Raw genomic sequence first — 114186 nt, forward strand, 5'->3', positions numbered from 1 at the left:
CCAGCAGCCGGCGCACCAGATAGGCGAGCAGGTCGCGGTGTTCGCCGACCGGCGCGTAGATGCGCAGCGGCGGTGCGTCAGGCGTGCGGCGCAGGTCTTTCAAGACTTCGCGGTAGACCGCCTCGCCCATGCCGTGCAGGCGCTGAAGTTCGAAGCGCGCCCCCGGCGCACGCGCCATCTGCAGCAGCGCCGCGATGGTGGCGGCGTTGTGGGTGGCGAACTGCGGGTAGATGCAGTCGCTCGCCGCCAGCAGCGCACGCGCGCAGGCCAGGTAGCTCAGATCGGTGTGGCGCTTGTCGGTGAACACCGGGTAGGCGGCGAGGCCCAGTTCCTGGGCGCGCTTGATCTCGCTGTCCCAGTACGCGCCCTTGACCAGCCGCACCATCAGCCGGCGCTGGTGCTGGCGGGCGATCTGCACCACGGCGGCGACGGTGTCGCTGGCGCGGGTCTGGTAGGCCTGCACCGCCAGGCCCAGGCCGGTCCAATCCGGATGCGTGCGCGCAGCGTGTGCGGCCAGCGCGTCGAGCACCTGCAGCGACAGCTCCAGCCGCTCGCTCTCCTCGGCGTCGATCGTCAGGTTGATGTTGGCGGCGGCCGCGGCGTCGACCAGCGCGATCAGGCGCGGCAGCAGGCGCTTGAACACGCTGGCGGACTGCGCCGCTTCGTAGCGCGCATCGAGCGCCGACAGCTTGATCGAGATGCCGTCGGCGCTTTCCGGTGACGTCGCCCGACCGGGCTTGGCGATCGCTGCGATCGCACCCTGGTAGGCCGCCAGGTAGTGCCGCGCATCGGCATCGGTGCGGGCGCCTTCGCCGAGCATGTCGAAGCTGTGCACCAGGCCGGGCTCCTTGCGGCTGGCGGCGCGGGCGATGTCGAGCGCCTCGGCGATGCTCTGGCCCAGCACGAACTGCTTGCCCAGCAGCTGGATGGCGCGCACGGTGGCGGCCACCACGGTCTGCGCGCCCAGGCGCTGCAGCAGGCCGGGCTGACCGCCCCCCGCTTCGGGCAGCAGCTTGCGCGAGAAATCGAGCGAGCGCGCCGCCAGACTGGCCATCAGCGGGTGCGCGCTGCCGGCGTGTGCCGCGTGCGCGCTGAAGTCGCCACGGCCGAGCTGGTCGGCGGTCAGCGCGATCGCGGTGGCGGTGTCGGGCACCCGCAGCAGCGCCTCGGCCAGCCGCATCAGCGCCAGGCCCTCGGCGCTGGAGATCGGGTAGTCGTGCAGCAGCGACTCCAGCGCCCAGAACGGCGCCGGCGTGCCGCGCACCGCTTCCACCCAGGGCGTGGCACGGCCGACCACCGCGCTCCAGTCGAGCGGGCCGGCGGCTGCCGCGCCGGTCAGCGTGCCCAGCAGGCGCTGAACTTGCTCGGCTTCGTCGCGCAAGGGCGAGGGCAGGCGGTCGCCCACCAAGGCCGCGGCGGCGGGCTGCGCAAGCGGCAGGGGCATGGATCGGGCGGCGGTCGATGGGTTGCTCATGGCATGTCGCGCAACGGCGTCAGTTTGGTCGATCCATCCAGCTTATGCCTTTCCAGCTTGGATTTTTCTCCAAACAAGATCAGTTTCACCGGATAAGATGAATCCATGGTTTCAGACAACGACGCTCCCGTCATCGACAAGATCGACCGCAAGATCCTGCGCCAGCTGCAGGCCGACGGGCGCATCTCGAACCTCAAGCTGGCCGAGGCGGTGCACCTGTCGCCCACCGCCGTGCTCGAGCGGGTGCGCCGCCTCACGCGCGACGGCTTCGTGCTGGGCTACGAGGCGCGCCTCAATCCCAAGCTGCTGGGTGCCGGGCTGATGGTGTTCGTGGAGGTGCTGCTCGACCGCACCGTGCACGACGTGATGGACACCTTCAAGGCGGCCGTGCAGGTGCGCCCGGAGATCCTCGAGTGCCACCTCGTGGCGGGCGGTTTCGACTACCTGCTCAAGACCCGCGTGGCCGACATGGCGGCCTACCGCGAGTTCATCGGCACCGTGATCTGGACCCTGCCGGGCGTGCGCGAGACACGCACCTACGTGGTGATGGAAGAGGTCAAGTGCACGGCGGCGATCGCCTTGTGAACCGAGTCGGCGTTCCGCTGGTTGCCGGGCCTCAAGCCCGTGCGCCGAACACCGCCGTGCCGATCCGCACCATCGTCGCGCCTTCCAGCACCGCGGCCTCGAGGTCGGCGCTCATGCCCATCGACAGGGTGTCCAGCGCCAGCCCCCGGGCCTGCAGCGACTCGAACAGCTCGCGCAGCGCGCGGTGCGGCCGGCGTTGCGATTCGAGGTCGCCGTCGGGCTCGGGGATGGCCATCAGGCCGCGCAGCCGCAGGCGCGGCAGGGCCGCCACGGCGTGGGCGACGTCGGCCACGTCGGCGGGTGCGAGGCCGCTCTTGCTGGCCTCGCCGCTGATGTTGACCTGCAGGCAGACCTGCAGCGGCGCGGCGCCGGCCGGGCGCTGTTCGCTCAGGCGCTGCGCGATCCTGAGGCGGTCGATGCTGTGCACCCAGTCGAAGGCTTCGGCCACCACGCGGGTCTTGTTGCCCTGCAGCGGGCCGATCAGGTGCCACTCGATCTGCTGGCGCAGGTCGGCCAGCTGCGCGATCTTGGCGAGCGCCTCCTGCACGTAGTTCTCGCCGAAGGCGCGCTGGCCGGCGGCATGGGCGCAGCGGATGGCGTCGGCGGGCTGGGTCTTGCTCACGGCCAGCAGCGCCACGCTGTTGTCGGGCCGCTGCGCGGCTCTGCAAGCGTTGGTAAGGCGTCCGTGCACTTGTTGTAGGCGTGTTGCGATCGTCGTCATAATCGATCAGCTTAGACCACAACTGCCGGGCGATTCCCACCCGCCCGTGCCTCGGGAATCCATGGACATCACACAGCTGCTGGCGTTTTCGGTCCGCAACAAGGCTTCGGATCTGCACCTCTCCGCCGGTTTGCCGCCGATGATCCGGGTGCATGGCGACGTGCGGCGCATCAACGTCGATCCGCTCGGGCACAAGAACGTGCACGAGATGGTCTACGACGTCATGAACGACGCCCAGCGCAAGGTCTTCGAGGAGACGCTGGAGTGCGACTTCTCGTTCGAGATCCAGGGCCTGTCGCGCTTCCGGGTCAATGCCTTCAACCACAACCGCGGCGCCGGCGCGGTGTTCCGGACCATCCCGAGCAAGATCCTGACGCTCGAGGACCTGAACTGCCCGAAGGTGTTCGCCGAGCTGTCGCTCAAGCCGCGCGGCATGGTGCTGGTGACCGGGCCGACCGGCTCGGGCAAGAGCACCACGCTGGCGGCGATGGTCAACCACCGCAACGAGAACGAATACGGTCACATCCTGACGGTCGAAGACCCGATCGAGTTCGTGCACGAGTCCAAGAAGTGCCTGATCAACCAGCGCGAGGTCGGGGCGCAGACGCTGTCGTTCTCGAACGCGCTGCGCTCGGCGCTGCGCGAGGATCCGGACGCGATCCTGGTGGGTGAGCTGCGCGATCTCGAGACCATCCGCCTGGCGCTGACCGCCGCCGAAACCGGCCACCTGGTGTTCGGCACGCTGCACACCTCGAGCGCGGCCAAGACGATCGACCGCATGGTCGACGTGTTCCCCGCGGCCGAGAAGGAGATGGTGCGGGCGATGCTGTCGGAGTCGCTGGTGGCGGTGATCTCGCAGTCCCTGCTCAAGACCCGCGACGGCAGCGGCCGGGTGGCGGCGCACGAGATCATGCTGGGCACCGCCGCCATCCGCAACCTGATCCGCGAGAACAAGGTGGCGCAGATGTACTCGATCATCCAGACCGGCCAGGCGCAGGGCATGCAGACGCTCGACCAGTGCCTGGCCGATCTGGTGCGGCGCGGCCAGGTCGCGGCGTCCGAGGCGCGCACGATGGCGCGCATGCCCGAGAACTTCCCGGGTTGACCGGCAACCGTCACAGGAACGATCCATGGAACGCGACCAGGCATCCAAGTTCATCAACGACCTGCTGCGCCTGCTGGTCTCGCGCGGCGGCTCCGACCTGTTCCTGACGTCGGAGTTTCCGCCGGCGATCAAGGTCGACGGCAAGGTCACCAAGGTGTCGCCGCAGGCGCTGTCGGGCCAGCACACGGTGGCGCTGGCGCGCGCGGTGATGAACGACAAGCAGACCGCCGAGTTCGAGCGCACCAAGGAGTGCAACTTCGCGATCTCGCCGCAGGGCGTGGGGCGTTTCCGGGTCAATGCCTTCGTGCAGCAGGGCCAGGTCGGCATGGTGTTGCGCACCATCCCGCGCGAACTGCCCACGGTCGACAAGCTCGGCCTGCCGAACGTGCTCAAGGACATCGCGATGACCAAGCGCGGGCTGGTCATCATGGTGGGCGCCACCGGCTCGGGCAAGAGCACGACGCTGGCGGCGATGGTCGACCACCGCAACATCACGGCTTACGACCACATCATCACGATCGAGGATCCGGTCGAGTTCGTGCACCCGCACAAGAACTGCATCGTCACCCAGCGCGAGGTCGGCATCGACACGCTGGACTGGGGCGCGGCGCTGAAGAACACGCTGCGCCAGGCGCCCGACGTGATCCTGATGGGCGAGATCCGCGACCGCGAGACGATGGAGCACGCGGTCGCCTTCGCCGAGACCGGCCACCTGTGCATGGCCACGCTGCACGCCAACAGCGCCAACCAGGCGCTCGACCGCATCGTCAACTTCTTCCCCGAGGAACGCCGCGACCAGCTGCTGATGGACCTGTCGCTCAATCTCAAGGCGATGGTCAGCCAGCGCCTGCTGCCGCGCGAGGAAGGCAACGGCCGCATCGCCGCGGTCGAGATCCTGCTCAACACGCCGCTGATCACCGACCTGATCTTCAAGGGCGAGGTCTCCGAGATCAAGGAAGTGATGAAGAAGAGCCGCGAGCACGGCATGCAGACCTTCGACCAGGCGCTGTTCGCGCTCTACGAAGGCCATTACGTGAGCTACGAAGACGCGCTGCGCAACGCCGACTCGGTCAACGACCTGCGCCTGCAGATCAAGCTGCACAGCAGCCGTGCGCGCAACACCGATTTCGGCTCCGGCACCGAGCACCTGTCGATCGTCTGAGCCGATGCGGCGGCGCATCCGGGGCGGCTTCGATGGGCTGCTCGTCGCCGTGCTGTGGCTGCTGGCGCCGTTGGCGCTGGCACAGTCTTCGCCACCGGCTGCGCGCCTGACACAGGCCTGGTTCGCGAGCGCGGACACACCCGAGCCGCCACCGCGGGGCGATGCGCGCTGGCAGCCGGTCGAGCTGCCACATGTCTGGAGCATGGCCGAGCAGGAGGGCCGCGGCGGCTGGTATCGGCTGGCCTGGCGTGATCCGGCGGCGCGCACGCAAACCGCCGCGCTGCCGTGGTCGGTCTATCTGCCGCAGGTGCACGTGAATGCCGCGCTCTGGCTCGACGGCCTGCCGCTGGGCGACGGCGGCCGGCTCGATGATCCGATGGCCTTCCACTGGAACCATCCGATGCTGTTTCGCCTGCCGCCGGCGGTTGCGGCCGGCGCCGAACATGACTTGCTGATCCGCGTGCGTGTAGCCGGTGGCTTCGGCCTGCTCGCGCCGGTGGAGATCGGGCCCGACGCGGCGCTGCGGGCGCGCCATGACCTGCGCCGTTTCTGGCAGGCCGAGGTGCACGGCGTGCTGGCGCTGCTGCTGCTGTCGATCGCCGCGCTGTCGCTGGCGATCTGGGGCCAGCGACGCCAGGACACGCAGTATCTGTGGCTGGCCGTCTCGTGCATGGCCTGGGCGGTGTTCGCGGTGTTCCTGTACGGGCGCGAGTTCTGGATCGATCCGCTGTGGATGCAGTGGCTGGCGCAGAACGGCACCGTCTGGTGGGTGACCGGCCTGGCGCATTACGTGCACCGATTGACCGGTGGGCCGCGGCGACGCATCGAGCGCGTGGTGGTGGGCGTTTCGCTGCTGTTGGGCGTGGCGGCGCTGCTGCTCGATCCGCTCTCGCGGGTGCATGTCTACAGCCTGGGCCACGTGTTCGCGCTGATCACGGTGGGCTACCTGCTGGTCCATACGCTGCGCCATGCCCGGCGCACCGGCGCCGGCAGCGCCTACGGCCTGGCGCTGGCCTGTGCGGTGGTGCTGCTGGCGGGAGTGCACGACGTCGTGCTGACGATGCCGGTGGCCTGGTCGTCGATGGCGCTGGTGCGCCAGCTGCAGGACTGGCGTTTCTACCTGACCCCCTTCGGCGCGCCGCTGGCTTCGGTGCTGCTGGCGTTCTTCCTGGCGCGGCGCTTCGTCTCGACGCTGGCGCAGTTCGAGGGCCTCAACGCCCAGCTCGAGCGCCGTGTCGAGGACAGCCGCCAGGCGCTCGACCGCCAGTACGAAGCCCGCCGCCAGCTCGAGCGCGCGCAGGCCGCGGCCGAGGAGCGCGAACGCATCGTGCGCGAGATGCACGACGGCATCGGCGGCCACCTCATGACCGCGCTGCGCGGTGTCGAGCGCGGGGCCTTCAGCCAGGACCGCCTGACCGAGCTGCTGCAGGACAGCCTCGACGACCTGCGCCTGATCATCGACGCCAGCTCGGCCAGCACCGCGCTGCAGCCGGCGCTGGCGGCCTGGCGCAGCCGCTGGGACCCGCGCCTGGAGGCGCTCGGCGTGGCGCTGAACTGGCATGTCGACGAGGCCGTCGCCCAGGTCGAACTCGCGCCCGACGTCGTGCTGCAGCTCATGCGCATCCTGCAGGAGGCGGTGACCAACACCCTCAAGCACGCCCAGGCGAGCGAGGTCGACATTCACACGCGCCTGCAGGACGCCGAGCTGCAGCTGGTGATCCGCGACAACGGCCGGGGTGCGCTCGGGCCGGGTCTGCCGACCTTCGCGCCCGCCGGCGCCGGGGCCGGGCAGCATGGCTTGCGCTCGATGCACAACCGTGCCGCCGCGATCGGTGCGCGCCTGGAGTGGTGCGCGGCGGTGGGCGGGGGCACGCAGGTGCTGCTGCGCCTGGGCGCGCCGACGCGGCCGGCCTAGCGCAACAGGCCGCGCCGGGTGGCCTCGATCGCCGCTTCGGCGCGACTCGAGATGCCGAGCTTGCGGTAGACCTCGCGCACGTAGCCGTTCACGGTGTTCACGCTGATGGCCAGCAGGCGGCCGATCTCGGCGGCCTTGTGGCCCTTGCCCATCATGCGCAGCACGTCTTCTTCGCGCCCGGTCAGGCGCACGCTGTCGTCGGCCTGCGGTGTCGATGCCGGGCCGCAGCGCTGCGCCGATGACGGCGTCGCACCCTGCGCACCGGCCGCCGTCTCGTCGAGCGAGCGGCGGAAGTGCGCCAGCACGCGCAAGGCGATCGACGGCGACAGCGGCGGCTCACCTTGCGCGATGCGCCGCAACTGCGCCTCGACCACCGCACGCGGCTGCGACTTCAGCACATAGCCGCTGGCACCGGCCTGCAGGGCCGGGAAGACGTGGTTGTCGTCGTCGTGGATGGTCGCCACCACCACCAGCGTGGGCGGGATGACACGCGCCAGGCGGGCGATCAGCGCCTGCGCCGTGCCGTCGGGCAGGCTCCAGTCGACCACCGCCAGGCCGTAGTGGCGCTGGTTGACCAGCGCCTCGGCCTGCGCCAGATCGGCCGCGGCGTCGATGCGCCGCAGGTCGGGCAGGGCGCGGCGCAGCACCTCGACCAGCCAGAGGCGGGGTTCGTCCAGGTCTTCGACGATGAGGGCGCTGTCATACATGGTGGGGTCGATTGTGTCGTCCTGCGGGGCGCCCGGCGACGCTCAATCTGCGGGTCCGCGGGACGTCGCGGGGGGTCAGTTCTGAGGGGGAGATCCCCCGGCCTTGAGCGTCGACCGCAGGCTGCGCACTGCCCAGAATGATTTTCATCCGAGCACCACCCGGCTGCCCGTCAACACCAGGGAGGACCCATGTCGACCCACACCACCACCCGCCTGGCCCATCTGGCCGGTCTCATGAGTGCCGTGTTCATCGCTGCCTGCGGCGGTGGCACGGACACGCCCGCGACCTCGCCCGCGCCAGCCCCGGCACCGGCTCCAGCCCCGTCACCGAGCGCCGGCAGCCTGAGCTGCGACACCACGCTGTTTGTCGCCGGCGCGGCCGTGAGCACGCCCACGGCCACCCAGCTGTCCGCCTACGCGGGCACCTACAGCGGCAATGAGGGGGCCTTCGGCCCCAATCCGGGCGATCCGTTCGTCGCCAGCGCGGCGGCCGCCTTCGTGCTCGATGCCGCGGGCAGCAGCACCTACAACGGCACGGTGGCGACCCTGTCGTCGGCCTGCATCGAGACCACCGCCTCGGCGGGTGGCTCGACCGAGCGGCTGGTGCTGCACTTCAGCGGCGCGGGTCATTTCGACATCGACTCGACCGCTCCGGGCTCGGCCCTCACCGGCATCAAGCCCGGTTCATCGGACGTGGTGGTGCGCGCCACGAAGGCCGCCGCACCGGCGCCCGCGCCGGCACCTGCCGCATCGTCCCCCGCGCCGGCCGCATCGGCGCCGTCACCCGCGCCCGCACCGGCTGGCGCGATCACCCGTTACCTCGATTTCGCCGCGGCCGCGCCGTCCACCCCGCGCCAGGTCGCACCCAGCGGCGCGCTGGCCTGGCTGGCCGGCAGCTATCACGGCCGCAGCACCGCCGGACCGTGTTCGGTCACGATCGGCGCCGACGGCAACGTCAGCGCCAGCATGAACGGCAACAACCAGAGCGCCGCACTCGATGGCGACAGCGGCGACACCTGGATCCTGTTGCCGAGTAACTCGATGAGCTTCGGCGTCAATGCGGTGAGCGCGGGCCAGGGCGTGATCCTGACCGGCTACGGCAACCGGCTCGCGCTGGTCGAGATGGCCGGAGTGCTCGACAAGTGCGCGATCGCCTTCAAGTCGGCCACCTCGCTGACGATGGCGCTCAGCAGCACGCCGCCGCTGCCCGTCAAGAGCAACGGTCTGCTGGCCAGCGACCTGCCGGCCTTCCTGGTCGGCAGCCATTCGGGTTACGCGGTGGGCAACATCTTCTTCCCGCGCACGACGCCGCAGGCCTGCAGCCTGCAGGTGGCGGCCGACGGCACGGTGGTGCTCAGCAGCGGCAGCAGCTCGTACACCGCCCAGATCAGCGGCGGCACGACCAGCGGCGACACCGACAAGAGCGCCGTCGACCGCCTGTCGGCCTACGCCGCACTGACCGGTGCCCGGGACTGGACCTGGCGCGTCGATGCGCAGTCCCCCTCGGGTGCCAACACGGTCGAGGTGCTGATCGAGCTGGCACACAACGGCGAGCGATCGCAGGTCAGCTACGCCAGCGCGCAGGTCAAGCCCACCGTGGGTGGCCTGGCCAGCCAGGCCGAGGTCTGCTACTTCCCGAACTGAGCCGTGGCGAGGCGGTGCGTGCTGCGCCGTGGCTGATCCTTGGGAGAATGCGGGCCTTTCGAGGAGCCAGTCCATGAGCAGCAAGATCTACGAACCCGTCGCGCCGCAGCGCGTCGCCTTTCTCGGCCTGGGCGTGATGGGCGGCCCGATGGCCGGCCACCTGGCCCGCGCCGGCCACCAGGTCACGGTCTACAACCGCACGGCGGCCAAGGCGCAGGCCTGGGCGGCCGAACACGGCGGCACCTTCGCGACCACCCCGCGCGAGGCGGCCCTGGGCGCCGAGATCGTGTTCGCCTGCGTCGGCAACGACGACGACCTGCGCTCGGTGGTGCTGGGTGCCGATGGCGCCTTCGCCGGCATGCAGCCCGGTGCGGTGTTTGTCGATCACACCACCGCCTCGGCCGAGGTGGCGCGCGAGCTGGCCGGCGCGGCCCGGGTGATCGGCCTGCGTTTCATCGACGCGCCGGTGTCGGGCGGCCAGGCCGGTGCGGTCAACGGCGCGCTGACCGTGATGTGCGGCGGCGACGCGCTTGCCTTCGAGGCCATCAAGCCGGTGGCGATGGCATTCTCGAAGGCCGTCACGCTGCTGGGCGACAGCGGCGCCGGCCAGCTCGCCAAGATGGTCAACCAGATCTGCATCGCCGGGCTGGTGCAGGGCCTGGCCGAGGCGATCGCCTTCGGCCAGAACGCCGGCCTTGACATGAACCAGGTGCTCGACGTCATCGGCAAGGGCGCGGCGCAGAGCTGGCAGCTCGACAACCGCGGCAAGACCATGGTCGAAGGCCGGTTCGACTTCGGCTTCGCGGTCGACTGGATGCGCAAGGACCTGGGCCTGGTGCTGGCCGAGGCGCGCCGCAACGGCTCGCGCCTGCCGGTGACGGCGCTGGTGGACCAGTTCTACGCCGACGTGCAGCAGCACGGCGGCCAGCGCTGGGACACCTCGAGCCTGATCACGCGCCTGAAGTGAGCGCACGCGCGACCTGATGCGCAACGGCGGCCCGCGGGCCGCCGTCCTTTCTTGTGCCCGCCCCTCGCCGGGGCGGTCCGCTCATTTCGGCTTGCGATCGGCCAGCTGTTCGGGCGTGATGATCTCGAGCAGGCGCACCACCTTCTGCACGCCCGAGATGGTGCGGATCAGTTCGATCGCGCGGCTGGCTTCGGCGTCGGTGACCTTGCCCATCAGGTAGACCACGCTGCGTTCGGTGACCACCGTGAAGGCGTTGGCCGAGAGGTCCTTGGCGTCGACCAGCGTGGCCTTGACCTTGCTGGCCAGCAGCAGGTCGCGCGAGCGGTCGGAGGTCGAGCTGGGCCAGCCGATGTACAGGTCGTTGACGACGTTGCGCACGTTCTCGACCTTGGCCACGGCCTGCTCGATGGTGGCCTTGTCGGCCTCGTTGAAGACCTCGCCGGTCAGCAGCACCTGGCGGTCGTAGCTGGTGACGTTGACGTGGGCCTTGTCGCCCATCAGTTCCTTGATGCGGTTGGACGCCTTGAGCTCGATGCCCTGGTCCTCGATCTGGGTGCCCGAGGTGCGGCGGTCGGTGGCGACCAGCGCGCCGCCGAGCGCGGCGCCGCCGATGATCAGCGGCGCGCATCCGCTCAGTGCGGCCACCGTGGCGGCGGCGGCCAGCGCCGTGCAGAGCAGGCGGGGCAGGGGGTGGCGGGCCTGGGGGGTGTCGGTGGCGTGGATCAAGGCGGTGTTCGAGGTGGAGGAGACGGTCGGGTCAGGGCGGTTCATTGGTCATGTTCTCCGAGCAGTTGCAGGTCCATCGCATCGCAGATGCAGTGGATGACGAGCAGATGGACTTCGAGGATGCGGGCGCTGCGCTGGTGCGGCACGCAGATGTGCACGTCGGTCTCGGCCAGCGTCTGGTTCATCTGGCCGCCACCCTGGCCGGTGAGGGCGATGACGGTCATTTCCTTCTCGTGGGCGGCTTCGACTGCGGCCAGCACGTTGGCGGCGCTGCCGGTGGTGCTCAGCGCCAGCAGCACGTCGCCCGGATGGCCGAGTGCCAGCACCTGGCGCGCGAAGATCTGGTCGAGGCCCTGGTCGCGGCCGACGCCGGTCAGCACCGAGGTGTCGCTCGACAGGCTCATGGCCGCCAGCCCGGGGCGTTCGCGCTCGAAGCGGCCCACCAGCAGCGAGGCGACCCGCTGGGCCTCGGCGGCCGAGCCGCCGTTGCCGCAGGCCAGCACCTTGCCGCCCGCGGTGATGCAGCCGAGCAGTGAATTGACGGCTTCGGTGATCGGCCGCGTCAGGGCGTCTGCGGCGGCGTACTTGAGGTCTGCACTGTCAAAAAATTGCTGTTGGATGCGCTGCTCTAGCATCTGGCGATGATATGTCAGGGTTTGCGCGACCCTGGCTCAGCCGGCGTCGAAGGCGCCGGGCAGCCATTCCAGCGCGTCGCCGTCGATCGCCACCAGATCGAATCGGCAGGCCGGCGGCGCACGAAAGCGCAGCAGATAGTGCCGGGCGGCATAGATCAGGCTGGCGCGCTTGGCGTGGCCCACGCTGGCCGCCGCGCCGCCGTGGTGGGCATTGCGCCGGCTGCGCACCTCCACGAACACCAGCGTGGCGTCGCGGTCGCGCATCACCAGGTCGATTTCGCCGCCGCGCCGGGCCGGGCCGCGCGCCACTCGATAATTGCGCTCGACCAGCGCCAGCCCCTGCGCCAGCAGGTGCGTCAGGGCGCGGTCTTCTGCCGCCCGACCGCGGCTTGCTGCGGGTTTTTCATCTGCACCCCAACCGAGTCCCAGACGCTTGAGCACGGACATCTCACTCCCCCCCTTGTTGCTGCAGGCCGCGGCCGCCGCCTGCGCCGGCCAGCAGCACCCGGCCTCCACACTGTATGTGGTGGCCACGCCGATCGGCAACCTCGCCGACATGACCCTGCGCGCCATCCACGTGCTGAGCCTGGTCGATGCCGTGGCCTGCGAGGACACCCGCGTCACCGCGGTGCTGCTGCAGCGCCTGGGCCTGCACAAGCCGCTGCTGGCGCTGCATCAGCACAACGAGGACGATGCCACCCCCGCCGTCGTGGCGCGCCTGGCCCGTGGCGAGCGGGTCGCCTACGTCAGCGATGCCGGCACGCCGGCGGTGTCCGACCCCGGTGCGCGGCTGGTGGCCGGCGTGCACGCCGCGGGTTGGCGGGTGCTGCCGCTGCCGGGCGCGAGCAGCGTCGTCACGGCCCTGAGCGCGGCCGGCGATGCGCAGGGCAGCGGCTTCCGTTTCATCGGATTCCTGCCACCCAAGGCGCAGGCGCGCCAGCAGGCGCTGCGTGCGCTGGCCGACGAGCGCGCGTCGGTGGTGATCTTCGAGGCGCCGCACCGCATCGAGGCGCTGGCGCAGGCGCTGGCCGATGAACTGGGCGCGCGCACGCTGACCGTCTGCCGCGAACTCACCAAGCAGTTCGAGAGCATCCACACGCTGGCGGCCGCCGACTGGCCGGCCTGGCTGGCGGCCGACGACGACCGGCGCCGCGGCGAGTTCGTCGTGGTGCTGCACGGCCTCGGCCATGACGATCTGGCCGATGAAACCGAGCTGGCGGCCCGTTCGACCGCGCTCGATGCCTGGCTGCAGGCCCTGCTCGACGTGATGCCGCTCAAGCAGGCCGTGGCCCTGGCCGCCACCGCCAGCGGCGTGCCGCGCAACACGCTCTACCAGCGCGCGCTGGTGCTGCGTGCCGATCGGCCCGGGCCGGCCGACGACGCCGACGACATCGAGCCAGGTGCTGCAGCCGCCGCCCGCGTCGACGCCGGCGAGGGCCACGATGTCGGCGCGCCGGCGCCGTCCGGCGGCGTGCTGCTGTCGAGCAGCCAGCCACTTTTGCCACGTCGCAAAGCCGCTCGGCGATGAGCGATGCGGCGTGTCAGCCGGATGCGCGCGTCTGGCGACACAATCGACAGATGTTCAGACCTTCGCGCCTCCGACCTCGGCCTGCCCGGCGTCCGGCCGGTGCCGGCGGTGCAGGAGCCGGCCGATGAGCAGCGCGCCGCATGTCGAGGTCAGCAGCCTCTGGCCTCCCACCGGCACGTTGTCGGCCATCCCCGCACAGCAGGCCGACCGCCAGCGCGTCGAGATGCTCGTGCTGCAGGCGGTGCAGGCGCAGCCCTGGCTGATGTGGCTGATCGCCGCGCTGGGCGCCTGGGTGCTGTCGTCGCTGGCGATGTGGCTGTCGCGCTTTCCCGGCCAGGTGGCCTCGCTCTGGTACATGAACGTGTGGGGCCTGGCGCTGCTGCTGCCGGTGCCGCGGCGCCAGTGGCCGGGCCTCCTGCTGGCCCTGGCCCTCGGCAATCTGGCGGCCAACCTGGCGTTCGGCGACAGCCTGCTGGAGGCGTTGCGCTACCTGCCGCCCAACCTGATCGAGATGCTGCTCGGCGCCTGGCTGCTGCGGGGCAGCGAGTCCTATCGGCGCATCGCGTCCAGCCCGGTCGACGGCCTGAAGGTGCTGCTGCGCGGCAGCTTGCTGCCGGTGCTGGCGGGGTCGGCGACCGCCGTGCTGACGCTCGGCTGGCAGGACGATACGCCGCTGTTTCGCATCGCCCTGACCTGGTTCGAGAGCACGCTGGTCGGTTCGGTCACCTTGCTGCCGCTGGTGCTGGCCGTGCTGGCCGCCGAGCGGGGCGCCGTGCGACGCGACTTTGCCGATCCGCGCGCCTGGGCCTTTGCCCTGGTGAGTGTCGGCGTCGGCGTGTTCTGTCTGCTGCAGCTGCCGTTTCCGTTCGTCTATCTCACGCTGCCGCTGGTGCTGGCTGCGGTGCAGCTGCGCTTCATGGCGGTGGCCGCGCTGGTCTGGCTGATGGCGATGGTGGTGGGCACGCTGATCGCGCAAGGGCTGTTCGTCGCGCCGCCGCAGACGGCCTACTGGCAGCAGCTGCTGGTCTATGCGCCGCTGCTGGCGGCCTTGTTGCCGCCCTTGCTGCTGGCCGCCGCGGTCGAGCAGGCGCGCAACCACCACGGCGAACTCTCGCGCAGCCGCGAGCGCCTGCGCACGCTCTACGAGCGCACGCCCGCGATGATGGTGTCGACCGATCCGGACGGCCGCCTGCTGAGCGTGAGCCGGCTCTGGCTCGAGCGCATGGGGTTGCGGCGCGACGATGTCATCGGTCGCAAGCTGGTCGACTTCCTGGCGGCCGAATCACGCCGCCGCACGCTCACCCGCACCTGGCCCGATCTGCTGGCCGCCGGGCGCTGCCGCGACGTCGAGTACCGCCTGATGCGCAGCGACGGCCAGCGCATCGACGTGCTGCTGTCGGCCACCACCGAGCGCGACGCCGACGGCCGCATCACGCGCACCCACGCGGTGCTCGAGGACATCACCCGCAAGCGCCTGGCCGAGGAGCTGGAGGCCGAGCACGAGCGCAGCAAGGTCACGCTCGAGAGCATCGCCGACGCGGTGATCACCAGCGATCCGCAGGGCCGCATCCTCTATCTCAACCCGGTGGCCGTGACCATGATCGGCCAGCCCGAGGAGCAGGTGCGCGGCCGGCTCTATGGCGAGGTGCTGCGCCGCCGTGATGTCGAGACCGGCGCCGAACTGCCCGACCCGGTCGCCCTGTGCCTGCACCAGCGCAAGCGCCTGGCCTTGCCGCAGCGTGTGCGGCTGGCCCATGCCGAAGGCAGCGAGCACGTGGTGCAGGAGTCGGTCTCGCCGATGTTCGCCGCGGGCGGGCAGCTGATCGGCGCGGTGGCGGTGATGCACGACGTGACCGAAGCGCACCAGCTGGCGCTCAAGCTCGCGCACCGCGCGCAGCACGACGTGCTGACCGGCCTGCCGAATCGCCTGCTGCTGCACGACCGGCTGCACCAGGGCCTGCAACTGGCGCGCCGCAACCGCACCGTGCTGGCGCTGATGTTCTTTGACCTGGACCGCTTCAAGGCCGTCAACGACAGCCACGGGCACGCCACCGGCGACGAACTGCTGTGCCAGGTGGCCGATCGCCTGCTCAAGCAGCTGCGTGCCACCGACACTGCCTGCCGGCTCGGCGGCGACGAGTTCGTGGTGCTGCTGTCGCAGGTCGAGCAGGCGAGCGACGCCGGCGACGTGGCGACGCACCTGCTCGAAGCGCTGTGCAAGCCGTATCAGCTGGGCAAGCACCAGGCCGACATCAGCGCGAGCATCGGCATCGCGTGTTTCCCGCAGGACGGCACCGACGAGGCCACCCTGATGCGCAACGCCGATGCGGCCATGTACCAAGCCAAGCAGCAGGGCCGCAACCGGGTGGTGTTCTTCAAGCGGCCCGATTGAGCCGCTGCTTCAGGCGGCCATGCCCTGGTGGCGCAGCAGTGCGTCGATGCTGGGCTCGCGGCCGCGGAAGGCCTTGAAGTTGTCGATCGCATCGCGGGCGCTGCCGGCTTCGAGGATTTCCTGCCGGTAGCGCCGGCCGGTGTCGGCGTTGAACAGGCCTTCTTCCTCGAACGCACCCCAGGCGTCGGCGCTCAGCACCTCGGCCCACTTGTAGCTGTAGTAGCCGGCCGCGTAGCCGCCCGCGAAGATGTGCGAGAAGGTGTGCTGGAAGCGGTTGAACGCGGGCGGCTTCATCACCGCCACCTCGTTGCGTACCGCGTCGACGACCTGCTGGATGCGACCGGCGGCGCCGGGCTCGGCGTGCAGCAGCATGTCGAACAGCGAGAACTCCACCTGCCGCAGCGTCTGCATGCCGCTCTGGAAGTTCTTGGCGGCGGTCATCTTGTCGAACAGCTCGCGCGGCAGCGGCTCGCCGCTGTCGATGTGGGCGGTCAGCTGCTGCAGCACCTCCCACTCCCAGCAGAAGTTCTCCATGAACTGGCTCGGCAGCTCGACCGCGTCCCACTCGACACCGCTGATGCCCGACACGCCCAGCTCGTCCACCTGCGTGAGCATGTGGTGCAGGCCGTGGCCGAACTCGTGGAACAGCGTCTGCACCTCGTCGTGCGTCAGCAGCGCGGGCTTGCCGTCGGCGGGCGCGGTGAAGTTGCACACCAGGTGCGCCACCGGCGTCTGCAGCTGGCCGTCGTCGGGGCGCAGCCAGCGGCCGCGCACGTCGTCCATCCAGGCGCCCGGGCGCTTGCCGGGGCGCGCGTAGGGGTCGAGGTAGAACTGACCGACCAGAGCGCCTGCGCGCTCGATGCGGTAGAAGCGCACCGACTCGTGCCACACCGGCGCGCTGTCGGGGCGGATCGCCACCTCGAACAGCGTCTCGATGATGCGGAACAGCCCGGCCAGCACCTTGGGCTCGGTGAAGTACTGCTTGACGGCCTGGTCGCTGAAGGCATAACGCGCCTCCTTGAGCTTCTCGCTGGCGTAGGCGCTGTCCCAGGATTGCAGATCGGCCAGTCCCAGTTCACGGGCAGCGAACTCGCGCAGTTCGGCCAGATCGCGCTCGGCAAACGGCCGCGCGCGGCGCGCCAGGTCGCGCAGGAAATCGGTGACCTGCTTCGGGTCGTGCGCCATCTTGGGCACCAGCGACAGCTCGGCGTAGTTGGCGTAGCCCAGCAGCGCGGCCTCTTCGTGGCGCAGGCGCAGGATGTCGGCCATCACGGCGCTGTTGTCGCGCTCGGCCGGGCCGGTTTCGCAGGCACGCGTGACGTAGGCGGTGTACAGGCACTCGCGCACGGTGCGGTCGTCGGCGTACTGCATCACCGGCAGGTAGGCCGGCATGTGCAGCGTCAGCTTGTGGCCGTCGCGGCCGTCTTTCTCGGCTGCGGCGCGGGTGGCACTCAACACGTCGGCGGGCACGCCGGCCAGTTCGTCGGTGCTGACGAACAGCGCGTAGCCGTCGGTGGCGTCGAGCACGTGTTCGGAGAACTTCTGCGACAGCAGCGCCTGCTCTTCCTGGATCTGCGCGTGGCGTGTCTTGGCCTCGCCCTGCAGCTCGGCGCCACCGAGCACGAAGTCGCGCAGGCTGTGCTTGAGCTCCTGCTGACGGGCCTTGTTCAGCTGCGCCGCAGCCGGGCTGGCCGCGACCGCCTTGTACTTGGCGTAGAGCCGCTCGTCGGCACCCAGGCGGGTGTAGAAGTCGGTGATCGCCGGCAGCTTGTCGTTGAACGCGGCGCGCAGCTCGGGCGTGTCCATCACGCCCTTGAGGTGGCCGACCGCGCCCCAGGCCCGGCCCAGCCGCTCGGTCGGTACCGACAGCACGCGCGACAGCGCCTCGTATTCGGCCGGCGTCTGCTCGCTCACGGCGGCTTCGAGCGCGGCTTCAGCCTGCGCCAGCAGCGTGTCGATCGCGGGGCCGACGTGTTCGGGACGGATCGCATCGAAGGCGGGCAGGGCGCCCGCGTTCAGCAAGGGGTTGGAGTGGTTCATGCGCGTTGGGCGGCGGCCCGTTCGGCCGCTTCGATCGTGTTGACCAGCAGCATTGTGATGGTCATCGGGCCGACCCCGCCCGGCACGGGGGTGATCCAGCTCGCGACCTCCTTGACGCCGTCGAAATCGACGTCGCCGCAGAGCTTGCCTTCATCGTTGCGGTTCATGCCGACGTCGATCACCACCGCGCCGGGCTTGACCATCTCGGCGGTCAGCACGTTGCGCTTGCCGACCGCGGCCACCACCACGTCGGCCTGGCGCGTGTGATGGCCCAGATCGGCGGTACCGCTGTGGCAGACCGTGACGGTGGCGTTGGCCGCCAGCAGCATCATCGCCATCGGCTTGCCGACGATGTTGCTGCGCCCGATCACCACGGCGTGTTTGCCGCGCAGGTCTTTCATGCCGATCGATTCGAGCATCTTCATGCAGCCGTAGGGCGTGCAGGCCTTGAAGCCCGTTTCACCGACCATCAGCGCGCCGGCGCTGGCGACGTGGAAGCCGTCGACGTCCTTGAGCGGCGAGATCGCCTCGATCACCGCGTGGTCGTCGATGTGCCCGGGCAGCGGCAGCTGCACCAGGATGCCGTGGATGGTCGGGTCGTTGTTGAGCGCGTCGATGCGGGCCAGCAGCTCGGCCTCGGTCATCGTCGCCTCGTATTTCTCGAGCACCGAATGCAGGCCGGCGTCGGCGCAGGCCTTGACCTTGTTGCGCACGTAGACCGCGCTGGCCGGGTTCTCGCCCACCAGGATCACCGCCAGGCCGGGGCGGTGGCCGCCTTCGGTCAGCGCGGCGGCGCGTTGCGCCACTTCGGCGCGGATCTGGCGGGACAGCGCATTGCCGTCGATCAGTTGTGCGGTCATGTCGGTCGGTCTCGGTGGAGCGTTTCAGGGGATGGGAGTAAAAAAAGCGCGCGTATCAAAACACGAAAGGCCGCATGTAGCGGCCTTTCGTTGCGCAAGGAGGATCAGACCTTGGCGGCGGCTCCGAGCGCGATCTTGAGCAGGTCGGCCACCGTGTTGGCGTTGAGCTTTTCCATGATGTTGGCGCGGTGCGCCTCGACCGTCTTGATGCTGATGCCCAGGTCGTCGGCGATCTGCTTGTTGAGACGGCCGGCGACGATGCGCTCGAGCACCTGGGCCTCGCGGGTGGTCAGGCGCGCCAGCAGGGCGTCGCGGCTGGCCTGTTCCTGGTAGTGCGAGAAGCTGCTGCGGGCGCGGTCGAGCATGCGCTCGACCAGGGTCACCAGCTCGTCTTCCTTGAAGGGTTTCTCGATGAAGTCCTCGGCGCCCTTCTTCATCGTCGTGACCGCCATCGGCACGTCACCGTGGCCGGTGATGAAGACGATCGGCAGCGGGCTCTTGCGCTCGAGCAGGCGATCCTGCAGTTCGAGGCCGGTCATGCCGTCCATGCGGATGTCGGCGATCAGGCAGGCCACCTCGCGCGGGTCGAAGCGCGACAGGAAGGCCTCGGCCGAGTCGAAGCACTTGACGCGATAGTCCTTGCCCTCGAGCAGCCACTGCAGCGAATCTCTGACGGCTTCGTCATCGTCGACGATATAGACCGTCCCCTTTTTCGGAATCAGGCTCATGAAGGCTCGCTGGATTTGTTGGACTCGAGGACCATCGGCAACGGTGCGCTCACGGGCAGCAGCACGGTGAAACGACAGCCCACCACGGTCTCGGAATTGTAGAGGTTCTCCGCCTTGATCCTGCCCTTGTGCGACTCGATGATCGAGCGGCACAGGGACAGCCCGATGCCCAGGCCTTCGGTCTTGGTCGAGAAGAAGGCTTCGTAGAGCCGATTGATCACTTCCTCTTTCAGACCGGGGCCGGTATCGGTCACGCTGAACTCGATCACGCCCCCGAGTTCGGGCGTGTGCTTGGGCACCACGCGCAGCTCGATGTTGCGACGCTTGGGCGGCATCTGGGCGCTGTCGATCGCCTCGGCGGCGTTCTTGATCAGGTTGAGCAGCACCTGCTCGATCAGGATCGGGTCGACCTGCAGCACCGGCAGGCGCCGCGCCACATAGGTCTGCAGCGAGACGTTGCGCCGGCGCAGCTCGATGCCGGCGAGCTCGAGCGTGTCGTCGACGATGTCGGTGGCGTGCGCGGCCTGGCGCTGCGGCTCGCTGCGTTTCACGAAGGCGCGGATGCGGTGGATGATCTGGCCGGCGCGGTGCGCCTGGCGGGCGGTCTTCTCGAGTGCGCCGAGCAGTTCCTCGTCGTTGAGCTTGCCCGCCTTCAGTCGCGTGATGATGCCGCTGCAGTAGTTGGCGATCGCTGCCAGCGGCTGGTTCAGTTCGTGCGCCACCGACGACGCCATCTCGCCCATCGTCACCAGCCGGCTCGTCACCTGGGCGCGTTCGGCCTGCTGGGCCGAGAGCTCTTCCATGCGGCGGCGCGCGGTGATGTCGGTGGCGATCAGCATCTGCGCCAGCCGGCCGTCGGTCCACTGCAGGTAGCGGGCGCGCACGTCGAACCACTTCTGCAGCGAGTCGACGTAGACCTCGCGGGTGTCGGCGCTCACGTCGGTGAGTTCGGCGGTCGGCAGGCCCGACAGGCCGTCGACATCGTCCTCGACATGGCCGCCGCTGTTGTTGGCGGCCTGCATGCCGGCCAGCTGGGCATGCCAGTGCGCGTCGGCGCCGAACCACAGCCGGTACGAGCGGTTGGCGAACAGCAGCTCGCCGTGCTGCACCGACAGCACCGAGACCGCCGCGTCCAGCCCTTCGAGCACGGTGGTGAAGCGTTCGTGCGAGGCGGTCAGCTGGTCGCGGATGCGCTTGGCCTCGGTGATGTTGGTCATCGAGGTCATCCAGCCGGTCTGCTGGCCGCGCGCGTCGATCAGCGGCGACACGTACATGCGGGCGTCGAACTGCGTGCCGTCGCGGCGCAGCACGCGCACCTCGATGCCCCCGGCCGGGCTGCGGCCGGCGAGTTCCTGCTGCAGCAGGCGGTTGCTCTCCTCGAGGCGGTCGTGCGGCCAGTGCGGGTAGGGCGGCAGGCGGCCGATCAGCTCGGCCTCGCTGAAGCCGGTCATCGCGCAGAAGGCCGGGTTGACGTAGGTGATGCGGCCTTCCTGGTCCATCGCCCGCATGCCCGTCAGCATGGAGTTTTCCATCGCCCGGCGGAAGTTGGTCTCCTGCACCAGCGCGCCCTGGATCTGCAGCCGGCGGCGCATGTGGCGCCAGGTGCCCAGCAGCATCCAGACGGTCAGCACCGACAGCGACAGCACCATCCAGAACAGCGTGTTGCCGATCAGCCCGAACGAGGTGCGGTAGCCCTCGCCGCGCAGCGTGGTGCCGTGGCCGACCGGGGCGAACGCGACGTCGTAGATCAGCTTGGCGCGCACCCGCCCGGGCTGGCTGGCCATGGTGCTGGCGAGCACGTTGTCGTTGGTGTCGAGCAGGCTGATGACGTGGCGGCGCGAGACGTCGGGCGGCACGAAATAGCGCAGCAGCGCCTCGATCGAATACTCGGCCACCAGCGTGCCGGCGAAGGCGCCGTGGTCGATCAGCGGCACGTGCACCTGGAACACGATCAGGTGCTCGTCGTGCCGGAACGGCCGCGAGTAGACCGGCAGGCGCAGCTCGCGGGCGTCGTCGAACGCCACCTGGGTGGCCTGCGGCTTGCCGAGCTCGCCGGTCTGATTGGTGGTGGGCATGGCCAGGCGCGGCATCGCCGCCGCGAGGTCGGGCGCCACGTGGCGCGCCACCACCTGCTGGGTCGAGCCGAGCCAGCTGATGCCGACGATCTCCGGGCGGCTGCGCACCAGGCTCGCGCTCTGCGACAGGAATTCGTCGCGGTCGGTGGCGCGTGTCATGACCTCGCGCGCGATGCGCACCAGCTGTTCCTGGTTCTCGATCAGGCGCAGGCGGATCTGCTGCTGCACCAGTTCGGCGTCGCGCTTGACCGACTCGACTTCCCGCTCGACTTCCTCATTGCGCAAGTACCAGAACGCCGCGACGATCGCGGCCAGGAACAGCAGCACCGACAGCAGCGGCGCCAAAGTAGCCACGCGATCCTGACGTGACGGTGACAGGCGTCGCCACCACGTCCAGAACAGCCGCTGGGGTCGGCTGCGAGCCGCTTGGTGCAAGCGTTTTGTCTGAGAACTGGTATCCATGGATGGATTATCCGTGGCGACTGCGCGACGCTCTGCGGACGTGCCGTGCGACCCCGTCGGGACGCACGATCGTTCTTTGTAATTTCATATTATGAAAGTGATGCGCACGATTTGAAATTTGAATCGGGTTGTGCAACACTGCGCGGCCACGCCCCGGAAGGGGTGGCGATCCCGCGCGTAGCGGGTCCGTGACAAGCAGCTCCAGGAGACACCATGTCTGCAGTGCCCCAGAACCAGCCCGCAGCGGCAACCAACGATCCCGACACCCAGGAAACCCGCGAATGGATGGACGCACTGTCCGCCGTCATCGGTGCCGAGGGGGGTGAGCGCGCCCACTTCCTGCTCGAGCAGCTGATCGACCAGGCCCGCCAGGCCGGCATCGACGTGCCGTTCTCGGCCAACACGGCCTACGTCAACACCATCCCGACCGACCAGGAAGAGCGTTGCCCCGGCAACATCGAGATCGAGGAGCGCCTGCGCGCCTACATGCGCTGGAACGCGATGGCGATGGTGGTCAAGGCGAACCGCCACAACCCCGAGGACGGTGGCGACCTGGGCGGCCACATCGGCTCGTTCGCGTCGCTGGCGCACATGTTCGGCGCCGGCTTCAACCACTTCTGGCACGCCGAGAACGAGAACCACGGCGGCGACTGCCTCTACATCCAGGGCCACGTGTCGCCCGGTGTCTACGCCCGCGCCTACATGGAAGGCCGCCTGACCGAAGAGCAGCTGCTCAACTTCCGCCAGGAAGTCGACGGCAAGGGCCTGTCGAGCTACCCGCACCCGAAGCTGATGCCCGAGTTCTGGCAGTTCCCGACCGTCTCGATGGGCCTGGGCCCCTTGATGGCGATCTACCAGGCGCGTTTCCTGAAGTACCTGCACGCGCGCGGCATCGCCAACACCGAGAACCGCAAGGTCTGGGTCTTCTGCGGCGACGGCGAGATGGACGAACCCGAATCGCTCGGCGCGATCGGCCTGGCCGCACGCGAGAACCTCGACAACCTGATCTTCGTCATCAACTGCAACCTGCAGCGCCTGGACGGCCCGGTGCGCGGCAACAGCAAGATCGTCCAGGAGCTCGAAGGCGAGTTCCGCGGCTCGGGCTGGAACGTCATCAAGCTGCTGTGGGGTTCGGGCTGGGACGCGCTGCTGGCGCGCGACAAGGACGGCGCGCTGCGCAAGCTGATGATGGAGACGCTCGACGGCGACTACCAGTCCTTCAAGGCCAACGACGGCGCCTACGTGCGCAAGCACTTCTTCGGTCGCGACCCGCGCACGCTGGAGATGGTGGCCAAGATGTCCGACGACGACATCTGGAACCTCAAGCGCGGTGGCCACGATCCGCAGAAGGTCTACGCGGCGTACCACAAGGCGGTCAACCACAAGGGCCAGCCGACGGTGCTGCTGATCAAGACCGTCAAGGGCTTCGGCATGGGCAAGGTCGGCGAGGGCAAGAACACCGTCCACCAGACCAAGAAGCTGATCGACGAGGACATCAAGGCCTTCCGCGACCGCTTCAACATCCCCATCCCCGACAGCGAGCTGCCCAAGCTGCCGTTCTACAAGCCGGCCGACGACACGCCGGAAATGCGCTACCTGCACGAGCGCCGCAAGGCCCTGGGCGGCTACCTGCCCAAGCGCCGCGCCAAGGCCGACGAGAGCTTCACCGTGCCGTCGCTGGAAACCTTCAAGGCCGTGCTCGAGCCGACCGCCGAAGGCCGCGAGATCTCCACCACCCAGGCCTACGTGCGCTTCCTGACGCAGCTGCTGCGTGACCAGGCGATCGGCCCGCGCGTGGTGCCGATCCTGGTCGACGAGGCCCGCACCTTCGGCATGGAAGGCCTGTTCCGCCAGGTCGGCATCTACAACCCCGCTGGTCAGAACTACACCCCGGTCGACAAGGACCAGGTGATGTACTACCGCGAGGACAAGGCCGGCCAGATCCTGCAGGAAGGCATCAACGAAGCCGGCGGCATGAGCAGCTGGATCGCCGCGGCCACCTCGTACAGTACGAGCAACCGGATCATGATCCCGTTCTACGTGTACTACTCGATGTTCGGCTTCCAGCGCATCGGCGACCTGGCCTGGGCGGCCGGCGACATGCAGGCGCGCGGCTTCCTGCTCGGCGGCACGTCGGGGCGCACCACGCTCAACGGCGAAGGCCTGCAGCACGAGGACGGCCATAGCCACATCCTGGCCGGCACGATCCCGAACTGCATCAGCTACGACCCGACCTTCGCGCACGAGGTCGGCGTGATCATGCAGCACGGTTTGAAGCGCATGGTCGAGAAGCAGGAAAACGTCTTCTACTACCTGACCCTGCTCAACGAGAACTACCCGATGCCCGGCCTGAAGGCGGGCACCGAGGAGCAGATCATCAAGGGCATGTACCTGCTCGAAGAAGGCCAGGGCGCAGCCGGCGCACCGCGCGTCAACCTGCTGGGCTCGGGCACGATCCTGCGCGAGTCGCAGTTCGCCCGGCAGCTGCTGGCGCAGGACTGGGGCGTGGCTGCCAACGTCTGGAGCTGCCCGAGCTTCAACGAACTGGCCCGCGACGGCCAGGACGCCGAGCGCTTCAACCTGCTGCACCCGACCGCCACCCCCAAGGTGCCGTTCGTGGCGCAACAGCTGCAGCCGCACATCGGCCCGGTCGTGGCTTCGACCGACTACATGAAGAACTACGCCGACCAGATCCGCGCCTTCATCCCGCGCGGGCGCAGCTTCAAGGTGCTGGGCACCGACGGCTTCGGCCGCAGTGACTTCCGCAGCAAGCTGCGCGAGCACTTCGAGATCAACCGCCATTACATCGTCGTGGCCGCCCTGCGCGCGCTGGCCGACGAAGGCGCCGTGCCGACCACCGTGGTGGCCGAGGCGATCGCCAAGTACGGCATCAAGGCCGACAAGATCAACCCGCTGTACGCCTGAGCCGTTCCGGAGACAACAACATGGCATTGATTGAAGTGAAGGTCCCCGACATCGGGGATTTCAAGGACGTCGCGATCATCGAACTGCTGGTCAAGCCGGGTGACACCGTCAAGGCCGAGCAGAGCCTGCTCACCGTCGAGAGCGACAAGGCCTCGATGGAGATCCCCAGCTCGCACGCCGGCGTGGTCAAGGACCTCAAGGTCGCCCTGGGCGACAAGATCAACGAAGGCACCGTGGTGCTGACGCTCGAGGTGGCCGGTGCCGCCGCGCCGGCTCCGGCACCTGCCGCAGCGGCTGCGGTGCCTGCACCGGCCCCGGCTGCTCCGGCGGCCGCGCCGGTGGCGGCACCCGCTGCGGCTGCGGCCGGCCCGATCGAGATCTTCGTGCCCGACATCGGTGATTTCGACTCGGTCGCGGTGATCGAGCTGCTGGTCAAGCCGGGTGACACCGTCAAGGCCGAGCAGAGCCTGATCACGGTCGAGAGCGACAAGGCCTCGATGGAGATCCCGTCGTCGCATGCCGGCGTGATCAAGGAACTCAAGGTCAAGCTCGGCGACAAGGTCAGCAAGGGTTCGCTGGTCGCGATCATCGAAGGCGCGGCCGGTGCCGCACCGGCTGCGGCTGCCCCGGCGCCTGCCGCTGCTGCCGCGCCTGCAGCCGCACCTGTCGCTGCGGCGGCTGCCGTGGTGGCAGCGCCTGCCGCGGCCAGCGTGCCGGCCCACGATCCCACCGTGCTGAACCTGTCGCTGCCGCACGCATCGCCCAGCATCCGCAAGTTCGCCCGCGAACTGGGCGTGCCGCTGGCCGAGGTCAAGGGCTCCGGCCCCAAGGGCCGCATCACCGAGGTCGACGTGCAAGGCTTCGTCAAGGGCGTGATGGCCGGCACCGCGCAGACCGCGGCGCAGAAGGCCAAGGCGCCCGCACCGGCTGCGGCCGGTGGTGGCGAGGCCTTCCCGGGCCTGCTGGCCTGGCCCAAGGTCGATTTCGCCAAGTTCGGCCCGGTCGAGCGCAAGGACCTCTCGCGCATCAAGAAGATCTCGGGCGCCAACCTGCACCGCAACTGGGTGATCATTCCGCACGTCACGAACCATGACGACGCGGACATCACCGATCTCGAAGCCTTCCGCGTTGCCACCAACAAGGAAAACGAGAAGTCCGGCGTCAAGGTCACGATGCTGGCCTTCATGATCAAGGCGGCGGTCGCGGCGCTGAAGAAGTTCCCCGAGTTCAACGCCTCGCTCGACGGCGACACGCTGGTGCTCAAGAACTACTTCCACATCGGCTTCGCGGCCGATACGCCCAACGGCCTGATGGTCCCGGTGATCAAGGATGCCGACAAGAAGGGCATCTTCCAGATCAGCACCGAGATGGGCGAGCTGGCCAAGAAGGCCCGCGACGGCAAGCTCGGCCCCGCCGAGATGAGCGGCGGCTGCTTCAGCATCAGCTCGCTCGGCGGCATCGGCGGGCGCTATTTCACGCCCATCATCAATGCGCCGGAAGTGGCCATCATGGGCGTGTGCAAGAGCGCCATCGAGCCCAAGTGGGACGGCAAGGCCTTCCAGCCGCGCCTGATGCTGCCGCTGTCGCTGTCGTGGGATCACCGCGTCATCGACGGCGCGGCTGCGGCCCGCTTCAACGTCTACTTCGCATCGCTGCTGGCGGACTTCCGCCGCATCGTGCTCTGATCACAAGGAGCACCAGACATGGCATTGATCGAAGTGCAAGTGCCGGACATCGGCGACTTCAAGGACGTGGCGATCATCGAGCTGCTGGTCAAGCCCGGCGACACGGTGAAGGCCGAGCAGAGCCTGATCACCGTCGAGTCCGACAAGGCCTCGATGGAGATCCCCAGCTCGCACGCCGGCGTGATCAAGGAACTGCGCGTCAAGCTCGGTGACAAGATCAACCAGGGCGACGTGCTGCTGACGCTGGAAGCCGCAGGCGCTGCGGCGCCGGCTGCTGCGCCTGCTCCGGCACCGGCCGCGGCTGCTCCGGTGGCCGCACCGGCACCGGTTGCCGTGGCGGCCGGCCCGGCCGGCAGCTACAGCGGCGCGGCCGATGTCGAGTGCGACCTGCTCGTGCTCGGCGCCGGCCCCGGCGGCTATTCGGCGGCGTTCCGCGCAGCCGATCTGGGCCTCAAGGTCGTGATCGTCGAGCGTTACGCGACGCTCGGCGGCGTCTGCCTGAACGTCGGTTGCATCCCGTCGAAGGCGCTGCTGCACGTGGCCGCCGTCATGGACGAGGTCAGCCACCTGGGCGACCTGGGCGTCGACTTCGGCGCGCCGAGCGTCAACGTCGACAAGCTGCGTGGCCACAAGGAAAAGGTCATCGGCAAGCTGACCGGCGGCCTGGCCGCGATGGCCAAGATGCGCAAGGTCACGACCGTGCGCGGCGTGGGCACCTTCCTCGATCCGTACCACGTGCAGGTCGAAGAAACCGCCGGCACCGGCACCGAGCGGGCCGGCGCGAGCAAGGTCGTGAAGTTCAAGCACGCCATCATCGCCGCGGGTTCGCAGTCGGTGAAGCTGCCATTCTTCCCGGCGGACGACCGCATCGTCGACTCGACCGGGGCGCTCGCACTCCAGGGCGTGCCCAAGAAGATGTTGATCGTCGGTGGCGGCATCATCGGCCTCGAAATGGGCACGGTGTATTCGACGCTGGGCGCACGCCTGGACGTGGTCGAGATGCTCGACGGCCTGATGCAGGGCGCCGACCGCGACCTGGTCAAGATCTGGCAGAAGATGAACGCGCACCGCTTCGACAACATCATGTTGAAGACCAAGACGGTCGGAGCCGTTGCCACGCCCGAAGGCATCAAGGTGCAGTTCGAGGGCTTGGACGGCACCAAGACCGAAGGCCTGTACGACCTGGTGCTTCAAGCCGTGGGCCGCTCGCCCAACGGCAAGAAGATCGGCGCCGACAAGGCCGGCGTGGCTGTGACCGATCGCGGCTTCATCAACGTCGACATCCAGATGCGCACCAACGTGCCGCACATCTTCGCCATCGGCGACATCGTCGGCCAGCCCATGCTCGCCCACAAGGCGGTGCACGAGGCGCATGTGGCCGCCGAGGTCATCGCCGGCACGCTGCAGGGCAACCAGGAGCTGGCCTCGGCCGCCTTCAACGCCCGCGTGATCCCGAGCGTGGCCTACACCGACCCTGAAGTGGCGTGGGTGGGCCTGACCGAAGATCAGGCCAAGGCGCAGGGCATCAAGGTCAAGAAGGGCCTGTTCCCGTGGACGGCGTCGGGCCGCGCCATCGCCAACGGCCGCGACGAGGGCGTGACCAAGCTGCTGTTCGACGATTCGCCCGAGGCCCACGGCCACGGCAAGATCCTTGGCGGCGGCATGGTCGGCACGCATGCGGGCGACATGATCGGCGAGATCGCGCTGGCGATCGAGATGGGCGCCGACGCGGTCGACATCGGCAAGACCATCCACCCGCACCCGACGCTCGGCGAGAGCATCGGCATGGCCGCGGAAGTGGCGCACGGCAGCTGCACCGACCTGCCGCCGACGCGCAAGTGATCGTGAAGGTCATCGCGCAAGTGATCGCGCACTGAACGGCGGTCGACCGGGCTCGGGCCCGGTCGCCTCGTTCGACAAGCCCGCCGTCCGACCGGACCGCGGGCTTTTTTCATGGCACGGCTGGCGTGTCTGCCGTGGGCTGGCTGGCCAGCCAGATCGCCAGGCCCTGGCCGTTGAGCCTGATGTCGGTTTCCAGCAGGGCCTCGGCCAGCAGCAGCGGCAGCATCGATCCGGCCCGATTGGCAGCGGTGAGCAGGATGTTGCGCATCAGCTCGATCATGGCGGCCTCGCGTTGCGCATCGGTGGCGCCGGGGTTGGCGCGGGCCCAGGCCAGCGCGTAGTGCTCCAGCACTTCGAGCTGGTCGAACAGCTGCGCCGCCAGGTCGGGTACGTTGCCGAGCCGGCCGTAGTGGGTCGGGTAGATCCACTGCGGCTCGGTCTGCAGCATGCGCTCGATCGACGCGCGCATCGCCTGCGGGTCGAACTGCACCGGCGTGCTGCTGGGCAGGATGTAGGCGCTGTCCGGGCCCTGCGGGCCGTCGAACTCGCGGTAGCTGATGCCGAAGGTGTCGCCGGTGAACCAGCCGCGGCTGGTGGCGTCCCAGATGCAGTGGTGGTGGCGGGCGTGGCCGGGGCTGTCGATCAGGCGCAGCGGGCGGCTGCCGAGCTGCACCGTCATCTCGTCGTGGCTCTCGAGCACGCGTTCGGCCGGGATCGGCTGGATCTCGCCGTAGGTGCGCGCCACTTCCTCGGCGCCGTAGACCGCCTGCGCGCCCTTGATCAGCGCGACCGGGTTGATCAGGTGGCGGGCGCCGCGCGGGTGGATCAGCGCGCGGGCGTTCGGCAGCTGCTGCATCAGCAGGCCGGCGCCGCCGGCGTGGTCGAGGTGCACGTGGGTCGGGATGACCCAGTCGACCGCCTCAACCCCCAGGCCGTGGAACGCGAGTGCGGCCAGCAGGCGTGGCACGCCGGCGTTGTGGCCGGTGTCGATGAAGGCGGCGCGGCCGTCGCTGATCAGCAGGTAGGCGGCGTCGAAGTTCGGGCGGTGGAAACCGGTGTCGATCACCGTGATGCCGTGGTCGAGCGGCTGGATGAAGTCGGGTGCGGACATGGGGTTCGGGTTCGGGTGTGAGGGTGGGCGCGTGCATGCTAGCGCCCGCCGGACGGGCTGATAGCATCCCCGGCAATCACCGTGGCGGCCTTGCCGCGGTGCGGCGAGGAGACTTCTGATGGCTGCAAATCCTGTTCGTCCGACTGCCCCGAAGCGGCGTTTCGGTGGGCTGGTCGGCCTGCTGCTGATCGGCGGTGCCGGCGCTGCGGTGGCGCAGTACAAGGTGGTGGCGCCGGACGGATCGGTCACCTACACCGACCGCGTCCCGGCTGCGGCCAGCAGCCGCACCCAGCCCTTGCGTGCGGGCGCCGGCGGCGCCGACGGCGCGGCCGAGCTGCCGTTCGTGCTGCGCCAGGTGATGGCGCGGTATCCGGTCACGCTCTACACCGCGCCGGCCTGCGCGCCGTGCGACACCGCCCGCCAGCTGCTGCGCCAGCGCGGCGTGCCGCTGGTCGAACGCAGCGTACCCACGCCCGACGATGTCGGCGAGCTGCGCCGCATCGAGCAGACCACCGACCTGCCGATCCTGCGGCTGGGCTCGCAGCGCCTGGTCGGCTACAGCGCCGACGAGTGGACGGCGATGCTCGATGCGGCCGGCTACCCGCGCCAGTCGATGCTGCCGGGCAGCTATCGCCAGCCGGCGGCCCGGCCGCTGATCGCGCCGCGCACGGCCCAGCCCGCGGCGATCGAGGCGCCGCGGCCCGCCAACGCGCCGGAGCCGACGGCCGCAGGTGCCGGTGGCATCCGTTTCTGAGCCCGGCCGGGTGCCGTCCGGCGTGTCGGTCGCACCGCTCGTCGAGCCGACCGCCGACGGCTGGCGCGTCGCCTTCGCGGCGATGGCCAGCCCCTGCGAACTGCTGCTGCAAGGCGGCGACGCGGCCCTGGCGCGCCGGCTCGGCGAGATCGCGCACGGTGAGGCGCAGCGCATCGAGCACAAGTTCAGCCGCTACCGCGACGACAGCGTGCTGGCGCGCCTGCATGCGAGCGCCGGCGAGGCGGTCGAGGTCGATGCCGAAACCGCCGACCTGCTCGACTTTGCCGCCCATTGCCACGCGCTCAGCGGCGGGCTGTTCGACATCACCAGCGGCGTGTTGCGGGCGGCCTGGCGCTTCGACGGCTCCGACCGCCTGCCCGACCCGGCGCAGGTGACGGCCTTGCTCGGGCAGGTCGGCTGGCCGCGCCTCCAGTGGCAGCGGCCGTGGCTGACGCTGGCGCCGGGCATGCAGATCGACCTGGGCGGCATCGGCAAGGAATACGCGGTCGACCGCACGCTCGGCCTGCTGCGTGCGCAGACCGGGCTGCCGGTGCTGGTGAACTTCGGCGGCGACCTGATCGTCAGCGGGCCGCGCCTGGATGCGGCCGGCCAGCCGCGACCCTGGCAGGTCGGCATCGAGCCACCGGATCGGCCGTCGGCGTCACGCGTGCCGGCGATCGTGCTGCTGCACGGCGGCGCGCTGGCCACCAGCGGCGACGCCCGCCGCTTTCTGCTCAAGGACGGCGTGCGCTACGGCCACGTGCTCGATCCGCGCACCGGCTGGCCGGTGCCGGGCACGCCGCGTTCGGTCACGGTGGCGGCGCCGACCTGCACCGAGGCCGGCCTGCTCAGCACGCTGGCGCTGCTGCAGGGCGCGCAGGCCGAGGCGTTCCTGCAGGCGCAGGGCGTGCCGCACTGGGTGTTGAACTGAATCGGCGAAGGCAGAAACGGGGAGGCCCGGACTGCCTGTGCCAGCCCGGGCCTCCCCTCCCTGTCCTTCTTGTGCTCCCTGATTTCTGCGCGCTGTCGTGCGCGCTGTGCTGCTCGCGGATGCCCGGTTGAACCGGGCCTGCCTCAGCTGCCGATGCGGCCGCCGTCGTTCTTGGTGATCACGATGGTGGCCGAGCGCGGGCGGGCGGTGGTGGCACCACCGGCGCCGTAGCCGGCGTTGGCCGGCCAGTGGCTGGTGTAGGCCGCGGTGTTGTCGGCCACCACGTCGGCCAGCGCCGTGCCTTCACCCGGGTGCTGGATGTTGACGAACAGCGTCTTGCCGTCCGGCGTCTCGCAGATGCCGGTGATCTCGCAGTCCTTCGGGCCGACCAGGAAGCGCCGCAGCGTGTCGGCGGTGGGGGCCTTGCCGACGTGGGTGGTGACGCTGACGGCCGGCGTGCCGCCGTAGTTCAGCGTCTTGGTGCCGCCGTCGCCCACCGTGCCGGGGATGCCCGCCAGCATCATGCAGTTGGTGGCGTCGGTGTAGGCACCGTCGTCGGTCTGGATCCAGCAGATGCCGGTGTTGGGGCTGAACCAGAGGCCGTCCGGGCTGGAGAAGTCCTGGTCGCCGGTCAGGCTCGACAGGTTGACGAAACCGGCCGACGCGCCCGCTTCGGCGCCGAACAGGTAGATGTCCCAGGTGAAGCTGATCGCCGCCGCGTTGCCGGCGCCGTCCTTGATGCGCAGGATGTGGCCGTTGACGTTGCCCGACTGCACGGTGGCGGCGTTGCGCACGTCCGAGTAGACGCGCGGGTTGGCGGCGTCGACCGTGGCGAGCGTGCGGTTGCTGTTGTTGGTCAGCGTGAAGTAGACCTCGCCGCTGGTCGGGTGGGTGGCGCACCACTCGGGGCGGTCCATCTTGGTCGCGCCGACCGCATCGGCGGCCAGGCGGCAGTTGATGCGCACGTCGGCGGCGTTGGCGAAATCGTAGGCGGCGGCGTCGATCGCGGTGTTGCCGAGCGCCAGCTCGATCCACGTGCCCGTGCCGTCGACGTTGAACTGGGCGACGTAGAGCTTGCCGTCGTCGAGGTACTTGGCGCCCGTGGCCAGGCGGTCGGCGGCGTTGGCGTCGGCGGCCGACCAGACGGCCGTCGACACGTACTTGTAGATGTACTCGTTGCGCGAGTCGTCGCCCATGTAGACGGCGAGCGGCTCGCCGACCACCAGCTTCGAGAAGGCCGCGCTCTCGTGCGCGAAGCGGCCCAGCGCGCTGCGCTTCTTGGCGCGGCTGGTGGCGTCGAACGGGTCGACTTCGACGATGTAGCCCATGCCGTTCATCTCGTTGCGGAAGTCGTCGCTGCCGTCGGTCGAGGCGCCGGTCTTGGCGATGTTGAAGCGGGCGTACTTGCTGTCGGCGCCGGCGGTTTCCCAGCCGTGGCGCGAGGCGGCACCTTCGGCGCGGCCGTAGCGGTTGAGTGCCAGCACGCTCTTGTCGCCGCGCGCGGCGTTGTCACCCGCCGGGCGGGTGTAGTACTGGAACCAGTTTTCCTCGCCGCTCAGGTAGGTGCCCCAGGGCGTGCGGCCCGAGCCGCAGTTGTTGAGCGTGCCGCGCGTCACCAGGCCGGTGGGCGCGTAGGGGGTCACCAGCAGCGCGTCGCCGCGGGCCGGGCCGGTGATGTCGACTTCGGTCAGCGCGGTGAAGCGGCGGTTGAAGCCCGATGCCTGCACGTAGCCCCAGTTCGCGCCGGTCTTCTTGACCTCGACCACCGAGATGCCGTGGATCGCCACTTCCTTGTCGACTTCGGCGATCGGGCGGGGCAGGGTGGTGGTGCCGCCGGCCAGATGCAGGAAGTGCGACGAGCGCGTCGTGTCGGTGGTGGCTTCGTGGTTCATCACGAGCAGGCCGCGGTCGCTGGCGGTGGCCGAGCGGGCGTTGTCGCTGCCCATCGCGAAGAAGTCCATGCCGTCGTGGTGATCGCCGGCGCGGTTTTCGTAGTTGCTGTCGTTGCCGAGGTTGCCGTAGGCGGCCAGGCCCGCGACCAGCGGGTCGCCCAGGGCGTAGATCACGCTGGCGGTGTAGCCGGCGGGCACGATCACGGCGTCGGCGCGGCTCTTGTCGATGGCGCCGAAGCCGAGCTTGGTGTTGAGGTTGTCCGAGGTCGGCGCCACCGGATCATCATCACCACCACCGCAGGCCGACAGCGCCAGGCTGCCGAACAGGGCGGTGGCGGCGGTGCCGACGCTGCCGCGCAGCAGGCCGCGGCGGCTCAGGCGGGCGTTCAGCACGCTGTCGAAGCTCGGGTTGTTCGAGGTATTGGAGTTCTCGTCGTCGAACGAACGCGACAGCGGCAGATCGGTGGGCTTGTTCATGCTCGGGGGTCCCGGTTGTTGAGAGAGAGAACACCAGCGTAGGCAGGCTCGATGAAATCCCGGTGACCGGACGGTGTCGGGCGCGCATCGCCTGCATGACAGCGCAAGCGCCGCATCGCCGTCCGCGGGTGCGCCGGGCCGCGGCGCGGCGGTGCGCTTGTCAAAACGCTGTCACACGACGCGGCCAAGATCAGGCGCATCGAACCCCTGTCGCCGCGATCGAGCCCGTCTTGCGGGCCTTGCGCGTCTGCCCCGTCCGGCCCCGTGCACCGTGGAAGCCCTCATGCAAGAACCCTATTCGCTCCCGTCTCGGGCCCCTCACCGGACCCTGCTGCTGGTGATCGAGGAGCCCGCCATCCGCGAACTGCTGGCGTCGAGCTTTCGGCATGCCGGGTTTTTTCCGGTGCTGGCGGCGTCGGCCGCAGACGGGCATCGTCTGGCGGGCGAGGTGCGTCCGGACGTCGTCCTGATCGACCTGGACACGCCCGCCACCGCCACGTTCTCGATCGATCAGTTGCAGGCCGGCAGAAGCCAGCCGGCGCCGCTGCTGTCGGTGCTGCTGACGGCGCGGCCGCAGGCCTGCGGTGCGCAGGGCGAGCTGTGCGGCGGGTCGTCGGGCGCGCTGTGCATCGCCAAGCCGTATTCGCCGCGTGAGCTGGTCGCCCGCGTGCTGCGCGAGCTGAGCACGCTCAACGGACGTGTCCAGGGGCGACCGAGCGTTCGTCGGCTGCTGCGCGCCGGCCCGCTCGAGATCGATCCGGATCAGCGCCGCGTCACGCTGCGTCACGCCGGCGGCCTGGTCGAACTGGATCTGGCGCCGACCGAGATCAAGCTGCTCGGCTGCCTGATGGCACACCCGGACCGCGTGCTCAGCCGCGATCAGCTGCTGGCGCTGGTGTGGGGCGAAGACGGCACCACCGACCCGCGCACGGTCGACCAGAACATCCGCCGGCTGCGCCGCTGTTTCGAGGCGGCGGGGGCCGGCGAACTGATCCGCACCGTGCGCGGGCTGGGCTACCGCCTGACCATCGCCGCCACTCCGGCCGCCACCCCGGGCGCCACTGCGCCGCGCTGATCGGCCAGGTTCTGCACGCGCCGGATGACACCGTCGTGAATCCGGATCGCCTGCGCGCACCTGAAAACCGTTGGCGCAGCAGGCGATCGACGATGTCACGGTCGGTTGTCACAAAAGTTTCACAGGCGATCCCTACATTGCCGTCATTCCTACCGTGAACCGAAGGACACATCCATGAAGACTGTTCTGACTCTCGCCTCTGCCGCGACCGCTTTGACCCTCCTGGCCCTGCCGCACGCTGCCAGCGCTCAGGCGCAGGTCGTCAAGATCGACGGTTCGTCGACGGTGTTCCCGATCACCGAAGGCGTGGCCGAGGACTTCCAGAAGTCGAAGAAGGGTGCCGTCAAGGTGACGGTCGGCATCTCCGGTACGGGCGGCGGCTTCAAGAAGTTCTGCCGCGACGAGATCGACATCTCGGGTGCCTCGCGTCCGATCCTGAAGAAGGAAATGGCCGACTGCAAGGCCGCGGGCGTCGAGTACTTCGAGCTGCCGGTGGCGTTCGATGCGCTGACCGTGGTGATGAACCCGAAGAACGCGTTCCTCAAGCAGATCACCGTCGCCGAGCTGAAGGCGATCTGGGAGCCGGCTGCGCAGGGCAAGATCATGAAGTGGAATCAGGTCAACCCGGCCTGGCCTGACGCGCCGATCAAGCTGTTCGGCGCCGGTGCCGATTCGGGTACCTTCGACTACTTCACCGAAGCCATCAACGGCAAGTCCAAGGCCAGCCGCGGCGACTTCACCGCCTCCGAAGACGACAACGTGCTGGTGCAGGGCGTCTCGCAGGACGTCAACGCGATCGGCTACTTCGGCTTCGCCTACTACGCCGAGAACATGGCCCGCCTGAAGGCCGTGCCGATCGTCGAGAAGGCCGGCAAGCCGGCCGTGTTGCCGAGCATGGAAACCGTGCTGGCCGGCACCTACCAGCCGCTGGCCCGCCCGATCTTCATCTACGTGAACGCCAAGTCGATGGCCAAGCCCGAAGTCAAGGAGTTCATCGACTTCTACATGAAGGAAGGCCCGAAGATCGCCAAGGAAGTGAAGTACGTGCCGCTGCCGGCCAAGGCCTACACCACCAACCTCGAGCACCTGGCCAAGGGCAAGAAGGGCACCGTGTTCGGCGGCGAGTCGGAAGTGGGCGTGACGATCGACGCCCTGCTGGCCCGCGAAGCCAAGCTCTGATTCCCCTCATCTGAAATGTCCCCGTCAGGCGGCCCGGTTCATCCGGGCTGCCTGTTTTCACGATAACCACCCAGTGCAGGCGACCAAGGCATGGCTATCACATCAACCGCATCGGGAGCCCCATTGAGCGCGATACCGATCACTGGCGCGGCCAAGCTGGCCGAATACGCGCAGGCCAAGGCGGCACGCAAGCGCCGCGAATTCATCATCGAGGCCGTGCTGCTGCTGGCAGCCTGCGTCTCGGTGTTCACCACCGTGGGCATCGTCTATGTGCTCGTCTCCGAATCCCTGACGTTCTTCGCGGCCGTGCCGCTGTGGAACTTCCTGACCGACACGCAGTGGACGCCGCTGTTCTCGGACGCCCATTTCGGCATCATGGTGCTGATGTCGGGCACGCTCACCAGCTCGCTGGTGGCGTTGTGCATCGCGATCCCGCTGGGCACGATCATCGCGATCTACCTGTCCGAATTCGCCGGTCACAAGACCCGCGAGATCCTCAAGCCGATCCTCGAGCTTCTGTCGGGCGTGCCGACCATCATCTACGGCTACTTCGCGCTGCTGTTCGTGACGCCGCTGCTGCAGATGGTCTTCCCCACGCTGCCCGGCTTCAACGTGCTGTCGGCCGGCATCGTGATGGGCATCATGATCATCCCCTACGTGTCGTCGCTGTCCGAGGACGCGATGCGCGCGGTGCCGATGAGCCTGCGCGAAGGCTCCTACGCGATGGGCGCCACGCGTTTCCAGACCGCCACCAACGTGGTGGTGCCGGCGGCGATGTCGGGCATCGCCTCGGCCTACATCCTGGGCATCTCGCGCGCGGTCGGCGAGACCATGATCCTGGCGGTGGCCGCGGGCATGCAGCCCAACCTGACGTTCAACCCCTTCGAGCCGGCTGCAACGATCACCTCGTTCATCGTGCAGGTGGCGCTCGGTGACCTGCCGCACGGCAGCGTGGGCTACCAGACGATCTTTGCCGCCGGCCTGTCGCTGATGCTGCTGACGCTGTTCTTCAACCTGGTCGGGCACTACCTGCGCCGCCGCTTCCGCGAGGTCTACTGATCATGCGCGCCAACAACACCCCCGAGGGCTTGCGGGCCCTGATCCGCCGGCACAAGCGCTGGGACGTCATCTTCGGCATCCTGGGCCTGCTGTCGCTGTCGGTCGGCATCCTGACGCTGGCTGCTCTGTTCATCGACATGGCCGTCACCGGCGTGCCGCGCCTGACGGGCGACTTCTTCACCTCGTTCCCGTCGCGTCGCGCCGGTCAGGCCGGCATCCTGTCGGCCTGGGTCGGCTCGATCCTGGTGATGGGCGTGACCGCCCTGGTGGCGGTGCCGGTCGGCATTGCCGGCGCGGTGTACCTCGAGGAATACGCCCGCAAGAACTGGTTCACCGACGTCATCGAGATCAACATCACCAACCTCGCCGGCGTGCCGTCGATCATCTACGGCCTGCTGGCGCTGGGCCTGTTCGTCTACACCTTCGGGCTGGGCCAGAGCATCCTGACCGCCGGCCTGACGCTGGCGCTGCTGATCCTGCCGATCGTCATCACCACCACGCGCGAGGCGCTGCGCTCGATCCCGCAGCATGTGCGCGAAGGCGCCTATGCCTGCGGCGCGTCGCAGTACCAGGTGGTCAGCCAGCACCTGCTGCCCTACAGCACGCCGGGCATCCTGACGGGCGTGATCATCGGCCTGTCGCGCGCCATCGGCGAGACCGCGCCGATCATCACGATCGGGGCGCTGACCTTCATCGCCTTCCTGCCGCCGGTGCCGTTCACCGAAGGCGTCGGCGCGTTCGACTGGCTGTTCTCGCCGTTCACGGTGATGCCGATCCAGATCTTCAACTGGACCTCGCGCCCCGATCCGGCCTTCCACCAGAACGCCGCCGCTGCGAGCTTCGTGCTCGTCTTCATGACGCTGGGCATGAACGCGCTGGCGATCTGGCTGCGCTACCGCCTGCGCAAGAACATCAAGTGGTGAGTTGCCTGGCGCGCCGAGCGCGCCTGACGCGTCCTTCCAGAACCTACCGAACGAGCACCCCATGACCTCGACCATCACCCTGCCCGAGAACGCGCCGACCCTGAAGGCGGAGTCGAAGAACCTCAACTTCTTCTACGGCGACTTCAAGGCGCTCAAGGGCATCTCGATGCCCATCTACGAGAACAAGGTCACCGCGCTGATCGGCCCCAGCGGCTGCGGCAAGTCGACCTATCTGCGCTGCTTCAACCGCATGCACGACCTCTATTCGGGCACGCGCTACGACGGCAGCATCGTGCTGCACCCCGACGAGGTCGACGTGCTGCACAAGAGCGTCGACCCGATCGAGGTGCGCATGCGCATCTCGATGGTGTTCCAGAAGCCCAACCCGTTCCCGAAGTCGATCTACGAGAACGTCGCCTACGGCCTGCGCGTGCGTGGCGAGAAGTCGCGCTCCTACATCGACGACAAGGTCGAGGCGGCGCTCAAGGGCGGGGCCCTGTGGGGCGAGGTGAAGGACCGCCTGAACGAGGTGGCGGTCAACCTGTCGGGCGGCCAGCAGCAGCGCCTGTGCATCGCCCGCGCACTGGCGACCGACCCCGAGATCATCCTGTTCGACGAGCCGACCTCGGCGCTCGACCCGATGGCCACCGGCAGCATCGAGGAGCTGATCGGCGAGATCAAGAACAAGGTGACGATCCTGATCGTCACGCACAACATGCAGCAGGCGGCACGCGTGTCCGACTACACGGCCTACATGTATGTCGGCGACCTGGTCGAATACGGCGAAACGAAGGACATCTTCATGAAGCCCAAGCGCAAGGAAACCGAGGACTACATCACCGGCCGCTTCGGCTGAAGCTGCGCCGCCAGCCCTGATCGACAAATCGAAGGAAACAAGCATGTCCGACAAGCATCTGTCGTCCCAGTTCGACTCCGAACTGAGCGCCATCTCCACCCGCGTGCTCGAGATGGGCGGCCTGGTCGAAGCGCAGGTGGCGCAGGCGGTCTACGCGCTGATCCATTTCAGCGCCGAGACGGCCGGCCAGGTCATCACGCAGGAGAACCGCGTCAACCAGATGGAGATGGAGATCGATCGCGACCTGTCGAACATCATCGCGCGGCGCCAGCCGACCGCGCGCGACCTGCGCCTGCTGATCGCGATCTCCAAGACCATCGGCAACCTCGAGCGCGTGGGCGACGAGGCGGCGCGCATCGCCCGCACGGTCGAGCGGCTGATGAACTCGGGCCTGTCCAACCACCTGCGCCTGCCGATGAGCGACCTGCAGTTCGAGGCCGGCCTGGCCACCAACCTGCTGCGCCAGGCGCTCGACGCCTTCGCGCGGCTCGACGCGGTGCAGGCACTCGAGGTCATCAAGGGCGACAACCAGATCGACGCCGAATTCGACGGCCTGATGCGCAAGCTGGTGACCTACATGATGGAAGATCCGCGCACGATCTCGGCCAGCATCGACCTGGTGTTCGTGGCCAAGGCCATCGAGCGGGTGGGTGACCACGCCAAGAACCTGGCCGAGCAGGTGATCTACATCGTCAAGGGCGCGGATGTGCGCCACACCTCGGTCGAGGGTGTGCAGTCGGTGGTCAGCTGACGGCCGCCGGCACGGACAACAGGAGCGAACAGCATGGGACGCATTCTGGTGGTCGAGGACGAGCCGGCGATCGCCGAGCTGATCTCGATGAACCTGCGCCACGCGGGTTATGACCCGCACACCGTCGGCAGCGCCGGCGAGGCTCACGAGGCGGTGCGCGATGCCCTGCCGGACCTCGTGATCCTCGACTGGATGCTGCCGGGCGAGTCGGGCGTGTCGCTGGCGCGGCGCTGGCGTGCCGACGCGCGCACCCGCGAGCTGTCGATCATCATGCTGACCGCGCGCAGCAGCGAACAGGACATGGTGCAGGGGCTCGACGCCGGCGCCGACGACTACCTGTCCAAGCCCTTCTCGACCGCCGAACTGCTGGCGCGCATCCGCGCGGTGCTGCGTCGCAAGCTGCCGGAGGCGCTGGAGGCGGCGGTGGAGGTGGGCCCGCTCCGGCTCGACCCGGCTGCGCACCGGGTCTTCCATCAGCATGACGAGGTCACGCTGGGGCCGACCGAGTTCCGGCTGCTGCGTTTCCTGATGACCTATCCCGAGCGTGTGCACAGTCGCGGCCAGCTGCTGGACCGGGTCTGGGGCGACCATGTCTTCATCGAGGAGCGCACGGTCGACGTGCACATCAAGCGCCTGCGCGGCGTGCTGGCACCGTACGGTTGCGCCGAGCTGATCGAGACGGTGCGTGGCGCCGGCTACCGCTTGGCACGCAAGCTGCCGACGGCCGTGCCGGGCGGCGGGCCCGCGGGGGCGGACGTGCCGATGCGCTGAGGCGTGTCGGGCAAGGGCGGCCCGGTCGCGGGCAGGGGCGTGGGCTGCCGCACAATCGGTGCCTCCGCGCAGCCATCGGGTTGCGTCCTGCCAGTCCAAATGCCTGCCGCTGCGGGCCGGTCGCCACGATGAATCCTCCCGTCAAGATCCACTGGGCCGATGCACAGGCTCGTGCCGTTTCCGCGACACGCCGGGGCCGGCTCGCGATCGCGCTTGCCGCGGTGTCGGCGTTGGGTGGCTGCGCGGTGGTCAGTGCCGCAGCCAGCGTGGCCGGGGCCGCGGTGTCGGTGACGGCGACGGTCGTGACGACCGGCGCCAAGGTGGTCGGCGCGGTGGTCGAGAAGACCGTCGACGTGGTGGCGGGCGACGAACCCGCCCCGGCAGCGGCAACAGCGGCGGCCTCGGCTCCGGTGGCGTCCGCGCTGTCGGAATCACGCTGATCGGGGCCGGTGATGACCGCAGCGCCGGATCCGCACCGCAGCTCGCCCGCCCGTCCTGTCGACCCGGCGTCCGGCGGCGCCGAGTTCGTCGACTGGACGCAGGCGCTGATCCACACCCGCCAGAACGTCGCGCCGCGCCGCCTGGTCGAGCCCGCGCCGACACACGAGGAATGCGCCCGCCTGTTCGAGGCGGCGGCCGCGGCGCCCGATCACGGCCAGATCCTGCCGTGGCGCTTCGTGATCGTGCCGGCGGCCCGGCGCGCCGATCTGGGCGATGCCTTTGCCGCCGCCTTGCTCGAGCGCGACCCGCACGCCACGCCCGAGCAGATCGCCGATGCCCGCGACAAGGCAGGCCGTGCGCCGCTGCTGATGCTGGTGGTGGCGCGCCTGGGGCCGGCCGAACCCGACATCCCGGCGCTCGAGCGCATGGTGGCGATCGGTGCGGCGATCCAGAACCTGCAACTGCTGGCGCATGCGATGGGTTACGGCTGCGGCCTGACGAGCGGTCGCGCGCTGACGGCCACGCCCTTGCGCCGTCTTTTCAGCCTGGCCGATACCGAACAGGCGGTCTGCTTCCTCGCCGTCGGCACGGTCAGCCGGCGCAAGCCGATGCGCACCCGGCCCTCGCCACGCGATTTCGTCACCGAACTGGCTTGACCGACGAGGCCTCGGCCGGAACAGGAACGCCCGCTGTTGCGGGCGTTTCATCGTGTGGTGCGATCCGTTCAGGATCGCAACTATTTCAGCGGGCGTTCAGCTTGGGCTTGCCGGCACTTCACCGGCGGCGATCTGGTTGGCGCGGATGTTCTGCGCCAGCTTGCCCTTGGGGCCGTCGACCAGGTCGAAATCGACCGACGATCCCTGCTTGAGCGTGCGGAAACCCTCCATCTGGATGGCTGAAAAGTGCGCAAACACGTCTTCTCCACCCTCCTCAGGCTCAATGAAACCAAACCCCTTGACGTCATTGAACCATTTGACGATCCCGCGCGGCATCTTCTTACTCCTCGGTGTTTTCTACATTTGTATCAAGATTTTCGGTACCGCTTGGCACCCTGTCAAGAATCTGAAACCCGCGAACGAATGTTTCGCGTTCGAGTGGTCGGCCGCCGGTTGGCTGATGGCGGTACTCGCCTTCTCGGGGGCGAACCAAACGCGCCCGGGCCGGCATCTATAGAATGTGTTCATGTCCGACCAGAAGCCCAATACCCCGAACGTCCCGGCACCGCCGGACGATGGTCAGGGTGCTGTCATCGCCGAGAAGCAGTTGCAGCGCGTGGAACCCCCCCGGGTTTATCAAGTTGTGATGCTGAACGACGATTTCACGCCTATGGAGTTTGTCGTGATGGTTCTGCAGCAGTTCTTCCGTCACGACCTCGAGGCCGCGACGCAGATCATGCTGAAGATTCATCATGAGGGCCGAGCGGTTTGCGGCGTCTATACGCAAGATGTCGCCGCAACCAAAGTTGAGATGGTTCAGGCAGCCGCACGCCGGGCGGGTCATCCGCTGCAGTGCACCATGGAGGTCGCATGATCGCGCAAGAGTTGGAAGTCAGTCTGCACATGGCGTTCGTCGAAGCGCGCCAGCAGCGGCACGAGTTCATCACCGTCGAGCACCTGCTCCTGGCGTTGCTGGACAACCCGTCAGCCTCCGAGGTGTTGCGTGCCTGTGCCGCCAACATCGAAGACCTGCGCAAGAGCCTTGCGCAGTTCATCAAGGAGAACACGCCCACGGTGGGTGGCACCGACGAGGTGGACACCCAGCCCACGCTCGGGTTCCAGCGCGTGATCCAGCGCGCCATCATGCATGTGCAGTCCACCGGCAACGGCAAGAAGGAAGTCACCGGCGCCAACGTGCTGGTCGCGATCTTCGGCGAGAAGGATTCGCACGCCGTCTACTACCTGCACCAGCAGGGCGTGACGCGGCTCGACGTGGTCAATTTCATCGCCCACGGCATCAAGAAGTCGGATCCGCCGGAGCCGACCAAGTCGAACGAGTCCAGCAGTTCTTCCGACGGCGAGAAGGAAGAGGGCGACAGCAAGGGCTCGCCGCTGGATCAGTACACGCAGAACCTGAATCAGGCTGCGCGTGAAGGCCGCATCGATCCGCTGATCGGGCGCGAGCATGAAGTCGAGCGCGTGATCCAGGTGCTGTGCCGGCGCCGCAAGAACAACCCGCTGCTCGTCGGTGAAGCCGGCGTCGGCAAGACCGCGATCGCCGAGGGCCTGGCCTGGCGCATCACCGAAGGCGATGTGCCCGAAGTGCTGGCCGATTCCACGGTATACTCGCTCGACATGGGCGCACTGCTGGCCGGCACCAAGTACCGCGGCGACTTCGAGCAGCGCCTGAAGGGCGTGCTCAAGCAGCTCAAGGAGCATCCGCACGCGATCCTGTTCATCGACGAGATCCATACGCTGATCGGCGCTGGTGCCGCCTCGGGCGGCACGCTGGACGCCAGCAACCTGCTCAAGCCGGCGCTGAGTTCGGGCCAGATCAAGTGCATCGGTGCGACGACGTTCACCGAGTACCGCGGCATCTTCGAGAAGGACGCGGCCCTGTCGCGGCGCTTCCAGAAGGTCGACGTGGCCGAGCCGACCGTCGAGCAGACGGTCGAGATCCTGAAGGGCCTGAAGTCGCGCTTCGAAGAGCACCACAGCGTCAAGTACGAACTGGGTGCCTTGCAGGCGGCTGCCGAACTGTCGGCCAAGTTCATCAACGACCGGCATCTGCCCGACAAGGCGATCGACGTGATCGACGAGGCGGGCGCTGCCCAGCGCATCCTGCCCAAGAGCAAGCAGAAGAAGAAGATCACCCGAGCCGAGGTCGAGGACATCGTCGCCAAGATCGCGCGCATCCCGCCCGCCAGCGTGTCGAGCGACGATCGCAGCAAGCTCAAGAGCCTGGACCGCGACCTCAAGAGCGTGGTGTTCGGCCAGGACGGTGCGATCGATGCGCTGTCGGGTGCGATCAAGATGGCGCGTTCCGGTCTCGGCAAGCCCGAGAAGCCGATCGGCGCCTTCCTGTTCAGCGGCCCGACCGGCGTCGGCAAGACCGAGGTGGCCAAGCAGCTGGCCTACATCCTGGGCATCGACCTGATCCGCTTCGACATGTCGGAGTACATGGAGCGCCACGCGGTCAGCCGCCTGATCGGTGCGCCTCCGGGCTATGTCGGTTTCGACCAGGGCGGCCTGCTGACCGAGGCGGTCACCAAGAAGCCGCACTGCGTGCTGCTGCTCGACGAGATCGAGAAGGCGCACCCGGACGTCTTCAACGTGCTGCTGCAGGTGATGGACCACGGCACGCTGACCGACAACAACGGGCGCAAGGCCGACTTCCGCAACGTCATCATCGTGATGACGACCAATGCGGGCGCCGAGACGATGCAGAAGGCGACCATCGGCTTCACGAGTCACCGCGAGACCGGCGACGAGATGGGCGACATCAAGCGCATGTTCACGCCCGAGTTCCGCAACCGGCTGGATGCGATCGTCAGCTTCCGCGCACTCGATGAAGAGATCATCATGCGGGTGGTCGACAAGTTCCTGCTGCAGCTCGAAGGCCAGCTCGGCGAGAAGAAGGTCGACGTCACCTTCACCGACGCGATCCGCAAGCACCTGGCCAAGAAGGGTTTCGACCCGCTGATGGGCGCGCGCCCGATGCAGCGCCTGATCCAGGACACCATCCGTCGTGCGCTGGCCGACGAGTTGCTGTTCGGCCGGTTGACCGATGGCGGTCGGCTCACGGTCGACATCGACAGCGAAGGTGTCGTCCAACTCGACATCGAACCGCGCAAGAGCGACAAGCCCAAGGCGGAGCCGGCGACGGCCTGACCAGCGGCTGCGGCCGACGCGAGACAGGCGCCTGCGGGCGCCTGTTTTTTTGCCCGGAAGTCGGCTCGGCGTCGATCAGCGGGGACGGATTCCGGCGTATCGCGCGGGATCCTGGCGGAAGTAGTCCCGCAGCAGCCGATAGACCGCTGGCTCGGTCGCGATCAGCAGGTCGGGTGCGACGAAAAACGCTTCGCTGGCGACCGAAAAGAACTCTTCGATGGCGCTTGCCCCGTAGGGGTCGAGCATGGTGTCTTCGTCGGCCTCGACCTGCTGGCGCAGGCGCTCGAAAGCCGGTTCGATGACCGCCAGCCATTGCGCCCGGTCGGCACGTGCGGGCAGGGGCGGCACGCCGTCGGCCTCGCCGTCGAGCATGTCGAGCACGTGCACGAACTCGTGGATCACGACGTTGTAGCCGCTGGCGGCGAGTTCACCGCCGGCATCGACCTCGCTCCAGGCCAGCATCACCGGCCCGCCGGGCATCGCCTCGCCGGCGAGTTCCTCCTCGCCTTGATGGCAGATGCCGTCTTCGTCGATCCATTCGCGCTGGGCGACCACTTCACCGGGGTGCATCACGATGCCGACGAAGCCGTCGTAGGCGGCCAGATCGAGGTGCAGCACCGGCAGGCAGGCCTGTGCGGCCACGGCGACCGCCATCTCGTCGGTGACTTCGAGGCCGTCCGCGCCGGTGAATTCCTTGCGATCGAGGAACAGCGCGCACAGGCTGCGCAATTTCAGCAGGTCGTCGAGCGGGCGCAGCGTCAGGAACGGATGCCGGCGCAAGGTGTCGAGCCACAGCTCGTCGGGAATCGCGCGCTGGCGAAGGGCTCGCGCATCGCGCTGCTTGCGCCACCAGCGGCTCAGCATGGCGTGGTGCGGCCGCGCTCGTCGACGTGCAGGCGGGTGAATCCGTTCGACGTCCAGCGCAGCACCTCGGCACGCCGGGGCGCGTCATCGGGCTCGCAGTGCCAGTCGCTCAGGACGTGGCGGGTGAGGCCGTCCGCCAGCGCGTGCGTGGCGGGTCGGTGCGTGTGGCCATGCACCAGCACCGCTGCGCCAGCGGCGTGCAGCGCCTGGTCGACCGCGGTTGTGTCGAGGTCGACATAGGCCGAAGCGCCCAGTCGGTGTTTCTGGTTCTCGCTGGCGGTGCGCAACTGGCGGGCAATCGCACGGCGCTCCGCCAGCGGGCGAGCCAGGAAAGCCTGCTGCCACTGCGCCGAGCGAACCTGCTGGCGAAACTGCTGGTACGGGATGTCGTCCAGGCACCAGGCGTCGCCATGGGCGATCAGCGTGCGCTGGCCCCAGGCGCTCAGCAGCGTGGGGTCGGGCAAGGCGCGCAGTCCGATGGCCTGGCAGGCCGCAGCGCCCAGCAGGAAGTCGCGATTTCCCACCATGAAGCCGACGCAGCGCTGTCGCGCCGCCTGCGCGAGCGTGGCCGCGCAGCGCGCCTCGAAGCTGCCCGGTTCATCCAGGCAGTCGTCGCCGACCCAGACTTCGAAGATGTCGCCCAGCAGCAGGACCGCGTCGGCGGTCGTGTGCTGCAGGTAGGCGCAGAAGGTGGCGGTGGTCCGGGGGGTGTCGTCGGCCAGATGCAGGTCGGAGACGAAGTCCACCGCCTGCCAGCGTGGATCGAGCGTCCAGACCGGCGGCGCGCCATCGAGAGCCGCTGGCATGCGGCCGTCGGCCCGGATGGCGGCAGCGTCGATCACTCCACCAGGACGGCGCTGGTGATCACGATGTCTTCGACCGGCACGTCGTCGTGGCCCATGCGCGAACCGGTGCGGACCTTCTCGATCTGGTCGACCACCTCGGTGCCCGAGACCACGCGGCCGAACACCGCATAACCCCAGCCGCCGGCCGATTCCGACTTGAAGTTCAGGAAGTCGTTGTTGACGGTGTTGATGAAGAACTGCGACGTGGCCGAGTGCGGTGCGTTGGTGCGCGCCATCGCCAGCGTGTACTTGACGTTCTTCAGGCCGTTGTTGGCCTCGTTGCGGATCTCGGCGCGGGTGGCCTTCTGCTTCATGCCCGCTTCCATGCCGCCGCACTGCAGCATGAAGCCCTTGATGACGCGGTGGAAGATCGTGCCGTTGTAGTGGCCGCTCTTGACGTACTCGAGGAAGTTGGCGGTGGACAGCGGCGCGTGTTCGGCGTCGAGTTCGACGCGGATGGTGCCGGCGGTGGTGTTCAGGTCGACTTGGGGGGCTGCCATGTTCATTTCTCCAGGGTTGCTTTCTTGATCAGGACCGGTTCGTTCGGCACGTTCTGATGCATGCCGCGGTTGCCGGTGGGTACGCCGCGGATCTTCTCGACCACGTCCATGCCTTCGACCACCTTGCCGAAGACGGCATAGCCGTTGCCGTCCTGCGAGTTGGGCTGGTCGAGGAAGTGGTTGTCCTTGACGTTGATGAAGAACTGCGAGGTGGCCGAATCGGGCACGTTGGTGCGCGCCATCGCCAGCGTGCCGACCTTGTTGGACAGGCCGTTGCGGCTCTCGAGCGGGATCGGCGCGCGGGTGGGCTTTTCCTTCATGGTGGCGTCCATGCCGCCGCCCTGGATCATGAAGTTGCCGATCACGCGGTGGAAGATCGTGCCGTCGTAGTGGCCGGCCTTGACGTACTGGGTGAAGTTGTCGGCCGACTTCGGCGCCTTGGCGGCGTCGAGCTCGACCACGATGTCGCCCATCGAGGTGGCCAGGCGGACCTTCTGGGCCAGTGCGGCCGAACTCAAGGCCAGGCCGAGTGTGATTGCGGCGCAGCCGCGGGCGAACGTGCCCATCTTCATTCGATGACTCCTTCGGAAAAGATCTTCCATTGTCCACTTTCGTGCGACCAGTACTGGCGCCGCGTGATTGCGCGCGTGCTGCCGCGCAGCACCTCGGTGAAGGTGATCACCCGCACATCGCTGCGCTCGTGCCAGGCCAGCACGCTGATGTCGTCGAGCTGGCGTTCGCGTCCGTGCGTGGCCTGCGCCTCGCTTTCGAGCTGGGCGCGCCAGGCGTCGTAGCCCGATTCGCCGTTGTCGAAATGCTGCGCATAGAGTGCCATCAGCGACGCGACGTCCTCGTGCACGCGCGCACGCCGCCAGGATTCGACCAGCGCCAGCGCGGTCTGCCGGTCGGTGCTCAATGCTTTCGGATGGACCCATTCGAGGCGGTCTGCCACCACCACGGGGGTCGACCTGGGGGCGAGTTCGCGCAGCCAGCGGGCCAGGTCGTCGTTGGCCAGCACGATGCAGCCATTGGTGGCGCGCGGCGCCCGGGCGAATTGCGCCGACGGCGTGCCGTGCAGCCAGATGTTGGCGCCGGTGCGCCCGAGATGCCGATCGTGATCGTTCGGATAGTTGAGGGGCAGGGCGCCGGCGCCGTAGAAATCACCGAGCTGCTTGCCGTCGAGTTTGGAGGTGATGTAGTAGGTGCCCAGCGGCGTGCGCTGGTCGCCTTCTTCGCGCTTGCCGACGCCCTGGCTGCCGATCGAGACGTAGTGATGGGCGATCAGGCGCGGACCGCCCGGCTGGTTTTCGAGCACGTACAGGCGTGAGCGGGATGTGTCGACCGCCACCAGATGGCGCACCGATGGCGCGAGTTGCAGCACCTGCTTCGGCCAGGCGCCGGCCGGTGGAAGGTCGCGCAAGGCCTGCAGGCGCAACGAGGCTTCCTGCCGCAGGGCCTGGACGTCGTGGGCGGCGCGCGGGTCGACCGCGTTCGCGCCCTGGCCCATGTCGATCAGCGCACCGGTCTGCGCCAGCAGCAGATCGCCGTAGACCAGCTGCGCCAGGCTGAAGCGCGGCGTGTCGCGGGTCAGCGCCTCCGCAGCAGCCAGGGCTTCGGGCAGGCGTGCCGCACCGATCAGCCGGTAGATGTCGATCAGGCGTGCTTCGGGGGACGTGAGGGTCGCCGCGGTTCGGGTGGCTGCGTCGCCGCCGATGGCCGGTCCGGCCGGTCTGCTGCGCTGGCGTTGTGCCCAGACCGTGCCTGCCGCGGCGGCCATCAGCAGCGTCAGCGCGGCGGCCGTCAACCAGGCGATCGATGTGCCGGTGCCCGACGGGTTCGAGGGATCACTGGTCCGGCGTGTGGTGGCGGGTGTCATCGGGCCGGATGCGGCAGGCGCCGTGCGAGTCGACGCGGTCACTGCCGGCGACGGTGCCGGTGCCTGCCGCGCGTCAGAGGCGGGGGCGACGGGAGGCTCGACGGTTCCGGCGGATTCATCTGCAAATGAGCTCGTCCATGGCAGCACGGCAGGCTCGGCGGGCGCTGCGGCAGGTGCCAGGGCCTTGGCGTAGGCCTTGCGCGCCATGTCGGCATTGAGCTGCTGCAGTTGATCGTAGGCCTGAGCATGTGCGGGACTGGTTCGCAAGGCTGCCTCCAGATAGAGCCGCGCCTGGTGCGCATCTTGTCGACGAGACGCCAGCGCCGCCAGATTCAGCCAGGGTTCCGGCCGGCCCGGCCAGGTCTTTGCCAGTTCCTGCAGCAGCGCAGCGGCCTCGTCGAGCTGACCGCGTTCGGCGATCTGGATCGCCCCCTCGATGCGCTCGCGCAACGCTGGCGGTGTCGATTGCAAGGTCGTGTGCGCGGACGCGTCGGCGCGCGTCGGAAGCTGCGCAGCAGCCTTCAGGTTCATGCCCAGCACCAGCACGGTCGCGGCGATCAAGGTCACGACAAGAGCACGCATGACCGAACCGGTCACGGGCTGGAATCGGCTCTGCAGCATGCCTGGCCGTGCTGCGGAAAACGTGGCGTACCGCGAACCGGTGCGCAGGCTTGGGGAGGCGTTCTGGGGGCCAAGTGCGAAGGTCCAGGGCTATACTGAAATGATTGTAGGGGAGACTTTTTTGCCGGTCGCGACGGTCCGTCAGGCACGGTTTCTTCCTTGTTTGTCGGTGCCCGGACTCCCCTGCGGGATCCCCATGGTGCCATCACCGTCCCGCACTGAAATCTATGCGCATTCACAACAGTCTGAGTCGCGAACTCGAGACATTCAAATCCATCGAGCCCGGCCACGTCCGCATGTACGTCTGCGGCATGACGATCTATGACCTCTGCCACATCGGCCATGCCCGCATGATGATGGCGTTCGACGTGGTCTATCGCTGGCTGCGTGCGAGTGGCTGGCGTGTCACCTACGTGCGCAACATCACCGACATCGACGACAAGATCATCCGCCGCGCGGTCGAGCGTGGCATCACGATCCGCCAGCTCACCGACGAGATGATCGATGCCATGCACCGCGACATCGGCGCGCTGGGCATCGAGCGGCCCACGCACGAGCCGCGCGCCACCGAGTACATCCCGCAGATGCTGTCGATGATCTCGACCCTCGAAAGCAAGGGGCTGGCCTATCGCAGCGGCAACGGCGACGTCAACTATGCGGTGCGTCGCTTCGAGGGCTACGGCAAGCTGTCGGGCAAGTCGCTCGACCAGTTGCGCGCCGGTGAGCGTGTCGCGGTGGCCGACGGCAAGGAAGACCCGCTCGATTTCGTCCTCTGGAAGTCGGCCAAGCCGCAGGAGCCGGACGACGCCAAGTACGACAGCCCGTACGGCCCGGGCCGCCCGGGTTGGCACATCGAGTGCTCGGCCATGAGTTGCGCCCTGCTGGGCGAGACCTTCGACATCCACGGTGGCGGCCTCGATCTGCAGTTTCCGCACCACGAGAACGAGATCGCGCAAAGCGAAGGCGCTCTGGGCCATTCCTGGGTGCCGACCTGGATGCACAACGGCTTTCTCAACGTCGACAACGAGAAGATGTCGAAGTCGCTGGGCAACTTCTTCACCATCCGCGATGTGCTGAAGAGTTACGACGGCGAGACGGTGCGCTTCTTCATGTTGCGCGTGCAGTACCGCAGCCCGTTCAATTTCAGCGATGCCGGCCTCGACGATGCGCGCAGCTCGCTGACGCGGCTCTACACGGCCCTCGATGGCGTTGCGGTCGACGATGCGAGCGAGATCGACTGGACCCATCCGGCCGCCGCCCGTTTCAAGGCCGCGATGGACGATGACTTCAACACCCCGATCGCGGTGTCGGTCCTGTTCGATCTGGCGGGTGAGGTCAACCGCAACAAGGACGCCGGCACGGCCGGCCTGCTCAAGCGGCTCGGCGCTGTGCTGGGCGTGTTGCAGCAGTCGCCGCGCACGTTCTTGCAAGGTGACACCGGCGGGCTCGACGAAGCGCACATCCAGCAGCAGATCGGCGAGCGGCAGGCGGCCAAGGCAGCGCGCAATTTTGCCGAGGCAGACCGCATCCGGCTTGCCTTGGCGGCCCAGGGCATCACGCTGAAAGACACGCCCCAAGGCACCACCTGGGTCAAGGCTTGACCGCTCCGATGAGCATGGATTCGGCGCCCTCGCTGGTCGCGCCCGGCTATTGGGACGACGCGTGCCGGCACCTCGTCAAGCGCGATCGGGTCATGAAGAACCTGATTCCGCGTTTTGGCGAGGCGCGACTGCAGAGTCGCGGCGACGCGTTCACGACCCTGGCGCGGTCGATCGTCGGCCAGCAGATCTCGGTCAAGTCGGCGCAGGCGGTGTGGGGGCGGTTCATCGCCCTCTCGGTCGATCCGACTGCGCCGCTGACGCCCGATTGGCTGCAGGGTCTGGCGATCGACTCGATGCGTGCGGCGGGCCTGTCGGCACGCAAGGTCGACTACCTGCGTGACCTGGCGAACCACTTCCTCGAGCGCAGTGTCCACGAGACCGATTGGCTGTCGATGGACGACGAGGCCATCATCGAAGAACTGGTCGCCATCCGGGGCATCGGCCGCTGGACGGCGGAGATGTTCCTGATCTTCCACCTGATGCGCCCCAACGTGCTGCCGCTCGACGACGTCGGGCTGATCAAGGGCATCAGCCTGAACTATTTCAGTGGCGAACCGGTGTCGCGTGCCGAGGCGCGCGAGGTCGGCGACGCCTGGGCGCCATTCAGGTCCGTCGCGACCTGGTACATCTGGCGCAGCCTCGATCCGTTGCCCGTCGAGTACTGATCTACACTTCGCGACGATTTCATGACGTCTTCCCTGGAGGACCCCAAGACATGAGCAAACGACATTTCCTCGAATTCGAGCAGCCCATCGCCGAGCTCGAAACCAAGATCGAGGAACTGCGCTACGTGCAGAACGAGTCGGCCGTCGACATCTCGGAAGAGATCGACCGCCTGTCCAAGAAGAGCCTGCGACTGGCGAAGGACATCTATTCGAGCCTGTCGCCCTGGCAGGTGACGCAGATCGCGCGTCACCCGCAGCGTCCGTACACGCTGGACTACGTCAACGAAGTGTTCACTGACTTCGAGGAGCTGCACGGCGATCGTTCGTTCGCCGATGACCTGTCGATCGTCGGCGGGCTGGCGCGGTTCAACGGCCAGGCCTGCATGGTGCTCGGTCACCAGAAGGGCCGCGACACCCGCGAGCGTGCCGCGCGCAACTTCGGCATGGCCCGGCCCGAGGGTTATCGCAAGGCCTTGCGTTTGATGCGCCTGGCCGAGAAGTTCGGCCTGCCGGTGTTCACCTTCGTCGACACGCCGGGCGCCTATCCGGGCATCGGCGCCGAGGAGCGTGGCCAGTCCGAGGCGATCGGCCGCAACATCTTCGAGATGGCGCAGCTCGAGGTGCCGATCATCACCACCATCATCGGCGAAGGCGGTTCGGGCGGCGCCCTGGCCATCAGCGTGGCCGATCAGGTGCTGATGCTGCAGTTCTCGGTCTATTCGGTGATCTCGCCCGAAGGCTGCGCATCGATCCTCTGGAAGACCTCCGAGCGAGCCAGCGACGCCGCGGAGGCCCTGGGCATCACCGCGCACCGGCTCAAGGCGCTCGGCCTGATCGACAAGATCGTCAGCGAGCCGGTCGGTGGCGCACATCGCGATCCCAAGCAGATGGCGGCGCAGCTCAAGCGCGCGCTCAACGATGCGCTGCGCCAGGTGGCCGATCTCAAGACCCGCGAGCTGCTCGATCATCGTTACGAGCGCCTGCGTGGTTACGGTCGATTCAGCGACACCAAGGCCTGACGGGCCTGTCCGGGCGCTGCGTGTCGGCCCTGTGACGATCATCGGAAACGGCTGCGCAAGCAGCCGTTCTCGTTTGCATGCTTGACGTCATCGCTGCGCTCCTCGGCGGCAAGACGCGCATCGCGGTGGCGTACAGCGGCGGGCGTGATTCCAGCGCGCTTCTGCATGCCACCGTCGCGTGTGCTGCGGCCAGGGTCGACGTTCATGCCCTCCATGTGCAGCATGGCCTGAGCGCGTTCGCGCCCGACTGGCTGGCTCACTGCGAACGCCGATGTCGGGCGTTGTCGTTGCAAGGCGCGCGGTTGTGGCTGCACACGCGTTCGCTGGCCTTGCAGCCCGCGCGTGGCGAGAGCATCGAAGCACTCGCCCGGCGCGAGCGCTATCGTGCGCTCGCGTCGATGGCTCGCGAGGCGGGCTGCGACACCGTGCTGCTGGCGCATCACCGTGACGATCAGGTCGAGACCTTCCTGCTGCAGGCGCTGCGTGGTGCCGGCGCGGCAGGCCTGTCGGCGATGCCTTCGATCGCTTGGCGCGAGGGCCTGACCTGGGCGCGGCCGTGGCTGGATCGGCCGCGGTCCGCGATCCAGTCGTATGTCGATGCGCATGCGCTCGAGTTCGTCGAGGATGACAGCAATGCCAGCCCGCGGCATGCCCGCAACCGGCTGCGTCTGACGGTGATGCCGGCCCTGCGCCAGGCCTTCGGCGACGCCGATGTCGCGCTGACGGCGGCGGTTCAGCACGCTCAGGATGCTCAAGCCTGCATGCAGGCACTCGCCGAGGCCGATCTGCAGGCCGTGAGTCGTGCCGATGGTCTCGCCATCGATCCGATGCTGGCGTTGGGGGCGCCTCGAGTCCGCAATCTCCTGCGCCACTGGCTGCGGCAGTCGGCCGGGCAGCCGCCGGCTGCGACGCTCCTGCGGCGGCTTGCCGACGAACTGCCGCACGCGCCGGACGGCGCGTGGCGGCATGCGGCGGGTGTCGTGGCCGCCTATCGGGGGCGGCTCAGCTGGCGCCGGGATGTCCTGCCCCCGATCGTGGCCGATCCGGATGCGAAGGGCTCGGGCACCTTGCCGCGATCGCCTGTCCCGATGGCGCTCGTGCCGGGCCCCAATGCGGTGCCGTCGTGGCGCGGCACGCTCTGGGTCGACGTCGTCGAGCGCGATGGCGCGGCCCTGGAGACGCTGGCGGGAGTGACCTTGCGCGAGCGCTGCGGTGGCGAGCGTTTCCAGTCGCATCCGGCGGGCGTGCCGCGGTCCTTGAAGAAGCAGTTCCAGGCCGCGGCACGGCCGAGTTGGGCGCGCCGCGGGCCGCTGGTCTACGTCGGTGAACAGCTGATCTACGTGCCGGGCCTGGGACTTGATGCGCGCTGCGTGGCGGCGATCGGCGTCACGCAGGCGCGTCTGCGCTGGCAGGCTGCTGACGCCGTCGAGGATGCGCCACCCGCTGCATGAATCCCCACGCCGCGGCGCACCGCTAAAATGCACGGTTCCCAGCCGCAGCCGTCCCGCTGCCCGATTACCTCAGCCTCGCCACACTGCAATGGCCTTGATCGTTCATAAATACGGCGGCACGTCGATGGGCTCGACCGAGCGCATCCGCAATGTCGCCAAGCGTGTCGCCAAGTGGGCACGCGCCGGCCACCAGATGGTGGTCGTGCCCTCCGCGATGAGCGGGGAAACCAACCGCCTGCTGGGCCTCGCCAAAGAGGTGTCGCCGGCCACGCACACCAGCGCGATGCTGCGTGAGCTCGACATGATCGCCTGCACCGGCGAGCAGGTTTCGGTGGGCTTGCTGTCACTGGCGCTGCAAGCCGAGGGCATGCAGGCCGTCAGCTATTCGGGCTGGCAGGTGCCGATCCGCACCGACAGTTCGCACACCAAGGCGCGCATCGAGAGCATCGACGACGCCCGCGTGCGTGCCGATCTGGCCGAGGGCAAGGTGGTGGTCATCACCGGCTTCCAGGGGGTCGACGAGGACAGCAATGTCACGACGCTCGGCCGTGGCGGTTCGGATACCTCCGCGGTTGCGGTCGCTGCGGCCATGAAGGCGGCCGAATGCCTGATCTACACCGATGTGGACGGCGTCTACACCACCGATCCGCGCGTGGTTCCCGAGGCGCGCCGCCTCAACACCGTGAGCTTCGAAGAGATGCTCGAGATGGCCAGCCTGGGCTCGAAGGTGTTGCAGATCCGCTCGGTCGAATTTGCCGGCAAGTACCGGGTGCCGCTGCGTGTGCTGTCGAGCTTCACGCCCTGGGATATCAACATCGATGAAGAGGCCAAGTCAGGCACGCTGATCACCTTCGAGGAAGACGAAAAAATGGAACAAGCCGTTGTCTCGGGCATTGCCTTCAACCGTGACGAAGCCAAGGTCACCGTCATCGGCGTGCCCGACAAGCCGGGCATCGCCTTCCAGATCCTGGGGCCGGTGGCCGATGCCAACATCGACGTCGACGTGATCCTGCAGAACGTCTCGCACGCGGGCAAGACCGACTTCTCGTTCACCGTGCACCGCAACGACTACGCCCGCACGCTCGATCTGCTCAAGAACCAGGTCGTGCCGGCGCTCGGCGCAGCCGACGTGGTGGGTGACCCGAAGATCTGCAAGGTCTCGATCGTGGGCATCGGCATGCGCTCGCATGCGGGCGTGGCCTGCAAGATGTTCCGCACGCTCAGCGAAGACGGCATCAACATCCAGATGATCACCACCAGCGAGATCAAGACTTCGGTCGTGATCGACGAGAAGTACATGGAGCTGGCGGTGCGTGCGTTGCACAAAGCTTTCGATCTCGATCAGATCGCTGGCTAAATAATCTGAAAACGGGCTATACTCTGCCCTCTTCGGAGACGTGACCGAGTGGCCGAAGGTGCTCCCCTGCTAAGGGAGTATGTGCCAAAAGCGCATCGAGGGTTCGAATCCCTCCGTCTCCGCCAAGTATCGAAAAAGCCTCTGACTCGTCAGAGGCTTTTTTCGTTCTGCATTCGACCATGCGCGATGCAGGTCGCGTGTGCCGAGTCTTCGTCTATCACGCCGGCGTTGGCGTGTTTCCATTCAACCTTGAACCAGGAGCCGCCATGACCGGACGCACCCTGTACGACAAGCTCTGGGACGAACACGTCGTCCACACCGAAGAGGACGGCACCGCCGTGCTCTACATCGATCGCCATCTGGTGCACGAAGTGACCAGCCCGCAGGCCTTCGAAGGTCTGCGTCTGGCCGGGCGCAAGGTCTGGCGTGTCAGTTCGATCGTCGCCACCGCCGATCACAACACGCCCACCACCGGCTGGGAGCAGGGCTACGACGGCATCGCCGATCCGATCAGCAAGCTGCAGATCACCACGCTCGACAGCAACATCGCGGCGGTCGGCGCGGCGGCCTACTTTCCGTTCATGGACAAGCGCCAGGGCATCGTGCACGTCATCGGCCCGGAGCAGGGCGCCACGCTGCCGGGCATGACGGTCGTCTGCGGCGACAGCCACACCAGCACGCACGGCGCGTTCGGTGCGCTGGCGCACGGCATCGGCACCAGCGAGGTCGAGCACGTGATGGCCACCCAGACGTTGCTGGCCAAGAAGGCCAGGAACATGCTGGTCAAGGTGGAGGGTGTCGTGCCCAAGGGTTGCGGCGCCAAGGACATCGCGCTGGCCATCATCGGCCGCATCGGCACCGCGGGCGGCACCGGCTACACGATCGAGTTCGGCGGCAGCGCGATTCGCGCGCTGAGCATGGAAGGCCGCATGACGGTCTGCAACATGGCGATCGAGGGCGGCGCGCGCGCCGGCATGGTCGCGGTCGACGAGACCACGATCAACTACGTCAAGGGCCGGCCGTTCGCGCCCAAGGGCGTCGAGTTCGACCAGGCCGCGATCCACTGGCGCACGCTGCGCTCGGATGCCGACGCGAAGTTCGACGCGGTGGTCGAGATCGACGCCGCGCAGATCCGCCCCCAGGTGACCTGGGGCACGTCGCCCGAGATGGTGCTGTCGATCGAGGACCGCGTGCCCGATCCCGACAAGGAAAAGGACGATGTCAAGCGCGGCTCGATCGAGCGCGCGCTGGCCTACATGGGCCTGGAGCCGAACAAGGCGATCTCCGATGTGCGCATCGACAAGGTCTTCATCGGCTCGTGCACCAACAGCCGCATCGAGGACATGCGCGAAGCCGCTGCCGTGGTGCGCCGCATCGGCGGGCGCGTGGCGAGCAATGTCAAGCTGGCGCTGGTGGTGCCGGGCTCGGGCCTGGTGAAGGCGCAGGCCGAGGCCGAGGGGCTGCACGAGGTGTTCAAGGCGGCCGGTTTCGAGTGGCGCGAGCCGGGCTGCTCGATGTGCCTGGCGATGAACGCCGACCGCCTGGAGCCGGGCGAGCGCTGCGCTTCCACCAGCAACCGCAACTTCGAGGGTCGCCAGGGTGCCGGTGGCCGAACCCACCTGGTCAGCCCGGCGATGGCTGCGGCTGCGGCCATGAACGGCCACTTCGTCGACGTGCGTCGCATCGCGTAAGGAGTCAACAGCATGCAAGCCTTCACCGTGCACAAGGGCCTGGTGGCCCCGATGGATCGCGCCAATGTCGACACCGACGCGATCATCCCGAAGCAGTTTCTCAAGTCGATCCAGCGTTCCGGCTTCGGCCCGAACCTGTTCGACGAATGGCGCTACCTCGACAAGGGCGAGCCCGGCCAGGAGTCGGTGGTGCGCAAGCCCAACCCCGATTTCGTGCTGAACCAGCCGCGTTACCAGGGCGCCTCGATCCTGCTGACGCGCGAGAACTTCGGCTGCGGTTCGAGCCGTGAACACGCGCCGTGGGCGCTCGGTCAATACGGCTTCCGGGTGCTGATCGCGCCGAGCTTTGCCGACATCTTCTTCAACAACTGCTTCAAGAACGGCATCCTGCCGATCGTGCTGCCCGAGAGCGTGGTCGCGCGCCTGTTCGACGAGGTGCATGGTTTCGTCGGCTATCAGCTGACGATCGACCTGCCGCGCCAGGTGGTGATCAAGGCCGACGGCACCGAGCTGCCGTTCGAGGTGCAGGCGTTCCGCAAGTACTGCCTCGTCAACGGCTTCGACGACATCGGTCTGACGCTGCGCCACGCCGACAAGATCAAGGCCTTCGAGGCCGAGCGCCTGGCCAAGATGCCGTGGCTGGGCCAGCGCCTGCTCTGAGCGCCGCGTCACCACTACAAGGAAACACAGACATGAAGATCGCAATCCTGCCGGGTGACGGCATCGGCACCGAAATCGTCGCCGAGGCCGTCAAGGTCCTGAACGTGCTCGACCTGCCGTTCGAGATGGAAACGGCGCTGGTCGGCGGCGCAGCCTACGAGGCGCACGGCCACCCGCTGCCCGATTCGACGCTCAACCTGGCCAAGGCCGCCGACGCGGTGCTGTTCGGCGCCGTGGGTGACTGGAAGTACGACAAGCTCGAGCGCTCGCTGCGCCCCGAGCAGGCCATCCTGGGCCTTCGCAAGAACCTCGGGCTGTTCGCGAACTTCCGTCCGGCGATCTGCTACGAGCAGCTCACGCACGCGTCGAGCCTGAAGCCCGAACTGGTGGCGGGGCTCGACATCCTGATCATCCGCGAGCTGACCGGCGACATCTACTTCGGCCAGCCGCGCGGGCGCCGCATCGCGGTCGACGGGCACTTTCCGGGTGCCGAAGAAGCGTTCGACACCATGCGCTACAGCCGCCCCGAGATCGAGCGCATCGCGCACGTGGCGTTCAAGGCCGCGCGCCTGCGCGACAAGCGTGTCACCAGTGTCGACAAGGCCAATGTGCTGGAGACCTTCCAGCTCTGGAAGGACGTGGTCACCGAGGTCGGCAAGGAGTACCCGGACGTGGCGCTCGACCACATGTACGTCGACAACGCCGCGATGCAACTGGTCAAGGCGCCCAAGAAGTTCGACGTGATGGTGACGGGCAACATGTTCGGCGACATCCTGTCCGACGCGGCGGCGATGCTGACCGGCTCGATCGGCATGCTGCCGTCGGCGTCGCTGAACGCGAACAACCAGGGCCTTTACGAGCCCAGCCACGGCAGTGCGCCCGACATCGCCGGTCAGGGTATTGCAAACCCGTTGGCTACAATCCTGTCCGCTGCCATGATGCTCCGCTACTCCCTCAACCAAGCACAAGCCGCCGACCGGATCGAATCTGCGGTGAGCGCGGTGCTGTCTGCGGGTTACCGCACGGTCGACATCGCATCCGAGGGCACGACGCGGGTGGGCACGCGCGAGATGGGCGACGCCGTCGTGGCGGCGCTCACTGGCGCCACCATGACCAAAACGATTACCAAGAGCTGATCGCTCGGTTTCGTCTCGCCCCCACACCTGGACCCCGGCGAAGCGAGCCGGGGGATTCAGGGGTCCGGGACAACGCTCAACAAGGAATCACGGAAATGGCACTCGTAGGTTTGGTCGGCTGGCGCGGCATGGTCGGCTCGGTCCTGATGGATCGCATGCAGGCTGAAGATGACTTCGCGCACTTCGAGCCTCTGTTCTTCTCGACCTCGAACTCGGGCGGCAAGGCTCCGGCGCAGGCGAAGAACGAGACCACGCTGCAGGACGCGTACGACATCGACGCGCTCAAGCGCTGCGACATCATCGTCACCGCTCAGGGTGGCGACTACACCTCGGCGGTGTTCGGCAAGCTGCGTGCGGCGGGCTGGAACGGCCACTGGATCGATGCGGCGTCGACGCTGCGCATGGAGTCCGACGCGGTCATCATCCTCGACCCGGTCAACTCGCCGGTGATCAAGGATGCGCTGGCCAAGGGCGGGCGCAACTGGGTCGGTGGCAACTGCACCGTCAGCTGCATGCTGATGGGCGTGGGCGCGCTCTACAAGGCCGGCCTGGTCGAGTGGATGAGCACCCAGACCTACCAGGCGGCCAGCGGCGGCGGTGCCCAGCACATGCGCGAACTGCTGACGCAGTACGGCACGCTCAACGCCTCGGTGCGCGCACTGCTCGACGACCCGAAGAGCGCCATCCTCGAGATCGACCGCCAGGTCATCGCCACCCAGCGCGGCCTGACGGCCGAGCAGACCGCCAACTTCGGCGTGCCGCTGGGCGGTTCGCTGATCCCCTGGATCGACAAGGACCTGGGCAACGGCCAATCCAAGGAAGAGTGGAAGGGCATGGCCGAGACCAACAAGATCCTCGGCCTGGGCGAGGGCTTCGGCTCGGCGGCCATCCCGGTCGACGGTTTCTGCGTGCGCGTCGGTGCGATGCGCTGCCACAGCCAGGCGCTGACCTTCAAGCTCAAGAAGGACGTGCCGGTGGCAGACATCGAGGCCATGATCGCCGCCGACAACGAGTGGGTGAAGGTGGTTCCCAATACCCGCGAAGCGACGATCAAGGACCTGACGCCGGTGGCCGTCACCGGCACGATGACGATTCCGGTCGGTCGCATCCGCAAGCTGGCGATGGGCCCTGAATACGTCGGCGCCTTCACCATCGGCGATCAGCTGCTGTGGGGCGCTGCGGAGCCGCTGCGGCGCATGTTGCGCATCCTGCTGGCCGCCTGAGTCGGCTTGATTGATCGACAGGACGGGCTTGGCGGTCGTTGTCCCTCGACAACGACCGTCACGACATCATGCGCATGGGGACTGATCGCCGCAAACATCAGCCACTGCATGAGCTTGTCTTTGTATCTTCTTGATGTTATTGTGATTTCAGGAAATTTGAGTCGGCTGTGTGATGATCGCCAACAGGCTCGTTCCTGCACTTAACTGAACTGTTTGCTCGACCTGACTGAGATGGCTTGGGGGTATTGTTCGAGCCATTGCATGGGAGACGCCTTGAAAACCGATATGACGCGTACGGGGCGTTTGGCTCTGAAGCAAGTGGCAGCTGCGGTTGCCGTGACGGCTGCGATTTGCGCCGCGCCCTCTGCCTGGGCCCTGAGCCTGGGCCGACTGACGGTGCAGTCTGCGCTGGGAGAGGGTCTGCGTGCAGAGATCGATGTCACCAGCCTGACGCCCGACGAGGCATCGAACCTGCGTGTTCGTGTCGCGCCGCCTGATTCGTATCGAATCGCGGGTGTCGACTACAACCCCGTCCTGCCGGCCACCAGCGTCACGCTGCAGCGTCGCGCCGACGGCACGCCGTTCCTGCGGATCTCCAGCGACCAGTCGGTGCAGGAACCGTTCGTCGACGTGATCCTCGAGATTTCGTGGTCCAGCGGTCGGCTGTTGCGCGAGTACACGCTCCTGTTCGATCCGCCGGCAACCGCACGCGCGCCGTCTGCGCCCGCGCCGGCCATCGCCGCTGCGCCGGCTCCGGCACCGACCCGAGTCGAGCCGCCGGTTCAGGTGCCGGCTCCGGTTGCTGCGGCACCGACACCCGCGCCCACCGCACCGGCGCCTGCGCTGTCGCCGGCGCCTGTCGCCCCGGCCCGGGGCGAGCTCGCGTTGCGCAAGCCGGCTGCCGAGCCCGATGCATCGGCGTCGTCCCCGCCGACCGAATACCGCGTCAAGCGTGGCGACACGCTGACGTCCATCTCGTCGAAGCTGCAGTCCGGTGGCGCGTCGCTCGATCAGGCGCTGGTGGGCCTGTTCCGTGGCAATCCGCAGGCCTTCACGGGTGACAACATGAACCGCCTGAAGGCGGGTGTCGTGTTGAACGTGCCGTCGTCGGAGCAGATGACCGCGATCGATGCCCAGGAGGCGCGCCAGATCATCCAGGCCCAGAGTGCCGATTTCAATGCCTATCGGCAGCGTCTCGCCTCATCGGTTCCCGAGCCCAAGGACGACACCGCACCCGCCCGCCAGGCGACCGGCACGGTCCGGGCCGAGGTGCAGGACAACAAGCAGTCCCAGAGCCAGACCCAGGATCGCCTGCGTCTCGACAAGGGCAAGCCGGCCACCGGCGCGGTGGTTGCAAGCGCCGAAGATGCGATCGCCAAGGAGCGCGCCGCCAAGGAAGCCGCCGCTCGTGCCACCGAGATCCAGCGCAACGTCGAAGAGCTGAAGAAGCTCCAGGCCGCGTCGGAAGCACAGATGGCTCGCAAGCCTGCTGCTGCGGTCGCCGCCTCGTCACCTTTGCCCGCGTTGAGCGTCGGTGCCGCGCCTGAGCCCGCGCCGGTGGCGGCGTCGGCCGCTTCGGCGCCGCCTGCCGTTGTCGTCGCTGCTGCGGAGCCCGCGGCATCACAGGCTTCTGCGCCTGAAGCGGCAGCCGCTGCAAGCGATGCGGCCAGCCCGGCCGCGATGGCGGTAGCGCCTGCTGCCTCGGTCATGCCGTCCGCACCGGCGCCCGAGCAGGCTGCCGACGACCAGCCGTCGCTGATCGACTCGTTGTCCGAAAACCCGTGGGTTCTGCCGGGGGCCGGTCTGGTCCTCGCGCTGCTGGCGGGTCTGGGCTATTACCGTCTGCGCGGCAAGGGCAAGGAAGACGCCGGTGTGACGTCCTTCCTTGAAAGCCGTCTGCAGCCGGATTCGTTCTTCGGTGCCAGCGGTGGTCAGCGCATCGACACCCGTGATGCATCGGGCGCGCCGTCGTCGATGAGCTATTCGCTCAGCCAGATCGATGCGATCGGCGACGTCGATCCGGTCGCCGAGGCGGATGTCTATCTCGCCTATGGCCGCGATCTGCAAGCCGAGGAAATCCTCAAGGAGGCGATGCGCGCCAATCCCGAGCGCCTGGCCATCCGCACCAAGTTGCTCGAGGTCTACGCCAAGCGCCGCGACACCAAGGGCTACGAACTGCTCGCCGGCGAGCTCTACGGACTGACCGGTGGCCAAGGTGAAGACTGGGTTCGTGCGCAAGAGCTGGGCCGTTCGATCGACCCTGAGAATCCGCTCTACGAACCCGGTGGCCAGCCCGGCTCCGGAAGCTCGGCCGACGTCGGCAGCGAGATGCTCGGCGCGAGCACGATGCCTCAGTCGATCGTGCCGTCTCCGTCGCGTTTCGAGCACAGCGTGCCCGATCTCGATCTGACCGGTGACATTCCCTCGGGCTCGTCTGCGGATGTCGACCTCGACATCTCGATGCCTGCCCGGATGGACGAAGCAGCGCCTTCGGTGCCCAGTGCCTTCAGCAGCGCACCGGCCGGTTTCGATGCTGCGCCGTCGGTGCCGGGCAGCAATCTCGATTCCGGCACGCACAGCCTGGACTTCGACCTGCACGATCTGCCTCAGTTCGATGCGCCGGCTGCAGCCCCGAGTTCGCGTCCGTCCTCGATCGATCTGGCCGACATCTCGCTCGACCTGGATGCCGCGCCCAGCGTGCCTGCCAATCTGGCATCAACCGACACCATGTCGGCCTTCGATGTGGGCGAGGACGACGGTTCGGATCCGCTGGCACGCAAGCTCGAGCTGGCTGAAGAGTTCAACCAGATCGGTGACTACGAAGGTGCACGGGATCTGCTGCAGGAGGTCATCGAGAACGCCGACGGCGCACTCAAGGCCAAGGCGCAGGCCATGCTCGACGGTCTCGCTTGAGCGCGCTCGTGATTGAACGGGGGCGACGGCCTTGCGTCTGGCGCTGGGCCTGAGCTACCGCGGATCGGCCTACAGGGGCTGGCAGAGCCAGACCAACGGGGCGACCGTCCAGGATGTGCTCGAAGCGGCCTTGTGCCGCTTTGCCGCCACGCCGATCCGCGTCAGCTGCGCCGGGCGCACCGATGCGGGGGTTCACGCGCTCAATCAGGTCGTCCACCTCGATACCGATCGCGACCGCGAGCCCTTTTCGTGGGTCCGTGGCACCAACACCTACCTGCCGCCGGACGTGGCGGTCCAGTGGTGTCGGCCTGTGCCCGATGCCTTCCATGCCCGCAATGCGGCGCGAGCCCGGCGCTATGCCTATGTGCTGCTCGAGTCGCCGGTGCGTCCGGCGATGGAGGCCGGGCAGGTCGGCTGGATCTTCCGCCCGCTGGATCAGGCGCGCATGGAGGCCTCTGCGGCCTTGCTGATCGGCGAGCACGACTTCTCGGCTTTCCGGTCGGCCGATTGCCAGGCGCTGTCGCCGGTCAAGCAGATGCGCACCATCCGGATCGGCCGGCATGGCCCGTACTGGCGCTTCGATTTCGAGGCTTCCGCGTTCCTGCACCACATGATCCGCAACCTGATGGGGTGCCTGATCGCGGTCGGCACCGGTGCACGCGATCCGGCCTGGCTCGCCGGGGTTCTGGCGTCGCGTGACCGCCGGCTGGCGGCGCCGACCTTTTCTCCCGACGGGCTGTATTTTCTGGGCCCGCGCTACGATGCCGAGCTTGTTCTGCCCGAGCACACACCCGCTTTCGACTGGCTGCCGGGGGCCTGAGGCTTGTTGTCATGATTCTTTCGCCTGCCCGAACACGCATCAAGATCTGCGGCCTGACGCGGCCCGGTGACGTGGATGTGGCCGTGGCTGCCGGCGCCGATGCGATCGGTCTGGTCTTCTATCCACGCAGCCCGCGCCATGTCAGCCTGGCCCTGGCGAGCGATCTGGCTCGGCGCCTGCCACCCTTCGTGACCCCGGTCGGATTGTTCGTGAATGCGTCGCCGGAAGACGTCGAACGGGCCTGCGAGCAGATCCCGAACCTGCTGCTGCAGTTTCACGGTGACGAAACACCGGCGCAGTGCGAGGCCTCGGGCCGACCGTATCTGCGTGCTGCGCGCATGGATCCGGGTTTCGACTTGTTAAACTTCGCACGCTCCTACACCAGCGCCCAGGCCATCCTGCTCGACGCCCATGTCGAGGGTTATGGCGGCGGCGGAAAGGTCTTCGATTGGTCGCTCATTCCCTCAGACGTGCCCCGTCCGGTCGTTTTGTCTGGTGGGTTGAATCCTGCAAACGTGACCGATGGAGTGCTTCGCGTCCGGCCGTGGGCCGTTGATGTGAGTTCTGGCGTCGAGTCGGCCAAGGGCATCAAGGATGCCGTGCTGATGCGCCAGTTTTGCGAAGCCGTCCGTGATGCTGATGCGCGTTCGATCGACGCCAGCAGCGGATATTGAGCCGAGAGACAGATCCGATGTTCGATTACCAGCAACCCGATGCCCGCGGGCATTTCGGGATCTACGGCGGCAGCTTTGTCGCCGAAACCCTGAGCCACGCGCTCGACGAACTGAATGCGGCCTACGAGCGTTACCGCCACGACCCCGAGTTCATCGCCGAATTCCGCAACGAACTGGCGCATTTCGTCGGCCGCCCGAGCCCGGTCTATCACGCCGCACGCATGAGCCGTGAAGTGGGCGGCGCGCAGATCTACCTCAAGCGCGAGGATCTCAACCACACCGGCGCGCACAAGATCAACAACACCATCGGCCAGGCGCTGCTCGCCCGGCGCATGGGCAAGCCGCGCGTGATCGCCGAGACCGGTGCCGGCCAGCATGGCGTGGCCACCGCCACCATCTGCGCGCGCTACGGCATGGAATGCGTGGTCTACATGGGCAGCGAGGACGTCAAGCGCCAGAGCCCCAACGTCTACCGCATGAACCTGCTGGGCGCGCGCGTGGTGCCGGTCGAGTCGGGCAGCAAGACGCTCAAGGATGCGCTCAACGAGGCGATGCGCGACTGGGTCACCAACGTCGAGAACACCTTCTACATCATCGGCACGGTGGCGGGGCCGCACCCGTATCCGGCGATGGTGCGCGACTTCCAGCGCGTGATCGGCGACGAATGCCTGGTGCAGATGCCCGCCCTCGCGGGCCGTCAACCCGATGCGGTGGTGGCCTGTGTCGGTGGCGGCAGCAACGCGATGGGCATCTTCTATCCCTACATCCCGCATGAAGGCGTGCGCCTGATCGGTGTCGAGGCGGCGGGCGAGGGCATGGAAAGCGGCAAGCATTCGGCCTCCTTGCAACGCGGCTCCCCCGGCGTGCTGCACGGCAACCGCACCTATGTGCTGCAGGACGCCAACGGCCAGATCACCGAGACGCACTCGGTGTCGGCCGGTCTCGACTACCCCGGCGTCGGCCCCGAGCACGCCTACCTGAAGGACATCGGCCGTGCCGAATACGTCGGCATCACCGATGCCGAGGCGCTGCAGGCCTTCCATTACCTGTGCCGCGCCGAGGGCATCATCCCGGCACTCGAATCCAGCCACGCGGTTGCCTACGCGATGAAACTGGCCAAGACCATGCGCCCGGACCAGCACGTCCTCGTCAATCTGTCGGGCCGTGGCGACAAGGACATCGGCACGGTGGCCGACCTGTCGGGCGCCGATTTCTACTGCCGGCCGTCGTGCCGCGGCCAGAGCGTGAAGGGCGGCGATCCGTCCGTGGTCGAGATCCAGCGCAAGGCCGGGGGTGTGCAATGAGCCGCATCGCCGCCACCTTCGCGCGCCTGGCCGGGCAGGGCCGCAAGGCGCTGATTCCGTATGTGACTGCCGGCGATCCGTTTGCCGACATCACGGTCGATCTGATGCACGCCATGGCCAAGGCGGGTGCCGACGTGATCGAACTGGGCGTGCCGTTTTCGGATCCGATGGCCGATGGCCCGGTGATCCAGCGCGCCAGTGAACGCGCACTCTCGCGCAACATCTCCACCGCCGACGTGCTGGCGATGGTGGCGCGGTTCCGCGAAACCGACGACACCACGCCGGTGGTGCTGATGGGCTACGCCAACCCGGTCGAGCGTTACGGCCCGGATCGGTTCGTCGACGATGCGCGTGCGGCCGGTGTCGACGGCGTGCTGGTGGTCGACTACCCGCCGCAGGAGTGCGAGGCGTTCGCCGATCGCCTGCGTGCGGCCGATCTCGACCCGATCTTCCTGCTGGCGCCGACCTCGACCGATGCCCGCATGGCCGACGTCGGCCGCATCGCCACCGGCTACGTGTACTACGTGTCGCTCAAGGGCGTGACCGGCTCGGGCAACCTCGACACCGACGCGGTGGCCCGCATGATCCCGCGCATCCGCAGCCATGTGAGCGTGCCGGTCGGCGTGGGATTCGGCATCCGCGACGCGGCGACGGCCGTGGCGGTGGCCCGGGTATCGGACGCCGTGGTGATCGGTTCCCGTATCATTCAACTGATCGAAAACGAGCCGCGTGAGCGGGTGGTACCGGTGGCTGCCGGTTTCATCGCCGAAATTCGCACGGCCCTCGACACCCTGCAAGGAACACACGCATGAGTTGGCTCGACAAGCTGCTGCCGCCCAAGATCCAGCACACCAATCCGACCGACCGCCGCACGGTGCCGGAAGGGCTGTGGGTCAAATGCCCGTCCTGCGAGACGGTGCTCTACAAGACCGACCTAGAGCAGAACGTCAACGTCTGCCCCAAGTGCACGCACCATCACCGCATCGACGCGCGTGCGCGACTCGATTCCTTCCTGGATCAGGAAGGGCGCTACGAGATCGGCCAGGAAGTGGTGCCGGTCGACGCGCTCAAGTTCAAGGACAGCAAGAAGTACTCCGAGCGCATCAAGGAGGCCATGGAAGCCACCGGCGAGACCGATGCGCTGGTCGTGATGGGCGGCTCGGTGATGAGCATCCCGCTGGTCGTGGCCGCCTTCGAGTTCGAGTTCATGGGCGGCTCGATGGGCTCGGTGGTCGGCGAGCGCTTCGTGCGCGGCGTCGAGGCGGCGATCGAGCAGAAGGTGCCGTTCGTCTGCTTCACCGCCACCGGTGGCGCACGCATGCAGGAGGGCCTGCTGTCGCTGATGCAGATGGCCAAGACCAACGCCTCGCTGACCCGCCTGGCCAAAGCCAAGCTGCCCTACATCAGCGTGCTGACCGATCCGACGATGGGTGGCGTGTCGGCCGGTTTTGCCTTCGTGGGTGATGTGGTGATCGCCGAGCCCAAGGCGCTGATCGGCTTTGCCGGCCCGCGCGTGATCGAGAACACCGTGCGCGAGAAGCTGCCCGAAGGCTTCCAGCGTTCGGAGTTCCTGCTCGAGAAGGGCGCGCTCGACATGATCGTCGACCGCCGTCAGCTGCGTTCGACCATCGCCCGCACGCTGGCCATGCTGCAGCGCCAGAGCGCCGACGCCGTCGCCTGAGATCGCTCGACTGAATTTCCCGGGGGGCGTCGCGAGGCGCCCCTTGTCTTTGAGGCCTCCTTTTCTGCTCGCTCCCGCGGCAGCATCCTTCATGTCCAAGACCTTGGCCGACTGGCTGGCCCATTGCGAGCGCCTGCATCCGGTGACGATCGACCTGACGCTGGCGCGCGTGGCGCGTGTTCGCGAGCGCCTCGGCCTGGCCTTCGACGTGCCGGTCTTCACCGTTGCCGGCACCAACGGCAAGGGTTCGACCTGCGCGATGCTCGAGGCCATCCTGCAGCAGGCGGGCTACCGGGTGGGCGTCTACACCTCGCCGCATCTGGTGCATTTCGAGGAGCGCTTGCGCCTGAACGGCGAGATCGTCAAGGAGGCGCAGCTGCTGGCGCACTTCGAGGCGGTCGAAGCCGCGCGGGGCGATGAGCCGCTGACCTATTTCGAGTTCACCACGCTGGCCTTGCTGCACTGCATGGCCGCTCAGCCGCTCGACGCGGTGGTGCTCGAGGTCGGCCTGGGCGGGCGCCTCGATGCCGTCAACGTGATCGACACCGACTGCGCCATCATCACCAGCATCGACCTCGACCACATGGACTACCTCGGCGCCGACCGCGAAGCGATCGGCCGCGAGAAGGCCGGCATCATGCGCGCCGGCAAGCCGGTGGTGGTGTCCGACCCGCAGCCGCCGCAGAGCGTGCTCGATCGGGCGGCCGAGCTGGGTGCGGATCTGTGGTGCTTCGGCCGCGATTTCAACTACGCCGGCGACCGCCAGCAGTGGTCCTGGAGCGGCCGCGCGCGGCGTCACAACTCGCTCGGCTACCCGGCCTTGCGCGGCGCCAACCAGTTGCTCAACGCCTCGGGCGTGCTGGCCGCCCTGGATGCCTTGCGCCCCGTCTTGCCCGTGCCGGCCCAGGCGGTGCGCAATGGCCTGGCGATGGTCGAGCTGCCGGGCCGCTTCCAGATCGTGCCGGGCCAGCCGGCGCTGGTGTTCGACGTGGCGCACAACCCGCATGCCGCGGCGGTGCTGGCACAGAACCTCGATCAGATGGGCTACTACCCGCGCACCCATGCCGTTCTCGGCGCGATGGCCGACAAGGATCTGCCCGGGCTGATCCAGGCGCTGCTGCCGATGGTCGACGCCTGGTATTGCTGCGACCTGCCGACACCTCGTGCGGCCGGTGCAGCCCGTCTGGCCGAGGCGGTCGGCCAGGCCCGGCAGGCGCGGGCGCCGGGCCTGGCACCTCTGCCGACGGCTTCGTGTTCGACCCACGCCGGGCCGGTCGAGGCGCTGGCCGCAGCGGTTTCGGCGGCAGACCCCACTGATAGAATTGTGGTCTTCGGTTCGTTTTTCACAGTGGGTGGCGTTCTGTCGGCCGGCGTGCCACGCCTGGGAAGCGCACACCTCGGTTGAACCGTTCAGGCGGATGCGCACCGGGCGCGTCGCAGCTTGCCGTCATCACCCACGCAATACGGTGCGTCGTTGCCGATCCAGATGGGTTTGTTCTCCTCCTTCCAACGTAAACGCGACCCCCGGCGTCAGCAACGCGCTGCCGTTGCACAAGACGCCGCATCGGCGGAGCGGCTGCGCGTGCGTGCCCGTCGTCGACTGATCGGCGCGGCCGTGCTCGTGGTGCTGGCCGTGATCGCCTTGCCGATGGTGTTCGAATCGCAGCCGCGACCGCTCGACACCTCGATCGCGATCGTGCTGCCGCACAAGGATGCCGTCCAGGCGCCTGCACCCGTCGCGGCGCCGGCGCCGATCCCGGTGCCGCCTCCCCCGCCTGTGCCGACGCTGCCCGATGCCCCGGCGCAGCCGCTGCCACAGGCCGCGCCCCCGTCGTCGACCGCTGCGATCGAGGCAAGTCCGCCACGCCAGCCGGCCGTGACCGCACCGGCGCCGGCGGCCAAGCCGGTGATGGACAACGCTGCAGCGGAAAAGGCTGCAAGAGAACGAGCGGCCCGCGCCGATCGCCTGGCCGCCGAGAAAGCCGCAGAGAAGGCCGCGGAGCGAGCTGCGGAACGGGCTGCCGCCGAGCGTGCGGCGGCCGCTGCGGCTGCCAAGGCGGCCGCCGACAAGGCTCAAGCCGCCGCCGCGAAGGCCGAATCCGGCACGCGGTTCATGGTTCAGGTCGGCGCATTCGCCGAGGCGGCGACCGTGCGCGAGGCTCGCCAGCGCATCGAGAAGCTCGGCCTTCGAGCCACCGAGCAGGACGTCGAGACGGCCGGTGGCCGTCGCACCCGCGTGCGGCTGGGGCCGTTCAATTCGCGCGAAGAGGCCGATCGTGCGCTCGCGAAGTTGCGTGCAGCAGGCCTGCCCGGCGCCGTCGTGCCGCTTTGACGCCCGAATTCATGGCGGGTATCGGGTGGATCGATCTGTTCGTGATCGTGGTCGGGCTGCTGTCGGTGCTGCTCGGCGTCTTGCGCGGGCTGGTGCTGGAGGTGATGTCGGTGATCGGCTGGCTGATCGCCTGGCTGGTGGCGCAGGCCTGGGCTGCGCCGGTCGGGCTGACGGTCGCCTGGATGCCGATGAGTCCGGTGGCCCGCCAGGCGCTGGGGTTCGTGCTGTGCTTCGTGGTGGTCCTGTTTGCGTGGCGCCTGCTGGCCTGGCTGGTCAGCCAGGTGCTCAAGGCCACGCCGCTGGCACCGGTCGATCGCCTGCTCGGTGGCGTCTTCGGTGTCCTGAGGGCGGTGCTGATCGTGCTGGTGCTGGTGACGCTGGCCGGCCTGACGCCCCTGGCACGACAGCCGTTCTGGGCTGAATCCCGCTCGGTGGCCGCGACCGTGTGGCTGCTCGAGGGCATCGCGCCACTGCTGCCCAAGGACTGGACGACACCCGTTCGCGGCGCTGGCCGCGGCTGAACGTGGACAATGCGGACCTGCTGTCGGCAGGCCCGCCTGGTTACCAACCGGTCGAGCGCTCAGCTGACCTACAACTTTCGGAGTGATCGATGTGTGGCATCGTCGGGGTGACTTCCAAGTCGCCCGTCAACCAGTTGATTTATGACGCGCTCTTGCTGCTGCAGCATCGTGGGCAGGATGCCGCCGGCATCGTGACCGCAGTGGGCACCAAGTTCTTCATGCACAAGGCGCGGGGGATGGTGCGCGACGTGTTCCGCACCCGCAACATGCGGGCACTGCCCGGCACGATCGGCCTCGGCCAGGTGCGCTACCCGACCGCCGGCAACGCCTACAGCGAGGAGGAGGCCCAGCCCTTCTACGTCAATGCGCCGTTCGGCCTGGTGCTGGTGCACAACGGCAACATCACCAATGCCCACGCGCTGAAGAAGGAGCTGTTCGGCATCGACCGACGCCACCTCAACACCGAGAGCGACACCGAGGTGCTGATCAACATCCTGGCGCACGAGCTCGAGCTGGCGGCGCGTGATCTGCCGCTGACCGCCGTCGAGGTGTTCAAGGCGATCAGCGCGGTGCACCGCCGCGTCAAGGGCTCGTATGCGGTGGTCGCGATGATCGCCGGCTACGGGCTGGTGGCGTTTCGCGATCCCTACGGCATCCGCCCCCTGTGCATCGGCTCGATGCCCGGCGCCGACGGCACCGAATGGATGATCGCCAGCGAATCGGTCGCCCTCGAAGGCACCGGCCATCATTTCGAGCGCGACATCGCGCCGGGCGAGGCGGTCTTCATCGACATGGACGGCCAGTTGCACGCGCAGCAATGCGCGGTGGCGCCGTCGCTCAATCCGTGCGTGTTCGAGTTCGTCTACCTGGCGCGGCCCGATTCGGTGATCGACGGCATTTCGGTCTATCACGCGCGCCTCAACATGGGCGAGACCCTGGCGCAGCGCGTCATCAACACGCTGCCGCCCAACGAGATCGACGTGGTGATCCCGATCCCCGAGTCGAGCCGGCCGTCGGCGATGCAGCTGGCGCAGAAGCTGGGCAAGCCCTACCGCGAGGGTTTCGTCAAGAACCGCTACGTGGGCCGCACCTTCATCATGCCGGGCCAGTCGGTGCGCAAGAAGAGCGTGCGCCAGAAGCTCAACGCGATCGGCATGGAGTTCAAGGGCCGCAACGTGCTGCTGGTCGACGATTCGATCGTGCGCGGCACCACCTCGAAAGAGATCGTGCAGATGGCGCGCGAGGCCGGCGCCAACAAGGTCTACATGGCGTCGGCGGCGCCGCCGGTGCGGTTTCCGAACGTCTACGGCATCGACATGCCGACCAACTCGGAGCTGATCGCGCATGGCCGCACGACCGAAGAGATCCGTCAGTACATCGGCTGCGACGCGCTGATCTACCAGGACGTCGACGCGATGAAGCGCGCCGTGTCGGCGCTGAACCCGGCGCTGGCGGGCTTCGAGGCCTCGTGTTTCGACGGTCACTACATCACCGGCGACGTCACGGCGGCGGATTTCGACGCCATCCTGACCCAGCGCAGTTCGCAGCCGCAGGACGAAGAGACGGCTGATCGCACCCGTCTGGCGCTGCAGAACGCAAGCGAGTGAAAGGCGCCGACATGAGCCGATCAACCCGAGAGCCCGGCCGCCTGCCGCGCGTCGATCTGCCGACCGATGTCCGGCTGGAAACCATCGCGGTGCGTGAAGGCCTGCCCGCCACGCCCTGGGGCGAGAACTCCGAGGCGCTGTTCCTGACCAGCAGCTTCGTGCATCCCGATGCCGCGACGGCGGCGGCGCGGTTCGCCAATGAAGAAGAGGCGTTCGTCTACAGTCGCTTCACCAACCCGACCACGATGATGATGGAGCGCCGGCTGGCGGCGCTCGAGGGCACCGAGGCCTGCATCGCCACCAGCAGCGGCATGTCGGCCATCATGCTGCTGGTGATGGGGCTGCTGAAGTCGGGCGATCACATCATCTGCTCGCGCAGCGTGTTCGGCTCGACCATCAAGCTGCTGCAGGCCGAGTTCGGCAAGTTCGGCGTGCAGACCACGTTCGTCTCGCAGACCGACGTGGCCGAGTGGCGCGCCGCGCTGCAGCCCAACACCCGGCTGCTGTTTGCCGAGACGCCCAGCAATCCGCTGACCGAGGTCTGCGACATCCGCGCACTGGCCGACATCGCCCACGGTGCGGGCGCGCTGCTGGCGGTCGACAACTGCTTCTGCTCGCCGGCGCTGCAGCAGCCCGTCAAGCTGGGCGCCGACCTGATCATCCATTCGGGCACCAAGTACCTCGACGGCCAGGGCCGCGTGGTGGCCGGTGCCGTCTGCGGCCCGGCGGCGCTGATCGACGGCCCGTTCATGGCCCTGATGCGCTCGGCCGGCATGTGCCTGTCGCCGTTCAATGCCTGGGTGGTGCTGAAGGGACTCGAGACCTTGTCGATCCGCATGAAGGCGCAGAGCGAGACCGCGCTGGCGCTGGCGCAGTGGCTGGAGGTGCAGCCGCAGGTGGCTCGGGTCTATTACCCGGGCCTGCCGTCGCATCCTCAGCACGAGCTGGCGATGGCGCAGCAGGGCGGCTCAGGCGGTGCGGTGGTCAGTTTCGTGACCCGCGGTGACGCGGCCGATGCGGCGCGTGCCAACGCGTTCGCGGTGATCGACGCGACCCGGATCTGCTCGATCACGTCCAACCTGGGCGACACCAAGACCACCGTCACGCACCCGTCGAGCACCTCGCACGGCCGCCTGACCGAGCCGCAGCGCCTGGCCGCCGGCATCACGCAGGGCATGATCCGCGTGGCGGTCGGCCTGGAACACATCGATGACCTGAAGACCGACCTCGCGCGCGGCCTGGCCCTGATCTGAATCCATGACACAAGTTTCCACCCCCGTGCGGACGCGCTTCGCGCCGTCGCCCACCGGCTTCATCCACCTCGGCAACATCCGCTCGGCGCTCTATCCGTGGGCCTTTGCGCGTGCCACGGGCGGCACCTTCGTGCTGCGCATCGAGGACACCGATGTCGAGCGCTCGTCGCAGGCAGCGGTCGACGTCATCGTCGAAGGCATGAAGTGGCTGGGCCTCGACCATGACGAAGGCCCGTTCTTCCAGATGCAGCGCATGGCGCGCTACAAGGAGGTGCTGGCACAACTGGTCGCGCGCGGTCAGGTCTACCCCTGCTACATGAGCATGACCGAGCTCGACGCCCTGCGCGAGCGGCAGATGGCCAACAAGGAAAAGCCGCGCTACGACGGCACCTGGCGGCCCGAGCCCGGCAAGGTCCTGCCCGCGGTGCCCGAAGGCGTCCAGCCGGTGCTGCGCTTTCGCACGCCGCAAGGTGGCTCGGTGATCTGGGACGACAAGGTCAAGGGTCGCATCGAGATCAGCAACGACGAACTCGATGACTTGGTCATCGCGCGCCCGGACGGCACGCCGACCTACAACTTCTGCGTCGTGGTCGACGACATCGACATGGCGATCACGCACGTGATCCGCGGCGACGACCATGTCAACAACACGCCGCGCCAGATCCACATCTTTCGCGCCCTCGGCCAGGAGCCGCCGGTCTACGCGCATCTGCCCACCGTGCTCAACGAGCAGGGCGAGAAGATGAGCAAGCGCCATGGCGCCAAGCCGGTCACGCAGTATCGCGAAGAGGGTTTTCTGGCCGATGCGGTCGTCAACTACCTGGCGCGGCTGGGCTGGAGCCATGGCGACGACGAGATCTTCTCGCGCGCGCAACTCATCGAGTGGTTCAACCTCGATCACCTCGGCAAGAGTGCCGGCCAGTACGACGAAGCCAAGCTGCGCTGGGTGAACTCTCAGCACATGAAGCTGTGCGACAACGGCGTGCTCGCGGGCCTTGTGGCCGAGCAGTTCGCGCGCCGCGAGCTGCTCGTCCCTGTGGACGAGCGGCTGGCGCGGATGTGTGCCTTGTTCAAGGACCGCTGCAGCACCACGGTCGAGTTGGCCGACTGGCTGTCGATGTATTTCGTGCCGATCCAGGCCAGCGAACAGGATCTGGCAGCCCACGTCACGGACGCCGTTCGGCCGGCTCTGCAGACCCTGCGCGACAAGCTCGCTGCGCTGGCCAGCTGGGACAAGGCATCGATCAGCCTGTGCATCAAGGAAACCATTGCAACGCACGCGCTGAAGATGCCGTTGCTCGCTGTTCCGGTGCGGGTTCTGGTCACCGGTCGCGCTCAGACACCGTCGGTCGATGCCGTGCTCGAACTGTTTCAACAAGAGATTGTGCTGAAACGCTTGCAAAGCGTTTGAAGATACTCCATAATTGCATTCTCGCTTGAACGACGAGACGCTCCAAAAAACGGGGGTATAGCTCAGCTGGGAGAGCGCTTGCATGGCATGCAAGAGGTCAGCGGTTCGATCCCGCTTACCTCCACCATAAAAGCGTTTCGTCGTTGATGTGTTGAAGTTTCAGACTCCTTCGTCTAGAGGCCTAGGACACGACCCTTTCACGGTCGTTACAGGGGTTCGAATCCCCTAGGAGTCGCCAAGTTTTGACGTGACTTGGCCTGCGCGGCAAAAGCTGCATAGGTTCGATACGTCACTGCCGTGGAGTGGTAGTTCAGTTGGTTAGAATACCGGCCTGTCACGCCGGGGGTCGCGGGTTCGAGTCCCGTCCACTCCGCCAAGTTTTGCCTGCGGGCCATGCTTAATAATCATGGCCCGTTAGTTTTTAGAAGTTGAAGACTCCTTCGTCTAGAGGCCTAGGACACGACCCTTTCACGGTCGTTACAGGGGTTCGAATCCCCTAGGAGTCGCCAAGGAGTGGTAGTTCAGTTGGTTAGAATACCGGCCTGTCACGCCGGGGGTCGCGGGTTCGAGTCCCGTCCACTCCGCCAACATCATGAAAAGCCGCTGCAAGTTGCTGACTTGCAGCGGCTTTCTTGTATTCAGTCTTCGCCCAATGCGCGTGCGGCACCGGCCAGTGCGGGCGACACGCTGGCGTCGATCACGAAGACCGGAATCCGGGTCAGATAGCCCTTGAAGCGTCCCTTGGATTCGAATCGCTCGCGGAACGCCGAGCGGTCGAAGAAATCGCCCAGACGCGGCACGATGCCGCCGCCCAGATAGACGCCGCCGGTCGAGCCCAGCGTCAGCGCCAGGTTGCCGGCGACGTTGCCGAGAAACGCGCAGAAATGCTGCAGGGCCTCGACGCAAGCCGCGTCGCTGCCATCGAGTGCCTGGCGCGTCACGTCAGCGGGGCTGAGTCGGGCTGACGTCGCCTGGCGGACCTCGCTCACCGCCTCATAGAGGTTGACCAGACCACTGCCCGACAGCGCCCGTTCGGCCGAGACATGTCCGTGGCGCTGGCGCATGACGGCAAGCACCGCCGCCTCACGATCGTCGGCCGCCGCCAGGGTGACATGCCCGCCTTCGCCGGACAGCGCCATCCATCCTTGCCCGCTGTGCAGGAGCCCGGACACGCCGAGGCCGGTGCCCGCGCCCAGCAAGGCGATCGGCCCCTGCGCCAGTGCCGCCTCGCCGCCGAGCTGTCGCAGTTCATGCGGCTTGAGGGAAGGCAGTGCAAGCGCCAGCGCCGTGAAATCGTTGATCACCACCAGGCGCTCGAGTCCCAGCTCGGCCTGCAGGGCCGAGATCGAGAAGCTCCAGTGGTGATTGGTCATGCGCACGTCGTCACCGGTGATCGGGTTCGCGATGCCGAATGCCATCGAGCCGGGTGCGCCCCGGCCGAGGCGCGCCAGATAGGCACGAACGGCATCGGCGAGCTGGGCGTGGTCGGCAGTCGGCAGGGTGTCGACATCCGTGATTGAAGGTTCTTCTCCCGGCGGCGGCGCGCTGGCGATCCAGCCGAAGCGGGCGTTGGTGCCACCGATGTCGGCCACCAGACGGGGATAGGGCGCGTAGGGTTCTGGATGCTTCATGTCATGGGCCGGCGAGGGAGAAAAGGGCTGCGCGCGATGGACGCAAACAAGTGCGCCGCGCATCGTAGCGCGGCGCTGTGCCCGTGTGGCGTGCCTCGGGTTACATGCAGAGAACCACCTGCGAGGCGACTGCCGCCGAGTGCCTCGACGGCAGCCGATTCGACTCAGGCGGCTAGCCGGATCTCGGTGCTGGCGTCGAACAGGTGCACGTCGCCGGCCGACCAGTGCAGGTGCACGTTGTCGCCCACGCGGCGGTCGAGCTTGCCGGGCACACGCGCCACCACCACGCCCGCGCCGGTCTCGACGCTCGCGTAGGTTTCAGGCCCGGTCGGCTCGACCATGCTGATGCGGCCCGGCAGGCCGGCGTCGGCAAAGCTGACCGCCTCGGGGCGCAGACCGTAGATCCAGTCGGTGCCCGTCTGCGCGGCCAGGCTGGCGCGTTCCGGCGCACCGAGTTGCAGGTCGATGCCCTTGGCGTGCAGCCCGCCGGCGGCACGGCTGGCCTGCAGCATGTTCATCGACGGCGAGCCGATGAACTCGGCCACGAATTTGGTGGCCGGGCGGGCATAGATGTCGTCCGGGCTGCCGAACTGCAGCACCACGCCGTCCTTCATCACCGCGATGCGGTCGCCCAGCGTCATGGCCTCGACCTGATCATGCGTGACGTAGACGGTGGTGGTCTTGGTGCGCTGGTGCAGCAGCTTGATCTCGGCGCGCATCTCGACGCGCAGCTTGGCGTCGAGGTTGGACAGCGGCTCGTCGAACAGGAACAGCAGCGGGTCACGCGCCAGTGCCCGGCCCATCGCCACGCGCTGGCGCTGGCCGCCCGACAGCGCGCCCGGTTTGCGTTCGAGCAGGTGCTCGATCTGCAGCATCTTGGCCACGCGCGCCACGGCGGCCTGGCGCTGGGCCGGCGGCACCTTGCGCATCTCCAGGCCGAAGGCGATGTTCTGCGCCACGTTCATGTTCGGGTAGAGCGCGTAGCTCTGGAACACCATCGCGATGTCGCGGTCCTTGGGCAGGGCGTGGGTGACGTCGCGATCGCCGATGTGGATGGTGCCCGAGGTCGGCTCGTCGAGCCCGGCGATCATGTTGAGCAGCGTCGACTTGCCGCAGCCCGACGGCCCGACCAGGATCAGGAACTCGCCCTTTTCGATCTCGATGTCGATGCCCTTGAGGATGTTGACGTCGCCGAAGCTCTTGCGGACGTTGCGGATGGAGAGTGCGCCCATGATCGATCAGCCTTTCACCGCGCCGGCCGTCAGGCCGCGCACAAAGTATTTGCCAGCCAGCACGTAGACGGCGAGCGTCGGCAGTGCGGCAATCAATGCAGCGGCCATGTCGACGTTGTATTCCTTGACGGAACTCGACGTGTTGGCCAGATTGTTCAGACCCACCGTGATGGGCTTGGAGTCGGCGCCGGAGAACACCACGCCGAACAGGAAGTCGTTCCAGATGTTGGTGAACTGCCAGATCACCGTCACCACCAGGATCGGCGTCGACAGCGGCAGCACGATGCGCCAGAAGATCCGGAAGAAGCCCGCGCCGTCGAGCATCGCCGCCTTGATCAGTTCGTCAGGCAGGCCGATGTAGTAGTTGCGGAAGAACAGCGTGGTCGACGCCAGCCCCATCAGCACGTGCACGCAGACCAGGCCCCAGACCGAGTCCGACAGCCCCACCCAGCCCAGCACCTGCGACATCGGCAGCAGCACCACCTGCAGCGGCATGAAGACGCCGAACAGCATCAGCGAGAACAGCAGTTCGCTGCCCTTGAAGCGCCACTTGGTCAGCACGTAGCCGTTGAGCGCGCCCAGCGTGGTCGAGATCGCCACGGCCGGCACGATCATGATCAGCGAGTTGAAGAAATACGGCTTGAGCCCGCTGCAGTCCATGCCGGTGCAGGCGCTGCCCCAGGCCTTGAACCACGAGGTGAAGTCGAGTGCCTGCGGCAGTGCCAGCAGGCTGCCGTTGCGGATCTCGTTCATGTCCTTCAGTGAGGTGACCAGCATCACGTAGAAGGGCAGCAGGAAAAACGCCGCGAACACGGCCAGCAGGCCGAACAGGACGAAACGATGGAAGGTTTTCATGATGTGCCGCCCTTACTTGCGTGACGAGCGCAGCTCGCTGTAGAGATAGGGCACGACGATCGCCGCCACCGTCGCCAGCATGATCGTGGCCGACGCGGCGCCCAGGCCGATCTGGCCGCGGTTGAAGGCCATCGTGTACATGTAGGTGGCCGGCACGTCGGTGGCAAAACCGGGGCCGCCGGCGGTCAGCGCCATCACCAGGTCGAAGCTCTTGATGGCGATGTGCGCCAGCACCATCAGCGTGCTGAAGAACACCGGCCGCAGGCTCGGGATGATGATGCGCAGGTAGATGCGCGGCAGGCTGGCGCCGTCGATCTGGGCCGCCTTGATGATCGACTCGTCGATGCCGCGCAGCCCGGCCAGGAACAGCGCCATCACGAAGCCGGCGCTCTGCCAGACCCCCGCGATCACGACGGTGTAGATCGCCATCTCCGGGTCGACCAGCCAGTCGAAGCTGAAGTTCTCGAAGCCCCACTGGTGCATCAGGTGCTCGATGCCCAGGCCCGGGTTCATGATCCATTTCCACGACGTGCCGGTGACGATGAACGACAGCGCCATCGGGTACAGGTAGATCGTGCGCAGCACGCCTTCGGCGCGGATCTTCTGGTCCAGCAGCACCGCCAGGAACAGGCCGACGACCATCGCGAAGCCGATGAACAGCACCGAGAAGATGCCCAGGTTCTTGAGCGCGACCATCCAGCGCTCGCTCTCCCAGAGGATGGCGTACTGCTCCAGGCCGACAAATTCGTAGTTCGGCAGCAGCCGCGAGGCCGACACCGAGAGGTAGCCGTTCCAGGCGATCAGGCCGTAGATGAACAGGAAGGACAGGACGAAACTGGGTGCCAGCACGATGCGTGGCAACCAGCGGTCCAGCCGCACGCTGGCGGTCGATCTCGACATGGTGTGGTTCTCCCCGGGGCGGCACGGCGGGTCAGCCGCGGCGTTTCGAGAGTCAAAGAGAGTGGGCGCGGGCCGCAACGGGCCGCACCGGGTGCCGGCAGCGAGCACGAAGGCCCGATGCCGGCACGGCAAGATGCCTTGCGGAGCGGGCCTTGCGCCCGCTCCGGCCGGCCAGACTTACTTGGTCTTGGCGGCGGTGGCGATCTTGGTGACCGCGTCCTTGGCGCTCATCTTGTCGTCGTTCCAGAACTGGCTGACGACGTCCTGGATCGCGCCTTGCGCGGCCGACGAGACGGCCATGCCGTGGGCGATCGACGGCACCAGCGAGCCGCCCTTGTTGGTGGCGACGAAGTCGTTGCTCGACAGCTTGGCGCAGTCGTCGAACTTGGTCATCGGCATGTTCAGGCGCACCGGGATCGAGCCCTTGTTGAGGTTGAACACCTCCTGGAACTCGGGCGACAGGATGGCGGCAGCCAGGTCCTTCTGGGCCTTGACCTTGTCGTCGCCCTTGACCTGGAACATCGCGAACGAGTCGACGTTGAAGGTGAACGACTTGGCGGTGCCGGGGGCGGCGGCGCACAGGAAGTCCTTGCCCGGCACCTTGCCGGCGGCGACGAACTCGCCCTTGGCCCAGTCGCCCATCAGCTGCATGCCGGCTTCGCCCTTGATGACCATCGCGGTCGCCAGGTTCCAGTCACGGCCCGGGGCGTTCTTGTCGGTGTAGGTCTTGACCTTCTTGAAGGTGGTCATGACCTTTTCCATCGTCGCGCTGGTCAGGCTGGCCTGATCGAGCTGCACCAGGGCCTTCTTGTAGAAGTCGGCGCCACCGACGCCCAGCGCCACGCTCTCGAAGGTGGTGAAGTCCTGCCACGACTGGCCGCCGTGGGCCACGGGGATGATGCCGGCGGCCTTCAGCTTGTCGGCGGCGACGAAGAACTCGTCCCAGTTGGTCGGCAGCTTGGCGCCGGCCTTCTTCAGGGCTTCGGGGTTGGCCCACAGCCAGTTGACGCGGTGCACGTTGACCGGCACGGCGACGTACTTGCCCTTGTACTTCATGACGTCGGCGACCACCGGCGGCAGCAGGGTGTCCCACTTCTCGGTCTTGGCGGTTTCGTCGAGGTTGGTCAGCACGCCTTCACGCGCCCATTCCTGGATCGACGGGCCCTTGATCTGGGCCGCGGCCGGGGCGTTGCCCGAGACCACGCGCGACTTCAGCACCGTCATGGCCGATTCGCCACCGCCGCCGGCGACCGCGAAGTCCTTCCAGCTGTGACCCTGCTTCTCGAGCTGGGCCTTGAGCGCAGCGGCCGACTTGGCCTCGCCGCCCGACGTCCAGTAGTGCAGCACCTCGACTTCGCCGGCTTGCGCCACGCCGTTGAGGGTGATCACAGCGGCGGTGGCCAGCAGGGTGCGGGCCAAGGTCATTTCCATCTTGTTCATGTGCGCTATCTCCGTGGGGTGGGGTGCCGCTGGTTGCGGTCTGGGACACCGTTTTGACTGCGGGTCGGACCCTCCGACCCCTCAGCAGGAGCGAAGATTAATGTGTCGTTAAAGTATTAATAATTGGTGAAAACCCGATTCACGTTTCGATTGCGCCAGATCCGCCGCCGGTCGTCCGGCCTGCAGGGCCCGGGCTCTTGAGCGGCTGCTGGGCCAGCGGCAGGCGGATCTGCATCCGCACGCCGTGCGGTCGCAAGGCCGACAGCGTGACGCTGCCCTGGTGCCGCTCGACGATCTCCTTGACGATCGCCAGCCCGAGTCCGCAGCCGCTGCCTTCGGTGGTGCCGCGGAAGAAGCGCTCGAAAACCTGTTGCGCCATCGCCGGCGCTATGCCGGGGCCGTTGTCGTCGACTTCGACCAGGATCACGCCGTGGTCGGGGCCGAGGCAGCGCACGGTGACTTCCGCGCCGCGGCCGGCGTAGCGGATCGCGTTGTCGATCAGGTTGATCAGCGCCTCGCGCACCAGCAGCGGCTGGCCGAGCACCGGCAGCGCCACGTCGTCGGCGGTGGCGCTGTCGTCCATGCCCAGGTCGATACCGGCCTTGAGGGCGCGCGGCACCAGTTCGGCGGTCAGTTCGTGGACCAGCCGGCGCAGGTCGAAACAGACCCGGCCGAGCGCGGCGCTGGATTCGGGTTCGGCGCGTGCCAGCGTCAGCAGTTGTGTCACCAGATGGGCGCTGCGGGTGGCGCTTTCGTGCACCCGTTCGAGCCGGGTGCGCAGCGCCGGATCGGTGGTTTCCTTGAGCGCCAGTTCGGTCTGGCCCTTGAGCCCGGCCAGCGGCGTGCGCAACTGGTGGGCGGCGTCGCTGATGAAGCGGCGCTGGTTCATGACGTTCTCGTGCACGGCAGCCAGCAGGGCGTTCATCGCGCCGGCCAGGTCGCGCACTTCCTCGGGGGCCGAATCGAGCTCGATCGGCGCCAGGTCGTTGGCTGCGCGCCCGCTCACCGCATCACGCAGCCGCGCCAGCGGCGCCAGGCCGGTGCGGATGCCGATCCAGACCAGCGTCCACATCGCCGCCATCAGCAGCGACAGCGGCAGCGCGGTGTCGAACAGCAACTGCCGCGCCAGAGCCTCGCGGCTGACCCGGCTCTTGGCGACCTGCACCAGCATGCGCTGCGGCTGATCCGGCTCGCCCCAGTTGAGCGTGATGGCGGCCACCCGCACGGCGGTCACGCCCTCGGCGGTGTCGATGCGGGCGTCGTAGAACACCGGCTGGCCGATCGGTGTCGGCTCGTCGGCCGGCGGCAGCGGCAGCTTCAGGTTGCCGAGGATGAACTCGCCCGGCGGCGTGCTGACCATGTAATAGACGCGGTCGTCCGGATCGGTCTCGATGATGTCCTTGGCGGCCCTCGGAAAGTCGACGTACAGGCCGCTTCCGACTGGCTTGACCTGGCGCGCCAGCGCGCGCGACGACAACGACAGGCTGCGGTCGTTGGCCAGGTTGGCGTAACGCAACGCGACGTTGTAGCTGACCACGGCGGCGGCCAGCCACAGCACCAGTTGCGGCAGCACCAGCCACAGCAGCAGGTGACGATGCAGCGAGCTGCGTCCCGGCGAGAAGACCGGCAGTCGATGGAGCAGGCGATGCGGCACGGCCATGGGCCCGCAGTGTGGACGGGCGCCGGTGCGCTGTCAGTCCTGGGTTTCGAGCAGGTAGCCCAGGCCGCGCACGGTGCGGATGCCCACGCCCGAGCCTTCGAGCTTGCGGCGCAGGCGGTGGATGTAGACCTCGAGCGAACTCGGCCCACCGCTCTCGGACAGGTCGGCCGACCAGGCCTGCGCGATCTGTTCCTTGGTGATGACCTTGCGGCGCTGGCTCAGCAGCAGATCGAGCAGCAGCCACTCGCGCGGCGACAGCTCGATCGGCTGGCCGGCCACCGTGGCGCGGCGGGTGTCGCGGTCGAACTGCAGCTGCGCCACCACCGTGGCCGCCGGGCTGTCGTCCGTCGAGGCGGACGCCGGCTCGCCACCTTGCGAGCGGCGCAGGACGGCGCGGATGCGAGCCTCGAGTTCGGGGAAGTCGAACGGCTTGGTCAGGTAGTCGTCGGCGCCGGCATTGAGCCCGGCGACCCGGTGCTCGAGGCCGTCGAGCGCCGTCAGGATGATCAGCGGCAGCTTGGGTTTGGCCTGGCGTACCCGCGAAACCACGGTCAGCCCGTCGACCATCGGCAGGCCGAGGTCGACGATGCCGACGTCGAAGGACTGGCGGATCAGCAGGTACTCGGCCACCGCGCCGTTGTCGGCCACCTCGACCTCGAAGCCGGCGGCCTGGAGGTTGGCCGACAGGGCGTCGGCCAGGATGGCGTCGTCTTCGGCCAGCAGGGCGCGCACGTCGGCTCGCCTTGGGTTCAGGTGCTCTCGGCGCCGCTGCTGCTCACCATCACATGGCTGAAGCCGCCATCGACGTAGGTGATTTCGGACGTCATGCCCGAGGCCAGGTCGGAGAGCAGGAAGGCGGCGACGTTGCCGACCTCGTCGATCGTGACCGTGCGGCGAATCGGCGCGTTCTGCGAAAACAGCGCCAGCAGCTTGCCGAAGTCCTTGATGCCGCTGGCGGCCAGGGTCTTGATCGGGCCGGCCGAGATGCCGTTGACGCGGATGCCGCGCGGGCCCAGGTTCGACGCGAGATAACGCACGCTGGCTTCGAGCGCGGCCTTGGCCAGGCCCATGGTGTTGTAGTTCGGCACCACGCGCATCGCGCCCAGGTAGCTCAGCGTCAGCATCGAGCTGCGTTCACGCAGGTGGGGCAGCGCTGCCTTGGCCATGGCCGGGAAGCTGTAGGCCGAGATGTCGAGGGCGATGCGGAACGACTCGCGGCTCAGGCCTTCGATGAAGTCGCCGGCGATGGCCTCGCGCGGCGCGAAGCCGATCGAGTGCACGAAGCCGTCGAAGCCGCCTTCCCAGTCTTTGGCCAGGTCGGCAAACATGCGATCGATCTGTTCGTCGCTGCCGACGTCGCAGTCGTAGATCAGCTTGGAATCGAATTCGGCTGCGAACTCGGCCGTGCGTTCCTTGAAGCGTTCACCCACGTAACTGAAAGCGAGTTCGGCGCCTTCGCGGTGGCAGGCGCGCGCAATGCCGTAGGCAATCGAGCGGTTGGACAGCAGTCCGGTGATCAGAAGGCGCTTGCCAGCGAGAAAGCCCATGAGGTCTCCATGCGAAATGAGCGGCAGATTCTCGCATGCAATGTTGGCAAACTTCACGTGTTGTTGCCCGAATGGCGACTGTCGAGTATCATCCCGCTTTCGCGAGAAACGCTGATCGGGCGATTGGGCGGAGGCATCCAGCCCATTTTTTTTGCGCGAATCCTGGTGGCATACACCGCAGTTGCCCCGCTGGGGGCGAGTGATGCGGCAGCCGGCTTGCGTGGTGTGCAAGATGCGTCATGGCATCTTGCGGGCACTGCGCGGCTTCGGGCTGCCTTTGGTCTTGCCGTGTGCGCAGGCCAGGTGGTTCGGTTTGACAACGTGAGGCATGGGTAGGTATTGATGAATTGGCAGCAGGCCGTCGAGACGACAGTGACCGGGATGGGCTATGAGCTCGTCGAGTGCGAGCGCAGTGCCCGTGGTTTGTTGTGCGTCTACATCGATCGTGTGCCTGGCTCCGTTTATCTGACCGGCCCGGGCGAATTCGTATTGGTTGAAGACTGCGAGCTGGTGACGCGACAGTTGCGTTATCTGTTCGAGGTCGAGAACGTCGACTATTCCCGGCTCGAGGTGTCCTCGCCGGGTCTGGATCGGCCCTTGCGCAAGGTCGGTGACTTCCTGCGTTTCCTGGGCTCCGATGTCGATGTGACGCTCAAGGCCCCGTTCCAGGGGCGCAAGAATTACCGCGGCCTGCTCAGGCAGGCGGGCGACACCCCGGAGCAGGGCTTCGAGCTGGTGTTCCAGGACGGCAAGGAAGACAAGGTGTTGGGCTTTGCGCTCGACGAGGTCCGCGAGGCACGTCTGGTGCCGGTGGTGGACTTCAAGGGCCGCATGCGGCAGACGGCCGATGCACCCCAGGGTGCGGCCCAGGAAACCGGAGGTCACGAAGAATGAACCGCGAATTGTTGATGCTGGTGGACGCGATCTCGCGTGAGAAGAACGTCGACCGCGAGGTGGTGTTCGGCGCTGTCGAGGCTGCGCTGGCCTCTGCCACCAAGAAGCTTTATGAAGGCGAGGTCGACATCCGTGTCGCCGTCGATCGTGACACCGGGGTCTACGAGACCTTCCGCCGCTGGCACGTCGTTCCCGACGAGGCCGGTCTGCAGCTGCCCGAGGCCGAGATCCTGCATTTCGAGGCCAAGGAACAGATCGACGACATCGAGGTGGACGACTACCTCGAGGAATCGGTCGAGTCGGTGCCGATCGGCCGCATCGGTGCACAGGCTGCCAAGCAGGTGATCCTGCAGAAGATCCGCGACGCCGAGCGCGAGCAGCTGCTCAACGACTTCATGTCGCGTGGCGAGAAGATCTTCGTCGGCACCGTCAAGCGCCTCGACAAGGGCGATCTGGTGGTCGAGAGCGGGCGCGTCGAGGGCCGCCTGCGGCGCAGCGAGCTGATCCCGAAGGAAAACCTGCGCACCGGTGATCGCGTGCGCGCCATCATCGTCGAGGTCGATCCGACCCTGCGTGGTCCGCAGATCGTGCTGTCGCGCTCGGCGCCCGAATTCATGATCGAGCTGTTCCGCCTGGAAGTGCCCGAGATCGAACAAGGCCTGCTCGAGATCAAGAGCTGCGCGCGTGACTCCGGTTCGCGCGCCAAGATCGCCGTGGTCTCGCATGACCGGCGCGTCGATCCGATCGGCACCTGCGTCGGCGTGCGCGGCTCGCGTGTCAATGCCGTCACCAACGAACTGGCGGGCGAGCGGGTCGACATCGTGCTGTGGTCGGAAGATCCGGCGCAGTTCGTGATCGGCGCGCTGGCTCCGGCGAACGTGCAGTCGATCGTCGTCGACGAGGAAAAGCATGCGATGGACGTGGTGGTCGACGAGGAAAACCTCGCGATCGCGATCGGTCGCGGTGGCCAGAACGTGCGGCTGGCGTCCGAGCTGACCGGCTGGCGCATCAACATCATGACGGCCGAAGAATCGCAGGCCAAGCAGGCCACCGAGAGCGACTCGATCCGCAAGCTCTTCGTCGACAAGCTCGACGTCGACGAGGATGTGGCCGACATCCTGATTGCCGAGGGCTTCACCAGCCTCGAAGAAGTGGCCTACGTGCCGATGCAGGAAATGCTCGAGATCGAGTCGTTCGACGAAGATACCGTGCACGAGCTGCGCACCCGCGCCAAGGATGCCCTGCTGACGATGGAAATCGTCAACGAGGAGAAGGTCGACGAGGTGTCGCAGGATCTGCGTGATCTCGAGGGCCTGAATGCCGAGCTGATCGGCAAGCTCTCCGATGGTGGCATCCACACACGTGACGATCTGGCCGATCTGGCTGTCGACGAGTTGACCGAAATGACCGGCATCGACGACAACGCCGCCAAGGCCCTGATCCTCAAGGCCCGTGAACATTGGTTCACGGCCTGACCCCGACGCTGACCGACGCCGCACCACGCACGTCTCCCAAGGAAAACACCACATGGCAGTGACTACCGTTGCCCAGTTCGCCACCGAGCTCAATCGCCCGGCGTCGACACTGCTTGAGCAACTTCAACACGCGGGTGTGAGCAAGGCCTCGGCAAGTGACCCGCTCACCGATACGGACAAGGAAAAGCTCCTGGCCTATCTGCGTACCTCGCATGGCACCAGCGGTGCCGACCGCAAGAAGATCACGCTGACGAAGAAATCGACCAGCGAGATCAAGCAGGCCGATGCGTCCGGCAAGGCCCGCACGATCCAGGTCGAGGTGCGCAAGAAGCGCGTGTTCGTCAAGCGCGACGATCCGACGGGTGCCTCGTCCGAATCGCACGATTCGCAGGACGTGCAGGAGCTGAGTGCGGCAGAGGAAGCCGAACTGCAGCGCCGCGAAGAAGAGGCGCTGCGCGAGGCCGAGGCCCTGCGCCGGCAGCAGGAAGAAGAAGCCGCGCAGCGTCAGCGTGCGGCTGAAGAGCAGGCCCGCCAGGAGCGTGAGGCGCGTGAGCGCGCCGAGCGTGAGGCGGCCGAGCGCGCAGCCGCCGAGGCCGCGGCCCGCGTCGCCGCCGAAGCCGCCGCCGCATTGGCTGCTGCGGAGAAAGCCGCTGCCACGGCCCCTGCGCCAGCTCCGGTTGCCGCAGTGGTTCCGAAGGCTCCGGCGCCCGCCCCCGTGGTGGCGGCGCCGACGCTCGCCGTGGCTTCGTTGGGTGCAAAACCGGTCGCTCCGGCGCCGACTTCTGGGATGCGTGTGATCAAGGCAGCTGACATCGTCGCGGGTGAGGCACAGAAGCAGATCGATCTGGACAAGCGCCGCAAGGCTGCCGAAGCCGAGGCCGCTGCGATCCGCGCCATGATGGCGGCGCCCAAGAAGGTCATGGTCGCCAAGAAGCCGGAAGAGCCCAAGCCGGTGGTTCCCGCTGCGGGCGCTGTCGGCAAGGACGGCATCAAGGGCACGATCCATCGTCCGAAGACCGCTGCCGGTGCGCCTGCACCGGGTGCCGCGCCGGGCGCGGCAGCCAAGCCGGGCGAGAAGAAATCGGTCAAGTCGGAAAAGCTCTCCTCGAGCTGGGCCGACGACGCCAAGAAGCGTGGCGCGGCCGCGCCTGCCAGCAAGGGCCGTGCACCCGACGTGCGTGGCGGCTGGAAGGCGCCGGGCGGCGCGCGTGGTGGCCGTCGTGGCGATCGCGGTGGTGCGGTCTCGAACTTCACGCCGCCGGCCGACGTGCAGATCCACGAGGTCCACGTGCCCGAAACCATCTCGGTGGCCGATCTGGCGCACAAGATGTCGGTCAAGGGCTCCGAGGTCATCAAGCAGCTGATGCGGTTGGGCCAGATGGTCACGATCAACCAGCAGCTCGACCAGGAGACCGCGATGATCGTGGTCGAGGAAATGGGCCACAAGGCGTTTGCCGCCAAGCTCGACGATCCGGACGCGTTCCTCGAAGAAGAGAACCTGGCCGAAGCCGGCGAATCGCTGCCGCGCCCGCCGGTGGTCACGGTCATGGGTCACGTCGACCACGGCAAGACCTCGCTGCTGGACTACATCCGCACCTCCCGCGTGGCAGCGGGCGAAGCCGGCGGCATCACGCAGCACATCGGCGCCTATCACGTCGAGACGCCGCGTGGCGTGATCACCTTCCTCGACACCCCGGGCCACGAAGCCTTCACGGCCATGCGTGCCCGCGGTGCCAAGGCGACCGACATCGTCATCCTGGTGGTGGCTGCCGACGACGGCGTGATGCCCCAGACCAAGGAAGCGATCGCCCACTCGAAGGCGGCCGGCGTGCCGATCGTGGTGGCGATCAACAAGATCGACAAGCCCGACTCCAACCTCGACCGTGTTCGCAGCGAACTGGTGGCCGAAGGGGTGGTGCCTGAAGAGTTCGGCGGCGATGCACCGTTCTGCCTGGTGTCGGCCAAGACCGGCCAGGGCATCGACACGCTGCTCGAGCAGGTGCTGCTGCAGGCCGAGGTGCTCGAACTGAACGCCCCGCAGGAAGCGCTGGCCAAGGGCCTGGTGATCGAAGCCCGTCTCGACAAGGGCCGCGGCCCGGTCGCCACGGTGCTGGTGCAGTCGGGCACGCTCAAGCGTGGCGACGTGGTGCTGGCCGGCCAGAGCTACGGCCGCGTGCGCGCCATGCTCGACGAGACCGGCAAGGCCGCGCAGGAAGCCGGCCCGTCGATCCCGGTCGAGATCCAGGGTCTGACCGAGGTCCCGTCGGCCGGCGACGAGTTCATGGTGCTAGCCGACGAACGTCGTGCCCGTGAGATCGCCACCTTCCGCCAGGGCAAGTACCGCGAGGTCAACCTCAACCGCCGCCAGGCCGCCAAGCTCGAGAACATGTTCGAGAACATGGGCCAGGGCGCCGCACAGACGCTGGCACTGATCATCAAGGCCGACGTGCAGGGTTCGCAGGAGGCACTGGCTGCTTCGCTGCTCAAGCTGTCGACCGACGAGGTCAAGGTTCAGATCGTGCATGCCGCGGTGGGCGGCATCAGCGAGTCCGACGTCAACCTGGCGCTGGCTTCGAAGGCGGTCATCATCGGCTTCAACGTGCGCGCCGATGCCGGTGCGCGCAAGCTGGCCGATGGCAACGACGTCGACCTGCGCTACTACAACGTCATCTACGACGCGGTCGACGAGATCAAGTCGGCGATGTCGGGCATGCTGGCGCCCGAGCAGCGCGAAGAGGCGATCGGCACCGCCGAGATCCGCACGGTGTTCGTGGCAACCAAGATCGGCACCATTGCCGGCTCGATGGTCACCTCGGGCCTGGTGCGCCGCAACTGCCGCTTCCGCCTGCTGCGCAACAACATCGTCATCTACACCGGCGAAGTCGATTCGGTGCGCCGCCTGAAAGACGACGTCAAGGAAGTCAAGGAAGGCTTCGAGTGCGGTATCAAGCTCAAGAACTACACCGACATCGCTGAAGGCGATCAGCTGGAGTTCTTCGAGATCAAGGAAGTGGCACGAACGCTGTAAGGCGGACTTGCTCTCACCCGAACAAGCCCCGCCCTCTGACAAGAAGGTGGGGCTTGTCCGTTGGGAGCTGCCTCAGGAGCCAGACCCATGCGAAACAAACGCGTCATCCCCAACCGCACCTTCCGGGTGTCCGACCAGATCCAGCGCGATGTGGCCGAGCTGATCCGCGATCTGAAGGATCCGCGCATCGGCATGGTCACGATCAACTCGGTCGACATCACGCCCGATTACGCCCACGCCAAGGTCTATTTCTCGGTGCTGATCGGCGATGCGGCCGACAGCGAGCTGGCACTCAACGAGGCCGCCGGCTTCCTGCGCAACGGCCTGTTCAAGCGGCTGCAGATCCACACCGTGCCGACCCTGCATTTCCATTTCGACCGCACCACCGAACGTGCCGCCGAGCTGAGCGCCCTGATCACCCAGGCCAACGCCCGGCGCGCGCTCGATTCGGATCAGTGAACCCCGCCTGATTTCAGCCTGCCCCCCGTGAACGCCGTGCTCGACGCCCAAGCCAACGCCGCCACCGGTGCCCGCCGCACCGATGCGCCGACGCGCGTGCGCCTGCCGCGGCGTCCGGTGCACGGCGTGCTGCTGCTCGACAAGCCGATCGGCTGGACCAGCAACGACGCGCTGCAGAAGGTCAAGAACCTGTTGCGCGCCGAGAAGGCCGGCCACACCGGCACGCTCGACCCGCTGGCCACCGGCCTGCTGCCGCTGTGTTTCGGTGCGGCGACCAAGTTCTCGCAGGTCAGCCTGGAGGCCGACAAGGCCTACCGCGCGACCGTGCGGCTGGGCCAGCGCACCGAAGGCGGCGACCGCGAAGGCGCGGTGATCGAGGAGCGCCCGGTGCAGGTCGACCGCGCCCTGATCGAGGCCGCCTGCGCGCGCCTGACCGGCAAGCTCATGCAGATGCCGCCGATGCATTCGGCGCTCAAGCACCAGGGCAAGGCCCTCTACGAATACGCGCGCGCCGGCATCACCGTCGAGCGCGCACCGCGTGAGGTGACCCTTCACAGCATCGACATCGTCGAATGGCAAGCTGTCACACCCGAACACCTGGTGATCGACGTGAGCTGCAGCAAGGGCACCTACATCCGCACGCTGGCCGAAGACCTCGGCGAGCTGCTTGGCTGTGGGGCGCACCTGGCCGCGCTGCAGCGTACCGGCAGCGGGCCGGCCCAGCTGGCTGATGCGATCAGCCTCGAGGCCTTGCTCGCCTGCACCGAAGCGCAACGCGAGGCGCGGCTGCTGCCGCCCGACGTGTTGTTGCGCCACTGGCCGGCATTGCACTTGCAAGCTGACGATGCGGGCCGCTTTTTGTCCGGCATGCGCCGCCGCGTTGACCACCCCGATGCGAACGACGTGAGGGTCTACGGCCCGCACGGCCAGACGTTCCTCGGTAGCGCCCACATCACCGCCGGCGAGCTGATCGCCGACCGGCTCCTGAGTCCCTTAGAAGTACAGGCGCAACTGCCCGTCGCAGCCACGCCAACCCTCACCCCATGACCAAGCAAATCCGCAACATCGCCATCATCGCCCACGTCGACCATGGCAAGACCACCATGGTGGACCAACTCCTGCGTCAGAGCGGCACCTTCGCCGAGCACGAGAAGGTCGTCGACACCGTGATGGACAGCAACGCCATCGAACGCGAGCGTGGCATCACCATCCTGGCCAAGAACTGCGCCGTGAGCTGGGAAGGCACGCACATCAACATCGTCGACACCCCCGGACACGCCGACTTCGGCGGCGAGGTCGAGCGCGCGCTGTCGATGGTCGACGGCGTGGTGCTGCTGATCGATGCGCAGGAAGGCCCGATGCCCCAGACCCGCTTCGTGACCAAGAAGGCGCTCGCCCTCGGTCTGAAGCCGATCGTGGTGGTCAACAAGGTCGACAAGCCGGGTGCCAAGCCCGACTTCGTCGTCAACGCCGCTTTCGACCTGTTCGACAAGCTCGGCGCCACCGACGAGCAGCTCGACTTCCCCGTCGTCTACGCCTCGGGCATCAACGGCTGGTCGTCGCTCGAAGAAGGTGCGCCCGGCGAGAAGTGGGGCGAGGACATGTCCGCCCTGTTCAACACCGTGCTCAAGCACGTGCAGCCGCACGCCGGTGACGCCGCCGCGCCGCTGCAGCTGCAGATCTCCGCGCTCGACTACTCGACCTTCGTCGGCCGCATCGGCGTGGGCCGCATCAACGCCGGCACCATCAAGCCGGGCATGGACGTGCTGGTCTGCGAAGGCACCGACGGCAAGACCGTCAAGGGCCGCGTCAACCAGGTGCTGACCTTCCAGGGCCTGGACCGCGTGCAGGTGACCGAAGCCGGCCCGGGCGACATCGTGCTGATCAACGGCATCGACGCGCTGGGCATCGGCGTGACCGTGACCGACCCGCAGAACCCGGCACCGCTGCCGATGCTCAAGGTCGACGAGCCGACGCTGACGATGAACTTCTGCGTCAACACCAGCCCGCTGGCCGGCCGCGAAGGCAAGTACGTCACCAGCCGCCAGATCTGGGACCGCCTGCAGAAGGAGCTGCAATCGAACGTGGCGCTGCGCGTCTCGGAAACCAGCGAAGACGGCATCTTCGAGGTGATGGGCCGCGGTGAACTCCACCTGACGATCCTGATCGAGAACATGCGCCGCGAAGGCTACGAGCTGGCCGTGTCCAAGCCGCGCGTGGTGTTCCACGACGTCAACGGCGAGAAGCACGAGCCGATCGAACTGGTCACCGCCGACGTCGAAGAGACCCACCAGGGCGGCGTGATGCAGGCGCTGGGCGAGCGCAAGGGCGAACTGGTCAACATGGAGCCGGACGGCCGTGGCCGCGTGCGCCTCGAGTACCGCATCCCGGCGCGGGGCCTGATCGGTTTTTCCAACGAGTTCATGAACCTGACGCGGGGTTCGGGCCTGATCTCGAACATCTTCGAAGGCTACGAGCCGCACAAGGGCGAGATCGCCGGCCGCAAGAACGGCGTGCTGATCTCGATGGACGCCGGCGAGATCTTCACCTACGCGCTGGGCAAGCTCGACGACCGCGGCCGCATGTTCGTCAAGCCGAACGATCCGGTGTACGAGGGCATGATCGTCGGCATCCACAGCCGCGACAACGACCTGGTCGTCAACGCCACCCGCACCAAGCAGCTGACCAACTTCCGCGTCAGCGGCAAGGAAGACGCGATCAAGATCACGCCGCCGATCGACCTGACGCTCGAATACGGCGTCGAGTTCATCGAGGACGACGAGCTGGTCGAGATCACGCCCAAGTCGGTGCGTCTGCGCAAGCGGTTCCTGACCGAAAACGAACGCAAGCGCGCGGGGCGCTGAAGCACCCCCGGGCCCCCGCCAAGCGGGGGTTCCGGCTTGACGATTGCCCGGGCCGCTTTGCGGCCCTCTTCAATTGCGGAGTTCCGCGCATGAAGTTGAGCCATTCCCGCGCCGTCCTGGTGATGCTGCTGGTCACGCTGCTGTGGAGCATCGCCGGCGTGGTGTCGCGCCACCTCGAGGCGGCCCGTTCGTTCGAGGTCACGTTCTGGCGCAGCGCCGCCTGTGCGCTGGCGCTGCTGGTGATCCTGGCCCGGCAGCGCGGCGGCCTGCGCGCGCTCTGGCGTGGCATCGGCGAGGGCGGCGCGCTGATGTGGTGGTCCGGCCTGTGCTGGAGCGTCATGTTCACCGCCTTCATGATGGCGCTCACGCTCACCACCGTGGCCAACGTGCTGATCACGATGGCGCTGGCACCGCTGTTCACCGCGCTGATCTCGCGGGTCTGGCTCGGCCACCGGCTGGCGCCGCGCACCTGGGTGGCGATCGTGGTGGCCGGTGCGGGCATCGCCTGGATGTTCGGCTCGCAGTTGAGCGGCGAAGGCGCGCCGCTGCTGGGCACGCTGGTGGCGCTGACGGTGCCGATCGGCGGCGCCATCATGTGGACGCTGGCCCAGCACAACGTGCGCCAGCATCCCGACCAGCGCGCCGACATGCTGCTGGCGGTGCTGATCGGTGCCGTCATTTCGTCGCTGCTGACGCTGCCGCCGGCCTGGCCGCTGCAGGGCACGCTGCGCGACATCGGTCTGCTGTCGATGCTGGGCGTGGTTCAGCTGGCGATTCCCTGCCTGCTGGCGGTGGCCGCCGGCAAGGTGCTCAAGGCGCCCGAGGCCTCGCTGCTCGGCCTGCTCGAGATCATCTTCGGCGTCACCTGGACCTGGCTGGGCACCGCCGAGTCGCCCACGCCGGCGGTGCTGGGCGGTGGCGCGCTGGTGATCGGTGCACTGGCCGCCAACGAGGCGCTGGCCTTGTTCGGCAGCCGCCGACTGGCCGCGGCAACCGGTCCGGCCTGAGCCGCAAGGGGCGTCGACGTCCCGGGTGGCGCGCGGCACCCGCGGGCCGGCGTGGCGCGGCTGCCCGCAGCTTCAGCGCGGCGACGCGTCCGGCGTGTCGACACAAGGCGCCGAGCGCGCCACGAAATGCAGATCGGCAAAGCCCGCGCGGGCCGATTCGCCCGTGTTGTCGGTGTCGGCCGTCACGGCCACCTGAACCGGCGTGGCGGACGCGCCGAACTGCGTCTGGGCATCGCGGCCCACGTCGCGCCGCTCCTGCAGCCACTGCCCCGATCCGGCCGCGCCCGAGCGCTGCACGATCATCATCGTGCGATCGGTGTAGGCATTGGGCCGCACGGTGCCGACCGGCTGGCGGTTGTCCCACACGTAGTTGAGCGCCGCATCGGGCACCTCGGGGCCCCAGATCGCGCGCGCCACCCTGAGTTGCGTGCGCAGCGCGAAATCCTGCTGATCGGGCGGGATCGCCAGGCTGACGTAGACCCGCGCGGCGTAGTCGTCGCCCTGCCGGGTCAGCAGATCGGCGCTCGCCAGCGGCGCGTCGATGCGCCAGCGCCAGCACAGCACCGGCGTGGCGGCGAGGTCGATCGTGATCGGGCGGGCGAACAGCGACATGCTGCGTTGCGACGTCACCTCGAGCGCGGCCACGCCGTCCCAGTCGCGCAGGCGAAAGCGGTTGGGCGTGAGCTTGGCGTTGACCGTCACCTCGCGCCAGGGCGCCGGCTCGCTGCCGAACCGGCCGATCCAGACCGGCCCGGTCGGTGCCTGCGCGCACGCGGCCGTGGCCATCCCGGCCGTCGACAACGCCAGCCAGATCCGCGCGAGACAGGTCCGTGCCGTGCGCCGTGACAAGGCCGCTCGGCGATCGGGTCCGGTCCTGGTGTGCGTCGTCATGCTGAAGCGTCCTCTGCGCCGGCTGCGACCCCGAGCCGTGCGCGGTCGACCCGAAAGCGCGCGATGAAGCTGCGATCGATGCGGTCCTTCCAGCGCCACAGCCAGCGCCCCTGCGCCGACAGGGCGCCCCATGAAGCGATCGCCTGGCCGTCGCCGGTGGCCAGCAGCGCCAGGTAGCGCCGTTGCGGCCGATACGGGCGGGCAGCGCCGTCGCCCAGCGCCGCGCGTAGGTTGCGCGTCAACACCGGGCCCATGCGCACCGCGTAGACGCCGGCCTTGGGCAGCGGTTCGGCCCAGGCGGCGCAGTCACCGACCGCCCAGACTTGCGGGTGCGAGACCGAGCGCAGATGCGCGTCCACCCGCACGAAACCCGATCCGTCGACCGCCAGACCGCTCACGCCCGGCCAGGCATGCGCCTGGGCACCGGTGGCCCACAGCAGCAGGTCGCTCGCCTGCCCGAGTGCCTCGCTGTACGGTGTGCCGGCCTGAACCGTCACGCCGGCCGCAGCCAGCACGCCGCCCAGCCGCCGCGCCGCACCTGCGGCCATGCCCGCCAGCAACTGCGGCCCCCGCGTGACGAGCCGGGCCTGCACCCGCAAGCCGGGCCGCTCGCGCAGCAGCCGTGCGCGCACCGCCAGCAGCGACTCAGCACCCGCCGCGCCGCCGCCCACCGCGGTGACGCTCAATGGCCGCTCGATCGGCCAGTCCTGCAGCGCGTTCAGACTGCGCTCCCAGCCCTCGCGCAACGCGCCCAGCGGCCGCAGCGACAGCACCTGCCGCCCGGCCAGCAGCGGCGGCGTCAGCGTCGAGCCGATGTTGAGCGAGAGCAGGTCATAGGCCAGTGAGCGACCGTCGGCGAGCTGCACGCACCGCGCGCCGGCATCGAGCGCCGTCACCTCGGCCTGGATGAAGTGCACACCCGCGGCGCGGCACAGCGCCACCAGGTCGATGCAGATCTCGTCGTAGCGGTAGTCGCCCGCCAGCCAGCCCGGCACCATGCCCGAATACGCCGCCAGTGGCGTGGGCGAGACCAGCGTCAGCGCCACGCCGGGCAGCGGCGCGCGCAGCCAGTCGAGCACCACCTGCGCGTGGGCGTGGCCGCCGCCGATCAGCAGCAGTTGTCGGGTCGGGCTCATCGGCGCGCGTCGTTGAGCGCCCAGTCGTAGTCGAGATACGACACCGGCAGCTTCTGGCTGCGGATGCGTTCCCGATCGGCCGGCGCATCGGCCAGCTGGTCGGCATGGCGGGCATAGAACTCGGCGGCCGAGCCGATGCCCTTGTGGCCGAGCGTGAAGTCGCCGCCGTACCAGTCGAAGATCTTCGAGACCTCCAGCTTGCCGGCCGACACGTTGTAGCGGTTGCGGCTGCGGTCGGCCATGAAACGCCGGGCCTGCTCGTCGAGCTGGGCGTCGAGCCGCTCGGCCACGAAGGCCTCCTCGCGCAGCATCGGGCAGCCGATCGAGGCGCAGTTGACGGCGAAGTGGATGCGCGGGTCGTCGTAGCGGCCGCGCACGCGCAGGGTGTCGTGCTCGATGCCGTCGAGTGTCATCGTGGTGCCGAGCAGCGGCACGAACTTCTGCTTCCAGGGGCTCTGGAACAGGCTGCCGAGGTCCTTGATCGATTCGAGCTTCGGGTAACGGGTGAGGATCAGCTCGGCCGTCCAGGCGTTGTAGGCGTTGATCAGGAAGGCCATCTGCTGCGCCTTGCCGAAGCCCTCGAACACCGCCGGGCTGACCGCCGACAGCGTCGCCAGATAGGCCTTCAGCGCGGCCCGGTCGGCTGCCAGGCCGGCATAGGCCAGCCGCGAGGCCTTGCCGCCGTCGAGCAGCACGACGTGTTTTTTCAGCAGCGCCGTCCAGGCCGCGTGGCTGTGATCGAAGGCGCCGGCCTGCGCCAGCGCGGGCCCGGCGAGCAGGCCGCAGGCCAGTCCGGCACCCAGCGTCAGCAGCTGGCGGCGGCGCGATTCGAAGTGGCGGGTCGGTGTCATGTGCGCTCCCAGGCGTGGAATCGTTCGACCCAGGCCAGCAGCCGCTGGGGCGCATGCGCGCGCTTCCAGTTGCCGGCGGCGTACTTGTTGGCCTCGGCCAGGGTCGGGTAGGTGTGGATGGTGCCGAGGATCTTGTTCAGGCCCAGGCCGTGTTTCATCGCCAGCACAAACTCCGCCAGCAGGTCGGCGGCGTGTTCACCGACGATGGTCGCGCCCAGGATACGGTCCTTGCCCGGCACCGTCAGCACCTTGACGAAACCGTGCGCGCTGCCGTCGGCAATCGCGCGATCGAGGTCGTCGATGCCGTAGCGCGTGACTTCGACCGCGATGCCACGCTCGCGCGCCTCGGCCTCGGACAGCCCGACCCGCGCCACCTCGGGATCGGTGAAGGTCGCCCACGGGATCACCGAGTAGTCGGCCTTGAAACGCTTGAAGCGGCCGAACAGCGCGTTGACCGCCGCGTACCAGGCCTGGTGCGAGGCGGTGTGCGTGAACTGGTAGGGGCCGGCGACGTCGCCCACTGCGTAGATGTTGGGGTAGAGCGTCTGCAGATACGCATCGGTCTCGACGGTCTTGCGTGCGGTCAGCGCGATGCCCAGTTCTTCGAGCCCGAAGCCCTCGACCCGCGGGCTGCGGCCGACCGCGCACAGCAGGGTGTCGAACTCGATCGCGCGTTCGGCATCGCCGTGTCTGACGATCAGCCGCTTGACGCCGCCGTCCTGCTCGCAGCGGATCGCCTGATGGCCGGTCAACAGTTCGACGCCGTCCGCGCGCAAGGCCTGCGCCACCAGCGCCGACACCTCGGCGTCTTCACGGCCCATCACCTGCGGCGCCATCTCGACCTGCGTGACCGCCGAGCCCAGCCGCGCAAAACTCTGCGCCAGCTCGCAGCCGATCGGCCCGCCGCCCAGCACCAGCAGGCGCCGCGGCAGTTCGGTCAGGCCCCACAGCGTGTCCGAGGTCAGAAAACCCACCTCGGCCAGACCGGGGATCGTCGGCACGAACGGCCGCGCGCCGGTGGCGATGACGATGCTGCGCGTGGTCAGCGTCTGCACACCGGTCGGCGTGCTGATCTCGACCGACCACGGCGAGGTGATGCGCGCCTGGCCCTGCACCACGTCGACACCCAGCGCGGTGTAGCGCTCGACCGAATCGTGCGGCTCGATGTCGCGCACCACGCGCCGGATGCGTGCCATCACGGCCGCGAAATCGACTTCGCCGGCCGCGCCGCGCACGCCCAGCGCCTCGGCCCGGCGGATCTGGTGCATCGCCTTGGCCGAGCGGATCAGCGCCTTGCTCGGCACGCAGCCGTAGTTCAGGCAGTCGCCGCCCATCTTGTGGCCTTCGACCAGCGTCACCTTCGCCTTGACCGCCGCGGCGATGTAGGCCGTCACCAGCCCGCCCGCGCCCGCGCCGATCACGACCAGGTTGCGGTCGAACGACCTGGGCCGCGGCCACTTTGCGTAGACCTTGCGGCGCCGCAGCGCGTCGGCGACGAACTTGGCGATCAGCGGAAACACGCCCAGCAGCACGAAGCTGCCGAGCAGCGCGGGCGACAGCACGTCGGCCGGCGTCTGGATGCCCGCGAGCTGGGTGCCGGCGTTCACGTACACGGCGGTGCCGACCAGCATGCCGATCTGGCTGACGACGTAGAAGCGTGCCGCGCTGATCGGCGCCAGGCCGGCCAGCAGGTTGATCACCACGAACGGGAACACCGGCACCAGCCGCAGCGTCAGCAGGTAGAAGGTGCCGTCGCGCCGGATGCCTTCGTTGATCGGCGCCAGCTGCGCGCCGAAGCGCGCCTGCAGCCGGTCGCGCAGCAGGTAGCGCGCGGCCAGGAAGGCCAGCAGCGCGCCCAGGCTCGACGCGAACGACACCACCACCAGCCCGATGCCCAGCCCGAACAGCGCGCCGCCGGCCAGCGTCAGGATCACCGCGCCGGGCAGCGACAGCGCGGTGGCGACGACGTAGATCACGAAGTACGCCGCCAGCGTGGCGATCGGGCGGGCCTCGTATCGGGCGATCAGCGCGTCGCGGCTGGCCTTGAGGGCATCGAGCGTGAGCCACTGGCCGACATCGAACTGCCGGTACAGCACCACGGTGAGCAGCGCGAACGCGGCCAGGCCGATCCAGACGGCGCGTCTGGGCGCGGCGGCCATCAGCGCAGGCCCGCCGGCGTGTCGAGCCTGGCCGGTGTTGCCAGGCACGCGGCAGGGGGGCGGCCGCAGGCGGCGAGGGTCGGACGGAGGGTGTGCATGGTGCGATGCAGGGGGTTTGGAATGGTGTTGAGTCGTTTGCGGGCGGGCAGACCTTACAGCGTCGGCCACAATTATTCGTTGCCGGGCCGGGGTGCCCGCGAAATTCATGGGGCTGCACGAGAGCAATGGGTGTCGACTTGAACGGCCACGAGTGGCGCCAGGACGGCGCCGGCTGGACGCTGATCCTGCGCGGCGACTGGTGCGGTGACGCCGGCACCCGGCTCACGCCGCCCCCCGCGGCGGCGCGGCAGGTCAGCGTCGACGCCCGTGCGCTCGGCGCCTGGGACGGTGGCCTGGCCGCCGCGCTGCACCAGTGCCTGGCACCGCTGCACCAGCGCGCCGTGCCGCTGCAGCTGCAGGACTTGCCGCCGGGCGTTCGCAGCGTGCTGGAGCTGGCGCTGTCGGTGGTGCGGGTGTCGGCGCCCGAGCGTGCGGCCGCGCCGGTCGGGGTGGCCGCGATCGGCCACCGGCTGGCGATTTCGTGGGTCGAATGCATGGCCACGGCGGCGTTTTTCGGCGAGGTGCTGATCGCGCTGGGCCGGCTGCTGCGCGGGCGCAGCGACCTGCAGGGTGTCGACCTGTGGCGCCAGGTCGACCAGGCCGGGCCGCTGAGCGTGCCGATCGTCTCGCTGACCTGTTTCCTGGTCGGCCTGATGCTGGCCTACATGGGCGGCGCCCAGCTGCACCGCATCGGCGCGCCGTCCTTCATCCCCGACGTGGTGACAGTGGGCATGGTGCGCGAGCTCGCCGGGCTGATGACCGGCGTGATCCTGGCCGGCCGGCTGGGCGCGGCGTTTGCGGCCCAGATCGGCAGCATGCAGGCCGGCGAGGAGATCGACGCGCTGCGCGCCCTGGGCGTCGACCCGATCGGCTACCTGGTGCTGCCGCGCCTGCTGGCGCTGCTGCTGGTGGCGCCGATGCTGGTGGCCATCGGCATGCTGGTGGGCGTGCTGGCCGGTCTGCCCGCGGCGGTGGCGGCCTATGGCCTGTCGCCGACCGAGTACCTGCACAAGAGCGCCGCCGCGCTGACCTGGACCCACCTGTGGATCGGCCTCTTCAAGGGCATGATGTACCTCGGCCTGGTGGCGCTGGCGGGCTGCCGCGAGGGCCTGCGTGCCGGCCGCGACGCCCAGGCCGTGGGTGCGGCCACCACCACTGCGGTGGTCAAGGCGCTGGTCTGGATCGTGGCGGCGGCCTGCGGCTCGACCGTCGTGCTGCAGAGCCTGGGCTTCTAGACGATGCGTTCGACCCCGACCCCGCTCGTGCAGGTGCAGGCCCTGGCCCTGCGCCACGGCGAGTTCACGGTCCAGCGCGATCTCGACTTCGACGTGCGCCGCGGCGAGGTCTTCGTCATCGCCGGCGCCAGCGGCTGCGGCAAGAGCACGCTGCTGCGCCACCTGATCGGCCTGCAGCCGCCGGCGGCCGGTCGGGTACTGCTCGACGGCGACGACCTCTACGTCGGCGACGACCACCGCCTGGCCGCGCTGCGCCGGCGCTTCGGCGTGATGTTCCAGGCCGGCGCGCTCTGGAGCTCGATGACGGTGGGCGAGAACCTGATGCTGCCGATGCGCCTGCACACCACGCTGTCGCCGGCGGCGCAGCGCCAGCAGGCGCAGTTCAAGCTCGCGCTGGTCGGGCTCGACGGCTGTTTCGACCTCGAACCGGCGGCGCTGTCGGGCGGCATGCGCAAGCGTGCGGCGATCGCGCGCTCGCTGGCGCTCGACCCGGCGCTGCTGTTTCTCGACGAGCCCAGCGCCGGCCTCGACCCGGTAAACGCCGCCCGCCTCGACGAGCTGGTGCTCAAGTTGCGCGACCATCTGGGCACCACGGTGGTGATGGTCACGCACGAGATCGACAGCGTGTTCGCCGTCGCCGACCGTTTGCTCTACCTCGACGAACAGGAAAAGACCATGACCGCGCTCGACGCCCCGCAGACCCTGCTCGACCACGGCCCGCCGCGGGTGCGCGAGTTCCTGCAGCGAGGCCATCTGCGATGACGCCGCGTCCGCACGCCCTGCGCATCGGCCTGTTCGCGATCGGCGGCCTGGCGCTGCTGGTGATGGCCGTCGCCAGCGTCTTCGGCGGCCGGCTGTTCGCCGACTCGGAACGCGCGGTGCTGCATTTCAACGGCTCGATCTACGGCCTGCAGATCGGCGCGCCGGTGGTGTTCCGCGGCGTGCGCATGGGTGGCGTGGTGTCGATCGGGCTGGTCAACGATGCGCAGGGCGCGGGTTTCCAGATCCCGGTGGTGGTCGAGCTCGACAGCGAGCTGCTGCGCAGCCTGCAAGGCCGGCCGGCCGGCGCGGCATCGGCCGCCGATGCCGATGCCGCCGTGCTGCCTGCGCTGGTGGCGCGTGGCCTGAGCGGCCAGCTCGCCATGCAGAGCCTGCTCACCGGCCTGCTGTACGTCGACCTCGACCTGCGCCCGGACGGCTCGACCGCACGTTACGGCCGGGTGCCCGACGGCATGGTCGAGATCCCGACCACTGCCACCCGCCTGCAGACGCTGCAGGCCCAGCTCGAAGGCCTCGACTTCGGCCAGCTCGCCAAGGACCTCTCTGCCATCGCCGCCACCACGCGCGGTTTCGTCGCCAGCCCCGAGCTGCGCCAGTCGCTCGACGATCTGGCGCAGACCAGCGGCTCGCTGCGACGCCTGAGCGCGACGCTCGAACGCCGCGCCGGCCCGCTGGCCGACGGCGTCGGGCGCGCCCTGGCGCAGACCGGCCAGGCCGCCGATCAGGTCGGTGCTGCCGCCAGCCGGGCCGGCACGGCGGTCGGGCAGATCGGTGCCGCGGCCGAGCAGATCGGCGCCACCACGCGCCGCGCCGACGCCGTGATCGCGCAAGGCCCGCCGCTCATGCGCAGCCTGCAGCAGGCCGCCGACGAGCTGTCGCGCACCGCAGTGGCGCTGCGCCAGGCCACCAGCGCCGACGCCGGCGTGGTGCAGAACGCCGACCGCGCGTTGGCCGACGTGGCGCGTGCCGCCCGCGCCGTGCGTGAACTCGCCGAGCTGCTGGAACAGCAGCCCGAGTCGCTGATCCGCGGCCGGCGCGATCCGCCTTGAGCCGGGCGTCGGCTTCACGTCCTGCGCCGCTCCGATGAATTCAACCTGCTGTCCGCCATGCTCGAACCCGGTTTCATGACCTGCCCGCCCGATCGCCGCAAGGCCGGAACGATCGCGGGTCCGCCGCGCCGGCTGGCCGGGCGGATCGCCCTGCTGGTGTTCGGGCTGGTCGTGGCGGGCTGCGCCGGCACCTCGCCGGTGTTGCAGCAATGGCGCCTGCCGAACGCGGTGCCGGGCGTGGCCGCAAGCCTCGCGACACCTGCCGCTGCCGCCACCGTCAGCGCGCCGACTGCCGTGCCGGCGGTCTGGCAGCTGATGAGCCCGCTGCAACTGCCCGATTACCTCGACCGCGACGCGCTGCTCGTGCCGCGTGGCCAGGCCGGTCTGCAGCCGCTGCCCGGCCACCGCTGGGCCGAGCCGCTGCGCGAGAGCGTGCCGCGCCTGCTGCTGCAGGATCTGGGCGTCCTGCGCGGCGAGGCGGCGGTCTGGCGTGCGCCGCTGCCGGCGGGGGTGCGCATCGCGCGGCAGTTGCGCGTCGAGCTGCGGGTGTTCGAGGCCACGGCCGACCGTTCGGCCGTCACGCTGCAGGCGCGCTGGTCGCTGGCCGACCCGGCGGGTGGCACGGCCCCGCAGGTGCTGAGCACCGGCCTGCGCGTGCCGGTGGCGGCAGGTGATGCCGATGCCCTGGTGGCGGCCCACCGGATCGCCTTGTGGCAGCTGGCCGAACGCATCGCCGCGGGTGCGGGCTCGCGCTGATTCGAGCTGATTCGAGCCGACGGGGGGGCGCCGGCCCGGCCGTCAGGCGCCGTGCAGCGCCCGGATGCGCGCCGCGTCGGCCAGCGTGGCGCGGTAGCCGGCGGCGATCGCGCGTTCGCGGAACTCGCGTGACAGGCTGACCCAGTAGCCGAAGTCGGGGTGCAGCAGCACGTCGGCGGCGCGGGCGTCGGGCGCGGTCAGGGCGCGTTTGTGCAGATCGCCCACGCGGTAGTGTTCGGCGCCGGCGGGCGCCCGGTCCTCGTGCGCCGAGGCGTCCACCGCCAGCACCCGGGTGGCGCCCAGGGCGCGCGCCATTCGCACCGGCAGCGGCAGGGTCTGGTCGGCGTCGAGGTAACGCTGGCCGCGGATGCGCACCGGCGCGAAACGGCCTTCGATCGCGCTGGCCGCCTGCACCGCCAGGCCGATGTCGCCGCGGTTGAAACCGACCGCCACGCCGTCGCTCATGCGCGTGGCCACGCACACCGCCGGGATCGGCAGGCGTTCGAGCAGGTGCTCGCCGGTCTGGCTGCGCACGTAGTCGGCCAGCGGCGCGCCGCTGAGGTGTTCGGGCGTGCCCACCGCCAGGCGCGCCAGCCACCACGGCCGCAGTTCGAGCGCCAGCGCCTCGATCTCGCGCCCGCTGCGGCCGCCCGCACGCAGCACGCCGATGAAGGCGCCGACCGACGCGCCGACGATCAGGTCGGGCCGCAGGCCCAGCTCGTCGAGCGCCTTGAGCACGCCCACGTGCACGAAGCCGCGCGGGCCGCCCGAGCTCAGCACCCAGGCCGTGATCGGCCGCGACGAGGCCGGGCCGGCGAACAGCGGCACCTCGCTGGTGGGCGCGTCGGCGTCGTCGTGGTCTCGATCCGGGTTCAGCGTGCAGCCCGGCAGCAGCAGGCCGGTGGCAGCGCCCAGCAGCAGCTGCCGCCGGCTGGGCGCCGGTTCAGGGCAGCGCAGCCGGTCCCGCAGGATCACGGTCGATGGGCGCGGGCCAGCGCAACCTCCTGCGCCAGGGCCTCGCCGCTCTTGTAGTGCGGCACGCGAAACACCAGCCGCCTGGCGCGCTGCAGGAAGCTGTGGCGGCCCGCCACCTCGTCGTGCCAATACGTGTCGGCCAGGCGGATGTTGCCCGCCACGTCGAGTTCGAAAGCGTCCTTCGACGCCTGGCCGCCGAAGATGTAGAGCTTGCCGTCGACCATGCGCCAGGTGTCGGCATCGCCGCCCCACGGGATGCCGTAGGCGATGCCGTTGGCGCAGTAGCCGCCGTATTGCGGCAGGTATTTCCGCGGCTCGCGGTCGAACAGCGCCTTGTGCTCGGCGCTGGCGAAGCGGAAGGTCACGCCCTCGTGCACGCTCTGGAAGGCCGGCGAGCCCGCCATGTGGCGGCCGGCGGTGAAGTAGGCCACCACGTCGTGGCCCTTGAGCATCAGGCGGGCCGCGCCGGCATCGGCCACGGCGTTGACCGGCTTGAGCGCCGACGACGGGTTCTGCGCGTTCATGGCCGAGCAGCCGCCCAGCAGCAGCGCGGCGGTGAGCAGGCCGGCGCCGATCAGGCGGCGGGGCCGCGGGCGCGCTGCGGCGGACGGGTTCGGGCGGATGGCGTTCATGGGGAGTCTCCGGTGATCGGGGCTTGCAGGATCGGGTGGCCGGCGCGCTGCGGCGGCATCGCGGCAGCGGCCGAAGTCGTGGCGACGACCGGGGCCGGCGCGGTGGACGGCCGATCGGGCGGGTCGGCATAAGGCGCCGGCCAGCCGAGGATCTCGCTGGCGCGCAGGGTGCGACGGCGCAGCTGGGCGGCGTCGCGTGCTTCGAGGTGCACGATGCCGTAGCGGTGGCTGCCCAGCCACTTGAAGTCGCGCGCCAGCGAGTGGCCGCTCTTGGGCATGACGAACAGCAAGGCGTCGGGAAAGGCCGCCAGCAACGCCGCGCGGGCCCGGGCGTCGGGCATGCGCGGCACGCCGTCGGGCGTGAAGGCGCGGTAGACCAGGCTGGCGGCGATGCCGGCGCTGGGCCGGGTGGCCGGCAGCGCGGCCGGATCCTGGCCCAGCGCCAGCGCGATGGCCATCGCATGCGGGTCGATGCCGCGCACGCGCCGGTACAGGTCGGCGAACTGCGACGCCAGGCGCGGGTTGAACTCGATCACCGTCAGCCGGTCGGTGACGGGGTCGAAGAAGAACTCCATGTTGAACAGGCCGTGCGTGAAGCCGATCGCCGCCAGGAACTTCTGCGCCACCTCGAGCGCACGCGCCTGCACCTGCGCGGCCAGCCGGCTCGGGTGTTCCCAGCGCATGAAGGCCTGGGTGTGCGGGTACATGATGGCGTCGACCACCCCCAGCGCGTGCGCCCGGCCCTGGAACACCCAGCCGTCGAGGTTGAACTGCGGCGCCTGCACGGGCGCCTCCAGCATCATGCGGTGTGCCGTGCCGCCCTCGGGCAGGCGCTCGCGGCCGACGCGGTCGAACGGTTCGACCAGGCGGCGGATCACCCACAGCTCGCGCCGGCCGAAGCGGGTGTGGGCCTGCAGTTCGTCGCGGTTGCGCACCTCGCGCGCCAGCACCGAGAACGCCGCCTTCACCGGCTTGACGTACAGCGGGTACGACAGGTCGTGCGGCACGTCGGCGCCGTAGGCGCAATCGAGCGCGGCGAACGGCAGGTTGGCCTCGGGGCAGACCTGATCGAGCACCCGCCGCGCATGCAGCTTGTGCTGCGCAGCCAGCACGGCGGTGGGCGCGGTGCCGGGAAGGCCGAGTTTCTCGGCCACCAGCGCGGCCGCTAGCGCGCCGAACTGCTCGTGCTGCGAGACCACGCCGGCCCAGCCGCGGCGGCGCCCGCGCGCGGCCTGGGCGTCGGCAAAGCGGCGCAGGTCGAAGCCGAGCAGGCGGGCGTTGCTCGGGAACGAGAACAGGTCGAAGCCGGCTTCGTCGAACTCGTGCTGCCCGGTCAGCCGGGCCAGGCCGAGCGCGTCCCAGTCGTAGTTGAACAGCGCCCCGATGCGCGTGCGCCGGCTCACGCTGACTCACCCTGCCGGCCCGGCGCCGCGGCCGATTCCCGCCTGAGCACGCCGCAGGCGATGTAGCCCATGCCCCATTGGGTGGCCTGCAGCTCGAAGCGCTCGCAGTGCCGCGCGACCCGATCCCACGGCTGCCACAGGTCGGCGGGCCGGGCGTTGTAGGGCCGGTTCTTCAGCCAGGCCAGCAGGTTCAGCGGGCCGGTCCACCAGGGGAAGAACTTCATGCCGGCCATCGCGATGCGGGCGCCGGGGCGGGCCTGGCGCAGGATGTTGTCGACCGCGGCCGGCGTGCGGCTGATGTCGTGCACGTAGTTGAACAGCACCGCATCGGCCGGCTCGGGCAGCGTGACGGTCTCGGCCGGCGCGTTGACGTGCCACAGCCGCGCATCGGCCAGTCGCTCGGCGCGTCGGCGGGCGTGGGCGAACATGTCGGGGCTCTGCTCGAAGGCCAGCACCCGGCCGGTGGCGCCCACCTGCGCCAGCAGCGGCTCGTAGCTCAGGCCGGTGCCGGCACCGACGTCGACCACCACGTCGCCGGGCTTGAGCGCCAGCAGCGCGATGGTGCGCAGCCGCAGCGGCATGGTGCGCTCGGCCGAGGCGTCGTAACCGGCGGCGTGGTGGCGGTAGCGTTCGATCGAGCGCTGGTTGTCGGACAGTCGAGTCATGTTGTTGTTTCAGGCGACGCTGCGCGAGGAGGCATGCAGGCCGAACACGCCCATCACGATCAGCCCGGCGCTGACGAGCTTGAGCGCGGTGGCCGGCTCCTTGAACCAGAGGTAGCCGATCAGGGCGGTCAGCACCGTGCCCACGCCCGACCAGACGGCATAGACCACGCCGACGCCGAGCGTGCGCACCACCATCGCGTTGAGCGAAAACGACACGCCGTAGAACGCGAAGATCAGCAGCGACGGCCACAGCCGGCTCAGGCCCTCGCTCAGGCGCAGGCAGGTGGTGCCGGCGACCTCGAAGACGATGGCCACCGCCAGCACCGACCAGGCTTGGGGAACATTGAGGAGCGGCAGCATCGTGAAGGACCAGAAAGACGTTCAGCGGGTCATCAGCCGGCGGCTGGCGTAGCTCAGCACATCGACCAGCGCCACCAGCGCCAGCATCGCGCCCAGGATGGTGGCGGTCTTGCCCATGTGGAACAGCCCCATGTGGAAGGCCAGCAGCTGGCCGAGCCCGCCGGCGCCCACCACGCCCAGCACGGCGGCGGCGCGGATGTTGTTCTCCCAGCGGTACAGCGTGTAGCTCAGCAGCTGCGGCAGCACCTGCGGCAGCGTGGCGTAGAGCAGCACCCGGGCGTCGCCCACGCCTTGCGCGCGCAGCGCTTCGCCGGGGCCGGGCGGGGCGTTTTCGAGCGCCTCGGCAAACAGCCGGCCGAGCACGCCGCTGGTGTGCAGCGCCAGCGCCAGCGTGCCCGCCAGCGGCCCGAGGCCGGCCGAGATCAGCAGCAGCGCGGCCCACACCAGCTCGGGGATCGAACGCAGCGCGTTGAGCAGCAGCCGGGTCGGGGCGCGTGCGTAGGCCGGATCGGCGGCGTGCAGGCGGCTGGCCGGCAGCGCCAGCAGCAGGCCGGCTGCGGCGGCCAGGATCGTGCCCAGCGCCGACATCGCCAGCGTCTCGAGCGTGCCGGTCGCCACCTTGCGCAGGAAGGGCGCGCTCAGGTCGGGCGGGAAGAACTCGCCGACGAAACGGCCCATGCTGCGCGCCGCGTCGAGCGAGAAGAACTGCGCCCACTGCAGGTCGAGCGAGACGAAGCTCGCCAGCACCAGCACGATCAGGCCGAGCGTGAACCAGCAGGCCTTGCAGCGGGCGTCGAACAGCGGCGGCGGCAGCTTGTAGGGCGGGTTGGCGGCCTGGGGTTTCATCGGCAATGGCATCCGGTCAGTCATCCGGTCAGCCCAGCGAGCGGCGCAGCCAGCTGCTGACCCGGTCGGCCAGCGCGACCAGCGCGATGAACACCAGCAGCATGGTCGCGATCTCGCCGCCGGCGAACATCTTCATCGAGCTGTCGAGCTGCTGGCCCAGCCCGCCGGCGCCGACAAAACCCAGCACCACCGACGAGCGGATCGCGCACTCCCAGCGGTAGACGGTGTACGAGGTCAGCTCGGCGGCGTTCTGCGGCAGCAGGCCGTAGAAGAACGCCTGCAGCCGGCCGCTGCCGTTGCGCAGCAGCGCCTCGGTGGGCTGGGCCTCGCCGCTCTCGAGGATCTCGCCGTAGACCTTGCCGAGCATGCCGCCGTAGGTCAGCGCGATCGCCAGCACGCCGGCGGTGGGGCCGAGGCCGACCACCCGCACGAACACCAGCGCCCAGACCAGCTCGGGCACGCTGCGCAGCACGATCATCACGCCACGCAGCGTCTGGCGGATCCAGAACGGCAGCCGCGCCATGCGCCCCGACAGCGCCGAGATCGACAGCGCACGCGTCGACAGCAGCGTCAGCGGCAGTGCCAGCAGCAGCGCCAGCGAGATGCCGGCGGTGGCGATGGCGACCGTGCGCCAGGTCTCGCGCGCCACCATCAGCAGGAAATCGGGCTCGACCGCCGGCGGGAAGAAGCTGCCGATGAAACCGGCGCTGAGCTTGAGGTTGTCGGGTTCCAGCAGCACCCAGGGCCGGAACTCGGTGGCCACGCCCAGCGGCCACAGCAGCACCAGCGCCGCGCCGATCCAGAACAGTCGCGCCAGCCAGGCCGGATCGCGCGATGGCACGCCGGGCGCGGCGCGACGGGGCACGACGGCGTTCATCGGCAGTGCATCACGGCAGGCGCGGTGCGCGGCGGCGCGGCCGGCACCGGCTCGGGCGCAGGCGCCGCACCGGTCAGCTCGTCCTCGTGCTGCGCGTACAGCCGCGCCAGGTGCTCGGGCGTGACCTCGGCCGTCGGCAGGTCGAAGGCGACGGCGCCGTCACGCAGGCCGACGATGCGCGGAAAGTGCGCCAGCGCCGCATCGACCTGGTGCAGCGTCGCCACCAGCGTGACGCCGCGCGTGCGCGCTTCGTCGATCAGCGCGTCGAGCGCCTGCTGCGCGCGCAGCGGGTCGAGCGCCGACAGCGGCTCGTCGATCAGCCACAACGAGGCCGGCGCCAGCAGCGAACGCGCCAGGCCGACCCGCTGGCGCTCGCCGCCGGACAGCCGGTCGACGCGCTCGAACAGCTTGTCGGCCAGGTCGAAACGGTCGAGCGCGGCGTGGGCGGCCGGGATGTCGCTCGGGTAGAACAGCGAACGCAGGCTGGCCCACAGGCTCATCGCCGGCAGGCGCCCGGCCAGCACGGCGGTGACGACGCGCTGGCGCGGCGGCAGCGGCGGCACCTGCGGCGCCAGGAACAGCCGCCCGCGCAGCCGCTGCAGCGCACGCCGCGGCAGCTGCCAGGGCGCGACGCCGTCGAGCGTCAAGGCGCCCGCGGCCGGCGGCATCGCGCAGGCCAGCACCTGCAGCAGCGTGGTCTTGCCGGCGCCCGACGGGCCGATCACGGCCACCGCCGTGCCGGCCGGCACCTGCAGCGACAGCGCGTTCAGCGCCCGCGCCGCGCCCGGCCGGGCGGCCGGGTGGCGCGCCGAGACGGCGTCGAGTTCGACTTTCAACGCGAGGTCCGTTCAGCTCAGAGCAGGCCGGCGCTGCGTGCGGCGGCCTCGATGCCCTTGTAGTTGTCGGCCTTGCTCGGCACGAAGCGGGTGGCGCGTTGCAGGTCGAGCACTTCCTTGCCCTCGGCGGTGTCGCGGCTGAGCGCGAGCAGCGCGGCGCTGAGCTTCTCGCGCAGGGCGACGGGCATGTCGGCGTGCACCGACCAGTTGTAGTCGTAGTACGGCGGCGTGGTGTAGAAGACCCGCACCTTGGCGGTGTCGACCTTCTTGTCGGCCACGAACTTGTCCCACACCGAGATGTTCAGCGCACCCGCCTGCACCTTGCCCGAGGCCACGGCGGCGATCGTCGCGTCGTGCGCGCCGCTGTAGGCCACGCGCTTGAAATCCTTGTCCGGATCGACCTTGGCCTGCAGCAGGAAGCTGCGCGGCATCAGGTGGCCGGAGGTCGAGCTCTGGGATCCGAAGCTGACGTCCTTGCCCTTCAGGTCGGCCAGGCCCTGGATGGTCGGATCGCTGGTGATGAAGACCGAACGGAACTTCTCGTCTTCCTCGCGCTGCACCAGCGGGATCACCTTGCCGCCCGAACGCACGTTGGCCTGCACGAAGGTGAAGCCGCCGAACCAGGCCATGTCGACCTTCTTGTTGATCAGCACCTCGACCGCCGCGGCGTAGTCGGTCACCGGCGTGAACTCGACCTTCATCGCCAGCTTGCCTTCGAGGTACTTGACCAGCGGCGCAGCCTTGCGTGCCAGCTCGGTGGGCGACTCGTCGGGGATGGCGGTGACGCGAAACACCTGCTGCGCATGCGACAAGGCTCCGAAGGTGAGCAGCGCGCAGGTCAGCAGGGATTTCAGGGTGCGGGAAGGGGACAGGCTCAGCATGGCAGGACCTCGTGGCGATGAAGGTGGATCGGACTCGGGCAGGCGAGGGTGCCGAGTGTAGAAGCGGCTGCCTGACCGTGATGCAGGTCACGTGTCGGCATTTGAACCGAAGCCCTGCCGTGTTGCAGGCGCGCTGCTACATTGCCCCGCGATGCCCTGAGGCGGAGGATCCTGAGATGCGCGAACCCCGATTTCTGCAGTACCACCAGGTCGATTCGGCCGCGCTGGTGGCCGAGGCGGTGGCCGGCCTGCGGGCCGTGTCGGCGCAGCTGTCGCCGAAGTTCTTCTACGACGCGCTGGGCTCGCGCCTGTTCGACGCCATCACCGCGCTCGACGAGTACTACCCCACGCGCACCGAGGCGTCGATCTTTGCCGCCCATGCCGACGAGATCGCCGCCGCCGTGCACGCATCCATCGGCCGCGACGGGCAACTGGCCGCGATGGTCGACCTGGGTGCCGGCAACTGCGCCAAGGCAGCCCGCCTGTTCGAGAGCCTGCGGCCGCGGCGCTATGTGGCGGTCGACGTGTCGGTGGACTTCCTGCGTGATGCGCTCGACGCGCTGCAGCGGCAGTTTCCGGCGCTGGACCTGGTCGGTGTCGGCCTGGACTTTTCGTCGCGGCTGGCGCTGCCCGACGCCGCTGCGGCCGAGCTGATCGACGGCCCGGCGCTGGTGTTCTACCCCGGCTCCAGCATCGGCAACTTCAGCCCCGACGAGGCGCTGCGGCTGCTGCGCGAGGCGCGTGAGCTGTCGGCCGGCGGCGCGCTGCTGATCGGCGTCGATCGGGTCAAGCCGGTCGACGTGCTGGAGGCGGCCTACGACGACGAGCTCGGCGTCACGGCGGCCTTCAACCTGAACCTGCTCAAGCACATCAACCGGCTGATCGGCAGCGACTTCAAGCTGCGCGAGTGGCGCCACGTGGCGCGGTTCGACGCAGCGCAGTCGCGCATCGAGATGCACCTCGAGGCGCGCCGTGCGCTGACGGTCTGCTGGCCCGGCGGCGAGCGCCGATTCGAGGCCGGCGAGCGCATCCACACCGAAAACTCCTACAAGTGGCGGCCGGCGGATTTCGAGGCGCTGCTGCATGACGCCGGCTTCGGCCGGGTGCGCCGCTGGAGCGACGAACGCGGCTGGTTCGCGGTGATGCTGGCCGACACGCCCTGACGCGCAGGCTCAGGCCGCGCACGTCCTGAAGCCTGCGAAGACATCGCTGCGCTCGGGCGGAAAGAAGTTGCGGTAGCGCGGGTGGTGCATGCGTGCCTGGGTGCCGAACGAGCCGCCGCGCAGCACCCGCCGGCTGCCGAACCAGGGCGCCGAATAGTCGACGTAGGGGTGCGGCGTGAAGCCGGGGTAGGGCGCGAAATCGCTGGCCGTCCACTCCCAGACTGCGCCCCAGTGAAAGGCCTCGGGTTGGCTGATGGCGGCGCGCTCCCACTCGGCCTCGGTCGGCAGGCGCCGGCCGGCCCAGCGGCACCAGGCCTCGGCCTCGAAGGCGCTCAGGTGGCAGGCCGGCTGCGCGAGATCGAGCGCCAGCCAGTGGCCGTCGCGCCATTTTTGCCAGGTGCCCGAGGCCTTGCCCTGGCGGCGCAGATAACGCGGCGCCGAGGCGTCCTGCTGCGCCAGCCAGGCGCGGCCGGCGTCGCTCCACCAGTGCGCGCTGGCATAACCGCCGGCTTCGACGAACGGCAGGTACTCGGCCCAGCGCAGCACGCGGGCGTCGATCCGGCCGGCGGGTACGGCGACCTCGTGGGCGCCGAGCTCGTTGTCGAACGCAAAACCGGGCCCGGCATGGCCGAGCCGCCAGGCGCCGGCGTCGAAATCGAGCGGCGGGTTGGCCTCGCCCAGCCGCGGCGGCTGCGGCGTGCCGTCTCCCAGCGGCAGGCCCAGCGACTGCGCCATGTAGAGCGCGGCCTCGTGGTGCATGTCCTCGTGCAGCAGGGCGAGCCGGAAGAAATACAGGCCGGCGTCGCTGTCGTCGGTGGCGCGCGGATCGGCCAGCAGGGCGAGCGTGCGATCGAGTTGCCGCGCCAGATCGGCGCGGGTGGCCGCCGCGTCGGGCAGCGGCAGCTGCCAGCGGCTGTCGTGCGGCACGCGGCTGGAGTTGTAGAGCGCGTCGCCATTGGCGGGCAGGCACGGCCCGCGCGGAGCGTCGGGATCGGCGGCGGCGCCGTGCGCGCGCTCGGGGTTGCGCGCGATCCAGTGGTCCTGGAACCAGCCGATGTGGCCCAGCTCCCACAGCGGCGGGTTCAGCGTGGCCTGCATCGGCACGCTCAAGGTGGCCAGCCCGGCGGCGTAACGCTCGAAGGTGCGCAGCGTGTCGCGCCGGCTGGCCTGCAGGGCTTCGGCCAGGGCGTCGCGGCCTGATTGGCGGATGTCGATGCCGATGTCTGAGGCTGAATTCATGCGCTATAACCCCGGCCGATGAAGGCTCCTACCGTCGTGATCGTGACCCCCGCGCTGGCCGCTGCCAACAACGGCAACTGGCAGACCGCGCGCCGCTGGGCCGGCTTTCTGGCCGGTCATTATCGAGTCCGGCTGACCGATGCCTGGGACGGCGGCGACGAGGATCTGATGATCGCGCTGCACGCGCGCCGCTCGGCTGCGTCGGTCGCTGCCTGGCGTGCCGCCGCGCCGTGCCGCCCGCTGGTGCTGGTGCTGACCGGCACCGATCTCTATCGCGATCTGCAGCATGACGCCAGCGCGCAACGTTCGGTGGAACGGGCCGACCGCCTGGTGGTGCTCAACGAGATGGGTCTGGCCGAGCTGCCGCCCGGCGCGCGGGCCAAGGGCGTGATCTGCCTGCAATCCAGCCCGGCGCGCAAACCGCGCGCCAAGACCGTCCGCCACCTGCGTGCGCTGATGGTGGGCCACCTGCGCGAGGAAAAGTCGCCGCGCACCTATTTCGACGCCGCCCGGCAGCTGGCCGGCCGCAGCGACATCCTGCTCGACCACATCGGCGGCGCGCTCGACGCCGCGCTGGCCGACCAGGCCCGCCAGCTGGCGGCCGACTGCCCGCACTACCGCTGGCTCGGCGCGCTGGCGCACGAACGCACCCGCGCGCGCATCCAGGCCGCCCACGTGCTGGTACACGCCAGCCGCATGGAGGGCGGCGCGCACGTGGTGATCGAGGCCGTGACCAGCGGCACGCCGGTGATCGCCTCGCGCATCAGCGGCAACGTCGGCCTGCTCGGCGCCGACTACGGCGGCTACTTCGACTGGGGCGACGCAGCCGGCCTGGCAACCCTGCTGGCGCAACTGCGCGACGATGCCGCTAAGCTCGCGGCCCTGCAGGCGCAATGCGCCGCTCGCGCGCCGCTTTTTGCCCCCGACCACGAGCGGCGCACGCTGCTCGACCTGCTGGCGTCGACCCTCGCCTCGACGCCCGCGCTGACCGATCACACACCCGATTCAACCCCCGCATGACTTCCGGAGCCCCCATGAACGCACCCGACCAGCCCGTCGAACCCCGCCTGACCTCGCTCTCGCACGGTGGCGGCTGCGGCTGCAAGATCGCGCCCGGCGTGCTGAGCGAGATCCTCAAGGGCACTGCCGCGATGCCGATCCCGCCGCAGCTGCTGGTGGGCATCGAGACCGCCGACGACGCCGCGGTCTACCAGCTCAACGACGAGCAGGCGATCATCGCCACCACCGATTTCTTCATGCCGATCGTCGACGATCCGTTCGACTTCGGCCGCATCGCCGCCACCAACGCGATCAGCGACGTCTACGCGATGGGCGGCAAGCCGATCCTGGCGCTGGCGCTGGTGGGCATGCCGATCAACGTGCTGTCGACGCAGACCATCGGCCGCGTGCTCGAAGGCGGCGCGTCGGTCTGCCGGGCCGCCGGCATCCCGATCGCGGGTGGCCACACGATCGACTCGGTCGAGGCGATCTACGGCCTGGTCGCGCTCGGCCTGGTGCACCCGAAACACGTCAAGCGCAATGCCGATGCCCGCCCGGGCGACGTGCTGGTGCTCGGCAAGCCGATCGGCGTGGGCGTGATGTCGGCCGCGCTCAAGAAGGAGCAGCTCGGCGCCGAGGGCTACGCGCAGATGATCGCCGTCACCACGAAGCTCAACACCCCGGGCCCCGACCTCGCGGCGCTGCCGGGCGTGCACGCGCTGACCGACGTCACCGGCTTCGGCCTGGCCGGCCATGCGCTCGAACTGGCGCGCGGCGCCGGCTGCCAGGTGCAGATCGACTGGTCGGCGGTGCCGCTGCTCGACGGCGTGCGCGCGCTCGCCGAACAGGGTTTCATCACCGGCGCGTCCGGCCGCAACTGGGCCGGCTACGGCGCCGACATCGCGCTGCCGGCCGACTTTGCCGACGTCGACCGCGCGCTGTTCACCGATCCGCAGACCAGCGGCGGCCTGCTGGTGTCGTGCGATCCGGCGTCGCTGGACGAGGTGCTGGCGGTGTTCCGCGCGCATGGCTTCGAGGCGGCGGCCTGCATCGGCCGGATCGTCGACAGCGCGGCCGGCGAGGCCCGGCTGGTGGTGCGCTGATCCTGCGCA

General features: G+C 68.5%; 99 protein-coding genes and 6 tRNA genes (1 of these 105 running past the window's edge). 65 read left to right on the plus strand and 40 right to left on the minus strand.

The window, feature by feature from the left end; translation table 11 throughout:
- On the minus strand, window positions 1-1444 hold the 5' portion of the coding sequence (locus LCHO_RS08115; RefSeq protein WP_012346656.1) for an L-glutamate gamma-semialdehyde dehydrogenase. Its footprint begins 1646 nt before the window's first position; the window shows 1444 of its 3090 coding nt (coding positions 1-1444); it begins with the start codon at window positions 1442-1444; the stop codon falls past the left edge of the window.
- A 135-nt stretch (window positions 1445-1579) separates the two neighbouring features.
- Between LCHO_RS08115 and LCHO_RS08120 the strand changes: the two genes are divergently transcribed.
- On the plus strand, window positions 1580-2059 hold the full coding sequence (locus LCHO_RS08120) for an Lrp/AsnC ligand binding domain-containing protein (RefSeq protein ID WP_012346657.1): 480 nt from the start codon (window positions 1580-1582) through the stop codon (window positions 2057-2059).
- A gap of 31 nt (window positions 2060-2090) precedes the next feature.
- On the opposite strand, the gene LCHO_RS08125 is transcribed toward LCHO_RS08120, so the two are convergent.
- Window positions 2091-2780 (minus strand): YggS family pyridoxal phosphate-dependent enzyme, encoded by a 690-nt coding sequence (locus tag LCHO_RS08125; RefSeq protein ID WP_012346658.1) that lies wholly within the window; start codon window positions 2778-2780, stop codon window positions 2091-2093.
- Between the two features lie 61 nt (window positions 2781-2841).
- Between LCHO_RS08125 and LCHO_RS08130 the strand changes: the two genes are divergently transcribed.
- The 3 genes from LCHO_RS08130 to LCHO_RS08140 are packed head-to-tail and all read left to right on the plus strand — an operon-like array spanning window position 2842 to window position 6962.
- Window positions 2842-3885, plus strand: coding sequence for a type IV pilus twitching motility protein PilT (locus LCHO_RS08130; RefSeq protein WP_012346659.1), 1044 nt, complete (start codon window positions 2842-2844; stop codon window positions 3883-3885).
- Window positions 3886-3910: 25 nt separating this feature from the next.
- Window positions 3911-5047, plus strand: coding sequence for a PilT/PilU family type 4a pilus ATPase (locus LCHO_RS08135; RefSeq protein WP_012346660.1), 1137 nt, complete (start codon window positions 3911-3913; stop codon window positions 5045-5047).
- 4 nt (window positions 5048-5051) lie between these two features.
- Entirely contained in the window at window positions 5052-6962 is a 1911-nt protein-coding gene (locus LCHO_RS08140) for a sensor histidine kinase (RefSeq protein ID WP_012346661.1), read from the plus strand.
- Here LCHO_RS08140 and LCHO_RS08145 read toward each other — a convergent pair.
- Entirely contained in the window at window positions 6959-7669 is a 711-nt protein-coding gene (locus tag LCHO_RS08145; protein WP_012346662.1) for a response regulator transcription factor, read from the minus strand. The two genes, LCHO_RS08140 and LCHO_RS08145, sit on opposite strands and share 4 nt — an antisense overlap.
- A 189-nt stretch (window positions 7670-7858) precedes the next feature.
- On the opposite strand from LCHO_RS08145, the gene LCHO_RS24120 reads away from it, so the two are divergent.
- Together LCHO_RS24120 and LCHO_RS08155 are read left to right on the plus strand one after the other, a co-directional pair.
- A complete protein-coding gene (locus LCHO_RS24120; protein WP_012346663.1) occupies window positions 7859-9313 on the plus strand; it encodes a hypothetical protein in 1455 nt (484 codons plus the stop codon).
- Window positions 9314-9386: 73 nt separating this feature from the next.
- A complete protein-coding gene (locus tag LCHO_RS08155) occupies window positions 9387-10280 on the plus strand; it encodes an NAD(P)-dependent oxidoreductase (protein WP_012346664.1) in 894 nt (297 codons plus the stop codon).
- An 81-nt stretch (window positions 10281-10361) separates the two neighbouring features.
- Here the strand turns inward: LCHO_RS08155 and LCHO_RS08160 are convergent, their stop codons facing one another.
- Genes LCHO_RS08160 through LCHO_RS08170 form a run of 3 tightly spaced genes read right to left on the minus strand, consistent with a single transcriptional unit; the run spans window position 10362 to window position 12088 of the window.
- Complete coding sequence (locus LCHO_RS08160) at window positions 10362-11051, minus strand: BON domain-containing protein (protein WP_012346665.1); 690 nt, start codon at window positions 11049-11051, stop codon at window positions 10362-10364.
- Entirely contained in the window at window positions 11048-11641 is a 594-nt protein-coding gene (locus LCHO_RS08165; protein WP_012346666.1) for an SIS domain-containing protein, read from the minus strand. Before LCHO_RS08165 ends, LCHO_RS08160 begins: the two co-directional genes overlap by 4 nt.
- Before the next feature lie 36 nt (window positions 11642-11677).
- Window positions 11678-12088, minus strand: coding sequence for a YraN family protein (locus tag LCHO_RS08170; RefSeq protein ID WP_012346667.1), 411 nt, complete (start codon window positions 12086-12088; stop codon window positions 11678-11680).
- A 13-nt stretch (window positions 12089-12101) separates the two neighbouring features.
- Here LCHO_RS08170 and rsmI point away from each other — a divergent pair, with 13 nt between their 5' ends.
- Window positions 12102-13169 carry a 16S rRNA (cytidine(1402)-2'-O)-methyltransferase gene (gene rsmI, locus LCHO_RS08175; RefSeq protein WP_150105576.1) on the plus strand — a complete coding sequence of 356 codons (1068 nt, stop codon included), beginning with the start codon at window positions 12102-12104 and terminating at the stop codon, window positions 13167-13169.
- Between the two features lie 124 nt (window positions 13170-13293).
- Complete coding sequence (locus tag LCHO_RS22060; RefSeq protein WP_012346669.1) at window positions 13294-15561, plus strand: diguanylate cyclase domain-containing protein; 2268 nt, start codon at window positions 13294-13296, stop codon at window positions 15559-15561.
- A gap of 9 nt (window positions 15562-15570) precedes the next feature.
- Here LCHO_RS22060 and LCHO_RS08185 read toward each other — a convergent pair whose 3' ends face one another.
- The 4 genes from LCHO_RS08185 to LCHO_RS08200 form a co-directional block, all read right to left on the minus strand.
- On the minus strand, window positions 15571-17601 hold the full coding sequence (locus LCHO_RS08185) for a M3 family metallopeptidase (RefSeq protein ID WP_012346670.1): 2031 nt from the start codon (window positions 17599-17601) through the stop codon (window positions 15571-15573).
- Window positions 17598-18461, minus strand: coding sequence for a bifunctional methylenetetrahydrofolate dehydrogenase/methenyltetrahydrofolate cyclohydrolase FolD (gene folD / locus LCHO_RS08190; protein WP_012346671.1), 864 nt, complete (start codon window positions 18459-18461; stop codon window positions 17598-17600). The genes LCHO_RS08185 and folD overlap by 4 nt, the downstream gene beginning before the upstream one ends.
- Window positions 18462-18565: 104 nt before the next feature.
- Window positions 18566-19189, minus strand: a complete 624-nt coding sequence (locus LCHO_RS08195) for a response regulator transcription factor (RefSeq protein WP_012346672.1) — start codon at window positions 19187-19189, stop codon at window positions 18566-18568.
- Window positions 19186-21726, minus strand: a complete 2541-nt coding sequence (locus LCHO_RS08200) for a PAS domain S-box protein (RefSeq protein WP_050757318.1) — start codon at window positions 21724-21726, stop codon at window positions 19186-19188. Before LCHO_RS08200 ends, LCHO_RS08195 begins: the two co-directional genes overlap by 4 nt.
- A gap of 213 nt (window positions 21727-21939) precedes the next feature.
- Here LCHO_RS08200 and aceE point away from each other — a divergent pair, with 213 nt between their 5' ends.
- From aceE to lpdA, 3 genes are read left to right on the plus strand one after another with little or no spacing between them, the layout of a single operon-like run.
- On the plus strand, window positions 21940-24651 hold the full coding sequence (aceE, locus tag LCHO_RS08205) for a pyruvate dehydrogenase (acetyl-transferring), homodimeric type (protein WP_012346674.1): 2712 nt from the start codon (window positions 21940-21942) through the stop codon (window positions 24649-24651).
- Between the two features lie 20 nt (window positions 24652-24671).
- Window positions 24672-26336, plus strand: coding sequence for a dihydrolipoyllysine-residue acetyltransferase (gene aceF / locus LCHO_RS08210; protein ID WP_012346675.1), 1665 nt, complete (start codon window positions 24672-24674; stop codon window positions 26334-26336).
- 18 nt (window positions 26337-26354) lie between these two features.
- Window positions 26355-28178 carry a dihydrolipoyl dehydrogenase gene (gene lpdA / locus LCHO_RS08215; RefSeq protein ID WP_012346676.1) on the plus strand — a complete coding sequence of 608 codons (1824 nt, stop codon included), beginning with the start codon at window positions 26355-26357 and terminating at the stop codon, window positions 28176-28178.
- A gap of 109 nt (window positions 28179-28287) precedes the next feature.
- On the opposite strand, the gene LCHO_RS08220 is transcribed toward lpdA, so the two are convergent.
- Entirely contained in the window at window positions 28288-29289 is a 1002-nt protein-coding gene (locus LCHO_RS08220; protein WP_012346677.1) for an MBL fold metallo-hydrolase, read from the minus strand.
- A gap of 118 nt (window positions 29290-29407) precedes the next feature.
- Here LCHO_RS08220 and LCHO_RS08225 point away from each other — a divergent pair, with 118 nt between their 5' ends.
- Together LCHO_RS08225 and LCHO_RS08230 are read left to right on the plus strand one after the other, a co-directional pair.
- Window positions 29408-30043 (plus strand): glutaredoxin family protein, encoded by a 636-nt coding sequence (locus tag LCHO_RS08225; protein ID WP_012346678.1) that lies wholly within the window; start codon window positions 29408-29410, stop codon window positions 30041-30043.
- Window positions 30027-30974: an FAD:protein FMN transferase gene (locus LCHO_RS08230; protein WP_223210520.1), complete on the plus strand. Its 948-nt coding sequence runs from the start codon at window positions 30027-30029 to the stop codon at window positions 30972-30974. The genes LCHO_RS08225 and LCHO_RS08230 overlap by 17 nt, the downstream gene beginning before the upstream one ends.
- Window positions 30975-31117: 143 nt before the next feature.
- Here LCHO_RS08230 and LCHO_RS08235 read toward each other — a convergent pair whose 3' ends face one another.
- Entirely contained in the window at window positions 31118-33343 is a 2226-nt protein-coding gene (locus LCHO_RS08235; RefSeq protein WP_012346680.1) for a PhoX family protein, read from the minus strand.
- Between the two features lie 283 nt (window positions 33344-33626).
- On the opposite strand from LCHO_RS08235, the gene LCHO_RS08240 reads away from it, so the two are divergent.
- The 9 genes from LCHO_RS08240 to LCHO_RS08280 all read left to right on the plus strand — a co-directional run bounded on the left by LCHO_RS08240 (window position 33627) and on the right by LCHO_RS08280 (window position 41054).
- Entirely contained in the window at window positions 33627-34418 is a 792-nt protein-coding gene (locus tag LCHO_RS08240; protein ID WP_012346681.1) for a winged helix-turn-helix domain-containing protein, read from the plus strand.
- A gap of 174 nt (window positions 34419-34592) precedes the next feature.
- On the plus strand, window positions 34593-35597 hold the full coding sequence (locus LCHO_RS08245; RefSeq protein WP_012346682.1) for a PstS family phosphate ABC transporter substrate-binding protein: 1005 nt from the start codon (window positions 34593-34595) through the stop codon (window positions 35595-35597).
- Window positions 35598-35720: 123 nt separating this feature from the next.
- Window positions 35721-36656 (plus strand): phosphate ABC transporter permease subunit PstC, encoded by a 936-nt coding sequence (gene pstC / locus LCHO_RS08250; protein ID WP_012346683.1) that lies wholly within the window; start codon window positions 35721-35723, stop codon window positions 36654-36656.
- Window positions 36657-36658: 2 nt separating this feature from the next.
- Window positions 36659-37579, plus strand: a complete 921-nt coding sequence (gene pstA, locus LCHO_RS08255) for a phosphate ABC transporter permease PstA (protein ID WP_012346684.1) — start codon at window positions 36659-36661, stop codon at window positions 37577-37579.
- A 61-nt stretch (window positions 37580-37640) separates the two neighbouring features.
- Window positions 37641-38435, plus strand: a complete 795-nt coding sequence (pstB, locus tag LCHO_RS08260) for a phosphate ABC transporter ATP-binding protein PstB (protein ID WP_012346685.1) — start codon at window positions 37641-37643, stop codon at window positions 38433-38435.
- Between the two features lie 43 nt (window positions 38436-38478).
- Window positions 38479-39186 (plus strand): phosphate signaling complex protein PhoU, encoded by a 708-nt coding sequence (gene phoU, locus LCHO_RS08265; RefSeq protein ID WP_012346686.1) that lies wholly within the window; start codon window positions 38479-38481, stop codon window positions 39184-39186.
- Window positions 39187-39219: 33 nt separating this feature from the next.
- Window positions 39220-39957, plus strand: a complete 738-nt coding sequence (gene phoB, locus LCHO_RS08270; RefSeq protein ID WP_012346687.1) for a phosphate regulon transcriptional regulator PhoB — start codon at window positions 39220-39222, stop codon at window positions 39955-39957.
- Window positions 39958-40085: 128 nt separating this feature from the next.
- Window positions 40086-40397 carry a hypothetical protein gene (locus LCHO_RS08275; RefSeq protein ID WP_012346688.1) on the plus strand — a complete coding sequence of 104 codons (312 nt, stop codon included), beginning with the start codon at window positions 40086-40088 and terminating at the stop codon, window positions 40395-40397.
- Window positions 40398-40409: 12 nt separating this feature from the next.
- The gene (locus LCHO_RS08280; RefSeq protein ID WP_012346689.1) at window positions 40410-41054 is read left to right on the plus strand and encodes a nitroreductase family protein; all 645 of its coding nucleotides are present in this window, start codon (window positions 40410-40412) and stop codon (window positions 41052-41054) included.
- Between the two features lie 96 nt (window positions 41055-41150).
- Here the strand turns inward: LCHO_RS08280 and LCHO_RS08285 are convergent, their stop codons facing one another.
- Window positions 41151-41390, minus strand: coding sequence for a cold-shock protein (locus tag LCHO_RS08285; protein ID WP_012346690.1), 240 nt, complete (start codon window positions 41388-41390; stop codon window positions 41151-41153).
- A 190-nt stretch (window positions 41391-41580) separates the two neighbouring features.
- Here LCHO_RS08285 and clpS point away from each other — a divergent pair, with 190 nt between their 5' ends.
- Entirely contained in the window at window positions 41581-41928 is a 348-nt protein-coding gene (gene clpS / locus LCHO_RS08290; RefSeq protein ID WP_012346691.1) for an ATP-dependent Clp protease adapter ClpS, read from the plus strand.
- On the plus strand, window positions 41925-44225 hold the full coding sequence (gene clpA, locus LCHO_RS08295) for an ATP-dependent Clp protease ATP-binding subunit ClpA (RefSeq protein ID WP_012346692.1): 2301 nt from the start codon (window positions 41925-41927) through the stop codon (window positions 44223-44225). The genes clpS and clpA overlap by 4 nt, the downstream gene beginning before the upstream one ends.
- Window positions 44226-44300: 75 nt before the next feature.
- On the opposite strand, the gene LCHO_RS08300 is transcribed toward clpA, so the two are convergent.
- Genes LCHO_RS08300 through LCHO_RS22065 form a run of 5 tightly spaced genes read right to left on the minus strand, consistent with a single transcriptional unit; the run spans window position 44301 to window position 48892 of the window.
- Entirely contained in the window at window positions 44301-45089 is a 789-nt protein-coding gene (locus LCHO_RS08300; protein ID WP_012346693.1) for a M90 family metallopeptidase, read from the minus strand.
- Window positions 45083-45895, minus strand: a complete 813-nt coding sequence (locus LCHO_RS08305; RefSeq protein ID WP_043705016.1) for a UDP-2,3-diacylglucosamine diphosphatase — start codon at window positions 45893-45895, stop codon at window positions 45083-45085. The genes LCHO_RS08300 and LCHO_RS08305 overlap by 7 nt, the downstream gene beginning before the upstream one ends.
- 32 nt (window positions 45896-45927) lie before the next feature.
- Window positions 45928-46434 carry a peptidylprolyl isomerase gene (locus LCHO_RS08310; protein WP_012346695.1) on the minus strand — a complete coding sequence of 169 codons (507 nt, stop codon included), beginning with the start codon at window positions 46432-46434 and terminating at the stop codon, window positions 45928-45930.
- Between the two features lie 2 nt (window positions 46435-46436).
- Window positions 46437-47000, minus strand: a complete 564-nt coding sequence (locus tag LCHO_RS08315) for a peptidylprolyl isomerase (RefSeq protein ID WP_043705017.1) — start codon at window positions 46998-47000, stop codon at window positions 46437-46439.
- Between the two features lie 2 nt (window positions 47001-47002).
- On the minus strand, window positions 47003-48892 hold the full coding sequence (locus LCHO_RS22065; protein ID WP_150105435.1) for a L,D-transpeptidase: 1890 nt from the start codon (window positions 48890-48892) through the stop codon (window positions 47003-47005).
- Between the two features lie 266 nt (window positions 48893-49158).
- On the opposite strand from LCHO_RS22065, the gene cysS reads away from it, so the two are divergent.
- From cysS to LCHO_RS08455, 27 genes are all read left to right on the plus strand, one after another.
- Window positions 49159-50532: a cysteine--tRNA ligase gene (cysS, locus tag LCHO_RS08325; RefSeq protein WP_012346698.1), complete on the plus strand. Its 1374-nt coding sequence runs from the start codon at window positions 49159-49161 to the stop codon at window positions 50530-50532.
- Between the two features lie 14 nt (window positions 50533-50546).
- Window positions 50547-51197 carry a DNA-3-methyladenine glycosylase family protein gene (locus tag LCHO_RS08330; RefSeq protein WP_012346699.1) on the plus strand — a complete coding sequence of 217 codons (651 nt, stop codon included), beginning with the start codon at window positions 50547-50549 and terminating at the stop codon, window positions 51195-51197.
- Window positions 51198-51247: 50 nt separating this feature from the next.
- On the plus strand, window positions 51248-52216 hold the full coding sequence (locus LCHO_RS08335) for an acetyl-CoA carboxylase carboxyltransferase subunit alpha (protein WP_012346700.1): 969 nt from the start codon (window positions 51248-51250) through the stop codon (window positions 52214-52216).
- A gap of 77 nt (window positions 52217-52293) precedes the next feature.
- Complete coding sequence (gene tilS, locus LCHO_RS08340) at window positions 52294-53667, plus strand: tRNA lysidine(34) synthetase TilS (protein WP_012346701.1); 1374 nt, start codon at window positions 52294-52296, stop codon at window positions 53665-53667.
- Window positions 53668-53755: 88 nt separating this feature from the next.
- Complete coding sequence (locus tag LCHO_RS08345) at window positions 53756-55024, plus strand: aspartate kinase (protein ID WP_012346702.1); 1269 nt, start codon at window positions 53756-53758, stop codon at window positions 55022-55024.
- 34 nt (window positions 55025-55058) lie between these two features.
- Window positions 55059-55149: transfer RNA gene (locus LCHO_RS08350), tRNA-Ser, on the plus strand.
- Window positions 55150-55290: 141 nt separating this feature from the next.
- Entirely contained in the window at window positions 55291-56715 is a 1425-nt protein-coding gene (gene leuC / locus LCHO_RS08355; protein ID WP_012346703.1) for a 3-isopropylmalate dehydratase large subunit, read from the plus strand.
- 12 nt (window positions 56716-56727) lie between these two features.
- Window positions 56728-57375, plus strand: a complete 648-nt coding sequence (gene leuD / locus LCHO_RS08360; protein ID WP_012346704.1) for a 3-isopropylmalate dehydratase small subunit — start codon at window positions 56728-56730, stop codon at window positions 57373-57375.
- Between the two features lie 32 nt (window positions 57376-57407).
- On the plus strand, window positions 57408-58511 hold the full coding sequence (gene leuB, locus LCHO_RS08365; RefSeq protein WP_012346705.1) for a 3-isopropylmalate dehydrogenase: 1104 nt from the start codon (window positions 57408-57410) through the stop codon (window positions 58509-58511).
- Window positions 58512-58606: 95 nt separating this feature from the next.
- Complete coding sequence (asd, locus tag LCHO_RS08370) at window positions 58607-59734, plus strand: aspartate-semialdehyde dehydrogenase (RefSeq protein WP_012346706.1); 1128 nt, start codon at window positions 58607-58609, stop codon at window positions 59732-59734.
- Between the two features lie 336 nt (window positions 59735-60070).
- Window positions 60071-62647: a motility hub landmark protein FimV gene (locus LCHO_RS08375; RefSeq protein ID WP_223210521.1), complete on the plus strand. Its 2577-nt coding sequence runs from the start codon at window positions 60071-60073 to the stop codon at window positions 62645-62647.
- 31 nt (window positions 62648-62678) lie between these two features.
- Window positions 62679-63467, plus strand: coding sequence for a tRNA pseudouridine(38-40) synthase TruA (truA, locus tag LCHO_RS08380; RefSeq protein ID WP_012346708.1), 789 nt, complete (start codon window positions 62679-62681; stop codon window positions 63465-63467).
- 11 nt (window positions 63468-63478) lie between these two features.
- The gene (locus LCHO_RS08385; RefSeq protein ID WP_012346709.1) at window positions 63479-64141 is read left to right on the plus strand and encodes a phosphoribosylanthranilate isomerase; all 663 of its coding nucleotides are present in this window, start codon (window positions 63479-63481) and stop codon (window positions 64139-64141) included.
- Between the two features lie 17 nt (window positions 64142-64158).
- Window positions 64159-65445, plus strand: a complete 1287-nt coding sequence (gene trpB / locus LCHO_RS08390; protein WP_012346710.1) for a tryptophan synthase subunit beta — start codon at window positions 64159-64161, stop codon at window positions 65443-65445.
- Window positions 65442-66257 carry a tryptophan synthase subunit alpha gene (gene trpA, locus LCHO_RS08395; RefSeq protein WP_012346711.1) on the plus strand — a complete coding sequence of 272 codons (816 nt, stop codon included), beginning with the start codon at window positions 65442-65444 and terminating at the stop codon, window positions 66255-66257. The genes trpB and trpA overlap by 4 nt, the downstream gene beginning before the upstream one ends.
- A complete protein-coding gene (gene accD, locus LCHO_RS08400; protein ID WP_012346712.1) occupies window positions 66254-67126 on the plus strand; it encodes an acetyl-CoA carboxylase, carboxyltransferase subunit beta in 873 nt (290 codons plus the stop codon). Before trpA ends, accD begins: the two co-directional genes overlap by 4 nt.
- A 91-nt stretch (window positions 67127-67217) precedes the next feature.
- Window positions 67218-68531, plus strand: a complete 1314-nt coding sequence (gene folC, locus LCHO_RS08405) for a bifunctional tetrahydrofolate synthase/dihydrofolate synthase (protein ID WP_012346713.1) — start codon at window positions 67218-67220, stop codon at window positions 68529-68531.
- 69 nt (window positions 68532-68600) lie between these two features.
- Complete coding sequence (locus tag LCHO_RS23690; RefSeq protein ID WP_190274843.1) at window positions 68601-69458, plus strand: SPOR domain-containing protein; 858 nt, start codon at window positions 68601-68603, stop codon at window positions 69456-69458.
- A gap of 11 nt (window positions 69459-69469) precedes the next feature.
- Complete coding sequence (locus LCHO_RS08415; protein WP_012346715.1) at window positions 69470-69979, plus strand: CvpA family protein; 510 nt, start codon at window positions 69470-69472, stop codon at window positions 69977-69979.
- 89 nt (window positions 69980-70068) lie between these two features.
- Window positions 70069-71586, plus strand: coding sequence for an amidophosphoribosyltransferase (purF, locus tag LCHO_RS08420; RefSeq protein WP_012346716.1), 1518 nt, complete (start codon window positions 70069-70071; stop codon window positions 71584-71586).
- Between the two features lie 11 nt (window positions 71587-71597).
- Window positions 71598-72839, plus strand: a complete 1242-nt coding sequence (locus LCHO_RS08425) for an O-succinylhomoserine sulfhydrylase (protein ID WP_012346717.1) — start codon at window positions 71598-71600, stop codon at window positions 72837-72839.
- A 4-nt stretch (window positions 72840-72843) separates the two neighbouring features.
- A complete protein-coding gene (gltX, locus tag LCHO_RS08430; protein WP_012346718.1) occupies window positions 72844-74250 on the plus strand; it encodes a glutamate--tRNA ligase in 1407 nt (468 codons plus the stop codon).
- Between the two features lie 51 nt (window positions 74251-74301).
- Window positions 74302-74377: transfer RNA gene (locus LCHO_RS08435), tRNA-Ala, on the plus strand.
- Window positions 74378-74412: 35 nt separating this feature from the next.
- A tRNA-Glu gene (locus LCHO_RS08440) sits at window positions 74413-74488 on the plus strand.
- Between the two features lie 61 nt (window positions 74489-74549).
- A tRNA-Asp gene (locus LCHO_RS08445) sits at window positions 74550-74626 on the plus strand.
- A gap of 57 nt (window positions 74627-74683) precedes the next feature.
- Window positions 74684-74759 (plus strand) — tRNA-Glu (locus LCHO_RS08450).
- A 1-nt stretch (window position 74760) separates the two neighbouring features.
- Window positions 74761-74837: transfer RNA gene (locus LCHO_RS08455), tRNA-Asp, on the plus strand.
- 51 nt (window positions 74838-74888) lie between these two features.
- Here LCHO_RS08455 and LCHO_RS08460 read toward each other — a convergent pair.
- The 8 genes from LCHO_RS08460 to fabI all read right to left on the minus strand — a co-directional run bounded on the left by LCHO_RS08460 (window position 74889) and on the right by fabI (window position 83515).
- Complete coding sequence (locus LCHO_RS08460) at window positions 74889-75881, minus strand: glucokinase (RefSeq protein WP_012346719.1); 993 nt, start codon at window positions 75879-75881, stop codon at window positions 74889-74891.
- Between the two features lie 164 nt (window positions 75882-76045).
- Window positions 76046-77113 (minus strand): ABC transporter ATP-binding protein, encoded by a 1068-nt coding sequence (locus LCHO_RS08465; RefSeq protein ID WP_012346720.1) that lies wholly within the window; start codon window positions 77111-77113, stop codon window positions 76046-76048.
- Window positions 77114-77119: 6 nt separating this feature from the next.
- Entirely contained in the window at window positions 77120-77968 is an 849-nt protein-coding gene (locus tag LCHO_RS08470) for a carbohydrate ABC transporter permease (protein ID WP_012346721.1), read from the minus strand.
- Window positions 77969-77980: 12 nt separating this feature from the next.
- Complete coding sequence (locus tag LCHO_RS08475; RefSeq protein ID WP_012346722.1) at window positions 77981-78868, minus strand: carbohydrate ABC transporter permease; 888 nt, start codon at window positions 78866-78868, stop codon at window positions 77981-77983.
- A gap of 177 nt (window positions 78869-79045) precedes the next feature.
- Entirely contained in the window at window positions 79046-80293 is a 1248-nt protein-coding gene (locus LCHO_RS08480) for an ABC transporter substrate-binding protein (protein WP_050757473.1), read from the minus strand.
- A gap of 154 nt (window positions 80294-80447) precedes the next feature.
- Entirely contained in the window at window positions 80448-81968 is a 1521-nt protein-coding gene (locus LCHO_RS08485; RefSeq protein WP_012346724.1) for a sensor histidine kinase, read from the minus strand.
- Window positions 81969-82001: 33 nt separating this feature from the next.
- Window positions 82002-82700, minus strand: a complete 699-nt coding sequence (locus LCHO_RS08490) for a response regulator transcription factor (RefSeq protein WP_012346725.1) — start codon at window positions 82698-82700, stop codon at window positions 82002-82004.
- Between the two features lie 17 nt (window positions 82701-82717).
- Window positions 82718-83515, minus strand: coding sequence for an enoyl-ACP reductase FabI (gene fabI / locus LCHO_RS08495; protein ID WP_012346726.1), 798 nt, complete (start codon window positions 83513-83515; stop codon window positions 82718-82720).
- 342 nt (window positions 83516-83857) lie between these two features.
- Here fabI and rimP point away from each other — a divergent pair, with 342 nt between their 5' ends.
- The 7 genes from rimP (at window position 83858) to LCHO_RS08530 (ending at window position 93242) form a co-directional block, all read left to right on the plus strand.
- Window positions 83858-84409 (plus strand): ribosome maturation factor RimP, encoded by a 552-nt coding sequence (gene rimP, locus LCHO_RS08500; RefSeq protein WP_012346727.1) that lies wholly within the window; start codon window positions 83858-83860, stop codon window positions 84407-84409.
- Window positions 84406-85884, plus strand: coding sequence for a transcription termination factor NusA (gene nusA / locus LCHO_RS08505; RefSeq protein ID WP_012346728.1), 1479 nt, complete (start codon window positions 84406-84408; stop codon window positions 85882-85884). Before rimP ends, nusA begins: the two co-directional genes overlap by 4 nt.
- Window positions 85885-85936: 52 nt before the next feature.
- A complete protein-coding gene (gene infB, locus LCHO_RS08510; RefSeq protein ID WP_012346729.1) occupies window positions 85937-88912 on the plus strand; it encodes a translation initiation factor IF-2 in 2976 nt (991 codons plus the stop codon).
- An 87-nt stretch (window positions 88913-88999) separates the two neighbouring features.
- Window positions 89000-89371 carry a 30S ribosome-binding factor RbfA gene (rbfA, locus tag LCHO_RS08515; RefSeq protein ID WP_012346730.1) on the plus strand — a complete coding sequence of 124 codons (372 nt, stop codon included), beginning with the start codon at window positions 89000-89002 and terminating at the stop codon, window positions 89369-89371.
- A 36-nt stretch (window positions 89372-89407) separates the two neighbouring features.
- Complete coding sequence (gene truB / locus LCHO_RS08520) at window positions 89408-90418, plus strand: tRNA pseudouridine(55) synthase TruB (protein WP_050757474.1); 1011 nt, start codon at window positions 89408-89410, stop codon at window positions 90416-90418.
- The gene (gene typA / locus LCHO_RS08525) at window positions 90415-92235 is read left to right on the plus strand and encodes a translational GTPase TypA (protein WP_012346732.1); all 1821 of its coding nucleotides are present in this window, start codon (window positions 90415-90417) and stop codon (window positions 92233-92235) included. Before truB ends, typA begins: the two co-directional genes overlap by 4 nt.
- A gap of 89 nt (window positions 92236-92324) precedes the next feature.
- On the plus strand, window positions 92325-93242 hold the full coding sequence (locus tag LCHO_RS08530; protein WP_012346733.1) for a DMT family transporter: 918 nt from the start codon (window positions 92325-92327) through the stop codon (window positions 93240-93242).
- 72 nt (window positions 93243-93314) lie between these two features.
- On the opposite strand, the gene LCHO_RS08535 is transcribed toward LCHO_RS08530, so the two are convergent.
- From LCHO_RS08535 to LCHO_RS08550, 4 genes are all read right to left on the minus strand, one after another.
- Complete coding sequence (locus LCHO_RS08535; RefSeq protein WP_012346734.1) at window positions 93315-94028, minus strand: DUF3047 domain-containing protein; 714 nt, start codon at window positions 94026-94028, stop codon at window positions 93315-93317.
- Between the two features lie 101 nt (window positions 94029-94129).
- Window positions 94130-95269: an FAD-dependent oxidoreductase gene (locus LCHO_RS08540; protein WP_012346735.1), complete on the minus strand. Its 1140-nt coding sequence runs from the start codon at window positions 95267-95269 to the stop codon at window positions 94130-94132.
- Window positions 95266-96120 carry a DUF547 domain-containing protein gene (locus LCHO_RS08545; protein ID WP_012346736.1) on the minus strand — a complete coding sequence of 285 codons (855 nt, stop codon included), beginning with the start codon at window positions 96118-96120 and terminating at the stop codon, window positions 95266-95268. Before LCHO_RS08545 ends, LCHO_RS08540 begins: the two co-directional genes overlap by 4 nt.
- Complete coding sequence (locus tag LCHO_RS08550) at window positions 96117-98279, minus strand: FAD-dependent oxidoreductase (protein ID WP_012346737.1); 2163 nt, start codon at window positions 98277-98279, stop codon at window positions 96117-96119. Before LCHO_RS08550 ends, LCHO_RS08545 begins: the two co-directional genes overlap by 4 nt.
- A gap of 224 nt (window positions 98280-98503) precedes the next feature.
- Here LCHO_RS08550 and LCHO_RS08555 point away from each other — a divergent pair, with 224 nt between their 5' ends.
- Genes LCHO_RS08555 through LCHO_RS08570 form a run of 4 tightly spaced genes read left to right on the plus strand, consistent with a single transcriptional unit; the run spans window position 98504 to window position 102198 of the window.
- Window positions 98504-99613, plus strand: a complete 1110-nt coding sequence (locus LCHO_RS08555) for an MlaE family ABC transporter permease (protein ID WP_012346739.1) — start codon at window positions 98504-98506, stop codon at window positions 99611-99613.
- A gap of 3 nt (window positions 99614-99616) precedes the next feature.
- Window positions 99617-100375, plus strand: coding sequence for an ABC transporter ATP-binding protein (locus LCHO_RS08560; RefSeq protein WP_012346740.1), 759 nt, complete (start codon window positions 99617-99619; stop codon window positions 100373-100375).
- A complete protein-coding gene (locus tag LCHO_RS08565) occupies window positions 100372-101442 on the plus strand; it encodes an MlaD family protein (RefSeq protein ID WP_012346741.1) in 1071 nt (356 codons plus the stop codon). The genes LCHO_RS08560 and LCHO_RS08565 overlap by 4 nt, the downstream gene beginning before the upstream one ends.
- A 57-nt stretch (window positions 101443-101499) precedes the next feature.
- Window positions 101500-102198 (plus strand): PqiC family protein, encoded by a 699-nt coding sequence (locus LCHO_RS08570; protein WP_012346742.1) that lies wholly within the window; start codon window positions 101500-101502, stop codon window positions 102196-102198.
- A gap of 42 nt (window positions 102199-102240) precedes the next feature.
- Here LCHO_RS08570 and LCHO_RS08575 read toward each other — a convergent pair whose 3' ends face one another.
- Genes LCHO_RS08575 through LCHO_RS08615 form a run of 9 tightly spaced genes read right to left on the minus strand, consistent with a single transcriptional unit; the run spans window position 102241 to window position 109673 of the window.
- A complete protein-coding gene (locus LCHO_RS08575; protein WP_012346743.1) occupies window positions 102241-103173 on the minus strand; it encodes a patatin-like phospholipase family protein in 933 nt (310 codons plus the stop codon).
- A complete protein-coding gene (locus LCHO_RS08580; RefSeq protein ID WP_012346744.1) occupies window positions 103170-103805 on the minus strand; it encodes a YHS domain-containing (seleno)protein in 636 nt (211 codons plus the stop codon). The genes LCHO_RS08575 and LCHO_RS08580 overlap by 4 nt, the downstream gene beginning before the upstream one ends.
- Window positions 103802-105208, minus strand: a complete 1407-nt coding sequence (locus LCHO_RS08585) for an ATP-grasp domain-containing protein (protein ID WP_012346745.1) — start codon at window positions 105206-105208, stop codon at window positions 103802-103804. Before LCHO_RS08585 ends, LCHO_RS08580 begins: the two co-directional genes overlap by 4 nt.
- Window positions 105205-105873, minus strand: coding sequence for a class I SAM-dependent methyltransferase (locus tag LCHO_RS22070; protein WP_012346746.1), 669 nt, complete (start codon window positions 105871-105873; stop codon window positions 105205-105207). Before LCHO_RS22070 ends, LCHO_RS08585 begins: the two co-directional genes overlap by 4 nt.
- A 9-nt stretch (window positions 105874-105882) precedes the next feature.
- Complete coding sequence (locus LCHO_RS08595) at window positions 105883-106233, minus strand: DMT family transporter (RefSeq protein ID WP_012346747.1); 351 nt, start codon at window positions 106231-106233, stop codon at window positions 105883-105885.
- 21 nt (window positions 106234-106254) lie between these two features.
- A complete protein-coding gene (gene phnE, locus LCHO_RS08600) occupies window positions 106255-107079 on the minus strand; it encodes a phosphonate ABC transporter, permease protein PhnE (RefSeq protein WP_150105438.1) in 825 nt (274 codons plus the stop codon).
- Window positions 107080-107107: 28 nt separating this feature from the next.
- A complete protein-coding gene (locus LCHO_RS08605) occupies window positions 107108-107956 on the minus strand; it encodes a PhnE/PtxC family ABC transporter permease (protein WP_012346749.1) in 849 nt (282 codons plus the stop codon).
- Window positions 107953-108792, minus strand: a complete 840-nt coding sequence (locus tag LCHO_RS08610) for a phosphonate ABC transporter ATP-binding protein (RefSeq protein WP_012346750.1) — start codon at window positions 108790-108792, stop codon at window positions 107953-107955. The genes LCHO_RS08605 and LCHO_RS08610 overlap by 4 nt, the downstream gene beginning before the upstream one ends.
- A 17-nt stretch (window positions 108793-108809) precedes the next feature.
- A complete protein-coding gene (locus tag LCHO_RS08615; RefSeq protein ID WP_012346751.1) occupies window positions 108810-109673 on the minus strand; it encodes a putative selenate ABC transporter substrate-binding protein in 864 nt (287 codons plus the stop codon).
- A gap of 176 nt (window positions 109674-109849) precedes the next feature.
- On the opposite strand from LCHO_RS08615, the gene egtD reads away from it, so the two are divergent.
- Entirely contained in the window at window positions 109850-110836 is a 987-nt protein-coding gene (gene egtD, locus LCHO_RS08620) for an L-histidine N(alpha)-methyltransferase (protein ID WP_012346752.1), read from the plus strand.
- Window positions 110837-110845: 9 nt separating this feature from the next.
- On the opposite strand, the gene senA is transcribed toward egtD, so the two are convergent.
- Window positions 110846-112075 carry a selenoneine synthase SenA gene (senA, locus tag LCHO_RS08625; RefSeq protein ID WP_012346753.1) on the minus strand — a complete coding sequence of 410 codons (1230 nt, stop codon included), beginning with the start codon at window positions 112073-112075 and terminating at the stop codon, window positions 110846-110848.
- Window positions 112076-112093: 18 nt separating this feature from the next.
- On the opposite strand from senA, the gene senB reads away from it, so the two are divergent.
- Both senB and selD read left to right on the plus strand, forming a co-directional pair.
- Window positions 112094-113095 carry a selenoneine biosynthesis selenosugar synthase SenB gene (senB, locus tag LCHO_RS08630; protein WP_012346754.1) on the plus strand — a complete coding sequence of 334 codons (1002 nt, stop codon included), beginning with the start codon at window positions 112094-112096 and terminating at the stop codon, window positions 113093-113095.
- Window positions 113096-113109: 14 nt separating this feature from the next.
- Window positions 113110-114177: a selenide, water dikinase SelD gene (gene selD / locus LCHO_RS08635; protein WP_012346755.1), complete on the plus strand. Its 1068-nt coding sequence runs from the start codon at window positions 113110-113112 to the stop codon at window positions 114175-114177.
- Window positions 114178-114186 lie beyond the last annotated feature (9 nt).

Origin of the sequence: Leptothrix cholodnii SP-6, from assembly GCF_000019785.1 — a bacterium.
GTDB classification, from domain to species: domain Bacteria; phylum Pseudomonadota; class Gammaproteobacteria; order Burkholderiales; family Burkholderiaceae_C; genus Sphaerotilus; species Sphaerotilus cholodnii.

Coding starts and splice junctions, on each gene's coding strand:
- senA (WP_012346753.1), bottom strand. CDS start 112,075: ATGAATTCAGCCTCAGACATCGGCATCGACATCCGCCAATCAGGCCGC.
- LCHO_RS22065 (WP_150105435.1), bottom strand. CDS start 48,892: ATGCGTGCTCTTGTCGTGACCTTGATCGCCGCGACCGTGCTGGTGCTG.
- LCHO_RS08470 (WP_012346721.1), bottom strand. CDS start 77,968: ATGAAAACCTTCCATCGTTTCGTCCTGTTCGGCCTGCTGGCCGTGTTC.
- phnE (WP_150105438.1), bottom strand. CDS start 107,079: ATGAAACCCCAGGCCGCCAACCCGCCCTACAAGCTGCCGCCGCCGCTG.
- LCHO_RS08345 (WP_012346702.1), top strand. CDS start 53,756: ATGGCCTTGATCGTTCATAAATACGGCGGCACGTCGATGGGCTCGACC.
- LCHO_RS08220 (WP_012346677.1), bottom strand. CDS start 29,289: ATGTCCGCACCCGACTTCATCCAGCCGCTCGACCACGGCATCACGGTG.
- asd (WP_012346706.1), top strand. CDS start 58,607: ATGGCACTCGTAGGTTTGGTCGGCTGGCGCGGCATGGTCGGCTCGGTC.
- LCHO_RS08170 (WP_012346667.1), bottom strand. CDS start 12,088: ATGTCCGTGCTCAAGCGTCTGGGACTCGGTTGGGGTGCAGATGAAAAA.
- LCHO_RS22070 (WP_012346746.1), bottom strand. CDS start 105,873: ATGACTCGACTGTCCGACAACCAGCGCTCGATCGAACGCTACCGCCAC.
- tilS (WP_012346701.1), top strand. CDS start 52,294: ATGCTTGACGTCATCGCTGCGCTCCTCGGCGGCAAGACGCGCATCGCG.
- LCHO_RS08580 (WP_012346744.1), bottom strand. CDS start 103,805: ATGAACGCCATCCGCCCGAACCCGTCCGCCGCAGCGCGCCCGCGGCCC.
- clpS (WP_012346691.1), top strand. CDS start 41,581: ATGTCCGACCAGAAGCCCAATACCCCGAACGTCCCGGCACCGCCGGAC.
- LCHO_RS08615 (WP_012346751.1), bottom strand. CDS start 109,673: ATGCTGAGCCTGTCCCCTTCCCGCACCCTGAAATCCCTGCTGACCTGC.
- gltX (WP_012346718.1), top strand. CDS start 72,844: ATGACACAAGTTTCCACCCCCGTGCGGACGCGCTTCGCGCCGTCGCCC.
- clpA (WP_012346692.1), top strand. CDS start 41,925: ATGATCGCGCAAGAGTTGGAAGTCAGTCTGCACATGGCGTTCGTCGAA.
- nusA (WP_012346728.1), top strand. CDS start 84,406: ATGAACCGCGAATTGTTGATGCTGGTGGACGCGATCTCGCGTGAGAAG.
- LCHO_RS08195 (WP_012346672.1), bottom strand. CDS start 19,189: ATGAGCCTGATTCCGAAAAAGGGGACGGTCTATATCGTCGACGATGAC.
- LCHO_RS08425 (WP_012346717.1), top strand. CDS start 71,598: ATGAGCCGATCAACCCGAGAGCCCGGCCGCCTGCCGCGCGTCGATCTG.
- LCHO_RS08555 (WP_012346739.1), top strand. CDS start 98,504: ATGGGTGTCGACTTGAACGGCCACGAGTGGCGCCAGGACGGCGCCGGC.
- LCHO_RS08565 (WP_012346741.1), top strand. CDS start 100,372: ATGACGCCGCGTCCGCACGCCCTGCGCATCGGCCTGTTCGCGATCGGC.
- cysS (WP_012346698.1), top strand. CDS start 49,159: ATGCGCATTCACAACAGTCTGAGTCGCGAACTCGAGACATTCAAATCC.
- LCHO_RS08280 (WP_012346689.1), top strand. CDS start 40,410: ATGACCGCAGCGCCGGATCCGCACCGCAGCTCGCCCGCCCGTCCTGTC.
- LCHO_RS08240 (WP_012346681.1), top strand. CDS start 33,627: ATGCAAGAACCCTATTCGCTCCCGTCTCGGGCCCCTCACCGGACCCTG.
- rimP (WP_012346727.1), top strand. CDS start 83,858: ATGAATTGGCAGCAGGCCGTCGAGACGACAGTGACCGGGATGGGCTAT.
- phoU (WP_012346686.1), top strand. CDS start 38,479: ATGTCCGACAAGCATCTGTCGTCCCAGTTCGACTCCGAACTGAGCGCC.
- LCHO_RS08225 (WP_012346678.1), top strand. CDS start 29,408: ATGGCTGCAAATCCTGTTCGTCCGACTGCCCCGAAGCGGCGTTTCGGT.
- LCHO_RS08310 (WP_012346695.1), bottom strand. CDS start 46,434: ATGGCAGCCCCCCAAGTCGACCTGAACACCACCGCCGGCACCATCCGC.
- LCHO_RS08120 (WP_012346657.1), top strand. CDS start 1,580: ATGGTTTCAGACAACGACGCTCCCGTCATCGACAAGATCGACCGCAAG.
- infB (WP_012346729.1), top strand. CDS start 85,937: ATGGCAGTGACTACCGTTGCCCAGTTCGCCACCGAGCTCAATCGCCCG.
- purF (WP_012346716.1), top strand. CDS start 70,069: ATGTGTGGCATCGTCGGGGTGACTTCCAAGTCGCCCGTCAACCAGTTG.
- LCHO_RS08535 (WP_012346734.1), bottom strand. CDS start 94,028: ATGGCCACGGCCGCGTGCGCGCAGGCACCGACCGGGCCGGTCTGGATC.
- LCHO_RS08285 (WP_012346690.1), bottom strand. CDS start 41,390: ATGCCGCGCGGGATCGTCAAATGGTTCAATGACGTCAAGGGGTTTGGT.
- LCHO_RS08140 (WP_012346661.1), top strand. CDS start 5,052: ATGCGGCGGCGCATCCGGGGCGGCTTCGATGGGCTGCTCGTCGCCGTG.
- leuD (WP_012346704.1), top strand. CDS start 56,728: ATGCAAGCCTTCACCGTGCACAAGGGCCTGGTGGCCCCGATGGATCGC.
- folC (WP_012346713.1), top strand. CDS start 67,218: ATGTCCAAGACCTTGGCCGACTGGCTGGCCCATTGCGAGCGCCTGCAT.
- leuB (WP_012346705.1), top strand. CDS start 57,408: ATGAAGATCGCAATCCTGCCGGGTGACGGCATCGGCACCGAAATCGTC.
- LCHO_RS08315 (WP_043705017.1), bottom strand. CDS start 47,000: ATGGGCACGTTCGCCCGCGGCTGCGCCGCAATCACACTCGGCCTGGCC.
- accD (WP_012346712.1), top strand. CDS start 66,254: ATGAGTTGGCTCGACAAGCTGCTGCCGCCCAAGATCCAGCACACCAAT.
- LCHO_RS08165 (WP_012346666.1), bottom strand. CDS start 11,641: ATGCTAGAGCAGCGCATCCAACAGCAATTTTTTGACAGTGCAGACCTC.
- LCHO_RS08530 (WP_012346733.1), top strand. CDS start 92,325: ATGAAGTTGAGCCATTCCCGCGCCGTCCTGGTGATGCTGCTGGTCACG.
- LCHO_RS08465 (WP_012346720.1), bottom strand. CDS start 77,113: ATGGGCGCACTCTCCATCCGCAACGTCCGCAAGAGCTTCGGCGACGTC.
- trpA (WP_012346711.1), top strand. CDS start 65,442: ATGAGCCGCATCGCCGCCACCTTCGCGCGCCTGGCCGGGCAGGGCCGC.
- LCHO_RS24120 (WP_012346663.1), top strand. CDS start 7,859: ATGTCGACCCACACCACCACCCGCCTGGCCCATCTGGCCGGTCTCATG.
- LCHO_RS08135 (WP_012346660.1), top strand. CDS start 3,911: ATGGAACGCGACCAGGCATCCAAGTTCATCAACGACCTGCTGCGCCTG.
- LCHO_RS22060 (WP_012346669.1), top strand. CDS start 13,294: ATGAGCAGCGCGCCGCATGTCGAGGTCAGCAGCCTCTGGCCTCCCACC.
- LCHO_RS08480 (WP_050757473.1), bottom strand. CDS start 80,293: ATGACCTTGGCCCGCACCCTGCTGGCCACCGCCGCTGTGATCACCCTC.
- rbfA (WP_012346730.1), top strand. CDS start 89,000: ATGCGAAACAAACGCGTCATCCCCAACCGCACCTTCCGGGTGTCCGAC.
- LCHO_RS08335 (WP_012346700.1), top strand. CDS start 51,248: ATGAGCAAACGACATTTCCTCGAATTCGAGCAGCCCATCGCCGAGCTC.
- leuC (WP_012346703.1), top strand. CDS start 55,291: ATGACCGGACGCACCCTGTACGACAAGCTCTGGGACGAACACGTCGTC.
- fabI (WP_012346726.1), bottom strand. CDS start 83,515: ATGGGCTTTCTCGCTGGCAAGCGCCTTCTGATCACCGGACTGCTGTCC.
- LCHO_RS08300 (WP_012346693.1), bottom strand. CDS start 45,089: ATGCTGAGCCGCTGGTGGCGCAAGCAGCGCGATGCGCGAGCCCTTCGC.
- LCHO_RS08145 (WP_012346662.1), bottom strand. CDS start 7,669: ATGTATGACAGCGCCCTCATCGTCGAAGACCTGGACGAACCCCGCCTC.
- LCHO_RS08160 (WP_012346665.1), bottom strand. CDS start 11,051: ATGAACCGCCCTGACCCGACCGTCTCCTCCACCTCGAACACCGCCTTG.
- LCHO_RS08130 (WP_012346659.1), top strand. CDS start 2,842: ATGGACATCACACAGCTGCTGGCGTTTTCGGTCCGCAACAAGGCTTCG.
- trpB (WP_012346710.1), top strand. CDS start 64,159: ATGTTCGATTACCAGCAACCCGATGCCCGCGGGCATTTCGGGATCTAC.
- folD (WP_012346671.1), bottom strand. CDS start 18,461: ATGACCGCACAACTGATCGACGGCAATGCGCTGTCCCGCCAGATCCGC.
- LCHO_RS08235 (WP_012346680.1), bottom strand. CDS start 33,343: ATGAACAAGCCCACCGATCTGCCGCTGTCGCGTTCGTTCGACGACGAG.
- LCHO_RS08570 (WP_012346742.1), top strand. CDS start 101,500: ATGCTCGAACCCGGTTTCATGACCTGCCCGCCCGATCGCCGCAAGGCC.
- selD (WP_012346755.1), top strand. CDS start 113,110: ATGAACGCACCCGACCAGCCCGTCGAACCCCGCCTGACCTCGCTCTCG.
- LCHO_RS08560 (WP_012346740.1), top strand. CDS start 99,617: ATGCGTTCGACCCCGACCCCGCTCGTGCAGGTGCAGGCCCTGGCCCTG.
- LCHO_RS08330 (WP_012346699.1), top strand. CDS start 50,547: ATGGATTCGGCGCCCTCGCTGGTCGCGCCCGGCTATTGGGACGACGCG.
- LCHO_RS08475 (WP_012346722.1), bottom strand. CDS start 78,868: ATGTCGAGATCGACCGCCAGCGTGCGGCTGGACCGCTGGTTGCCACGC.
- LCHO_RS08155 (WP_012346664.1), top strand. CDS start 9,387: ATGAGCAGCAAGATCTACGAACCCGTCGCGCCGCAGCGCGTCGCCTTT.
- LCHO_RS08605 (WP_012346749.1), bottom strand. CDS start 107,956: ATGAACGCCGTCGTGCCCCGTCGCGCCGCGCCCGGCGTGCCATCGCGC.
- egtD (WP_012346752.1), top strand. CDS start 109,850: ATGCGCGAACCCCGATTTCTGCAGTACCACCAGGTCGATTCGGCCGCG.
- LCHO_RS08545 (WP_012346736.1), bottom strand. CDS start 96,120: ATGACACCGACCCGCCACTTCGAATCGCGCCGCCGCCAGCTGCTGACG.
- LCHO_RS08595 (WP_012346747.1), bottom strand. CDS start 106,233: ATGCTGCCGCTCCTCAATGTTCCCCAAGCCTGGTCGGTGCTGGCGGTG.
- aceF (WP_012346675.1), top strand. CDS start 24,672: ATGGCATTGATTGAAGTGAAGGTCCCCGACATCGGGGATTTCAAGGAC.
- pstA (WP_012346684.1), top strand. CDS start 36,659: ATGCGCGCCAACAACACCCCCGAGGGCTTGCGGGCCCTGATCCGCCGG.
- aceE (WP_012346674.1), top strand. CDS start 21,940: ATGTCTGCAGTGCCCCAGAACCAGCCCGCAGCGGCAACCAACGATCCC.
- LCHO_RS08200 (WP_050757318.1), bottom strand. CDS start 21,726: ATGGATACCAGTTCTCAGACAAAACGCTTGCACCAAGCGGCTCGCAGC.
- LCHO_RS08245 (WP_012346682.1), top strand. CDS start 34,593: ATGAAGACTGTTCTGACTCTCGCCTCTGCCGCGACCGCTTTGACCCTC.
- LCHO_RS08185 (WP_012346670.1), bottom strand. CDS start 17,601: ATGAACCACTCCAACCCCTTGCTGAACGCGGGCGCCCTGCCCGCCTTC.
- LCHO_RS08275 (WP_012346688.1), top strand. CDS start 40,086: ATGAATCCTCCCGTCAAGATCCACTGGGCCGATGCACAGGCTCGTGCC.
- pstB (WP_012346685.1), top strand. CDS start 37,641: ATGACCTCGACCATCACCCTGCCCGAGAACGCGCCGACCCTGAAGGCG.
- LCHO_RS08485 (WP_012346724.1), bottom strand. CDS start 81,968: ATGGCCGTGCCGCATCGCCTGCTCCATCGACTGCCGGTCTTCTCGCCG.
- LCHO_RS08415 (WP_012346715.1), top strand. CDS start 69,470: ATGGCGGGTATCGGGTGGATCGATCTGTTCGTGATCGTGGTCGGGCTG.
- LCHO_RS08125 (WP_012346658.1), bottom strand. CDS start 2,780: ATGACGACGATCGCAACACGCCTACAACAAGTGCACGGACGCCTTACC.
- LCHO_RS08385 (WP_012346709.1), top strand. CDS start 63,479: ATGATTCTTTCGCCTGCCCGAACACGCATCAAGATCTGCGGCCTGACG.
- LCHO_RS08550 (WP_012346737.1), bottom strand. CDS start 98,279: ATGGCCGCCGCGCCCAGACGCGCCGTCTGGATCGGCCTGGCCGCGTTC.
- LCHO_RS08540 (WP_012346735.1), bottom strand. CDS start 95,269: ATGAGCCCGACCCGACAACTGCTGCTGATCGGCGGCGGCCACGCCCAC.
- phoB (WP_012346687.1), top strand. CDS start 39,220: ATGGGACGCATTCTGGTGGTCGAGGACGAGCCGGCGATCGCCGAGCTG.
- LCHO_RS08460 (WP_012346719.1), bottom strand. CDS start 75,881: ATGAAGCATCCAGAACCCTACGCGCCCTATCCCCGTCTGGTGGCCGAC.
- senB (WP_012346754.1), top strand. CDS start 112,094: ATGAAGGCTCCTACCGTCGTGATCGTGACCCCCGCGCTGGCCGCTGCC.
- lpdA (WP_012346676.1), top strand. CDS start 26,355: ATGGCATTGATCGAAGTGCAAGTGCCGGACATCGGCGACTTCAAGGAC.
- LCHO_RS08305 (WP_043705016.1), bottom strand. CDS start 45,895: ATGCCAGCGGCTCTCGATGGCGCGCCGCCGGTCTGGACGCTCGATCCA.
- typA (WP_012346732.1), top strand. CDS start 90,415: ATGACCAAGCAAATCCGCAACATCGCCATCATCGCCCACGTCGACCAT.